Origin of the sequence: Paludisphaera soli, from assembly GCF_011064595.1 — a bacterium.
GTDB classification, from domain to species: domain Bacteria; phylum Planctomycetota; class Planctomycetia; order Isosphaerales; family Isosphaeraceae; genus Paludisphaera; species Paludisphaera soli.
On the sequence record NZ_JAALJI010000002.1, the window covers coordinates 113,975 to 229,317 of the forward strand.

Consider the following 115,343-nt stretch of genomic DNA (forward strand, 5'->3'; position numbering starts at 1 on the left):
AGGTCGCCAAGGAGCAGGCGGCGGCCGACCCCTGGAAGTTCCTGGCCGACTATCCGCGCTGGATCGAGGGCCAGGACGCGCTGCACATCGGCACCCACCCGCCGGGCCTGATCGCCATGCACTGCGCGTTGATCTCGACGATGGAGCGTCGGCGCGCGGCGGCCGACTTCCTCAACGCCGCGATGCCCCCCTCGGTGACCGTGGCCTTCCGCCAGCTCGAGGCGATCGACCGCAAGCCCCTGCCGAGGGCCGACCGGGCGGCGATCTATCTGGCGAGCCTGATCACCCTGCTGGCCTGCGCCGGGACCGTCGCCCCGCTCTACCTGTTGGCGCGGGAGTCGCTGCCGCCGCAGCTCGCCTGGGCCTCGGCGGCGCTCTGGCCGCTGGCCCCGGCGGCGAACCTGTTCCAGCCCGGGGCCGACGCGGCGTACCCCCTGCTCTCGGCGACGGCGATGGCGACGGCCGCCTGGGCGTCCCGACTGCGAGGGACGACGGGGCTCGGGACCTGGGCGTCGGCGGGGCTGGCGATCGCCTCGGGCGCGACGATGGCGTTCGGCATGATGTTCACGCTGGCCTTCCTGCCCGTCGGCCTGATCGTCGCGCTCGTCGTCCTGGCGACGCGCTCGATCTCGGCGGCGAGGCGGATCGAGGTCGTCGCCTGGATCGGCGTCGGCTTCGTCGCGGTGGTCGCGTCCGGCTGGCTGGCGACCGGGGCCGACCCGCTCGCCGTCTGGCGATGGAACCTGCGGCACCACGCGCGGTTCTACCTGGAATATCCGCGGTCGTACTTCGCGTGGCTGGTGGCGAACCCGATCGAGCTGGCCGTGGCCGCCGGGCTGCCGGCGGTCGTCTGGTGCGCGATCGGCGCGGCCGCCGACCGCCGCTACGTCCCCCGCGCGGCCTGGTGCACGCTCGGCGTGCTCGTCGCTGTGAACCTGACGGGCCGCAACATGGGCGAGGTCGCGCGGCTCTGGATGCTCTTCCTGCCGCCTCTGTTCACGGCCCTCGGCGTCGGCCTGACCCGACTCGGCGGCGGGCCCCGCGCGCTGTTCGCCACGGTGATCCTGGCGGGTATCCAGACGCTGGGGCTCCAGGCCCTGATCCAGGTCGTCTATCCGATCTGATCTGACCTGACCCGGGCGGGTCGATCCGATCAGAGGAAGACGCTGGTCACCCGGACGCCCAGCTCGGCGTCGATGAGGACGAGGTCGCCGCGGGCGACGAGGCGGCCGTTCGAGGTGATCTCGACCGGCTCGCGGCTGTGGCGGTTGAGTTCCAGCACGTCGCCCGGCTTGAGGTCGGCGAGCCGGCTGACCGGCAGGCTCACGCGGCCGAGTTCGACCGTCAGGGTCACGGGGACGTCGAGTGGGTCGGCGACCGGGCTCGGGCCGGGGCTCGACGATCGGGGGGAATCGGGGCTCATGGCGGCGTCTCCCTGGCGGCTCGGTCGTTGCTGGAGGAGGGGGCCCGCGACGCGGACCCGTCGGCCCGACGAGCCGGGCGCGGGCTCGACGAGGATGCGATACTCCGGCCCCGCGCCCGCCGCCCGGCAGGACAGGTCGAGCGCCCCGGCGAGGTCGTCGGGGGTCCCCCCCAGGCGCGAACCGGACAGCGGCAGCACGGCGCCGACGCGCAGCTTCCGCAGGCCCAGCGGCATGGGCGAGGCGCCGACGACCGCCCGCCAGTCGGAGCCGAAGTCGACGGCCGCCGGCGGGAACGGCGGCCGGGAGTCCGGGGGCGGCGGCGAGTCGGCCCAGTACGAGGCCAGCGAGGCCGGGAGCCAGAGCCGGATCGCGCCGGCCACGCCTCCGACGCGGACCGCCCAGCGGATCGTGACGACCTCGCCCAGCCCCTCGACGTCGAACGGGCTCGGGCCCACGCGGTCGATGGAGAGGTCGGGGGCGTCGGCCTCGGCCGCGCCGCCGAATCGGAAGGGGCTCGCCCCGGCGGCGGCGATCTCCTCCACGGCGCGGGCGACGAGATACGTCCAGACGCCCCACTCGACGGGCGTGGTCTGGAGCCGGCCGTCGGCGAAAGGGCGGTCGAAGCCCAGGAGCCGGTCGACGACGGCGTGGACGATCGGCACCTCGACGCCGATCGCCAGCCGGGTGCGGAGCCGGGGCCATCGGAGCTGCGCCACGAGCCCCGGCCTGCCGAGCGCCGAAGCTCGCGCCTCGACCTCCGGGCGATCGAAGGCGACGTCGTCCAGCCCGCCGGACGCCCCGAGCCAGGCGAAGGCCGCGCGGGCCGCCTCGCCCTCGCGCCAGGCCTGCGCGCGTCGCTCCAGGTCCAGGGTCCGGGCGGAAAGCCGGGGGAGGCCGTCCCAGACGTCGGAGGGGTCCACGCTCATCGCCCCCCCCCGCCCACCGCCGGGTGGGGCGCGGCGATCCGACCCCGGCGGAAAAGCTCGTTCCAGGCGGCTTTGAGGATCAGGGCCTCGACCCGGGCGAGGGTCGGGGCCTCGCGAGCCGACCTCGGCGCGACGGCCCGGGCCCGCCGGACGGCCGGGTACGGCAGGCGTTGAAGCGCCCATCGCATGTCGAACGGCTCGCACTCGGGCAGGAGCCGGAGGGCTGTGAACAGGCCCAGCAGCGCGGAGCCCCGGCGTCCGGAGAGCCCGGAGGACTCGACCGCCTCCACGTCCCGGAGCGCCCAGGCTCGCACCGCGTCCGAGGGCGTACCCAGGGCCTCACGCACCCAGGACGGCCCGCCGCCCTCGCGCGCGAGTGCCTGCTTGGCCCGTCCCACGGCCGACCAGAGCCGGAAGGCTTCGAGCGGCGACGCGCCGGCCAGGGCGGCGACGACCGGCGGGTGGTCGTCGCGTGGGGAGCCCCCCACGAGGCGTTCGGCCCAGAGCGAGAGCACCCAGGCCAGGACCTCGGGATGGGGAGGACGGTCCGGGGCGGCGAATCCCCCGGCGGCCCGCAAGGCCCGGCCCACGCCCGGCGGGCCGTGCGTCGCGACGGCCGCCCGGACGGCCGGCGACTCGTCCTGGATCGCCCGGGCCAGCCAGGAGGGGTGGATCCATTCGGGGTCGGCCTTCGCCTCCTCGCGGTGCCGACGCGCGAGGCGGCCGAGGGCCCCGGCGTCGCGGTCGGGGCCGAAGGCCCGCGCGCAGGCCGCCGCGAGGTCGGCCGCGTCGCTCGTCGCGTCTCCGGATCCGACGGCCATCGACGCCCTCACGCCCAGCACTTCATGAGGGTTAATCGCCGGCCGCCGCGGTCCACGGAGACCTCGTCGAAGGTGGAGAGGCCGGCGGCGAACGGGTCGTCGGCGGCCTCCGAGAGCCCTTCGAACCAGTCGATCCGGTCGCGGAATTCGAGGGTGAGGCGGTCGGGCGCCAGCTCGAAGTGGAGCGAGGCCGCCCCCCCCTCGGGGTGCTCGCGCCCACGGCGGGCGATCCGCTCCTCGGCCAGGTCGACGAGGGCGTTGATCCGGCCGGCGGCCTGCTCGTCGAGCGGGGTTCGGCCGAGGACCAGGCTGCGGAGCCTGGCCAGGTCGCGGAGCGGCGAATCGTCGGCGGGCTCGTCGAACCGGATCGCGCCCTTGACCCGCTCGCGTGAGGCCTGCTCGCGGAGGGCCTCGGCTCGCTCCAGAGCCTCGAAGATCCGCTCGGGGGCGTAGGGCTTGGAGATGAACTCGTCGGCCCCGGCGCGGAAGCTGTCGATCCGGTTGCGCTGGGCGACCCGGGCGGAGACGATGACGAGCGGCACCAGGCAGGTCGCCTTGGCGGACTTCACGGCGCGGCAGACCTCGTAGCCGTCGACGTCCGGGAGCATCAGGTCGAGGAAGAGGACGTCGGGGACCTGGCGTCCGAGCTGTTCCATCGCCTCGCCGCCGGTGAAGGCCGGGGTCGAACGGTAGCCGCGAAGCTTGATCAGCATCCCCAAGAGCTTGTTGGCTTCCGGTTCGTCTTCGACGATGAGCGCTGTGGGCATCGGGTTCTCGCGAAACGATGGGCCGGGCCGGGAGAGGTCCGAGGTCGGGGGGGGCGTCCGGGGCCTCAAGGGGGCGGCGGCTCGCCGTCGCGGCCGACGGCGACGGGGGCCACGGCGGGGCCGACGACCGCGGACTCGGCGCGGCGAGGCAGGCGGACGGTCATGCGGGTGCCGCCCCCGTCCAGCCGTTCGGGCGCGACCGATCCGCCGTGCATCTCGACGAACTGCTTGGCGATGCTCAGGCCGAGCCCCAGGCCCCGCTTCTGGAAGCCGAACTCGCCGGACGAGTGGCAGCTGGGGTCGAGCTGGGTGAAGAAGGGCTCGAACAGGTGTCGGAACGCCTCGGGGTCGATGCCGACGCCGCGGTCCTCCACCTCGACGACGGTCTCGTCCGGGCCGTCGAGCCGGGCGGTCAGCGCGACGTCGCCGCGGTCGGGGGTGAACTTGATGGCGTTCGTCATGAGGTTGACGAGGGCCGCGGCCACCTTGTCCGCGTCGATCTCGAACGGGCCCAGGTCGGGCGCGACCTCCAGCCGCAGGTGGAGGCCCCGGGCGTGGAGGAACGGGCGGACCTGATCGACGACGCCCTGGATCAGGGTCCCCAGGTCGACGGGGCGTCGTTCCAGGGTGCGGCGGAAGTCCTCGGCCCGGAGCAGCGTCAGCATGTTGGTGACCAGCCGGGCGAGCTGGCGGCCGCTGGCGGTGATCTGGCGGAGGATCTCGGATTCCTCGTCCGGGCGGGCGCCGGGCGAGAGCCGGAGCAGCTCGGCCAGCCCCAGGACGAGGGTGATCGGGGTGTTGAACTCGTGGCTGGCGACCTCGATGAAGGCCGTCTTGAGGCGGTCGGCGCGGGCCAGGTCCTCGTTGGCCTCGACGAGCCGCGCGTTGGCCTCCTGCAGCTCGGAGATCAGGGCCTTGCGCTCGGCCAGGAGGTCGTACTTCTCGGCGGCCTGGGCGATGACCCCCTCGAGCTCGACGGCGTCCCAGGGCTTGAGGATGTAGCGGAAGATGTGGCCTTCGTTGACCGCGTTGATCACGGCCTGGATGTCGGCGTAGCCGGTGAAGAGCATCCGGATGGCGTCGGGCTGCATCCGCCGGGCCTCGGCCAGCAGGGCGTCGCCGGACATGCCGGGCATCCGCTGGTCGGAGAGGAGGAGGTGGACCTCGTTCTCCTTCAGCAGCTCGAGCGCGGCGCGGGCGTTGGGGGCGGTGAGCACGCGATAGGCGCGGTGGAACTGGTGCCGCAGGCTTTCCAGCACGTCCACCTCGTCGTCGACGATCAAGAGGGTATGCCGCCGCTTCATCCGCTTCGCTCCGCCCGCGGTCGGAGGGTGGGGATCTGGCCCGTCCCGTCTCGACTTCACCCCGAGGCTCCCCGAACGGTCGCGCCGGGACCTCCCTGGTCCATCATACAGGTTCGCCGTCCGAATGCAGTCCCCGATATCCGTCCCGGCCGGGAAAGTGGGGTCAGGCCCCGAGGGGTCCGGCGGCGGGGACGTCGCGGTCCTTCAGCCGGTCCACCAGCGATTCCAGGCAGGAGACCCGCCCCTTGAGGCCGTCGATCTCGTTCAGGAGCAGGTCGCGCTCGCGGGCCGATTGCTCCAGGCGGTCGTACTCGGCGGCGGCCTGGCGGACGGCCTCCAGCAACTCCTCCGGCTGCCAGGGCTTGCGGATGAACTGGAAGACGTGGCCCTGGTTGATCGCCGCGATCACCGACTCCAGGTCGGCGAAGCCGGTGAAGAGCATCCGGACCGCTTGCGGATAGCGGGCCTTGAGCCGCGTGAGCAGCTCAACCCCGGTGATCTGGGGCATCCGCTGGTCCGACATCACGATGTGGACCTCCTCCTCCTGCATCAGCCGGTAGCCCTCGTCGGCGCTGTGCGCCTTGAGCACGCGGAACTCGCGACGCAGCAGGTCGTGCACGGAGTCGCACACGTTGGGCTCGTCGTCGACGATCAGGAGACAGTGCTTGCTCTTGGACATGGCCCGTCCCTCGCCTCCCGGATGGATCCCGATCCCCCACCCAGTCTACCATCTCGGGGCCGGTCGGAAAGCCCTCGGGCCGGGCGGGCGTGCTCAGGGAGCGCCGGCGGGCCGGGCGGGGGGATTCCTGGGGAGGAGGACGCGGAAGAGGGTGCCCCGAAGGGCGTCCGACTCGACCTCGATGCGGCCGCCGTGGCCGGCGACGATGCCGTGGCTGATCGCCAGGCCGAGGCCGGTCCCCTCGCCCACCGGCTTGGTCGTGAAGAAGGGGTCGAAGAGGCGGTCGAGGTCCTCGGGGGCGATCCCCTCGCCGTCGTCGCGGACGCCGATCTCGACCCAGCCCCCCTCGATCCGGGCGGTGATCTCGATCCGCCCCCCCTCCGGCCGCCCGGCCGCCTCGACCGCCTGGAGGGCGTTGATGACGAGGTTGAGCAGCACCTGCGAGATGTCCGACGGGACGCAGTCGATGCAGTCGACCCCCTCGTTGCGGACGACGACCTCGATGCGGTCGCGCTTCAGGCGACCCCGGGTCATCTCGAGGGCGCCGTCGATCAGCTCCTCGAGCGAGGCCCGCTCCCACTTCGGCCGCGAGGTCCGGGCGAGTCCGCGCATCTTCTGGACGATGTTGGCCACCCGGCGGACGCCCTCGAGCGTGCGGTCGATCATCGGCTCCAGGTTCTGGCGGATGTAGGGCCAGTCGATCTCCTCGGAGATCTCCGCCAGCCGGGCCGGGGCCTCGGGGCGGACGTCGGCCACGGCGGCGACGGCCTCCTCGGCGGCGGCCAGCAGCTCCAGGAGCCCCTTGGCGTCGCGGCGGAGCACGGCCAGGTTGTTCGCGACGTAGGAGAGCGGGTTGTTGATCTCGTGGGCGACGCCGGCGCTCAGCAGGCCGATCGAGGCGAGCTTGTCGGTGTGCGCCAGCATCGCGCGCATCCGCTGCCGCTCGGTCTGGTCGCGGATCGAGGCGACGTACTCGACCCGGCCGTCGGCCTCGACCGCGCCGAACGAGATCTCGATCGGGAACTCGGTGCCGTCGCGGCGGCGGCCGGCCAGCTCCACGGTCTGGTTCAGGATCGAGGCGGGGTCGAACCCCGGCCCCTCGCCGGCCTCCTGATCCCGGCCCAGGGCCGGGATCAGGAGGTCCAGAGGCTCGCCCAGGACGGCGCGCGACTCGTAGCCGAAGACGGCCTCGGCCGAGGGGTTGAACAGGAGGATCCGGCCGCCGCCGTCGGTGGCGACGATCGCGTCGAGGCTCCCCTCGGTCAGCCGGCGGTAGCGCTCCTCGGACTGCGACAGCTCGCGGTTCTTGGCCTCGAGCGCCTGGGCCGACTTCATCTGGACCTCGACGAACCGCCGCCGGGTCCGCTCCAGGGCGATCCGCTCGGTGACGTCGCGGATGATCGCCAGGACGGCCACCTGCTCGTCGAACCGGATCGTCGACGACGAGATCTCGACCGGGATCGACCGCCCGGACTTGGTCCGGTAGGACGCCTCGCAGGTGAGCTGGCCGTCCTTGAGCACCAGGTCGAGCCGGTCGCGGAAGCCCTGGGCGAAGTCGGCGTCGTCGATCCGGCCGACGTCCATCCCGACCAGCTCGCCGAGGCTGTAGCCCAGCAGCCGCGAGGCGGCCGGGTTGGCGTCCAGGATCTTGCCGCCTGGGTCGTGGACGAAGACCGCGTCATGGATGCCGTCGAAGATCGCGCGGACCCGGCGCTCGGACTCGACGAGGGCCTCCTCGGCCTGGATCCGCTGGCTGATCTCGGTGATGAAGGCGAAGAAGCCGACGACCCGGCCGTCGTCGTCGCGGGCGAGGTCGATGAGCAGCTCGACGGGGACCCGGCTCCCGTCCTTGTGGCGGTAGCGCTTGACCACCGTGGCGCGGCTCCCCGCCGCCAGGATCGCCTCGTGGGACCGGGCCGAGGCGTCCCGCGAGGACGGGTCGGTGAGGTCCATGATCGGCATGCCGATCAACTCCTCGCGGGAGTAGCCGACCAGCTCGCAGAAGGCGTCGTTGGCGTAGTCGATGCGGCGGTCCATGGCGAGCGTGGCGAACGGCTGGCCGCCGGACTGCAGCATCCGGTGGTGCAGCCGCATCAGCCGCTCGTCGACGTCGTCCGCGCGGCCGGGGCCGGCCGGCGGGATCCCGTCGCGTCCCGGCTCGGGGTTGCGATCCTGCGCGTCGAAGGTCGAAGCCACTGAGGAGCCCCGCGCGATTGGGGAGGGGACGACGTCGGCGCTACATCCACCGGCTCACCGTGAATACTATATCGAAGCCGACCCGATTCTACGATCGAGCGGCGGCCCCCGCCCGGCAATACCGCCCGGGGCGGGGAATGACAGAAGGGGCGGGACCTGCTATCCTGACGTCCGCGAGGTCGCGCCCCCGGGTCGGGCCCTCCTCCACGTCCCGCCCCCCGCCGCGAGCCGCCGAGAGCCATGCCCGTCTTCACGCATCACGTGTTCATCTGCGGCAACGTCCGCGAGCCCGGGCACAAGCGGGGATGCTGCGACCCCGAGGGCCGGCAGGCGCTCAAGGACGCCTTCAAGGTCGCGCTAAAGAAGGCGGGCCTCGGGCCGCTCGCGCGGGCCAACCACGCCGGCTGCCTCGATCAGTGCGAGCACGGGCCGGTCGTCGTCGTCTATCCGCTCGGCGTCTGGTACGGGAACGTGACGGCCGCCGACGTCCCCCGCATCGTGGAGAAGACGATCCTCGGCGGGGAGATCCTGGGCGACCTCCAGATCGCCGACGAGTGCCTCAACAATCCCAGGTGTCCACATCGAGCCGGGCCGACCGGGGGGTGATCCGATGCAGGTGGCGACCACGATCCCGTCGGCGCGCCAGGCGGTCGAGCAGGCCCGCGCCGAGGGCCGTCGGATCGGCCTGGTGCCGACGATGGGGGCCCTGCACGCCGGGCACCTCGCCCTGGTGGAGGAGTGCCGGCGGCTGGCCGACTACGCGGCCGTCTCGATCTTCGTGAACCCGGCCCAGTTCGGCCCCGGCGAGGATTACGACCGCTACCCCCGGGTGCTGGAGGACGACCTCCGGATGTGCGAGGCCGCCGGCGTCGACCTGGTCTTCAAGCCCTCGGCCGACGAGATGTACCCCCGGGGCGTCCCGGACGCCACGTTCGTCGAGGTCCCGGGGCTGTCGCACGTCTTCGAAGGCGTGATCCGGCCGACCCACTTCCGCGGCGTGGCGACCGTCGTGCTGGGCCTCTTCGAGATCGTCCGGCCGGACGTGGCGGTCTTCGGCCAGAAGGATTATCAGCAGCAAGCCCTGCTCCGCCGGATGGTGGAGGACCTGCACGTCCCGGTCGAGATCGTCGTCCACCCGATCGTCCGCGAGCCCGACGGCCTGGCGATGAGCAGCCGCAACATCTACCTGGACCCCGACCAGCGCCGGGGCTCGCTGGCCCTGCGGCGGGCCCTGGAGGCCGCCGTCGCGGCCGTCGCCGCCGGGGAGTCGGACGCGGACCGGGTTCGACAGATCCTGCGTTCCCCGATAGAATCCGAGGGGGCGGCGGTCCTCGATTACGCCGAGGTCGTCGACGCCCTTTCCCTGGAAAAGCTCGGACGGATCGAGCCGGGGCGGACCGCCGTCGCCCTGGTGGCGGCCCGGTTCGGCAAGACCCGGCTGATCGACAACGCCCGGCTGACGGAGTGAGGCGACCACGCATGCAGCTCAAGGTGCTCAGGAGCAAGCTCCACCTCGCCACGGTCACGCGGAGCGACCTGTACTACCACGGCAGCCTGACGATCGACCCCGATCTGATGGACGCCGTGGGCCTGCTGCCGTACGAGGCGATCCTCGTCAGCAACGTCGCCACCGGCGACCGCGCGGAGACTTACGTCCTCCCCGGGACCCGGGGCTCGGGCTCGATCGAGCTGAACGGCGCGATGGCCCGGCTCGGCGCCGTCGGCGACCGGGTGATCGTCATGGCCTTCGCGCAGATCGAGGCCGCCGAGGCCGACGCCCACCAACCCCGCGTGGTCGCCCTCGACTCCAAGAACCGGGTCGTCGAGCGGATCGACTATCCGCCGCTCGGCGAGGCCGCCGAGGCCCCCTTCCCCAACGGCCGTCCCGCCTGGGCCGAGACGATCTGACCAGACCGACAGACCGAGGCGCAGGAGGACGCGAGAGGCCATGCGACAGGTCCTGTTCGAGATCCCGATCTTCGGCGGAATCAAGGTCTTCGGCTACGGCGCGATGCTGGTGCTGGCCTTCGCCTCCTCCACCTGGCTGGCCGTCCGCCGCGCGCGTCGCGAGAGGCTCGATCCCGAACTCGTCATGGACATGGCGTTCTGGCTGTTCGCCGGGGGCCTGATCGGGGCCCGCCTGTTCTACTGCATCCAGTATTGGGGCCGGGGGATCGACGACATCCTCGACGTCTTCCAGTTCTGGAAGGGGGGGATCGTCTACTACGGCGGCATCTTCGGAGGCGTCGCGGCGTTCTTCCTCTACCGCCGGCTCAACCCGTTCCCGGTGCGGCCGTACCTCGACGCCCTCGCCCCGTCGATCGCCGTGGGGACGCTGTTCGGTCGGCTCGGCTGCTTCCTCAACGGCTGCTGCTTCGGCGACGTCTGCCACTCGCCGTTGGGCGTCCAGTTCCCCAAGGGCTCCCCCCCGTGGGAGACCGAGGTCCGCCTGGGCCTGATCCCGCCGGACGCGCTCCACTCGCTCTCGCTCCACCCCACCCAGCTCTACTCGGCGCTCGACGCCCTCGTCCTGCTCATCCTGCTCTGCGCCTACTACCCGATCCGGCGCCGCGACGGCGAGGTCATGGGGATCCTCATGATCACCTACCCGATCACGCGCTCCCTGATCGAGTACCTGCGCAACGACGAGGGGATCTTCTTCCTGGGCCTGACGATCTCGCAGACGATCAGCGTCGGCCTGCTCCTCGGAGCCGCCGCCTACTGGTTCTGGCTCTCGCGCCACCCGAAGACGCGGTACTACGACATGGCCCCGGCGATGGAAGCGGCCCCGGCGCTGGCGTCGGCCGCGTCCTGATGCTCGGCTAGCTCCCAAGCGGCGCGAGGACGACGGCTCGCAGGTCGAACAGGGCCCCGCGCAGGGGCTCCTCGGGGCCGACGTCGATCGTGTGGACCCCGGGGCGGAGTCGCACCTCGCCGACCGGAAAGGTCCGGTAGACGGACCAGCCGCCGGTGTCCCGGGCCTCGCCGAGGAATCGCCGGCCGTCGACTCGGACCTCGTATCGATTCTCCGCCTCGCCGTTGCGGTTGGCGTACTCCAAGAGCAGCCGGAAGTCGGCCTCCTCCTCGACGAGAAACGTCCATGAGGCGCGATCCTCGCCGCCGTGCCAGAATCCGAGGTTCCCGAAGGAGTCCTCGAACTTCAGCGTGTCCCCCGCGACCGAGGCGGCGGCCGCGCCCAGGCGGAGCGAGCCGTCCTCCTGGTAGACCGGCTTGAGGATCTCCGCCGAGCCCCCGTCCTGGCCCGTCGCGAAGTTCGACGACGGCCGCCCGTCGGTCCCGAGCGGGGCCCCGACGGGCCGCGACGCGACCCAGGCGCCCGCCGCGACCGCGAGGCCGGAGGCGACCAGGGCGGCCGCCCTCCCGCCGGGCCGCCGGCCCCGGAGCGAGCCTCCGACCGGCCGAACGGCGAGGAATCGACCCAGGTCGTCGGCCAGGTCGGCGGCCGTGGGATAGCGGCCGGACGGGGCCTCGCGCAGGCACTTCAGGGCGATCGCGGCCAGGTCGCGCGGCACGGCCGGGCGGATGGCCCGGGGGGACTTCGGCCCGGCCTCGCGGGCCGTCCCGGCGTCCGTCCCCTCGGCATGGGGCGGTCGGCCCGCGAGCATCTCGTAGAGGATCACGCCCAGGCTGTACACGTCGGTCTGGGGCCCGACGGGGCCCTCCCCCCCGGCCTGCTCCGGGGCCATGTAGCGGGGGGTGCCCCGGAAGCCCCCCTCGGCCCCCCAGTAGCCGTCGGTCTCGACCCACTTGGCCATGCCGAAGTCGGCGACCTTGGGGACGCCGTCGCGGGCGATCAGGATGTTGCCGGGCTTGAGGTCGCAGTGGACGATCCCCTGGCGATGCGCGTGGTCGACCGCCTCGGCCGCGACGCGGATCATCTCGGCCGCGCGGCGCGGGTCGAGCGGGCCTTCCCGCAGCACCGCCTCGAGCGAGCCCCCCTCGACGAACTCCAGCGCCAGGAACGGGCGGTCGCCGTGGCGGCCGATGTCGTAGATCTGGACGATGTTCGGGTGCCGGAGCTGGGCGACCGCCTTGGCCTCCATCTCCAGGAGTCGCGACGCTACGTCCGGCCGGCGGGCGACCATCTTGAGGGCCACGTCCCGGCCGAGCCGGATGTGCCGGGCCTTGTAGACGACCCCCGTGGCGCCCACGCCGATCGGCTCGGCCTCGATCGCGTAGTCAGGCAGATCGGGGAGGCCGGCGTCGGGGGTCCCGGGCCGGGAGGCCGCGGCGCGAGCGGCGGGCGGGGCGCCGAGGAGGGACCGGCGCAGCTCGTCGACAATCGGGTCGGAGCCCGAGTCCAGGGCCCTCGCCCGCGACTCGCACGCCTCGCAGGCCTCGTGGTGCCGGCCGACGGCGGCGATGGCGGCGTCCGGGAGGTCGCCCAGCAGGAAGGCGCGGAGGACCTCGTCGTCGGGGCACGCATCGAAATCAGCTTGCGGGTCCACCCTGGGCTCCTATACGATGGCGCGGCCGGCGGCGCCTCCCCTTTCCGCCGCCCGCCCCGGGCCCGGCCGCCCGCCGTATCGTATCGCGACGAACTCCACACGGAAAAGCGCCTTCCCCGCCCCATCGCGGCGGGGGGCGGACGCGACCGACCCGCCGAGGACGTCTCCCCATGCCACGACCGAACCTCGCCCGCGTCGACGCCCTCGGCGCGGGGGCGGACGCCACGTCGCTCACGCTCCTGGAACGGGCGAAGACGCGCGACGGCGACGCCTGGCGCCGCCTGCACGCGCTCTACTCCCCCCTGCTCCGCCACTGGTGCCGCCGCTGGGGCGTGCGTCCGGAGGACGTGGACGACGTGACGCAGGACGTCTTCCAGGCCGTCGCGTCGAGCCTCGACTCGTTCCGACGCGAGAGCGAGGACGACTCGTTCCGGGGCTGGCTGCACGGCGTGGCCCGCTACAAGGTCCTCACCCTCCGGCGTCGCGAGGGGGCCCGAGGGGCCGCCGGCGCCGACTTCCACGAGCACGTCCTCCTCCTGACCGCACCGTCCCACGACCCCTCGGACGAGGAGGAGCGGGGCCTGGTCGACGACCTCTATCGCGAGGCGATGGAGGCCGTCCGAGGCGAATTCGAAGACCGGACCTGGGTCGCCTTCTGGCGGGCCACCGTCGACGGCCACCCGCCGGCGTTGATCGCCGACGAGATGGGCGTCACGCCGGCCGCCGTCCGCCAGGCGAAGTCGCGCGTTCTCCGCCGCCTCAAGGACCTGCTCGGCGAGCCCCCCCGCCCGACGCCCCAGGCCGTCGAACGTCGCAAATCCTGACGATCGCACGAGTTCGACCGCCGGACCGGCCCTCGAAAAAAATCCTGTCACGCCTCGCGCGATGGAACACTGTGGGACGGGCCGCGGCGGGTTCTCCTCTCCTTGCCGGGCCGCGGGCCCCCCCGCGTCGCATACGCCGACGCCCGTCCCCCCTTGCGCCGATCCATCCCGCCGGTCCTGAAGTGAGGAGCGCCCATGCCACGTCGCCGTTCCGGGTTCACGCTGATCGAACTCCTGGTCGTGATCGCGATCATCGCGGTCCTGATCGCCCTGCTGCTCCCGGCCGTCCAGTCGGCCCGCGAGGCCGCCCGGCGGTCGCAGTGCACGAACAACCTCAAGCAGATCGCGCTGTCGCTGCACAACTATCAGTCCGCCCTGAACACCCTCTCGCCCGGCAAGAAAGGGGACGCCTGGGGGAGCTGGATGGTCTGCCTGCTGCCGTACATGGAGCAGGTCAGCTCGTTCAACGCCTGGAACTACATGGGGAACAACTCGGGCGAGCCCGGCTACGTCGACTTCGACCTGCGCTACAACGGGGCCTGCAACATCACGGTGACCTCGGCGCGGATCTCGGCCTTCATGTGCCCCAGCGACGGCAACAACGGCTCGCTGAGCGGGATCGGCATCAACCTCAACGGCGAGACCAAGCTGGTGACCTCGCAGAACTACGTGGTCAACTTCGGCAACACGATGATGCAGCAGCGGACGCTCGACGGCATGCCGTTCCGGGGCGCGCCGTTCACCTGCATCGGCTCGCCGTTCGTGGACATCGCGGGCTACCGCGAGCGCGAGCAGGCCGGCGTCCCCAACACCTGCTATTCGTTCGCCGCGATCACCGACGGCCTGAGCAACACGATGATGCTCTCGGAGCAGCTCGTCGGCCAGACCGTGGGGGGCCAGCTCGACCTGCGGGGCTTCTCCTGGTGCGGCCCCCTGGGGACTTACACCGCCTGGACCGGGCCGAACAGCCGCACCCCCGACGTCATGTGGCCGGGCCTCTGCAACTCGCCGCGCGGGGGCGTCAACCCGCCCTGCACCACGGCCGACGTCACCTGGTATACGGCGGCCCGGAGCAAGCACTCCGGAGGCGTGAACGTCGCCATGTGCGACGGCAGCGTGAAGTTCATCAAGGATTCGATCAGCCTCCCCACCTGGTCGGCGATCAGCAGCACTCAGGGCGCGGAGATCGTCAGCGCCGACGCCTTCTGAACACCCACCCGCCCAGGCGACGGCCGCCCCCTCCGGGGCGGCCGTCGATCGGAGATCGAGACGCATGAAGACCTTCGCCATCGCCGCGGGCCTGCTCGCGACGCCCGTGCTGCTTTCCGCCCTCGCCGGCTGCGGCGAACCCGGCGACGACCTGCCGCGCGAGCCGGTATCGGGTAAAGTGACGATCGAAGGCGAGCCGCTCGCCAAGGGATCGATCCTGTTCCGCCCGTCGGGCGGGGGCGCCGAGGCCGGCGGGACCGTGGAGGCGGGAGCCTTCACCATCCCCCGGGTCGACGGCCCAACGCCGGGCAAGTACCAAGTTTCGATCACCGAGGCGGTCGACCGCCCCGAGGAGGACAAGCTCGGGAATTTCTCGCTGCAACCCAAGACGAAGCCTTCGAAGACGGTGATCGGCGGGCCCCTGGAGGCCGAGGTCAAGGCCGGGACGCCGAACGAGTTCACCTTCGACTTCGCGAAGGTGGACGCCTCGAAGCGATCGAAGAACCAGGCCCGATGAGAGGAACTCCGATGAGGAAGCTCCGATTCCCGGCCGGGCTGCTGCTCGGCCTGGCGACGCTGAACGTCGCGTCCGCTCGATGCCAGGCCGGGGAGGTCGCCGTGGGCGTCGCCCGCGTCGACGTCTCGCCGACCGGGCCGATCTGGCTGCACGGCTACCTCGCCCGCTCGGCCGAGTCGACGGGCGTATCCCACCCGATCTTCGCCAAGGCGCTGGCGATCGGCGCGGACGACCAGAAGCCCGTCGTCCTGGTCTCGGTCGACAGCCTGGGGGTCTCCGACGAGATCGTCGGCGAGGTCGCCGCGCGATTGGAGAAGAAGGCGGGGCTTCCCCGCGAGCGGCTGGCCCTGGGGGCGTCGCACACGCACTACGCGCCGATGCTCGCCGGGGTCGCCCCCAACATCTTCGGCAAGCCGATCACCGCCGAGCAGCAGGCCCGCGTCGACGCCTACACGCGCGAGTTCATCGACAAGCTGGAGCGCGTCTGCCTCGACGCCCTGGCGGACCGCAAGCCGGCGAACCTCTCCTGGGCGCAGGGACGGGTCGGGTTCGCGGCCAACCGCCGCACCAAGGGGGGCCCGGTGGACCACAGCCTGCCGGTCCTCCGCGCCGTCTCGCCCGACGGCAAGGTCCGGGCCGTCGTCACCAATTACGCCTGCCATTGCACGACCATCAACCCGTCCGAAAACCTCGTCGACGGCGACTGGGCCGGCGCCGCCCAGCGCGGGATCGAGGCCGACAACCCCGGCTGCATCGCCCTGACCGTCGTCGGCTGCGGGGCGGACTCCAACCCCAACCCCCGGCGGAACAGCGCCGACTCCGAGACCCACGGCCGGGCCCTGGCCGACGAGGTCGCCCGCCTGATGGCCGGCGAGTGGAAGCCCGTCGAGGGCCCCCCCGCCGCCGCCATGGAGCGGTTCGACCTCCCCTACGACACGCTGCCGACCCGGGCCGACCTGGAGAAGCTGGTCGCCGCCGGCGGGCCTCCGGGCTACAACGCCTCGGTCCAGCTCGCCAAGCTCGACCGCGGGGAGAAGCTGCCCGAGACCCTCTCTTACTCCGCCCAGGCCTGGAAGTTCGGCGACGACCTGATGATGGTCTTCCTCCCGGGCGAGGTGGTCGTGGACTACGTGCTGCGGATCAAGAAGGAGTTCGACCCGTCGCGGACGTGGGTCACGGCCTACGCCAACGACGCGCCCTGCTACATCCCGTCCGAGCGCATCCTCAAGGAGGGCGGCTACGAGGGCGGCGGGGCCATGGTCTATTACGCCCGCCCGACGAAGTTCAAGCCGGGCCTGGAGCAGATCATCCTCGACGCCGTCCACCGCGTGGTGGGTGCCAGCTTCGAGCCCCCGGCCGACAAGCCCGAGGCCGCCCAGGCCGACGACGAGAACCCTCCCGCGCTTTCCCCGACCGAGGCCCTCCAGAGCTTCCGCACCCGTCCCGGCCTGAAGATGGAGCTGGTCGCCGCCGAGCCGCTGATCGAGAGCCCCGTCGCCGTCGACTTCGGCGCCGACGGCAAGCTCTGGGTCTGCGAGATGCGCGACTACCCGTCCGGCATGGACGGCAAGTACAAGCCCGGCGGCGCGATCAAGGTGCTGGAAGACCGCGACGGCGACGGCCGCTACGACACGGCCACCACGTTCATCGAGGACCTCGCGTTCCCCACCGGCGTCACCTGCTGGCGCAAGGGGGTCCTGATCTGCGCCGCGCCCGAGATCATCTACGCCGAGGACACCGACGGCGACGGCAAGGCCGACGTCCGCAAGACGCTCTACGAAGGTTTCGCCACCGAGAACTACCAGGCCCGGGTGAACGGCCTCGCCTACGAGGCGGACGGCTGGGTCTACGGCGCCAACGGCCTGATCGGAGGCCGGATCCACGGCCGGGCCAGCGGCGCGGAGGTGGACCTCGGCGGCCGCGACTTCCGCTTCAAGCCCGACCAGGGCGTCTTCGAGCCGGCGTCCGGCCTGACCCAGCAGGGTCGCGTCCACGACGACTGGGGCAACCAGTTCGGCGGCAACAACAGCGTGCTGCTGCAGCACTATCCGCTCCCCGACCACTACGTCCGCCGCAATCCCCGCGTCCCCGCGCCTTCCCCACTGGTCATCCCCAAGGGGGACGCCGATCCCGGGAAGCTCTTCCCGTCCAGCCGCACGCTGACCCGCTACAACGAGCCGCAGAACGCCAACCGGGTCACCGGCGCCAGCAGCCCCCTGATCCACCGCGACCCCCTGCTGGGCGAGGAATACCTCGGGAACGGCTTCGTCTGCGAGTCGGTCCACAACCTCGTGCGTCGGGTCGTGCTGAAGCCCGAAGGGGCGACGTTCGCCGGACGTCGCGCCGAGGACGAGCAGGACCACGAGTTCCTGGCCTCGGTCGACTCCTGGTTCCGACCCGTCCAGGTCCGCACCGGGCCCGACGGCGCGCTCTGGGTCGTCGACATGTACCGATTCGTCATCGAACATCCGCGCTGGATCAGCCCCGAACGGCTCGCCACGCTCGACGTCCGCGCCGGTGCGGATAAGGGCCGGATCTACCGCCTCGTCCCCGAAGGCCGCCCGCTGCGTCCGGTCGCGAACCTGGACGCGATGCCGACCGCCGACCTCGCCGCCGCCCTCGACACCCCCAACGGCACCGTCCGCGACACGGTCCAGCGCCTGCTCGACCACCGGGCCGACCACGCCGCCAAGCCCGTCCTGGCCCGGCTGGCCCGCGAGAGCGCGATCCCCGAGGCCCGCGCGCAGGCCCTGGCCGCGCTCGACGTCCTCGGCGACCTCGACGCCGACGTCCTCGCCGCCGCCCTGGGCGACGAGGAGCCGGTCGTGCGGGCCCGCGCCCTGAAGATTTCCGAGCCCCGGCTGGCCGCCGACGCCGCGGTGGGCCTCGCGGCCCTGAAGCTGGCCGACGACCCGGACGTCCGCGTCCGCTACCAGGCGGCGCTCAGCCTGGGCGAGTGGCCCTCGCCCGAGGCCGGCCGCGCCCTGGGCGCGATCGCCGCCCGCGACGGCGGCGACACCTGGCTCCGCGCCGCCGTCCTCAGCTCGGCCACGCCCCACGCCCGCGGCATCCTGGAGCGGCTGATCGCGGAAGCCGGGCCGAAGGGCCCGTCGTCGGCGCTGGTCGAGCCCCTGATCGCCACGATCGCCGGGGCGCAGGACCGCGATGCGATCGCCTCGGCCCTGGCCCTGATCGCCTCGGGGGGCGCGGAGAAGCCGGCCCGCTGGCGCCTGGGCGCGGTCGCCGAGCTGCTCGACGCCTCGCGCGACGACGCCCTGGCCGCCGATCCGGCCGTCGTCCCCCTCATCGCCGCCGCCCGCGCGATCGCGTCCGACGCCGAGGCCCCCGCCGCCGACCGGATCGCCGCCCTCCGGCTCCTGGGGCGGAACGCGGACGACCGCGACGCCGATCGCGCCGCGATCGCCGAGCGGCTCGACCCCGCCGAGCCCGTCGACGTGCAGGCCGCCGCCCTTCGAGGCCTGGCGCGGCTGGGCGACGCCGAATCGGCCGAGGCCGTCGTCGCCCGCTGGAGCCGGCTGGGCCCCGCGACCCAGGCCGCCGCGCTCGACGCGCTGATCGCCCGCGAGGAGTCCGAATCAGCCCTCCTCGCCGCGATGGAGGCCGGCCGCGTGCCCCCCTCTCAGATCGGCGCCCAGCATCGCGAGCGGCTCCTGCAGTCCGGCCCCGAGGCCCTCCGCAAGCGGGCCGAGGCCGCCTTCGGCTCGCTCAAGATCGGTGCGCGGCAGGACGTGCTCGCCGCCTACGACGAGGCCCGGACGAAGCCCGGCGACGCCTCGCGCGGGCAGGCCGTCTTCCAGAAAGCCTGCGCGACCTGCCACAAGCTCGACGGAGCCGGCGTGGAGGTCGGCCCCGACCTGGCGGCGCTCACGGACCTCTCGCCCGAGGGGCTGTTGACCGCCATCCTCGACCCGAACCGCGAGGTCGACGCCCGCTACGTCAGCTACAACGCCGCGCTCAACGACGGCCGGACCCTCTCGGGCCTGATCGTGGACGAGACCGCCAGCGCCATCACCCTGAAGCGCCAGGAAGGGCTGACCGACGTCGTGCTCCGCGACGACCTGGAGGAGATCGCCTCCTCGGGCCGCTCGCTCATGCCCGAAGGGCTGGAGAACGACCTCTCGCCCGCCGACGTGGCCGACGTGATCGCCTATCTGGGCCGGGGCTCGTCGCAGCCGAAGGTGCAGGACGGCAACCGGCCCGTGGTGGTGAAGGCCGGCCCGAAGGGCGTGATCCGCCTGACCGCCGCGAACGCCGAGATCTACGGCCCGAGCCTCGTCTTCGAGACCGAGCACGAGAACCTCGGCTACTGGCACGCCGCCGCCGACCGCGCCGCCTGGACCTTCGAGGTCGACCACGGCGCCATGTTCAACGTGGCCCTGGAGTGGGCCTGCGACGACGCCTCGGCCGGCAACGCCTACACCCTGGCGATGGGCCGCCACACGTACCGGGGCGTCGTCCCGGCGACCGGCGGCTGGGGCGTCTACCGGAAGGCGTCGATCACCAACGAGGTCTTCCACAAGGCCGTCCATCGGATCGAGATCCGCCCCGACGGCCCCCTCAACGGGGCCCTCGCGGACCTCCGTGCGATCATCCTGACCCCCGGCGAGGCCGGCGAGGAAGCGGCCGAGCCGGCGCAGGCCGCCGCGACCTCAAGGCCCGAATCGGTGGCCGACGTCGCCCGGACGATCCTCGACGACAAGGTCCCCGCCCCCGAGCGGGAGGCCCTCGTCGCCCGCCACGCCGACAAGTCGGCCGAGCTGATCGCCGCGATGGCCGCCGGCCTCGACCGCGCCGACGAGGCCGAGCAGTACCGCCGCATCCCCTGGATCTGGCGGGTCGCGATCGCCGCCGGCAAGCGCGACGACGTCGAGGAGATGCGGCGGATCCTCGAAGTCTCGCTGCCGGCCGTGGCCGATGCGAAGCTGGAGGACTGGCGATCGGTCGTGCTCGGCGGCGGGCTCATCAACGGCGTCAGCATGGTCGGGCCGATGCCGGGGGCCCGGTTCGATGCGATCCTGGCCGATTCGCCCGAGCTGAAGGCCCGTTGGGACCGATCGATCGCCCTGGCCGTCCAGATGGCCGACGACGAGGCCGTGCGGACCGGGACGCGTTACGACGCCCTCCGCATCCTCGGCGTCGAAGGCTGGGACGCACACGGCGAGCAGTTGGTCCGCTACCTGGCCGAAGGGGTCGACCCCGAGCTGCACCAGGGGGCCGTCTGCGCCCTGGGCGACGTCCCTTCGACCCGGATCGTCGCCCCGCTGCTGGAATGTCTGGGACGACTCACGCCGGGCAACCGCGCGTTCGCCATGCAGGCCCTCATCCGGGACGCCGACCGCCGCGAGGCGCTGGTCGACGCCCTCGAAGCCGGGCTGGTCAAGCCGGACGCGCTCGACGAAGGCGCGCGGAAGGCGCTCGTCGACCCCGCGAAGACCCGCTCCGCCGAGCGGGCGAGGCGACTGCTGGGAGAGTCGGCCCCGAAAGCCGAGTGAGCCGGCGCGGGGCGGGACCGGCCCCTCAGCCGGTCCGCCTCGCGACGGCGAACAGCGACGTCCCCGTCTTCAGCCGTCCCTTCAACGCCCAGGGCTGCTCCATCGCGTAGGCGAGCCCGAGCGCCTGCGGCCCGGGCCACGGCGGGAGCCGCAGGTGTCGGAGGTAGACCTCGGCCGGCGACTCCCCGGCCGCGGCCTTGTCCCTCCCCACGCGCCGCCGCAGGATCGGCGTCATCCAGGCGCCCCACCAGAAGACCGACTCGACCGCCAGGCCGGTGCCGTCGAACGCGGCCCGGAGCCGGTCGGGCAGGTAGCGTCGTCGGTGGCCCTGGATCGCGTCGAACTCCGAGAACAGGTCGGGCCGGGCGGGGACGCTGACGACGACCCGCCCCGTCCCCGGCGCGGCGAGCCGCCCGAGCACGGCGACGGCCGCGCGGTCGTCGTCGAGGTGCTCGATCACGTCGAGGGCCAGCACGGCGTCGAAGCCGGAAGGCTCGGGCCCGGCCGGCAGCGGGCGCGTCAGGTCGGCCTCGATCAGCGTGCGATCCGTCCTGTCGAGCGCGGCCAGGATGCGCGGCGAGACGTCGAGCCCCGCGGCCCGGTAGCCCCGACCCTCCAGCGCCTCCAGCGTGACGCCCCAGCCGCAGCCGGCGTCCAGCACCCGCGCCGGGGGAAGGACGCCCAGCCGGCCCAGCAGGGCCAGGGTGAGCCTCGCCCTGGCGCGCCACCAGGGATGGCGACGCACCAGTTCGCCGGTCCGGACCAGGATCTCCTCGCCCATGTGGTCGTCGGCGTCCCCTTGCGACCATCTGCGGATCATGCGAATCCCCTCGCCGACGTTCGTCCCCAGCCCGCCCTCGCGACGCCCGCCCGCCGGTTCGGGTCGTCCGGGTCGCGACGGCCGCGCGGAGGGGACAGCTTACCCGATCGCCCTGGCTCCGCGCGAGCCCCTTTCCGCTGGCGCTGGCCGATCCCCGCGGCCGAAGAGGAAGGAACGCGGAGGATGCGCGATCCTACGTACGCGGCCCCGAGCGGGGGCCGCCGGCGAAACGGCAGGGCGGGCCCGTCGTCAAGGGTTGGACTTCCGAAGGAATCCGTTAGAATGATGCTGGAACCTCGCCCACGAACTCGCTACAGGCGACGTTGCGAGGACGACACATCTCCAGCCTCGATCCGTCGGCAGGCGTGCGGCATGTGGATTCCCCGGCGACGATCCGATAGAGTCTCTCTGGTCGCCCGCTTGCGTGCGGTCGGGCCTTCGGGACGTCGTGCGGGCGGACGATCGGCGAGCGACGAGACGGGAAGCGTCGCGGGCCCGGACGCGAGGGAGCGGCCGACTTCGACGCGCGTGGGAATCGGCCGCGGTTTCGGTGAGGATCGGCTCTGACGGTTTGCGACCGTGCGTGGACGTTGGCCCCCCTAATCGTTGTTGACCGAGAAGGTCGGGACGGTTCTCATGAAAGTTCAGCTCATCGTCGTCCGGGGCAAGCCCGAGGGTAAGGTGATACCCCTGGTCGGCCCGAAGTTCAAGATCGGCCGCGGCGAGACCTGTCACCTCCGGCCCAACAGCGAACAGGTCAGTCGCGAGCACGCCGAGTTCTCGATCGTCCAGGGCGTCGTCGCCGTCGCCGACCTCGGCAGCCGCAACGGCACGCTCGTCAACGGCAAGGCGATCACCGAAGGCCCCTGCGCCCTCAAGGATCGCGACCTCGTCCAGGTCGGCCCGCTCACCTTCGCCGTGTCGATCCAGGACGCCCCGGCCCCGGCCGCCGCCGCGGTCAAGCCGGCCGCGCCCGCCGCAGCCGCAGCGGCCCCCGCCGCCCCCCCGACCCCCGCGCCCGCCGCCGCGAAGGCCCCGGCCGCCAAGGCCCCCGCGAAGTCGGCCCCGGAAGAGGTGCTGAACGAGGAGATCGACGCCTGGCTCGTCGGCGAAGCGACCGGGAGCGGCTCCGACGTCCCGACCAACGTCTACGGCGGCGACACGATCACGATCGCCGCGTTCAAGGACGCCGCCGAGGCCGCCGCCGCGCCGCCGCCCGCCCCCGTCCCCGCCGCGGCTAAGCCCGCCGCTCCGACCCCGGTCGAGGAGCCGGAGGAAGAGGAGGAAGCCGAGGTCGAGGAGGAGGAAGAGGAAGTCGTCATGGACACCCTCGACGACGAGGATGAGGACGACGAGGAGGGCGAGGACGACGACGAGGAGGAAGGCAAAGCCCCCGCCGTCGAAGAATTCATCGACGAGTCGAACCCGTTCTACGCCGCCAAGAAGGCCCAGCAGCAGGCCGCCAAGGGCTCGTCCGGCGGCGCCACGGGGGCCGGCGGCGCGAACCAGCAGTTCAAGGACACCAGCGACGCCGCGACCGAGATCCTGCGGAAGCTGATGGAGAAGCGCAGGGCGTCCAAGTAGCCCGCCGCCACGTCCCGACCCGACCGATCCCGGCTGGTGCCCGTTGCCGATGTCGAGCCCCGAAAGCCCCGCCGAAACGTCCCCATTCGAAGACGCTCATCGCGGCCTCGGCCTGCTGATCGAGCGTCTCGAAACGGTGGTCGTCGGGCAACGGCCCCTGATCGAGAAGCTGATCGTCGCCCTGCTAGCCGGCGGACACGTCCTCGTGGAGGGCGTCCCCGGCCTCGCCAAGACGCGGGTCGTGCGCGCCCTCGCGCAGGCCCTGGACCTCCCCTTCCGGCGCATCCAGTTCACGCCCGACCTGCTCCCCGCCGACCTGACCGGCACCCAGATCTATCGCCCGTCGACCGGGACCTTCGACGTCCGCCCGGGGCCGATCGTCACCAGCGTCCTCCTGGCCGACGAGATCAACCGCGCCCCGGCGAAGGTCCAGAGCGCGTTGCTGGAGGCCATGCAGGAGGGCCAGGTCACCGTCGGCGACGAGACGATCCTCCTGCCCGACACCTTCTGGGTCCTCGCCACGCAGAACCCGATCGAGCACGAGGGGACTTACCCCCTCCCCGAGGCCCAGCTCGACCGATTCCTCCTCAAGGTCCTGGTGGGCTATCCCGACCGCCAATCCGAGCTGGCCATGCTCGACCTGCCGAGCGTCGCCGAGGCCGCCCGCCCGGACGCCGGGCCTGACGAACCTCCGCCGCTGTTCAACCCCGGCGAGGTCGCCCGACTGCGACGGCTGACGGCCTCCATCCAGGTCGCGCCCGCGATCAAGGAGTACGTCGTCGACCTCGTCCGCGCGACCCGCGACCCCGAGGCCTACGGCCTGGGCCTGGCCCCGCTGATCGAGCTGGGGGCGAGCCCCCGCGCCACGCTCTCGCTCGTCCGCTCCGCCCGCGCGCACGCGCTGCTCGCCCGCCGCGAGTACGTCACCCCGCACGACGTCAAGTCGCTCGCCCGCGACGTCCTCCGCCACCGGATCGTCGTCAGCTACGAGGCCGACGCCGAGGGCCTTTCGGTCGACGACGTGCTGATGAAGATCCTCGACCACATCCCCGTCCCCTGAGGCCGCGCCCGCGCGGCCGGGCGGGGTCAGGTCAGGTGTGGGGCCACCAGGCCAGATGGTCGGCCCAGATCCGGTCGAGCGCCACGGCGGCCCGCGCGCGGATCTTCACGTCGACGAGATCGGACATGGCCGTGAAGTCGGGGTTGATCTCGACCGTGGGCTTCCCGGCCGCCTGCGCGAACCGCAGCGGGGCGACGATGTAGTCGAACAGGCTACTCGTCCCGATGCTGAACACCAGGTCGAACCCCTTCGTCAGCTGGATCTGCAGGAGGCGGATCTTGTCCGGGTCGAGCGACTCGCCGAACAGCACGACGTCGGGCCGGAGCACGGCCTCGCACGTCGGGCATCGCGGCGGGTCGTCGAGGCCCTCGTAGTGGTCGACTCGCGTCCGGAAGTCGCAGCGCGTGCAACGCAGGGCGTGCAGGCCTCCGTGGACGTCGATCACGTTCCGCGAGCCGGCCGCCTGGTGGAGCCCGTCGACGTTCTGGGTCAGGATCCAGACCGAGTCGAAGTAATCGTCCATCTCCGCGAGGACCTCGTGCCCTCGGTTCGGCCGCGCGCCGCGGCAGGCGCGCTCGATCTCCTTCAGGTAGCTCCAGGTGACGTCCGGGTGGGCGTCGAACATCGGCGCGGACAGGACCTCCTCGATCGAGAAGCCGTGGGGCGTCGGCCGGTCGGACCGATAGAGCCCCCCCACCCCGCGATAGGTCGGCACGCCGGAATCGGCCGACATCCCCGCCCCGGTGACCGCCAGGACGCGGCGGGCCCTCCTGAGCCGCTGGACCACGCGCTCGACGCCGCGCGCATCCTCCTCCGAAAGCTCGACGGCGAGATCCTCGGGGCGTGGGGGATGCATGCTCGGCCTCGCATGCCGGACCGCGCGGGGCGGCGGCCATCTCGATCCAGGGGGGAGGGTTGCCGCATGACGGACGGAACAAGTATGGCATGCGGGCGGAGTCGGTCGCCATCCCTCATCGTCACGAACGATCCGGCCATTAATCTCGACTCAACCGGCCTTCCGCGCCGATAGACGAGAGGGGCGCGACGTCGTCGGCCGGGCGGCCACGGAGCCGGGCGGCCACGGAGCCGGGCGGCCACGCCTGGTTCGCGCCGCGATCGCGGTGACGCGGGCCGAGACTGATTCAGGAGGGGCGGCATGACGCGGATGGGCCAGGATGCGAGCCGGACCTCTCACGCCGACGTCCCGATCACGGTCCCCTTCAACCGGCCGTTCATCGCCGGCAAGGAGCTGTTCTACATCGCCAGGGCGGTCACGCAGGGGAACATCGCCGGCGACGGCGAATTCACCCGCCTGTGCAGCCGGCTCATGGAGGATCGGTTCGCGATCCCCCACGTCCTGATGACCCCCTCGTGCACGGCGGCGCTGGAGATGGCCGCGATGCTCTGCGACCTGGGGCCGGGCGACGAGGTCATCATGCCCTCGTTCACGTTCGTCTCCACCGCCAACGCCGTCGCCCGGCTGGGCGCGAAACCGGTGTTCGTCGACGTCCGCGAGGACACGCTGAACCTGGACGAAACCCGCATCGAGGACGCCGTGACCGACCGCACCCGGGCCGTCTTCCCGGTCCACTACGCGGGGGTCGGCTGCGAGATGGACGTCATCCTGGACGTCGCCCGCCGTCGCGGGCTTCGCGTGGTCGAGGACGCCGCGCAGGGGGTCGACGCCTACTACAAGGGGCGGGCCCTCGGCTCGCTCGGCGACCTCTCCGCCTTCAGCTTCCACGAGACCAAGAACTTCATCTGCGGCGAAGGGGGCGCGCTCGGGATCAACGACCCGGAACTGCTCGAACGGGCCGAGATCATCCGCGACAAGGGGACGAACCGGCGCCAGTTCTTCCGGGGCCAGGTCGACAAGTACACCTGGGTCGACGTGGGTTCGAGCTACGTCCCCAGCGAGATCTGCTCGGCCTTCCTCTACGCCCAGCTCGAGTTGACCGAGACGATCAACGCCTCCCGCCGGGCCAAGTACGACGCGTACCTGCGCCGGCTGGAGCCGCTGGAGCGCGAGGGCCGGCTCCGCCTGCCGCGGACGCCCGAGCATTGCCGCAGCAACGCCCACCTGTTCTACGTCCTGCTCCCGGACGAGGCGACCCGCGACGAGCTGGCGGCGCACCTGCGGAGCCGAGGCGTGCTCGCGGTCTTCCATTACGTCCCGCTCCACGCGTCGCCGATGGGGAGGAAGTTCGGCTACCGCGAGGGGGACCTGCCGCTCACCGAGGACGCGAGCCGACGGCTCCTGCGCCTCCCCCTGTTCCACGAGATGACCGCCGACGAGCAGGATTTCGTGGTCGACCAGATCGAGGGCTATTTCCTCCGATGCAAGCGACGTCCCGCGGCCTGAGCGCCGCCCCCCCGCACCGGCTGCCCGCGCCGAGCGTCAAGCCGCTCGCGTGGGACTCCGCGCACTTCGGCGGCGTCGTCGGCCGGATCGTCGCGGACGAGCCGGAGGGGCTCGCCCGGGCCCTCGCCGCCGCGCGTCGGGACGGATATTCGCTCGTCTACATCTTCTCCCCCCCCGATTTCGCGATGCCGGCCGCGTTGCTGGCCGAGTTCGACGGCCTGAAAGTCGACGACCGGGTCGTCTTCGCGGCCGACCTCGACGCCAGCGAAGCCCCGACCCCCGTCCCCGATTCCTTCGCGGTCGTCGAGGCTCCCCGAGGCGAGCCGTCGCCAGGGCTCGTGGAGCTCGCGGTGGCGGCCGGGGCGTGCTCGCGGTTCGGCGTCGATCCGAGGATCCCGGTCGAGGCGTTCCGGCGCCTCTACGAAATCTGGATCGCGCGAAGCTGCCGCCGCGAGACGGCCGACGCGGTGTTCGTGGCCGAAGGGCGCGACGCGCCGGACGACCCCCTGGGCCTGGTCACGGCCTCGGTCCGGGGCGACGCGGCGACGATCGGGCTCGTCGCGGTCGGCGCGCACGCCCGCCGCCGGGGGGTGGGCCGCGCGATGCTTCATCACGCGCATTCCTGGCTCGCGGCCCAGGGCGTCCGTCGGGTCGAGGTGGCGACGCAGCTCGCCAACGAGCCGGCCTGCTCGCTCTATCGGGCCTGCGGCTACCGCCCGGCCGTCCGCGAGACGATCCATCATTTCCGGCCGCGGCCCGCGGCCTCGGCCTGACGCGGGAAGGTTCTCATGGCGAACGTCGACGTCTCGGTCGTGGTGCCGGTCTACAACTCCGAAGGGACGCTGCGGGCGCTCGTCGACCGGACGCTCGCCGCGCTCGAAGCGACCGGAGCGAGCCACGAACTCGTCTTCGTCGAGGACGGCAGCGCCGACGGCTCCTGGCGGACGCTACAGGCGATCCAGTCCCAGCATCCCGACCGCGTGACGATCGTCCAGCTCATGCGCAACTACGGCCAGCACAACGCCCTGATGTGCGGATTCCGACGCGCCCGGGGCGACGTCGTCGTGACGATGGACGACGACCTCCAGAACCCGCCGGAGGAGATCCCCAAGCTGCTCGACGCCCTCCACGGCCGCGACCTCGACCTGGTCTACGGCCTCTACGAGTCCAAGCGGCACAGCTCCTGGCGGAACGCCGGGTCGCGGCTGGTCAACGTGTTCTACCGCGCGGTCTTCGGCAACGACGTCACGGTCGCCTCGTTCCGAGCCGTCCGCCGGCCGCTGCTGGACGCGATCCTCGCCTACGACCTGAACTACACGTTCGTCGACGGCCTGCTCGCCTGGAACACGCGGCGGATCGGCCAGACGCCGGTCGCGCACCATCCTCGGGGCGAGGGGCGTTCGGGCTACGACCTCCGCAAGCTCCTGGGGCTGGCGTTCAACCTGTTCACCAACTTCTCGATCGTGCCGCTGCAGCTCGTCACGGCGTGCGGCCTGGCCGTCTCGGCGCTGGGGTTCTTGCTGGCCCTGTACTACCTGGTCTGCGCTCTGGCGTCGGAGATCGCGGTCCCCGGCTACGCATCCACGATCATCGCGATCTTGATAATCGGCGGGACGCAGCTCCTGGGGCTGGGGATCATCGGCGAGTACCTGGGCCGGCTCCACCTGAACGTGAACCGCAAGCCGCAGTACCGGGTGAGGCAGGAGTCGTCCGACGGCCGGGCGGCGACGCATCGAGTCGACGCCGCGCACGGGCGGGAGGCGCGGTCGCGCGTCGGGGTTGGGGAGAGTTCCCATGTCGACTGAGGTCCGGGAGAAGGCCGTCGTCCATCGGGACGACGAGTACGACAGCCGCGAGTTCGTGATGCTGCGTCGGATGCAGGACCGGCATTTCTGGTATCGCGGCCGTCATCGATTCCTGCTCCACGCCGTGCGCCGACAGGTCCGAAGGGCGGCGCGGGTCGTCGACCTGGGCGGCGGCTGCGGCGGCTGGGTCGACTACCTGGCGAAGCGGGCGGGCTCGCCGATCGACGAGCTGGCGCTCGCCGATTCGTCGCAGGCCGCGCTCGACCTCGCGGCGGACGCACTCCCCGAGGGCGTCTCGCGGCACCGGGTCGATCTGCTCGACCTCCCCTGGTCGAATCGATGGGACGTCGCGTTCCTGCTCGACGTGATCGAGCACATCCCCGACGACGGCGAGGCGCTGCGGCAGGTGCATCGGGCCCTCGCGCCCGGCGGCCTGCTGTTCATCACCGTCCCGGCCATCCGGTGGTTCTGGACCTGGAACGACGATTTCGCCCGCCACCAGCGCCGCTATCATCGCCGCGAGCTGGCCGACCTCGGCGTGGCCTGCGGATATGAAGTTGTCGAGGCGCGTTACTTCATGTTCCTGCTCAGCCCGCTCTTGCTGCTGAGCCGGGCCGTCGCGGGCCGTCGCGTCGCCGAGGCTTCCGAGGAGGAGCGTCGCGCTCTGGCGCTGAAGATGCACGCGGTCCCCTCGGCCCCGATCAACGGGCTCCTGACGGCGGCCTTCGGCCTGGAGACGCCGCTCGGGCACCACCTGACGTTCCCCTGGGGGACTTCGCTCCTGGCCGTCCTCCGGAAGCCGGCCTGACCGGCCGTCGACCTACCGCGAGAGCACAGCCGAGCGGCCGTCGTCGTAGACGACTCGCGGGTAGTTCACGCGGACGTACTCGTCCAGATAGGCGTGCGCCGCGCGACCCCGACGGGCCAGGTTGTCCGAGGGCCAGGCCGAGCCCGTCCGGGGTGCGGCGGGGGACGGCACGACCACGAGCGCGGGGGGCTCGGCGCGGATCGCGTCGAGGTTGGCCTCGGCGTCCTCGGGCCCGTCGAACACGCCCGCGTAATAGCCGTGCAGCCGGCCGCTGAGCTTCCGACGCGCCAGGGGGAGGAGTTGGGTGTCGAGCGGGAAGACCAGAACCGGGTCGTCGGGCGTCGAATTCTCGCGGAGGAACCGGACGACCCCGAGCGCCGGGTGGGCGTGATCATTCGCGAGCGGCCGGGCGAGTTGGCGGAGCCGATCGGCGGGAGCCGACCCGATCGTGACGAGGTCCCACCGGGCGTACGGCGTCATCCCGTACGTCGCGTAGGCCAGGCCGCAGGCGACGAGCAGGCCGAAGGCGCCAAGCCCCCAGCGAGCCGGCCGGGGCAGCTCGGGCGAACCGACCGCGCGGCGGATCGTCGCGAGGGTCGCGAAGGCCGCGACGATGATCGGCGGGACCACCTGCAACAGGTGCGCGGGGTCCCTGCGGTGCATCGCCTGATGGACGACCGCCAGGCCGATCAGCCCCGAGGCCAGCAGGAATTGCGAATGCCCATCGCCCTGCCCCCGCAGGCATCGGAACGCCCCGACGGCCGTCGCCACGAACAGGACGGCCGCGGCCGAGGCGAAGGCGATCACGACATGCGGAAGCGGCGGCATCGGCGCGGCCATCCCACGGGAGACCACCAGGGCCCCGTGGAACGACGAGGCCAGGAAGGCCCAGGGAGCCGACGGCCCCCCGACGGCCGCCAGGTACGCCATCCAGGCGAGCGGGAAGACGGCCGCGGCGGCGAGGAACGTCGCCAGCGACGGGACGAGCCGTCGGTCGGGCCGCCTCGCCTCCACGACCCCGATCATCGCGACGAAGGCCGCCCCGGCGAACGTCCCCATGTCCAGCCGGTAGAGCCAGCTCAGGCCGACGACCAGGCCGCCCCGGATCAGCCACCGCCGCTTGCGGTCATCGGGGGCGTCGAGCCAACCCTGGACGGCCCAGAGGGCCGCCAGCGGGATCAGCCAGACGTACCACTTGTAGTAGCGGGCCATGAGCGCGTAGCCCGCGAGCGCGGCGGCGATCCCGGCCGTTCGCGACCAGTCCCGCCTCACCAGCAGGTACAGCAGGGCGAAGCAGAGCGAATATCCGCCGGCGCAGAGCAGCGTCTCACCGAGCAGCGAGCGGCTCAGGCTCAGCCCCAGGGCGCTCGTGTACATCGCCATCGGGCCGTAGACCGTCACCAGGTCGAGGCCGGGCGTCTTGCCCAGGAGCACCTGGCCGCCGATGCAGAGCTGATAGCCGTGGTCCCGGCTCGTCAGGAAGTAGTCGAGCCCCGGGGCCTTGAGCAGCAGGACCGTTAGGGCCGCCAGGAAGACCACCGCCGCCGCGGCCCGATCGACGGGCCGGTTCGTGGTCGGCGATCCGGCGGGAGGCTGGGGGGTCGGGCGGGATTGGGTCATGGAACAGCCCCGGGACGGCGGCTCGCCGGATCCGCGCCCCTCCGTGCGAGGCGTCGTCGACACGGTTCTTACCGGAAGCCCGAGATCGACGCAACGCGAACACGGCCCCTCGGACACTGGAACGACAGCGGGCGGAGGTCTATGCTGGCGAGCTGGGATTCTTGGGAGTCGCGTGCGAGGACGTCCTCATGGGTCGACTTGACGGAAGCTGCGACCCCCGGGCCGCGGAGAGGCGGGCGGACCGGCCGGCCCGGCTCGCCCGCGCGGGGCTCGTGGCGGCGGTGGGCCTCGCGGGGGTCCTGGCGGTCCACCATCCGATGCTGCTCTCGGGGTTCCGCAGCATCCAGACGGATCTGGTGGACAGCCGATTGCTCCACTACCTGCTGGAGCACGGCTGGCTCTGGGCGACGGGCGACCCGGGCCACTCCCGGCTGTGGGACCCGCCGTTCTTCCACCCGGTCCCGAACGTCCTGGCGTTCACGGACTCGATGGTGGGCTACGCTCCGCTCTATTGGCCGTGGAGGCTGGCCGGCTTCGCGCCGGAGACGGCCTTCGGGATCTGGATGGTGACGGCGACCGTCCTCAACTACGCGGCCGGGGTGCTCCTCTTCCACGACGGCCTGAAGTTCCGGGCCGCGGCGACGGCGGCGGGGGCGGGCCTGCTCGCCTTCGGGGCGCCCCGGGTGAGCCAGCTTCAGCATCAACAATTGCTGCCGTTCTTCTACGTCATCCTGTCCCTGTACGCGCTGCGCCGGGTCTTCCGCGAGCCGGATCCGGGCCCCGGAGAGCGGGCGGCCTGCTGGGTCGCGGCGGGCCTGGGGGCGGCGATGCAGTTCTACGGCGGCGTGTACCTGGGGTGGTTCTACGTCGCGTCCGTGGGTGCCGCGACGGCCGTCGGCCTGGCCTCCAGGACCTCGCGCGGCCCGCTGCTGGAGGTGCTGGCGCGCGACTGGTGGGCCGTGGCCGCGGGCCTGGCGGCGGCGGGGGTCGCGCTCGTGCCGTTCCTCGCCCATTACCTGCCCGCGGCGCGCGAATACGCCTCGGGCTTCAATCATATCCAGCGGTACACGCTCGCCCGCCCCTGGTCGTGGTGGAGCCTGGGCGAGGCGAACTGGTTCTGGGGATGGGTCGAGAGGCGGTGGCCTCGCGAGCCCAACCCGTTCCTCTGGGAACACCACCTCTCCGTCGGCTACCTGACCACGGCGGCCTGCGTCCTCGGGCTCCTGGCGGCGCGGGGGCGGCCGCTGCCGCGCGTCGCGATCGGCTTCACGGTCCTCGTGCTGGCGACGATGACGACGCTGCCGAACCCTGGGGTCATCCTCGCGGCCTGGGCGGCGATCGCCTTCGCCTTGGGGCTGCTGTTCCGCGAGCCCGACTGGAGCGAGCGCGGGGCGGCCGCGTTGGTCGCGACCACGGCCCTCCTGGCGTGGCTCCCCCCCATCAACGCCTACGTCGTCGCGCTGACCGTGACGATGATCGTCCTCTGTTTGGGGAGGGTCTTCGCGCGTCGGGGCCGGATCGACGAGCAGATCCTGCCGGCGGCCGCGGCCACGCTCCTCGTCTGGCGGCTCTTGCCGATCGCAACGACGGCGACGATGGCGGCGATGTTCGCGCCGGCGGCAGCCCTGGCGGGCTACTATCTCCCGGCCCGTCGCGGCGCGGCGGCCTTCGCGGCCGTCGCGGCGAGCCTGGCCGCGACGGCCTGGCTGATGTTCGAGAACCGGCCCTGGATCCTCGTCGGGGGGACGGCCGGCGCCTTGATAGCCTGGGCGTCGGCCTCGGTCCCGCCGGAACGGCTGCGCCTCGGTTCGCGAGGCCTGGCGTGGCTCCTGGCCGTCGCCTTCGCGATCGTGGTCGTGATCCACGGGCACGACTCGTTCTGGACGGCCTTTTCGCCCTGGATCCCGGGCTCGCTGGCGATCCGCGTCCCCGCGCGCGTGGCGCTCGTCCTGCTCGTCCCCGCCGCCCTGGGGTTGGCGATCCTGGTGGAGCGGCTCGATCGAGGCCGTTGGGGCGCCGCGGCGTGGGGCGTCGCCCTCGTCTGCCTTGCCGAGCAGACCTCCACGTCCCCGACGTTCGAGGTGACTGAGAGCCGGGCCCGCATCGCCGAGGTCTCCCGGGACGTCCGCCCCGACGCCGAGGCGTTCTATTACGAGCCCGTCGGCGCGAACGGTTTCATCCTGTACGGGCTCGACGCCATGTGGGCGTCGATCCAGACGGGGGTCCCCACCATCAATGGCTACTCGGGCTGCTTCCCCACGGACTGGCGGGGGTTCGCCCTGGTGGACACCCTGGGATACCCCCCGACCGAGGTCGTGCTGCAACGCTGGTGCGCGAAGTACGGCCTGGACCCGGATCGCGTGCAATGGCTCAACCGTCGCGAGCCGTCGTCGCCCCCGCAGGGGGACGAAGTCCCGGCGTCGGCCCCATGACGGCTCAGCGGTCGCCCCGAGCCTCGCGCGCCATCGGGCTCCAGGATTCCAGCTCCCCTCGCTGGCCCTCGTGGAAGACGTCGAACCGCGGCGGGGCCCCGGCCGGGCCGTCCTTCGAAGGCCGGCAGACCACGACGTACGACTCTCCGGCGATCTGGAACTGGTTCTTCGCCAGGTCGACGATCAGGGCCGTCCCCTCGTCGATGGCGACCCCTGCCGCCAGTTCCGGATGCTCCGCCAGGACGCCCAGGAGCCGGTTCAGGCGGCTCCGCCGCAGTGCATGCTGGTCGACGACGACGCCCGGGAGGAAGCCGAAGCCCGAGCCGAGAGACGCCTTCTCGGACCCGCCCGTGATCATGACCTTGGTCATGATCGCCGCGCCCGCCGAGGTGCCCCCGATCACGCCGCCCCGGGACAGGACCCGCCGCAGCGCGGCCTCGGTCGCGGTCCCCAGGTAGGCCTCGGTGATGCGGGATTGATCGCCGCCGCTGAACCAGACCCCGTCGGCCTCGTCGAGCTGGGCGGCGAATTCCGCCTCGTCGGCCTTGTCGCGCGACCGCGTGTGGAGCAACTTCACGGACCCGGCCCCGCGCTTCCGCCAAGGCTCCAGGAATTCGTCCAGCTCCGGCCCCTGGGCGTCGGCGTCCTGGCTGGCCGTCGGGACGACCACGATCCGCGAGCGCGGGCCGCCCGCCAGCTCGACGAACCGCCCCCGGACCGAATCGGGCAGCCCGCCGCCCCCGCAGATCACCAAGCTTCCCGCGGCGGGGACGTCCTCGCCGCGAGCCGGCGGAGCGACGAAGGATGACGAGAGGAGGGCCAAAAAGCCGAGTCCTTGAACGACTCCGCGAATCCGGGGCATGATGGGATCCTTCGAGCTCGAGGCCCGGGGACGCGACCGGAGAGATCGGGGCGTCGCCGCGGGTCAGGCCTCGGCCGCGGGGAGGGGGCTTCGGGCCGGGCGTGAGGGTTGAGGGGACTCGTCGCCGAGGCCGGGAGGCCAGGACGTCGATGCCCTGGGCCCCGGACGGCACCCTAGATCTTATACGGCCCGGCGCATGAGCTGGCAAGGGTCGCGACCCACCCGGCGACCTTGCGTCGGTTCCGAAAACGACTTCGATTTGACATTTCGGCACACTTTTTGCATACACTTTTCATGGTATTGTGCAAACGAGATCTCTCAGCAGGACTCTAGGAGACTGGTCGCCGGGATGCGGGGGGGCTAAGATCGACCGATCTCGGCTCGTTGACTCGGATTTCGGTGACCGGACGCGAGAGCAGATCGCATGAGTGAATCGCGAAGCCCCTTCGAAACCAGGACTGCCGCCGCCGAGTCCTCCTACCGGCGTGGGTCCTTGCAGGAGTTGGCAGTCCCGCTGGAACGGGACGTCTTCCTCCGCACGCTGATCCGGGAGCTGGCGGGCACGCTCCAGGACGTGGTGGGTTTGACCGAGGCCTCGGGGTTCGTCAGCCTGGTGGGCCAGCGGATCGGGGATCGGATCAACGAGAGCTACAAGGCGGCCCTGGGCGTGGACGCCCTCTCGCGAGAGCAGGTGGCCGACGTCCTGGTGGACCTGAAGAGGCGGATCCAGGGCGACTTTTTCATCATCGAGGAAGACGAGACCCGGATCGTCTACGGCAATCGGGCCTGCCCCTTCGAAGAGAAGGTCCTCGGCCGCCCGGCCATGTGCATGATGACCTCGAACGTGTTCGGCGTGATCACCGCCGAGAACCTAGGCTACTCGAAGGTCGTCCTGGAGGAGACCATCGCCGGCGGGGCGCCGGGCTGCCGCGTGGTCGTCCACCTGAAGGCCACCCCGGAATCCGACGCCGCCGAGGGTCGGGAATACTTCAAGAGTTAGAAGTCCCGATGTCGATCGAAGCCGCCCTGCGAATCGTCGAGCGGATGCCGGAAGCCTTGTTGCTCGTGACCAGGGAGGGCCTGGTCCTGGGCGCGAACCGCCGGGTCGCGCGACTCGGCCTCAACCCCGCCGAGCTCGTCGGGCGGGACCTGGCGGGCTTCGGACCCGACCCCGACACGACGGCCGACTACCTCCGCCGATGCGCCCGCGCGTCGGAGCCGGTCCCCGGCACGCTGACGCTGGCCCCGCCCGCCGGCGAGCTCCGGCCCTACCGCTGCGACGGCAGCCTGCTCCAGCCGGCGGACGGCGACGATCCGGCGGTCCTGCTGCTGCGCCTCACGGCCAAGGACGTCGCCGACGAGCGTTTCCTCGCGCTCAACGAGAAGCTCGCCGAGCTGAATCGCGAGATCGCCCGGCGGCGGCAGGTCGAGGAAGAGCTGCGCGATCAACGCGAGTGGCTGCGGGTGACCCTGGTGAGCATCGGCGACGCCCTGATCGCCACCGACGTCCTCGCCCGGGTCGTGTTCATGAACACCGTCGCCGAGGAGTTGACGGGCTGGCGTCAGGCCGAGGCCCACGGCCGACCTCTCGAACAGGTCTTCCGGATCTTCAATGAGGAGAGCCGAGCCCAGGTCGAGAACCCGGTCACCCGGGTGCTCCGCGAGGGCAAGGCGGTCGGCCTCACCAATCACACCCTGCTGATCGCCAGGGACGGGGTCGAGCGGCCGATCGACGACACGGCGGCGCCGATCCGCGGCGACGGCGGCGTCGTCCAGGGCGTCGTCCTGGTCTTCCACGACGTCGGCGATCGACGGGCCCTGGAACGCAGCCTGCACGAACGGGCCGAAAAGCTGGCGGAGAACGACCGTCGCAAGGACGAGTTCCTGGCGATGCTCGCTCACGAGCTGCGCAACCCGCTCTCCTCCATCGGCAACGCCGCCGGCCTGCTCCGACTGGCCGGCGACGACCCGAAGCTGAACGAATGGGCCCAGGGCGTCATCGAACGCCAGGTGAAGCACCTGGCCCGGCTCATCGAGGACCTGATCGACGTCTCCCGGATCACCCGGGGCAAGATCGTGCTGCGTAAGCGACGACTCGACGCCCGGCACGCGATCCAGAGCGCGGTCGAATCGATCCGGCCGCACGTCGACGAGAAGAAGCAGGAACTGACCGTAGCCTGCGATCCCGAGGAGCTCTGGATCGAAGCCGACCCGACGCGCCTGGAGCAGGTCGTCATCAACCTGCTGACCAACGCCTGCCGCTACACCGAGGCGGGGGGGCGCATCGAGCTGACCGCCGGGCTCGCCGGCGGGCGGTTCAGCCTGTCGATCAAGGACTCGGGGATCGGCATCCCGCCCGATCAGATCTCCCGGATGTTCGAGCTGTTCGCCCAGGGGGATCGCTCGATCGCGCGGTCCGAGGGGGGGCTGGGCATCGGGCTGACGGTCGTCAAGCACATCGCCGAGCTGCACGGCGGCACCGCGACGGCCTACAGCGAGGGCCCGGGCCGGGGGAGCGAGTTCACGGTGAGCCTGCCGGTCGCCGCCGCGACGAGTTCCGACGACGCCGATTCGCACGCCCGCGGGCGGTCGCGGCCCCCCTCGCGGATCCTGGTCGTCGACGACAACGTGGACACCGCCCGGGGGCTCCACCACCTGTTCGCCCTGCTCGGCGACGAGGTCCGCACGGTCCACGACGGCTCCTCGGCGATCGCCGAGGCGGTCGCGTTCCGGCCCAGCCACATCCTCCTGGACATCGGCCTGCCGGCAATGGACGGCTTCGAGGTCGCCACGCGCCTCCGCGCCGAGGGGCTGGAGAGCGTGATCATTGCCGTCAGCGGCTACGGTCGGCCGGAAGACCGGCTGCGAGGGCGCGAGGCGGGCTTCGACCACCACCTCGTCAAGCCCGTCGACCACGACCAACTCATAGCCCTGATCGGCCACTCCGGCGAGTGAGCCGCCAGGGCTCGCCCCGCGCAAGAAAAAAGCCGCCGGGAAGGCGGCCCTTCTGGTTGCGGATCGTGAGAGGCGCCGCCCGGATTCGAACCGGGGGTGGAGGTTTTGCAGACCTCTGCCTTACCACTTGGCTACGGCGCCGACGGCGGGAATGAGGGAAGCACGGTTCCGTGCCCCCTTCGCAAGGGCTCTAAATTACCCGAGCCTCGTCCGGAGGGCAAGCGCACTCTGGGGGGCTTCGCCGACGACGGGCCGCCAAAACCGGAAAAACCCCAAGGAGGTCACCGGTCGGCAGGGGTCCCGACGAGCCGGTCGAGTTCCTCCGCCAGCATCGCGATCCGGTCGGGGGGCGCGTTCGCGGCGGCCAGGCGGTCGCGGGCCTCCATGAGGCGGCGTCGGAAAGCGTCGCGGCGGAGCGGGGCGTCCTCCTCGGCCGCCCGGGCGACGCGGCGGGTCAGCCGGGCGGGGAAGGAGGAGCCCGACGGCCAGGGCCCGACCACCAAACGGAACCAGTGGTCGAGGACTTCGCGGAACTCGCCGTCCCGCTCCAGCGCGGCGAGCCGGCCCAGGGCCGCCGTCTCGATCGCCCGCCAGACGACTCCTGAACGTCCCGCCGGCTTGACCCCCAGGAAGTGGTCGAGCAGCCCGGCCTCGTCGCCGGCCGCCGCGAAACCGTCGATCAGGAGGGCGTCCAGGGTCGCGAGCCGGGCCGGGTCGAGTCCTCTTCGATCGAGGGTCCTGAGGATCGAAGTCGCTTCCGGGTCGGCCGCCGGGGCGGGCTCGCAAAGGAGCGTGAGCAGGACCCGGTCGCGGCACCACTCCAGAGTCTCGGCGGCGCGTCCCGCTTCGGGGCGTCCCCGGGGGGCGAGGAGGACCGCCGCGCCGGCCTCGTCGAGGGCCGTGCGGTCCCAGCCCTCGGGATTCGACCGCTCGGGCCGGAAGGGGCGGGAGAGCGGCGAGATGCGATAGAGCGGGTCGCCGAGATAGACCAGGCGCCAGGGGTGGCCGAAGGCTTCGTAGGGCCCCTGCCGGAACGCCGCGCCCAGGGGAATCTCGACCGACAGCAGTTGGGCCAGCAGGTAGGGGGTCCGGAAGGCCGTCAGGAAGGGCTCGTTCATGGAGCCGTAGTAGGCGAAGGTCCCCCGCTCCAGGAAGCGGCCGGCGATCGTGCCCGGGTCGAGGGGGTCGGCCGCGGAGAAGCTGTGGATCATCGCCGCGATCCGGGGCGGGGCGAGCGGCACGTCCGCCGCGAGGCCGGGCCCGCCCGTGATCGAGAACTCGCCGGGGCCTCCCGAGGAGTTGACGGTCAGCAGGTCGTAGCGGCCGGCCGTCCGAAAGGTCTCGCGCCAGGACGCCAGGTCGGCCGTCGCCCCCGCCCGGGCCGCGACCGCGCCGGGGGCTGGGCGGATCAGCCGGGTCGTCGCTGCGGCGCCGCTCACGTCGTAGTCCGACCAGACCGGGCCGCCCGAGTAGGTGTTCCAGAAGAGCGCCGATTCGGGCTGGAAGAAGAGCGAGCCCATGGCCCTTGCGACGGAGGCGGGCGGGTCGCCGAGGATCCGACCCGCGAAGGCCCATCGCGTCCGGAGCTTCTCCAGATCCGGCTCCCCCTTGCCCAGGACTCGGCCGACGAGGTCGTCCAGCGCGCGGTCGCCTTGCGTGATCCCCTCGCCCCCTTCGGCGCGGTAGCGGTACGGCCAGTCGCCGGCCAGGGTGAGGAAATCGACCTCGTCGCCGAGGCGGGCGTACGAGCGGGCGAACGAGGCGACGCGGGACTCGACGCGGCGGGCGAACGCCACGGCCTGGTCCTCGGTCGCCACGTCCTCGAAACGCAGGACCTTCGCCCGCTCGCCCGGCTTCGCCGCCTCCGTCATCGGTTCGAGTCGGGAAAGGGGCTGGAATCGGCCGGCGGCCAGCGCCACCGCGGCGGCCAGCGAGGGGCTGTCGGGGTGGCTGAGGACGACCCCGGGGGGCGTCGCGTCGATCCCGCGGGGCGGCGCGCCGGACGGGGGGGGCGTCTCGGCTCCGGGGCCGACGTGCCGGACCCAGGCCCGGCCCACGGCCTCCTGAGCGGCCCGCCAGCGCTCGAAAGCCCCCTCCCCTCGCGGTCCGGCCGAGGCCCGGAATCGGAGGATCCGGGAGGGGCGGAAGGCCCGGAGGAACGGCAGCGTCCAGGCCGGGTCGTCGATCAGCACCGGGAAGAAAGAGTGCCCGTCCCAGGCCGAGACGGCCGCCAGGAAGCTCGGGACGTCGGCGGCCAGCACCACCTGATCGACGACGGTCCGCTCGGGCCCGCGCCGCTCCCGCCATCGCGACGCCGCCTCCAGGAGGTGCTCCAGCCGAGGGTCGTCGAGGGCCTCGATGGGCGCGGCCGACCGCAGGACGCCCGGGTCCAGGCCGGGCGGCTCGTCGGCCGTCTCGGCGGCGTCGGGCGAGGACCGCGAACAGCCGAGGTTCGGCGCGACGACGGCCAGGGCGAGGAGGACGGCGGTCGCCAAGGTGAGGCGCTCGATCTCGGGGATTCGCATCGCGCCTCGTCCGTAACCGGGAAGGGGGGGCAGGTCGGGCCCCGCCCCGTCGTTCGGGTGGAGCCGGCCCCCTCCAACCGTTATACTGGCGGCGTCGAGGGTGCTCAAACCCTCCTTTGGGTCGGACGGCCGCGCCTCCGGGCGGATTCGGCCGAAGGCGACGAGGCTCGTCGAGGTCCGGGGGCCGTCCCGGGCGACGGCCCCGCCGCGCCCGATCGAGCTGGACACTGCGAAGGAAGAGAAGAAAGAAAGGGGGCCCCATGAAACGAGGCGGCATACTCAATCCCGCGATTTGCTCGCTTCTCGCCGAACTGGGCCAGACGGACGAGCTGCTGATCGTCGACGCCGCCTACCCGCTCCCCAGCGACGCCCACGTGATCGACCTGACGCTCACCCCGGGCATCCCCCGGATGCTGGACGTCCTCCGCGCCGTCGCCGAAGAGCTGGTGATCGACGCGATCGCCGTCCCCGTCGAGATCAAGGACCACAGCCCGAGGCTCTTCCAGGAGATCCTCAAGTGCGTGGGCGAGATCGACGTCGACGAGATCCCCTACCACGAGTTCAAGGAGCAGTCGCTCGACGTGAAGGGGATCATCCGCACCGCTGAGTTCAGCCCCTACGCCAGCGTCCGGATCGTCGCCGGCAGCGCGTACTGACCGGATCAGCCCGGTCAGAGGCTCGGGTTGGAGAACTCCCGCAGCGGCAGCGTCACCGGCACCTGGTGGCGCGAGCTGCGGGCGACAGCCTCGGTGAACTGCATGTAGCGGACCCCGGTCGCGAAGTCGGCGTGCGTGACCGGGCGGTCGTCGCGGATCGCGGCGATGAAGTCGGCCTCGGCGCGCCAGCCGCCGCGACGCTCGGCGGGGATCGGCAGGACTCGGGGGGCTTCCTCGCCGCGACGGATCCCGCGGATCTCCTCCTTCAACAGGTCGTAATAGAGCGAGCCCTCGGAGCCGTGGAGGGCGACGCTCATCGACCTGCCGCCGCGGAGCACGGCGCTCAGGCGATAGGTCCCGACCGAGCCGTCCTCGTGCGTCGTCAGCACCTGGACGCTGTCGGGCGTGCCGACGGCCCGGACTTTCTTCGTCTCGGGGTCGAACCGCTCCGGGACCAGCTTCGACGCGTAGGCCAGCACGCGGACGGCCGGCGGCACCCAGCGCAGGACGGTCTCGTAGAGGATGCCCAGGGTCAGCATGTTGAAGCCCGAGTAGCGGGTCTTCTGCCGCCAGCCCAGGGGGGTCTCCGGGTCGGCCAGGTCGTCGGTCAGGCCGTCGACGTGGACCTCGCGGAGCTTGCCGAGGAAGCCCTCGGCCATCAGCTTGCGGACGAAGGTCTCGCCGACCAGGCCGTACGGGCTGGGGGCGATCATGGCGACCTGCCCCTGCAGCTCGCGCGAGCGGTCGAGCATGCGCTGGGCCTCCCGGGCGTTCATCGCCATCCGGGCCTGGGTCAGGACGTGCTTGCCTGCGTCCAGGGCGGCGAGGGTCACCGGGCAGTGGAGATACGGCCAAGCGCCGATCAGCACGGCGTCGACGGCCGGGTCGGCGATGACCTCCTCCCAGTTGCCGTAGGTCTTGGCGACGCCCAGCTCCCGCGCCGCGCGGGCCGAGGAATCGCGGCGGCGGTTGCAGACGCCGACCAGCTCGACGCCGGGGATCGCCCGGAAGCCCGGGACGTGCCGCGAACGCACGATTTCCCCGGCCCCGACGACGCCGATACGAACGGTCCCCCGAGGCATGGACGCATCCCATCTGGACGGCCGGCGGCGGGCCGGGCTGGGTCAAGGGCCCGAGGCGGGCGACGCCCGCCCCGGAGAGATTGTAGCAGTGCGTCAAACGGCGATCGGCAACCCCTTGAGCCGACGCACCGGGACGAACTGGCCGGCGTGAAGGATCGGGTGCGTCCCCGCCAGGTGGATGAGCGTGCCGACCGTGGGCGCGAACGCCGGGAACTTCTCGGGATCCTTGCGGTCCAGCTCCTCGTCGGGCATCGAATCCAGCAGCGACAGGGTCGCCTCGCGCTGGGTCCTCCAGAGGGCCGTATACTCGTCGGGGCCGAGGAATTTCGAGGCGTCGTCGTCACCTGCGTTCTTCGTCGAGTGGGCCTCCTCGAAGCCCTCGGGCAGGGCCGGCGAGGAGCCGGGGCGGATCATCTCGACCATCATCCGCTCGCCGGCGATCAGGTGTCCGATCTGCCAGGCGAGGTGGTTCATGCCCGGGACCGCCCGGATCAGCAGATCCTCCCGGGTGAGCCCGTCGAGGTAGCGTTTCATGATCATCTCGGAACTGCCGTAGGCGCTCCGGATCAGGTCCTTGGCCGTCATGGGGGTCTTCTCGTTCCTGGACTTTGACGAAGGGCGACGCGGCGACGACGCCGGCGTCGGTCGGGTCAGGGGTTCGCGGCCGCCTTCGGCTGCGGCGCGGGGTCGAGCGTGAAGTCGGCGAGGAAGAGCTGGCTGTTGCGGTCGGTGCCGCGGCCGTTCGAGGTCCACATCAGCTTCGAGCCGTCCGGGCTGAAGACGGGCAGGCCGTCGAAGCCGTCGTGGTACGTCAGCCGCTCCTCGGCCCCGGTGTCCACGTTCATGAGGTAGACCTCGTAGTTCGCGTGGCCGTGGCGGCTCGTCGAGTAGATGATGTGCCGGGAGTCCGGGTGCCAGAACGGTCCCCAGTTGACCGAATCGTTGTCCGTCAACGCCCGCTCGTCGGTCCCCTCGACGTTGTTGACGTAGAGCTGGAGCAGGTCGTTCTCCTTGCGGTCGCTCCGGTAGACGATCCGCTTGCCGTCGGGCGAGAAGAAGGGGCCGCCGTCGTAGCCCTTGGCGTGGGTGATCCGGCGCGGGTTCTTGCCGTCGGCGTCCATGACGTAGACCTCGCCGTCGCCGTCGCGGAACGAGGTGAAGACGATCTGCTTGCCGTCGGGGGAGAAGCTCCCCTCGGCGTCGTAGCCTTCGGCCTCGGTCAGCCGGGTCAGGTTCTTGCCGTCGAGGTCGGTCCGAAAGATGTCCATCCCGTCCGGGAAGCTCCAGCGATAGCGGCTGCCGGACCGCCCGTACGCGGCGCTGCGGGGCGGCGACGGCGGCGCGGGATTCAGGTGGGTCGAGCCGAAGATCAGGGACGCGCCGTCGGGCGAGAAGAAGGCGCACGTGCAGGCCCCTTCGCCGGTGCTCACCAGCTTGGGCTTCGCCCCGGGCTCCAGCTCCGCCGTGAAGATCTGGTACTCGTACTGGTTGGCCTTGGGCTCCAGGAAGACCGACTCGGGGAGGTTCGGCACGGCCTGGAAGACGATCCGCTTGCCGTCGGGGCCGAAGTAGCCCTCGCCGGCGCGGAAGAAGCCGAAGGTGACCTGCCGGATGTTCGCCAGGTGCTTCGACTCCAGCTTGGCCACCTCCTCGGCCGAGAGCGGCCGCTGGCCCCCTCCCCCTCCGTACTGGCCGGCCAGGGCGGCGCTCAACAGCAGGGCGATCGTCGTGCTCGGCGTCATCGGCTCGGGTCTCCGGATGCTTCCCTCGGCGGGCGTCGTTCGCCTAGTATAGGGGCAGGCGAGCGAGACCGCCAAGGGCGACGTGGGCGAGGCGAGGCGAGGCGGAATTGAAGATCTACACCAAGACGGGCGACGACGGCTTGACGGGAATCCTCGGCAGCAAGCGGCTCCGCAAGGACGACGCCCGGATCGAGGCCTACGGGACGGTCGACGAGCTGAACGCGGCGGTGGGAATGGCCCGCGCCATGAAGCTTCCGCCCGAGCAGGACGAGCTGGCGGCCCGGCTCCAGGACGAGCTGTTCACGCTCGGCGCGGCCCTGGCCGACCCCGACCCCCAGGGCCGGTTCCACAACCAGATCGACGACGGGCACGTCGCCGGGCTGGAGGCGGCCATCGACGCGATGACCGAGGAGCTGGCGCCCATGCGCACCTTCATCCTCCCCGGAGGCTCGCCCGCCGCCGCCCAGATCCACGTGGCCCGCACCATCTGCCGGCGGGCGGAGCGACTGACCGTCCACCTCGCCAACCTCCCCGACGAGGACGTGCCCACCCCGCTCCTGATCTACCTCAACCGACTGAGCGACCTGCTCTTCGTCCTGGCGCGCACGGTCAACCACCGCGAAGGGGTGGCCGACGTCCCCTGGATCTCCAAGAAGTGACCAGTCCCGAGCCGCGATCGAAAGTCGCCCTGATCACCGGCGGCCGCCGCGTGGGCTCGGACCTGGCGCGAACGCTGGGGGCGGCCGGCTGGCGGGTCGCCATGACCTACAGGTCCAGTCGCGAGGCGATCGAGAAGGCCGTGGCCGACGTCCAGGCCGCCGGCTCCGAGGGCCTGGCCGTCGCCGCCGACCTCGTCGACCCGGCGCAGGCCGAGGCCGCCGTCTCGGCGACCGTCGCCCGCTTCGGCCGGATCGACGCCCTCGTGAATATGGCGAGCGTCTACAAGCGGACCCCGTTCGCCGACCTGACGCCGGCCGACTTCGACGCGATGGTCGCCGCCAACCTCGCCGCGCCGTATCACGCCGCGATCGCCGCCGCGAAAACGATGACGGCCCAGCCGGCGATCGACGGGATCAAGGGGAAGATCGTCTTCGTCGGCGACTGGGCCACCGAGCGCCCGTACAAGGACTACCTCCCCTACCTGGCCGCCAAGGGGGGGATGACGACGCTGGCGACGGCCCTGGCCGTCGAGCTGGCCCCGTTCATCCCGGTCGCGACCGTCCAGCCGGCCATGATCGAGCCCCCGCCGGACTTCTCCGAGGACGACAAGCGCGCCGTGCTCGACGCCACGCCGCTCCGCCGATTCGGCTCGCCCGAGGACGTCAACCGCCTGATCGCGTACCTCCTCGACGGCACCAACTTCGTCACCGGCGTCGCCTACCGCGTCGACGGCGGCCGGTTCCTGGCCGACGGCTGAACCTTCGGCCGCCGTGGCCCGCGCGGCGCGGTCCGGTTGTGGCCGGGCTGCGCCCGGGGTTAAACTCGAACGGTTCGCGAGTCCGCGCCACCGCAAGACGCCCACCGTCGAGGAACAGCCATGATTCGTGCCCGCATGCGCCGCCCCTGGATCGCCCGAGCGATCACCGTCTGCCTCCTGGGCCTCCTCGCCGCGCCGGCGAGGGCGGCGGAGCCGGCCGGGATCTGGAAGCTCGTCGTCCTGGCGTTCGGCTCGGACGACTTCGCCATCGTCGACCTCCACCGTCGGGACGGCCAGGCCCGGGGCGTGCTCCTCGACGGCCGCAAGGGGCTCCTCGACGACGCCAAGGTCGAGGGCGTGGAACTGGAAGACGGCCGCGCGACGTTCACGCTGAAGGGCCAGGCGATGGCCGTCCGGTTCTCGGGCGCCGAAGCGAAGGACGGCCCGTACGCCGGCCGGATCGTGGGCACCGTCCAGCTCCAGGGCGACGACTTCCCCGCCACCCTGGAGAAGTCCCGCGCCGAGAAGCTCCCCCCGCCCCAGCCGAACGCCTTCGTCCAGGACTTCTACAAGGCCGCCCGCGAGGGCTCGCCGGCCAAGAAGATCGACCAGCTGCGGGCGCTGCTGGCGAAGAACCCCGGCGCGCCGGCCAACCAGATCGTCTACACGGAACTGCTCGGCACGGCCGAGGCGGGCAAGCTCCCCGCCGCCGAGGTCGAGCGCCTGATCGCCGCCTGGCGTCGCGACGCCGCGCCCTTCGGCCGGCCCTGGGTCGACTCCGTCGGCCTGAAGGCCTTCCGGACGCTCGCCCAGAGCAAGCCGTTCGCCGAGACCGCGCTGAAGCTCGGCCAGGAACTCGACAAGGACCTCGCCGAGGACGCCTCGACCGAGACCAGGGCCGCGCTCGTGGGGCTGCTGGCGAGCGCCGCCCGGAACGCCGGCAAGGCCGACGTCGCCGCCGACGCCGAGAGCCGCCTCGCCAAGCTTGAGACCCAGCTCGACGCGGAGTACCACGAGAAGGTCCCCCCGTTCAAGCCGACGCCGTACGAGGGCCGCAAGAAGCCGGGCGCCGGCCGCCCCGTCGTGTTCGAACTGTTCACCGGCGCCCAGTGCCCCCCCTGCGTGGCCGCCGACGTCGCGTTCGACGCCCTGCTGAAGACCTACAAGCCGGCCGACTTCATCGGCCTCCAGTACCACCTGCACATCCCCGGCCCCGACCCGCTCACCAACGCCGACTCGCTCGCCCGCCAGGAGTATTACGGCGACGAGGTCCGCGGCACCCCCTCGACGTTCCTCAACGGCCGCTCCGCGGCCCCCGGCGGCGGGTCCATGGCCGGCTCCGAGGGCAAGTACGAGGAATACCGCAGCCTGATCGACCCGATCCTCGAACAGCCCGGGAAGACCGAAGTGAACCTGGAGGCCAAGCGGACCGGCGATCAGATCGCCATCGTCGCCTCGGCGACCACCCCCGCCCCCGCGGCCCCGGCCGGCAAGCCGGACGCGAAGCCGGCCAAGTCCACCCTCCGGCTCCGCCTGGCGCTCACCGAGGAGTCCGTCCGCTACGTCGGCGGCAACCGGCTCCGCTTCCACCACCACGTCGTCCGCGCCCTCCCCGGCGGCGCCGAGGGGGCGGAACTCGTCGGCGGCAAGGGGAAGGTCGAGATCAAGGTGGACCTCGCCGAAGTCCGCAAGCAACTCGACGCCTACGTGAGCGACTACGCCAAGGAGCGGCCGTTCCCCGCCGCCCCGCCCGAGATCGCCTTGAAGGACCTCAGCGTCGTCGCCTTCGTGCAGGACGACCTCGACAAGGCCATCCTCGGCGCGGCGTCCGTCCCGGTCGCCGAAGCCACCCCCTGATCTCGACGCCCGGCTCGCGGCCGACGCGGCTCCGCCCGCGTCGGCCGCCGACCTGCCCCAGATCCGCCTTTCTAGTCCGTATCTGTAAGATCCCGCCCGACGGCCCCGTATTTCTTCTGGACCCGCAAACTGCATGCATGCTACTATGGCCTGAGATCGAGAATTGACCTCGATGATGCGGGGGGATTCGATTAACTTGAGCGCCGGCGGTACACCCCGCGTGATGGCACGTCTTATGGTTGAGTCGGAGGGCGCCGGGTCGCGGCGGTGATAGATCGGGCTCACGGGAAGGGAGCGTACGAACTTGGCGGGCGGAACTGGCAGGGAACGTCGGGCGCATCGGTCGTACAAGCCGGCCGTGGAAGCGATGGAGGCGCTGCGCCTGCTCTCGGGCGCGGCCCACGCCGCCGCGATGCCGGCCCTGGCCGTCGAGCATCAGGCGCTCCTCGACGCCCCCCCCTCCTCCTCGCCGACCGCCGACCTGCCGGGACTCTCGGCCGACGCCTGGGACGCCGCCCTGCTGGACGCCCGGCTCGACGGCCTGCTGGCCGGCCTGCGGTCGACCCCGACGATCGAGCCCGAGGTCGTCGCCCCGCTCGACGAGCGGGCGGTCGCCTCGGGCCTGAACCAGCTCGACCGCTATCTCACCCGCTCCTGGCAGCGGGCCGGCATCCCGCCCCAGTCCTACGAGGATTCCTCGCAGGCCGTCTACGCGACCCTGCTCCAGCAGCTCGGCCGGCCCCGATTCGACGCCATGTTGAACGACGTGGGACGCTGGGGCGTGAAGGAGGTCTTCACCAAGGAGACCGTCGAGGGGGTCGACTTCTTCCGCGCCGTCGACATGATCAAGAAGCGCGTCCAGCGCGAGCGGGTCTACCAGCCGCTCGACGACGTCGCCGCCGCCGCCCTCGACGAGGCCGACGCCCAGGCCTGGCGCGACGCCCTCCGCGAGGCCATCGACCGCTCGCTCACCCCCCGCGAGGCCAGCCTGATCCAGGAATCCCTGATGGGCCGCACCCCCGCCGAGATCGCCCACCATTGGGGCCTCGCCCCCAAGACGATCAGCAATGAGAAGACCCGCGTGCTGAACAAGCTCCGCGACGTCCTCCAGACCCAGGTCGCCGACTGATCGGAATCGCCTGGCCGACGCCTCGCAGGTCCCGTAACCTGGTAAGGGTTGCGGAAATCGACCCTTGTCGCGAGGGGTTCGGATGCGAACGACCCATCGAATCCTCGTCGCCTTGCTTGGACTCGGCCTTCTCGCCGCGTCGACGCGCGCGGAGGGTCAGGAGGACGCGAAGCCCCGGCCCTCGCCTCCCAGGACCAGGCCTCGCGACGGCGAGGACGCGCCCAAGGTCCGGACGCCCGAGGAGGTCGAGGCCCGCAAGCGGAGCCCGTTCCTCCAACGTCCCGGCGAATCGCGGTACGACGCCGAGGACGTCCGGGACCTTCCGCCGTGGAGCCGCGCCAGCTTCTTCGGCGTCCCGGCGCGGGGCCTCTTCTTCGTCTACGTGATCGACCAGTCCGGCAGCATGGTCGACGACGACCGCCTGACCCGCGCGGCCATCGAGCTGCGTCGGAGCGTCGGCCAGCTCCAGAGCCCCCAGCGGTTCGAGGTCGTCTTCTACAACGACGAGGCGACGAGCATGCCGGGCGGCCCGATCCCCCGCCCCGCCGACCCCGAGAACAAGGACAAGCTCGCGACCTGGCTGCGGACCATCGAGCCGGACGGCGGGACGAGCCCGCGACGGGCCGTCGTCCAGGCCCTCGCCCTCCGGCCCGACGCCGTCTTCCTGCTCTCCGACGGCGACTTCCCCGACGGGGTCGCCGACGACATCGCCCGGGCCAACGCCCGCAAGATCCCGGTCCACTGCATCGACCTGGCGGGCGGCCTGGCGGGCGACGACCTCAGGAAGATCGCCCGCGAGAGCGGCGGCCGATACGCCTCCCGCCCCGGCCGCCTGCACGAGGCCGGCGCGGGGCGTTGAGGACGATTCCATCCGGCCGCGTCACTGGGTCGCGGAGACCGAGCCGAGCGGGCTGCCACGGATCAGCATGCCTTCCGGGAGCGGTCGCGCGGCCACGCTGAAGCCCCTGTCGTTCAGCTCGTCGCGGAGGGTGCGGTAGAGGTTGAAGCTGTCGGGATAGACCCACATGGTCACCACCGACCGCCCCGGCGAGAGCCGGTTGATCGCGCGGGCGTACTCCGAGATCGGGTTGCGGGTCGACTCATAGGTCTCCCCTCGGTTCTCGCTCGTCGGGACGACCTCCCAGCCGCGAAGGTCGAACCGGATGCTGTGGCGTTCCAGCAGCTCCTCGATGCTCGACTGGGCCCGTCCCAGGACGTAGCTCAGCGAGAACCAGCCGACCGGCCCCACCTGGGACGTGAGCACGCCCATCCGATCGGCCATGCGGAGCTTCACCTGCGCGTCCGACTTGGCGAGTTCCAGCATCCGATCCAGGTCGATGAAGCTCACGCGATCGTGGCGCAGCTCGAAATGGAACTCGTCGGCCTTGGCGGGCCGGGAGACCGGGTTCTTGCTCAGGATCGAGGTCGCCTTGGGGAGAGGCAGGCTGCGAAGCTGGGCCACCTCGGCGTTCAGCTTGTCGCGCTCGGCCTTGAGGAACCCGCCCCGGGCCGACGCCCTGGCGATCTGGGCGGACGGGTCGCGGACCCGGAACGCCAGCTTGCGCGCCTTGAACGCCTCCAGCGCCGCCCGGTTCGCCGAATCCGCCAGCGCCTTCTTCGCCTCGGCCGCGCGGGCCTCGGCCCGCGCCCGATCGCGGCTGACCGCGTCGAGTTCCGCCTCGGCCTTCGCCACCGCCGCCTGATCGAGCACCGGCGCCGGGGCCGCCTGGGCCACCGGCTCCGGTTCGGGCTCGTCTTCCTCCTCGACCTCCGGCTCGACGGCCGCAGGCGCGGCGACGGGCGCCGCCACCACCTGGGGCGGCGGCTCGGGCGCGGGGCTGGCGACCGGGGGCGGCGTCTCGGGGACGCTCGATCGATTCACCAGGAAGCTCAGAAGCAGGATCCCGGCCAGCACGCTGGGGATCGGCAGCGCCTGTTGCAGCCAGTTCGTCATCACCACATCCCCCGTTCGAGGAGCCGGGGATTCTGGGCCCCGGCCACCTGCAGCGACATGGGCCAGCCCAGCTCGGAGAACAGGAGCTGACGGCGGGCCTCCCAGAACGTCGACGCGCCGTCGGTTTCGACCAGGAACTTGATCCGGGGCCTCGGCCGGATGGCCGGGTCGACCTCCGCCCTCCGCTGCGCCACGGCCGCCAGGTTGCGGATCAACAGCTTCTCATCCTTGCGGTCCCGCAGGGCGTGGGCGGTGACGCGGTAGTTCCCCGGCTGGATCGTCACGCCGTCCTCGCGGCAGGCGACGACGATCTCGAACGGCACCTCGATCGCCGGCGGCCGCTTCTCGTCCGGCCGCTTCACGAGCGGCTCCATCTCGGGGTCGTTCGGCCTCGACTCTCCCGGCGATCCCGACGCGCCCGGCGTGCCCGGATCCGCGCCCAGCATCAGGCCCGGCGATCCCGACCCGCCCGACGAGGCCGCGCTCGAGACCGAACCGAGCCCGAGCCGAAGGCCGCCGACCTGCGGCGGGGGCGAGCCGGAAGGCGACGCCGCCGGGGCTTCGCCGGCGGCCCGCGTCGAGGCGGGTGGGCTCCCGCCGGTCCCCGCGCCTCGGCCCGTTCCGCTCGGCGACGCCTCATCCCCGGCCGCGTCCTCGGCCCCGGTCGCCGCACCGTCGCCGGCGGGGGTCGGCCCGAAGGACGGTCGATCGCCGCCCCACATGAGGCCGCCGCCCGACCCGGCTTCCGCAAGAGCCGGAGATGCCCCCGGCGCGGGGCGAAGCTCGACGCCGGCGCCGCCCGGTGGCCGACCGGAACCGTCCGACCGCCACGATCGGCCCGGGACCGTCAGCCCGACCGGGGGGGGCGTACCCCCGGGAACGCCGCCCGCCGACGGAATGCCGCCGCCCGGCTTGTCGACGGTCTCGGACCCTTCGGTCCTCCCTTCGTTCGCCCCCGGTTTCGATCCAGGGCCGCGGCCGAGTCCTGCGCTGGGGCTCTCGAAGTCCGGCAGCCGATCGACCACCCCGCCCAGGCCGGATCCGGTATTCGGAGCGCCTCGCGGGTTCCCCGCCACGACAGGGGCCCGGCCCGGCACGGGAAGTCCTCGCGTCGCCCGCCCCACGCCGAAGCCGCCGAGGTTTCCGTCTCCCTGGCTCCCTTCCTCGGCTTCGCCCGGCTGATCGCCGTTCGGCGAGCCGGCGGCCCCGAGGCCGGGGCGCGAGGTCGGCCAGACGAAGTCGTCGGGGGCGTCGGATGTGGTGTCATCCGACCGCGCGCCGCCACGTCCGCGGTCCGCGTCGAATGCACCGGCGATCACTCGGCGGTCGTCGCCGGCGCCCGCACCGCCCGCAGCCGACCCGCCCATGCCGGGCCAGGCCAGGCCGCCCCCGGAAACCGGCCCGCCGCCGCGAGCGCCCTGGGTCGCCCGGCTTCCGTCCGTCCCGCTCGGGAAGCCCTGGACGACGCCCGTGGGGGGGACGCCGACCGAGGGCGATCCGTCCCAGGTGGCGAGGTCGTCGAAGTTCGGGACGTCGACCTTCAGGTCCCGGTCGATCAGCTCATAACCGAAAGCGATCCCCAGGGGTTCGAGCCGGGCTCGGACCTCGTAGTAGGACCGGATGCCGTCGGGCCGCACCAGGAAGACGAAGTACGGGACGACCGGCGAGCCGTCCGGCGAGGCCGACGTCTGGACCTTGAGGAGTTCGCGGGCGATGGCGACGACGACCGGGCTTGAGCGCGGGTTGGCGAGCCCGGACAGGTCCAGGAGCGAAAACTTGGGGCCGTCGGGGCGGATCGCGACCTCGCCGGCGGTGCACTCGATCACGATCGGCCGCCGCCAGGTGCCGTTCTCGCCGAGATACGGCAGGACGGCATAGCTCCCCTCGCCGGGGGCTTTGGCGTGGGCGGCCTTGAGGGCGTCGCGCTCGCGGGCCAGGACGTCGCGCTGGGCGGCGTAAGCGTCGACTTCGCGATCGAGCTTCTGGGCCTGCTTCGTGAGCGCGGCGACCTGCTGCTGCACGAGCATCTCGCGCCGTCGCCAGCGCTCGGACTCGGCGACCGCCTTCCGACGCGCCTGCTCCAAGTTCTGGACCTCGCGATCGAGCTTCGCGGCCTCCTCGGCCTCGCGGGACGCCGCCTCGCTCAGCTGCGCGAGGGCCCTGGGCGTGGGGTCCTCGGGCGGCGGCGGGGGCGGGACCGGCTCGGGCCGAGGCTTCTTCACCCGCTTCGGCGGCGCCTCCACGATCTTCGCCGGCTCCGGCGGCGCCGGTGCGGCCTCGACGACCGCCGGAGTCGCGGGGGCGGTGGCCTCGGCGCCTCGATTCGCCGTGAAGGACCGACGATGGACGGACACCACGAGGTGCAGCGTCCCCCCCAGGCTCGCCACGATGAGGGCGACCATCGCGAGTTCCGCCCCGATCTTGCGCTTCCCGCTCGCCAACGCCCACCTCCGCGTCCGTGCACGTTCCGCACAGGTTGGGGATCCAGCGCCTTTACGCAACGTAGGTACTAGATCGGATCGGCGGGGCGTGAGCCTTGAATCGAGCGGGCGGGTGATCAGCCGGCGGCGAGCAGGATCTCCCGAAGGTGGGCGTCGGCGAGGACGACGGGGTTGCCTTTCATGCTGCTGGCGTTGCGAGAGGCGACGATCACGGCATCCAGCTCGTCGGAGGTCGCGTCGGCGATCGGCAGCGGCCGGATGTTCAACGTGTCGCAGAGGTTGCGGACGTAATAGACACCGTCGCGGGGCTCCGCGTCCGAAACGCCGGTCAGCATCCGGGCGACCTCGGCGTAACGCTTCAACGCGGGGTGATCGGCGGATTGTTTTTCGAGGGCTTGGATGTTCGCGTCCATGACGAAGGGGAGAAGGCGGGCGCAGATCGCGCCGTGGGGGACGCCGAAAGTCCCGCCCAGAACGCCGGCCAGGCCGTGGACCGCCCCGAGCTTGGCGTTCGCCAGGGCCAGGCCGCCGAGCAGCGAGGCCGTCGCCATGTCCTCGCGGGCCTCCCGGTCGCTTCCGTCTCGACAGGCCGCGGCCAGCGACCGCGCCGCGCGGGCGATCCCCTCGCGGCAGAAGCCATCGGTCAGGGGGTTGGCCCCGACGCCGACGAACGGCTCGATGAGCTGCGTGAGGGCGTCCATCCCGGTGGTCGCGGTGATTTCGGGCGGCAGCGAAAGCGTCAAACTCGGGTCGACGACCGCGACGCGGGCGAGGAGCGCGGGACTTCTCAGGCTCACCTTCACCCGATGCTCGGGGACGTCGAGCACCGCGTTGCGCGTGACCTCGGAGCCGGTGCCGGCCGTGGTCGGGACGGCGACGAAAGGCAGGCCGGGGGCGGTCAGCTGCCGGCCCGCGCCGACGACTTCCAGGTGGTCCAGCAGGCCCCCGGGCTGCGTCGCCATCGCCGCCGCCGCCTTGCCGGCGTCGATCACGCTGCCGCCGCCGACGGCGATCACCAGGTCGCAGCCCTCGGCCCTCGCCAGGCCCACGGCGACCTCGACGGTCCGCACCGTCGGCTCGCCGTCGACGCGAAAGGCGACACTGTCTATTCCCTGCTCGGCGAGTTTCCCGCCGAGCGCCTCGCCGTGACGGCCCTCGCGGCCGAGCACCAGGAGCGCGGTCTTCCCCAGCTCCTTCGCCAGGGTCGGCACTTGGTCGAAGGCGCCCCAACCGAACACGATCCGGCCGGCGGTGGCGAACTCGAAGCTCATGGCTGCGTGTCTTCGGGATAGACCTTCGCGTACTTGGCGGACGACCGGGCGCCGGCCTGCATGGCCGCGGCCTGCTCGGCCCAGGCGGCGTAATGCGCGGTCTCCTTGTGCAGCCCCAGGTCCTCGGGGCGTCGGTAGATCTCGAACAGCGCGAACTTCGTCGGGTCGTCGTGCTGCTGGAGGACGTCGAACCGCAGGCAGCCCGGCTCTTGCAGGCTGTTGCGGGAGTTCTCGACGCAAGCCGCCCGGAACGCCTCGACGCACTCCGGCTTGACCTGGATGTTGGCGATCACCACGAACATGGACGACCCTCCGCGAGACGTTCGGGCGTGACGACGGCCCGAGGACGTCCGAGCGTATCCCCCCGTCTCCGAGGCCGCAAACTGCACGAAAGTCCACTCGCCGCAACGAAAGAACCCGGAGAGAAGGGGCGACTCCACGCGGATTTCAAGTTATGGTCATGGCTATGGAACGGAAGATCGACCTGCTGCTGAGTGCGGCGGCCCTCCTGGTTCTGGGCTTCCTCGCGGCCGTGTATTCCAACGACCTCCCTTTGGGAGTCGCGGGCGAATGGAAGTGGCCGAGGATTCGGGCGTGGCCCTCGCCCGCCAGCCTGATGCTCGCCTCCGCCGGCCTGCTCGCCTATGGCGGGTTCGCGGCAGTCGGCTATCGGGCGCTGGGCGGGACGTCGCATCCCGTCGAAAGGCTTCGCGAGTCGGGCTGGGTCGCAGGCCTCGTCGCGTGCGCCGTGGCCGTCCAGGTGGGCTTCGCGATCGGGGCTCCCGAGGGATACGGGCTGACGCGATGGGGCGTCGTGCACTGCTTTCGCGAGGCCACGGGATACTACGATGTCGCCCGCGAGCACGCCGACGATCCCTGGGGTTTCTTGGCGGACTATCCGACGTGGATCGAGGCGCAGGGGCCGGGCCATCTCGGCACCCACCCGCCTGGCCTGATCGCCCTGTATTCCGCTCTGCTCTCCCTGATGGAGCGGCACGATTCGGTCGCCGATCGGCTCGTCGCGGCCGCGCCCGCCTCGATCGAGCGGGGGCTCCTCGACGTCGAGTTCCGGCAGGAGACGACGATCCCGACCCCCGACCGGGCGACGCTCTTGTTGGCCAGCCTCCTGACGCTGTTCGCCTGCGCCGGGACCGTGGCGCCGCTCTATCTCCTGGCGCGAGACTCCCTGTCTCCCCGCGCCGCCTGGGCGTCGGCGGCGTTCTGGCCCCTGGCCCCGGCCCTGAACCTGTTCCAGCCGCTCTCCGACGCCGCCTACCCCCTGCTCTCGGCGACCGCGCTGGCGACGGCTGCCTGGGCGGCGCGGTGGCGAGCGACCCCCGGGGCCTCGGCATGGGCGGCTGCCGCGGCGGCGATCGCGTCGGGGCTCGTGATGGCGTTCGGGATGATGTTCACCCTCGCGCTCCTGCCGATCGGCGTGATGGTCGCCCTGGTGGTGCTGACCACTCGGTCCCTGGCCTGGCCGCGACGGGTCGCCCTGATCGCCTGGATCGGGGCGGGGTTCGTCGTCGGAGTCGCGGCCGCCTGGATGGCGACCGGGGCCGATCCGCTGGTCGTCTGGTGGTGGAACCTGCGGAACAACGCGAGCTTCTACGAGGGGGGTCGACGTTCCTACCTCACCTGGCTGCTCGTCAACCCCATCGAACTGGCGATCGCGGCGGGGCTCCCGGCCGTCGTGTGGGGACTGGGCCTGGCGATCGGCGACCGCCGAGCCGTCCCCCGAGCCGCCTGGTGCGGCCTCGCGGTGGTGCTGATCGCCGACCTGAGCGGCCGCAACCTGGGCGAGGTCGCCCGGCTCTGGATGCTCTTCCTCCCTCCCCTGTTCACGGTCGCCGGCGCGTGCGTGGCGAGGTTCGGCGGCGGGGGGCAGGCGATCTTCGTCACCGTGCTTTTGATGGGGATCCAGACCCTGGGGCTCCAGTGCCTGACGCAGGTCGTCTATCCGCCCTGACCTGGGAACCCCTACAAACCGCATCGGGGCCGATCTACACTGGGCGAAGAGGTCCACTCCATCCCCCGAGGCGCCATGAACTCCGCGACGCTCCTCCTCGCGACGGCCCTCCTCGCCGCCCTTGCCGAAGGCCCCGACGCTCGTCTCGAACCGGCCGCCGCCAGGCGGTTCCACGTCGTCCCCGACGAGGAGGCGACGCTGGAATGGAACGGCTCGGCCGTCGCGGCGCGAGACGGCCTCGACTACGTGGTCCGCGACTACCGAGGGGCCGAGGAGGCGCGGGCGAAGGCCGTGGCGACGCCGGGCGGAGTCCGGATCGCGCGGGCCTTCTCGCAGGGCTATCACGAGATCGAGTTCCCGGCGACCTCGCAACGGTTCGGGGTCGTCGCCCTGCCGAGGGCCGAGGGACCGCCCGATCCGTTCTTCGCGATCGACGGGGCGATGTCCTGGCTGGTGGACGACGACGCCACCCGCGACGAGCTGATCGCGATGGCCCGATCCCTCGGGCTGGCGATGATTCGCGAACGCCTGACCTGGGGCGCGATCCAGCCCGAACCCGACCGCTGGGACTGGGAATCCGGGCCGAGGTTCGACCACCTCCGCGAGTCTTGCCGCCGGGCCGGCGTCCCCGTCCTGGAGATGGCCCACGACGCCCCCGCCTGGGCCGGCCGCGTCGGCAAGTATTCCCGGGACCTGGCGGCGACGGCCGACTCCTGGGCCGACATCGCCCGGCGCTGGGATCGCGCCTGGGGCGGGGTCGAGATCTGGAACGAGCCCGACATCAGCTTCGGCGGCGACATGCCCGGCGACCAGTACGCGGCCTACGCCAAGGCCGTGGCCTTCGGTCTGCGCCGGGCGTCGGCCCGCGCGCCGATTGTCGGCGGTGTGATGGCGCACCACACGCCCGAGTTCCTCAGGGCCTGCGTCGGGAGCGGGCTGCTCGACCGCGTCGACGCCTTCAGCTTCCACGACTACGGCACGGCCGAGAACTTCGAGGACGTCAACGCCCGGTTCCGCGAGTGGCTCCGCGACTCGGGCCGGGGCGACATGCCGCTCTGGATCACGGAATGCGGCCGGCCATGGAAACGCGGGCCCGATCGACCGCCCCTGGATCAGGACCTCGCCAGCGCCTCGCAGATCGTCCTGAAGGCGATAGAGGCGAAGGCGTGCGGCGTCGCCCGATTCTTCGCGTTCGTCTATCCGTTCTACGAGGAGAACACGAGCAACTTCGGCGTCACGGACCGCACGGCGACGCCCCTGCGCGGCCTGGCCGCCTATGCGCAGGCGATCCGGGCGCTCGGCGGGTTATGCTATCTCGGCGACCTCCAGGTCGAAGACCCGAGGATCGTCCGCGTCCGCGTCTTCGGCGACGGCTCACGGGCCGTCGCGGTGCTCTGGTCCTCGACCGAGGCCCAGGGCGTCCGGCTGGACTCGACGCCCATCCGCCTGGAGGGCGCCGACGGCCGTCCCCTGCCCGTTCGCGAAGGCCGAATCGACCTGACGGACGGCCTCGCTTACGCCTGGTTCGACCGACCGGGGCTCGGCTCGCGGCTCGCACCTCGTACCCGGGCGATGGGCCTGCATCCGGCCGTAGGAGCCGCGACCGCCGGCGAGCCCGCCCCGATCGTGCTGAGGTATCGGTTCGATCCCGAGTTTTGCACGCCGACGTCGCTCGGCTACCATCTCAAGGCGGGCGTCGCGAGCCTCCCGGTGAACGTCGAGGTCGTCAACCTCGGCGACGAGGCCGAGACGATCGAATTGACCCTCGCGGTCGAGCGGTCCGGGGTCGAGACGCCGGCCGAGCCCCGCCGAGTCCAGGTCGGTCCCGGATCGACGTCGGTCGCGGGGTGGACCGTCGACCTGTCGGGCTCGTTCGCGGACTTCCGCCCGGCCCGGCTGGTCGCGACGGCTCGCGGCGCGAGTGGGCTCCGCGATCGGCTCGCCCTGGCGATCCTCGGCGAGCCGACCCTCGACGAGGCCCTCGCCCGCCCGTCGCGCACGGCCCGGCTGCCGATCGAGGACCTGGGCCGATGGGCCCCCAACATCGGTGCCGGGGGACGGATGGAGATGCGCTCCGCAGGGACCGCCGGCTGGGGGCTGGCCGTGCGTCACGAGCGCGGCTCCGACCGCTGGGCCTATCCCTTCTTCCGGCTCCCCGACTCCGTCGACCTGGCCGACGCCCGCGGGCTCATCGTTCGGGCCCGATGCCGGGCGAAGGGCGACGTCCGCGTCTTCTTGTGGGAGGGGGATTCGGGGGTCGGCTACATCAACGGCACCGGCCTGATCCCCGCCGACGGCGGATGGCACGTCGTCCGGCTGGATTTCGACGCCATGCAGGCCAGCTCGGCGAACGCCCCGGACCCGGATGGCAGGCTCGACCGCGGGGCGGTGCGGAAGCTGAGCATCGGCCTGAACAGCGCCGAGGACGCCAACGACCTGGAAGTCGGCGACATCTACGTCGCCTGGTGACGACGGTCCTGCTCAGGAGGGGCAGGACTTCTCGGGCCGCACGCGGGCCAGGAGAGAGACCAGGTCGTCCTTCGCCACCGGCTTGACCAGGTGGTCGGAGAAGCAGGGATGGGCCCAGGCCTCGTCGTCCGGGCCGTGACCGGACACGGCGATCAGGGCCGCGCGATCCAGGCCGTCTTTCCGCATCGATTCGGCCACGGCGCAACCGTCGATGTCCGGCAACGAGAGGTCGAGCAGGACGACGTCGGGATCGTAGCCTTTCGCCTTCAGGAGGGCCGAACGGCCGTCGTAGGCCACCGCCACGTCGTAGCCGTGCATCCGGAGGAGCATCGCGGTCGTATCGGCGGTGTCGCGGTTGTCGTCGACGATCAACACGCGCGAACCTATCGAAGGTGCCAGCTTTTTCATGGGCGGAACTCCAGCCGTCTTGGACGGACTCCCAGCAGCGTCCGGCTTACCCGACTCATGGATGCAAATCCAGGGCCGGCGTGCCCCTCAATTTCGATCCGCCGCGCGGCGCCGCGCGTCTGCGGTGTTCAACCCCGCTTCGCCGCCGGCCCCTTCCCATCGGGCCGGCAGTGGGCCGAGGGCGAGATTCCGCCGGGCTCTCGGCCCGAGTCCGGCGGGTGCGGAATCGTTCGACTCGGAGGGGCGAATTCAGGCTTTGTCGTCACGTCGGAGTTTAACTAATGGTATCATCAGACGGCGGTCGACGACGAAGAAATTCGCCAAGAAACGCTCTCTTCGCTTGATTGAGCGAGACACCGACCCCTTTTTGATGCAACGACGCAACACGAAGCCCGCTCGACCACGCCTGCATGCGAACCCCCCGGGTGTCCGCCGACGTCGGCAAGGCCGGCCGGCTCGCGACGAAGAACCTTCGTCGCGAGGCCTCGGACGGTCCCGGGTGGCGGCGGTCGATTAGGAAGTCCGAGGGAGATTGCGATGAAGCCGATGTTCGTCGACGTCCGAAGCGGCGTGAAGAACGTGCACTGGATCAAGTTCGTCGTCTTCTCGATCAGCGTGATCGTGATCGGCGTCGTGCTTGGCATGCTGGCCGACTATCTGATCCTGGGTCGCTACGCCTTCGGGGCGCCGATGGTCGGGGGGACGCTGGGATTGCTGATCGTGGTGCGGCTCCTGATCCGGATCGTGGGCTATCAGCCGATCGAGGTCGAGAGCGACATCGAGGCGGGCTGAATCCGGGCCCGGACCGACCGCTCCCCTCGGCGGCGCCGAGGGGAGCGGCGGGCTCGGGGCTCAGTCGCCCGAGGCCTTGGTGGTGGCCCGACGACGGTCGGGCGCCCCATAAAGGCGTCCGTCGGCGGGATCGACGGCGATCGAGTTGGCGTTCCCCTGACGGTCGGCGATCCGCCACTTGTGGCCCGCCTCGGACAGGGCCTTCAACGTGGCCTCCGGCCAGGACCGCCCTTCCAGGACGAGGACGTCCGGGAACCAGGAGTGGTGGGTCCGGGGGGCGTCCACCGCGGCCTGGGGTTCCAGGCCGAACTCCAGGACGTTGAGCACCACCCAGAGGGTCGTGTTGGGGATCGTCCGACCTCCCGGCGAGCCGGTGACCAGGCGGACCTTGCCGTCCTTCAGGACGAGCGTCGGGCACTGGGAGCTGAGCATCCGCTTTCCCGGCGCGATCTGGTTGGGATAGGTGCCGATCGAACCGGCGTCGTCGGTCCGGCCCGGCCTGAGGTTGAAGTCTCCCATCTCGTTGTTGAGCAGGAATCCCGCGCCCTTGACCACGGCCTTGGCGCCGTAGCTGTCCTCCAGCGTGTAGGTCATCGCCACCGCCCCGCCTTCCCCGTCGACCACCGAGAAGTGGGTCGTGTGATCCGGCTCGGTCGCCAGGATCGGGAATGGGGCCAGGTCGGCGCTGGGGGTCGCGCGGGAGTCGTCGATCGTGCGGGCCAGCTCGTCGGCGGCGGCCTTGGAGGCCAGTTCGGCGAACGGGACGTCCACGAAGTCGGGGTCGGCCAGGCGGGTCGCGCGGGTGTAGTAGGCGCGGCGCATGGCCTCGGTCACGCGGTGCAGGGTCCTCGGCGACTGCGGGCCGTCGGCCTTGAGGTCGTACCGCTCCAGGATGTTGAGCATCTGGCAGAGGACGACCCCGCCGGACGACGCCGGGCCGATGCCGTAGACGTCGCAGCCGCGGAACGTCGTCTTCACCGGGGGCCGCTCCTTGGCGCGATAGTCGGCCAGGTCCTTGCGGGTGATCCGGCCGTCGTTTTCGAACATGTAGGTCGCGATCAGGTCGGCCGTGCGGCCGGTGTAGAACTCGTCGGGGCCGTTCGCGGCGATCCGTTCGAGGGTCGCGGCGAGGTCCGGCTGCACGAGCCGGTCGCCCCCCTTCCAGGGCTGGCCGTCGGGCTTGCCGAAGGCGGCGACGGACTCGGGGAAGTCGGCCAGGCGGTCGCCCCCGCGGCCCCGGCCCGCATCGGCGTTGCGCGGCCTCAGGTGGGCGTTGAGCGCGGCGGCCAGCTCGTCCGAGATCGGGAAGCCCTCGCGCGCCAGCTTGACGGCGGGGGGGACCAGGTCGCGCCAGGGGAGCCTGCCCCACTTCGCGTGGGCCGCCCCCAGCCCGCGGACGGTCCCCGGGACGCCCGCCGCCCAGGCCCCGGAACGGTGTCGGGGGCGGAGTTTGCCGTCGGCGTCGAGATACATGCGGGGCGTGGCCGAGCTCGGCGCGGTCTCGCGGAAGTCGAGGCTCACGACCTCTTTCGAGCCCGGCAGATACGCCACGATGAACCCGCCGCCGCCGAGGTTGCCGGCCTCCGGCAGGGTCACGGCCATGGCGAACGCCGTGGCGACCGCCGCGTCGATCGCGTTGCCCCCCGCGCGGAGGACGTCCCGGCCGACGTCGGCCGCGTGGGCCTCCTGCGCGGAGACCGCGTGCCTGGCGAACGCCTGGGCCTTCGCGCCCGGCTCGACCGGCGCCTGCCCGAACGCCGCGACGGGGAACACCGCCGCGAGCAACCAGCCCGCCGACCAACCGGCCCGGGCCCTCGAAACATCGCGATATGCCATCGGCTCGTCCGTCCCGCCCTGAATGCGTGCGTTGCGTCGTCTGGCGTCGCCCGCCCTCGGGGCGGGATTCTCCCGGGGCCCAGTCTAGCAGGTCGCCGGAGGCGTCGGGAGTCTCGCTCGTCGCCGAGGCCTCGGACGCGCCGCGGGCGAGCCGGATCGCCCGAGCCGGCGGGTGCGGGCTGGCCGGAGTGAGAAGTAATTCAGGCGACGGATCTTGAGGTTGACCGATGGGCCCCGAAGGCCTAGATTCTCGGCCGTTTCGTCCGCGGACTTGAGACGATCTCGAACACGACCTACGGAATGGGGAGAAGCATCACGATGATCGCAAAGGATGGCGGTCGGACCGCCCGCGGCTGGGTGGTGGGATTGACGATTCTGGGCGGCGCCTCGGCGACGCCGGCCCTGGCCCAGCAGGCCCCGCGCGTCGGCGCCGCGGCCCCGGCCGCCAAGGCGACGGTGGGCGATGCGGCCGCGAAGGTGAAGCGCGAGCAGATCAACGTCCCGCCCCTGAAAGAGACGCGGGTCCCCGTCAACCCGACCGACGCCATCGCCATCGTCAACGACCAGGTCATCACCCGGGCCCAGCTCGCCGACGAGTGCGTCGCGCGGAAGGGCAAGGAGATCCTGGAGACCCTCATCAACCGCTCGCTCATCGAGCAGGCCCTCAAGGCCAAGAAGGCCGAGGTCACCGCCGCCGAGATCGACCAGGAGATCGACAACGTCGCCGCCCGCTTCGGCATCGGCCGCGAGGCCTGGCTCCGCACGCTCGACAAGGAGCGCGGGATCAGCCCCTTCCAGTACGCCCGCGACGTGATCTTCCCCGCCCTGGCCATGCGCAAGCTCTGCGAGGGCCAGGTCCAGGTGACCGACGCCGACATCCAGCAGGCCTTCGAGGCCCAGTACGGCGACAAGCTCCGCTGCCGCCTGATCATGGTCGACAAGCTCTCCAAGGCGCAGGACATCTGGGAGGAGCTGCGGAAGAACCCCGCCGGCTTCGAGAAGATGGCCGAACAGCAGTCGATGGACCTGGCCACCCGCTCGCTCGGCGGCCTGCTCGGCGAGCCGATCACCCGCCACGCCCACCCCAAGAACGTCTCCGACGCCGCCTTCGCCCAGCTCCTCGACGGCGACCCGGCCGACAAGGACCCCAGCCACAAGCCCAAGAACGGCGACTTCACCGGCCCCATCCAGGCCAGCGAGGGCGCCTGGATCATCCTCCGCCGCGAGGGGGTCATCGAGGCCACGCCCAACGTCACCCTCAAGGACGAGAACGTCCGCAAGAAGACCTACGAGATCGTCTACGAGGTCAAGCTCAAGGAGACGATGGGCGTGGTCTTCGAGAAGATGATGGAGGAGGCCGCCATCGAGAACAAGCTCGTCGGCACCCTCAAGATGGCCAACGAAGACCAGCTCCCCGAGTCGCGCGTCGACGACAAGGTGAAGCTGATGAGCAACCCCGAGTCCACCACGCCCGCGCCCGCCGCCGGGCCCGACGGCGCCCCCGCCGCCGCGCCCCGCAAGCTCGCGACCCCGGCCGCCGTGCCCGCCGAGGCCGCCGCCGAGTTCGAGAAGCTGAAGGGGACCAAGAAGCCGCAGCCCTCCGCCCCCTCGGCCGTCACGCCGACCCCCGGCGCGCCCAACTGACGCCGGCCGATCGCATCGCCGCCGCCCCCGGCCGCCGATCGCCGGGGGCGGCGGCGCGTCGTCTTCGGACCTTACCAATCGCTTTCCAGGCGGTGATCGAAGCGAATGATGAAGTCCGCCCCGCAGCCCCATCGTCCGTCGCTCCCCGCGTCCGGCCTCGTGGCCCTGGGCCTCGCCTTGTCGGCCGCCCTCGCCGGCTGCGGCACGGTCAAGACCACGAACACGGCCCGCACCGGCACCGAGCAGCTGCTGCTGACCGACGCCTGGGACGCGGCGCTCTCGCGGATCGACTTCAGGCCCCTGACCGGCGTGCCGGTCTTCCTCGAGACCCAGCACATCACGTCCGTGGACCAGGGCTGGGTCGTCTCCAGCCTGAAGCAGGCCATGCTCCAGCAGGGGGTCCTCCTCCGCACCAAGGCCGATCAGGCGCAGTGGATCGTCGAGGCCCGCGTCGGCGCGTACGGCACCGACCAGTACGATCTCCTCGTGGGCATCCCCCAGACGACGATCCCGATGACCATCACCGGGCTCCCCGCCGGCACCATCCCCGAGATGTCGCTGGCCAAGCGGACCGACCAGCACGGCGTCGTCAAGATGGCCCTCTTCGCCTACGACCGCGCCTCCGGCCAGCTCGTCTGGACCTCGGGGACCTCGCAGTCGAAATCGAACGCCAAGGACGTCTACGTCGGCGGCGTCGGCCCGGTCCAGAGCGGCACGATCCGCAAGAGCACCGAGTTCAGCGGCATGAAGATCCCCGTCGCACACGACCTGACCGGCGGCCTCGTCGGCCAGCCGGCCCCCGACTTCGACGGCTCCCAGGGGGGAGAAGCCGCCCCGCTCCCCCTCCCCCCCTCCGCCGCGGCCAGCGACATCGACTCGTTCGCCCCGTGAGCGTGCCGGCCCACGTCATTCGACGCTCAGGCGCTCGACCTTCCAGCCGTCGGCGTCGGGCGCGACGAGCACCTTGATCGTCGCCGTGACCGGCTTGCCCCGGACCTTCGCGGTCGCGCGGAAGACGCATTCCGACTGCGCGAGGCCGTCCCGCTCGATCGCCCGGGACTCGGCGAACTCGGCGGGGGACTTCAGGGCGGGATGGGCCTTCACGAGGTCGCGGAGGGTCTCCACACCCATCAGCGACTTGAATTCCGTCGAGCCCCCGTCCCAGGCGGGCTGAAACCGCCCCTCCCGGACCTCGCCCAGGAACCGCTCGGCGGCGGCCCGGGATTCGTCGACGGCCTGGGTCCCGGACCGGCCGCACCCGGCGCCCATCAGGGCGACGAGCGCGAACGAGGCCAGGAAGCGACCGGCGCGCGGCCTGTCGTGGCTGCTCATGGTCCCTCCGAGTCAGTAGGTATCCGAGCTCAGGGTCTCGCCGCCGGCCCGCGTCCCGAGTCCGCGCCAGACCTGCGGGTTGATCGTGCTCTTCACGGCCCGGACGGAGCCGTCCATCATCAGCGTGGAGACGCCGCCGGGGTGGAAGCTCCGCGCCGTGACGGCGGCGTAGGTGGGGAGCGTCGTCGACTCGCCGTCGCGCATCGAGGTGTAGTCGACGTCGAACGGCACGCCGCCGACCAGCGCCTCGACCCGCGCGTTGGGGGTGAACGTCGTCGTGAAGCCGACCTCGTGGACGTCCCCCTCGACCCATTCGGTGTGGCCGTTGGAATCGAACGTGCCGCCGAGGAACGACGCGAGCCCCGACGGGGCGACGGGCGCGGCGACGCCCAGGGTCGACGGGTTGCCGCCGTCCCAGTAGTTCGGCTGGAACGCCTTGGCCTCGGACATCCCCAGCGTGTTGCTGAGGCCGTCGGTGAAGGCGGCGGCCTTGTAGGCCCGGTTGGGCTCGAAGGCGCCGTCGCCGGCCGCGTCGGAGGGGGGATCGTAGATGAACCACGTCCCCTGGTTGAAGCAGTAGTTGTTCGGGTAGTAGGTCATGGTCGGGGTGACCCGGGAGCGGTCGTTCGCCTCGCTCGGGCAGATGAACCCGGCGACGCGCGTCGCGGTGAGCGTGACGTTGGAGGTGAACTCGAAATCCCGGCTCCAGTTGATCGCGTTGTACAGGTTCCCCTGCTCCATGTGCGGGAGCAGCCGCGTCAGCCCCGACCATGGCTGCGTCGTCCGGTCGCGCGGCAGGACCACGACCGGCGGGAAGGCGTCGTGCGACGAGAGGTAGTTGTGCAGGGCCAGGCCGATCTGCTTCAGGTTGTTGGTGCACTGCGACCGCCGGGCCGCCTCGCGGGCCGACTGCACGGCCGGAAGCAAAAGCGCGATCAGCACGGCGATGATCGCGATCACGACCAGCAGCTCGATCAGCGTGAAGCCCCGGCGGACGGGGCCGGAAAGTCCGGGAATCCGATTCATCGTTCGATCCTCCGAGATCGCGCCTGGTCCGGTCGCCTCGACGGGGGCCGAGCCTCCGCGAGCGGGACGTCGACCGTCGAGGCTACCCTCCGCCGGGCCGACGCGGGGGGCCGGTTCGGTAAGAACTTTCTAACGGGCGCGGCGGGGCGATCAGGCGGGCGCGACGCCGGCGGCGATCGGCATCGAGACGCGGAAGGTGCTGCCGCGCCCCGGCTCGCTGGCGGCCTCGATAGTCCCGCCGTGGCGCTCGATCACGGCCCTCGCGATGCTCAGCCCCAGCCCCGTCCCCCCGGTGCGTCGGCTGCGGGAGGCGTCGACCCTATAGAATCGGTCGAAGACCCGACCGAGCGCGTCGGCGGGGATGCCGACGCCCGTGTCGATCACCTCGACGACCGCGAGGCCGGCTTCGCGGCGGCCCCGTAGGGTCACGACGCCGCCGGCCGGCGTGTACTTGACCGCGTTTTCGATGAGGTTGTCGAACGCCTGGCCGAACAGATCGCGGACCCCGTCGACCGCCGCGACGGGGAGGTCCTCGACGCGCAGCGCGAGCCCGGCGCGGGCCGCCGAATCGGCCGCCCGGCCTGCAGCCTCGCGCGCCGCCTCGTCGATCCGGAACGCGCGGCGGGGGAGGCTCGCACCCGAGTCCTCGGACGCGAGGAGCAGCAACCGGTCGGCCAGCCTCCCGAGGCGGTCTGCCTCCTCCACGACGCTCCGGAGCGCCTCGCGGTAATCGTCCGGGGATCGCGGGACGATCAGGGCCACCTCGGCCTCGGCGCGGAGCGAGGCCAGCGGCGTCCTCAGCTCATGGGCAGCGTCGGCCGTGAAGCGGCGGGCGGCGACGAACGCCCGGTCGATCCGGTCGAGCATCGCGTTGAGGGTCGTCGCCAGCCGGCCCAACTCGTCTCCCTCGACGGCGACTTCCAGGCGCTCGCCGAGGTTCGCGGCCGAGATCCGCCGCGCCGCCTCGGTCATCCGGCCGACCGGCGCGAGGGCGCGGCCGGCCAGCCAGTAGCCGCCGAGCGTCGACGCCGCCAGGCCGGCAGGCAGGATCGCCCACAGGACGCCTCGCAAGGCGGCGAGGTCGGCCTCATAGGCCCGAAGCGGCGTCGCGATCTGGACGATCCGACGCCCCTCGCCCCGGCCCACGGCACCCGTCACCACGCGGTAGCGGCCGATCGCCCCGAGTTCTGCGTCGGCGTGGCCTTCGGGGGCCTCCTCGACGCCGACGCGGGGTGCCGGGAGCCTAACGCCGGCGAGTCCGGGGCTCTCGGCCTCGATCCGGCCCCCGGCGTCCAGGATCCGCAGGAAGTACGCCTGGTGGAAGGCGGGCGAATCGACCAGGGCGTCGACCGGCAGGCCCGCCGCCAGCCGCTCGGCGGCCTCCTCGAACTCGAAGTCCAGCATCGCGTCGACGCGCCGCAGGAGCGACCGCGACGTGAGCATGAAGACGGCCGCCCCCAGGGCGGAGATCGTGGCCATGAGCAGCACCGCGTGCCAGGCGGTGAGGCGGACGCGCAGGCTCGCCCGGGGCATAATTCAGCCTTTCAGCAGGTAGCCGACGCCTCGGACCGTGTGGATCACGCCCGGCGCGCCGACCTTGTCCAGCTTCTTGCGGAGATAGTTGACGAACACGTCGATCACCTTGGTCCGGACTACGATCGGGTCGCCCCAGACCTCGCGCGCGAGTTCTTCGCGGCCGACGACCTGGTCGACGCGGCGGATCAGGTACTCCAGCAGCTCGCACTCGCGGATCGTCAACTCGACCTCGCGTGGGTCGCAGATCAGGCGGCGGCGGACGCGGTCCAGGTCGATCCGGCCGGCTCGCAAGAGCGACGCCTCGCCGGCCGTCCGCCGGCGGAGGCACGAGCGGAGCCTCGCCAGCAGCTCGGACCACGCGAACGGCTTGGCCAGGTAGTCGTCGGCGCCCAAGTCGAGCCCGCGCACCCGATCTTCGACCCCGCCGCGCGCCGAGAGGATGAGGATAGGGCCGGGGAAGCCCCCGGCCCGCAAGGTGGCCAGGATCTCCGCGCCGTCGCGGCCCGGGAGCATCAGGTCCAGGATCAGGCAGTCGAACGGCTCCTCGACCGCGAAGGCCAGGCCGAGTTCCCCGTCCTCGACCGCCGTGACGTCGTAGCCCTCGTCGGTCAGGCCGCGCTGCAGGGCGCGCCGGAGCTTGTCCTCGTCCTCCACGATCAGGATGCGGGGCATGGGGTCCTCGGGGTTGCGGCCTCGGCGGCGTCGCGTCTCCTCCATCATATCGGAACGCCGGCGTCGCGCGAGCCTTCGCGGCCGGACGCGCGTCTGGACAATGCCAGGCCTCATGCCGCATAGTGGTCGGGGCCTCGCCCCCGCCCCGCCGTCCGTCGATCCTGGAGCACGCGAATCATGGCAGCGTCCGCCGACGTGGACATCCGGAACTGGATCCGAGACATCCCCGACTTCCCCAAGCCGGGCGTCCTCTTCAAGGACATCACCCCGCTGCTCGGATCGCCGGAAGCCTTCCGCGCCTCGGTCGACCTGCTCGAGGCCGAGTTCCGCGACAGGGGGATCGACGTGATCGCCGCCGCCGAGGCCCGCGGGTTCATCTTCGGCGCGCCGTTGGCGATCAAGATGAACGCCGGGTTCGTCCCCATCCGCAAGCCCGGGAAACTCCCTTACGCCACGATCGCCCAGGAGTACGCCCTCGAATACGGCCACGATCGGCTCGAGGTCCACTCCGACGCCCTCGGGCCCGGCCGTCGCGTCCTCTTGATCGACGACGTGCTCGCGACCGGCGGCACGATGGGCGCCTGCCGCGACCTGGTGAAGTCCACCGGCGCGGAACTCGTCGCCTGCGCCTTCGTGATCGAGCTGTCGTTCCTCGGCGGCCGCGCCAAGCTGGAGCCCTGCGAGGTCTTCAGCCTCGCCATCTACTGACCGGCCGGGCGAAGCCCTGAACCTGAAACCTCTCCCTCGGGACACGATCGTGAACGAGCGCTGGATCGCCGGTCGGATGGGGCGCATCGAGGCGTCGGGCATCCGCAAGGCCTTCGAGATGGCCAGGGCCATGAAGGACCCGATCAACCTCTCGATCGGGATGCCCAACTTCGACGCCGACGACTCGGTCAAGGAGGCCGCCTACGAGGCGATCGCCTCGGGCCGCAACCAGTACTCCCTCTCCCAGGGAGTCCCCGAGCTGCGCGAGGCGATCCGCCGGTCCTGGGTGGAGCCGTACGGCCACGCCGACCGCGACGTGATGGTGACCTCGGGGACGGCCGGGGCCCTGCTGCTGGCGATGATCGCCGTCGTGAATCCGGGCGACGAGGTGATCGTCTTCGACCCGTACTTCGTCATGTACGGCAACCAGATCGCCATGGCCGGCGGCGAGACGGTGCTGATCGACACCTACCCCGACTTCCGGATCGACGTCGCCAGGGTCGCCGCCGCGATGACGCCGCGGACCAAGGCGGTCATCGTCAACAGCCCCAACAACCCGTCGGGCGTCGTCGCCTCGGCCGAGGAGCTGAAGGCCCTCGCCCTGCTCTGCCGCGAGCGTGGGGTCCTGTTGATCAGCGACGAGGTCTACCGGGCCTTCTGCTTCGATGCGGCGTTCCACTCCCCCGCCGAGTGGAACGAGGACGTGCTGGTGGTCGACGGCTTCAGCAAGTCGTACGGGATGACCGGCTGGCGGCTGGGCTTCGCGCACGGTCCGAGCCGGCTGATCCAGGAGATGATCAAGATCCAGCAGTTCACCTTCGTCTGCGCCCCGACCCCGCTGCAACACGCGGTCGCCCGCGCCATGGCCGATGGGACCGTCGACCTGGGCGACCAGGTCGAGGCCTATCGTCGCAAGCGCGACCTCGTCGTCGCCGCGCTCGGCGGCCTGTACGAGCTGCCCCGCCCCGAGGGCGCCTTCTACGCGTTCCCCGCGGCCCCGTGGGGCACGGCCTCGGAGTTCGCCGCCGAGGCCGTGAGGCGCGAGCTGCTCATCATCCCCGGCAACGTCTTCAGCCGCCGCGACACCCACTTCCGGGTGTCCTACGCGGTGGCCGACGACGTGCTGAAGCGGGGCCTCGACGTCCTCCGCGACCTGGCGGAGCGCCGGGCCTGAGACGTCGGACCCAGGGGGAGGGCGCGCTCAGGCGCTCTCCTTCTTCCGCTCGGCCTTGGTCATGGGGGCCGGGGGAGCCTCGAAGAGGTTCTTCTCCTTGCGGACGACCTCCGGGGTGACGACGTACTTCGCCTTGTCCTTGGCGGCGCGGTCGGGCAGCTCGTACATCACGTCGAGCATGATCTCCTCGACGATCGAGCGGAGGCCGCGGGCGCCGGTGTCCTTGGCCTTGGCCATCTTGGCCACCTCGGTCAGGGCCTCGTGCGTGAACTCGACGTCGGCGCCTTCCATCTCGAAGAACCGCTTGTACTGCTTGACCAGGGCGTTGCGGGGCTCGGTCATGATCTTGACCAGGGTGCCCTCGTCCAGCGGCATGAGCGGGCAGAGGACGGGGAGCCGGCCGATGAATTCGGGGATCATCCCGAATTCGAGCAGGTCGTCCGAGGTCGCCTTCGAGAGCAGGTCGCCCATGTCGGTGTGCTGCTCGGCCTGCGACTGGCTGCCGAAGCCGATGGTCTTGCGGCCGACCCGGCGGGCGATGATGTTCTCCAGGCCGACGAAGGTCCCGCCGCAGATGAACAGGATGTTGCTGGTGTCCATCTGGATGTACTGCTGCTCGGGGTGCTTGCGGCCCCCCTGCGGCGGCACGTTGGCGACCGTCCCTTCGAGCATCTTCAAGAGGGCCTGCTGGACCCCCTCGCCCGAGACGTCGCGGGTGATCGAGACGTTGTGCGTCGTCTTGCCGATCTTGTCGATCTCGTCGATGTAGATGATGCCGCGCTGGGCGGCCTCGAGGTCGAAGTCGGCGGCGTGCAGGAGCTTCAGGAGGATGTTCTCGACGTCCTCGCCGACGTAGCCGGCCTCGGTCAGCGTGGTGGCGTCGCCGATCGCGAACGGCACGTTGAGGATCCGGGCGAGCGTCCGGGCCAGCAGGGTCTTGCCGCATCCGGTCGGGCCGACGAGCAGGATGTTGGACTTGTCGAGTTCGACTTCCTGGTCGGGATCCTCGCCGTGCACCAGCCGCTTGTAATGGTTGTGCAAGGCGACCGAGAGGACCTTCTTGGCCCGCTCCTGGCCGATGACGTAGTCGTCGAGCTGGACCTTGATCTCGCGAGGAGTGGGGATGTCGGTGAACAGGGTCTTGGGGACCCCGCGACGCCGGCGCTCCTGGTCGAGGATCGACTGGCAGAGCTCGATGCACTCGCCGCAGATGTAGACGTCGCCGGGCCCTTCGACGAGCGGGCCGACGTCGCGATAGTTCTTGCGGCAGAAGGAGCAGTAAGCGTTCTTCTTGGTGCTGCCGGCGGTGCCCGAGGTCAGCCCCCCGCCGCCGCCCCGCTTGCCACCGCCTCCCGAGCCCCCACCGGTGACGTCCTTACCTGACGGCATACCAAGCCCTTTCATCCCTATTCAAGGGATCAAGCCGCGTCCACGTCGCGACCGACTCCGACGCGGCGCCGCGAGCCTGGGTCTCACCCGCTCACCGGCGGCCGCGATCGCCGTCGACGTCGTCCGAAGGTTTCGAGTAAAGGACAGCGAGAGGTCGTGATGACGGCCGCGACCGTTTCTTTCGAGGCCGGTCGCGTGGGCCGAGAGGTCGACGAAACGACCCGAGGCCCCTCGGTCGATGTCGGGCGTTCGGGGGATCCGATCGTCGCGGGCGCCAAGAACCTCGCTGTCCGCCCATCCCTACGGCGGACCACCCCCGGTCATCCTCATTCTAGAGCACCCTTATCCCCCAAGCAAGTCCGCTCGCCAACTCCGCCGCCTCGCCGCTCCACGCATGCAGATCCTAGCGATTGGAGGATTCCTCCGCGACGTGCGACGATCCGGAGTCGGCGAGGCCCCAGGCCTCGGGCTCGGCCTGGATCGCGGCGACGAGCCGACGTCCGGCCGAGGACATCGTCAGCCCGGCAAGCTCCTCCAGCCCGACCCACGCCGCATCCGACAGTCCCGGGCCGGGTTGCGGCTTCGCGTCGGCTTCGCCGCCGAGCGGCGTCGCGGCGTACGCTTCCAGTCGCACCCGATATCGGGTGACCCCGAACGTCAGCGTCTTGAGCATGCCGACGACGGCGACGGGGAGCCCGGTCAGCCGCTCCACCCCTTCGGCCAGCCCCACGGGCGGATCGAAAGATCGTCCCGCCGGGTCGGCCCCCTCCCGGTGGATCGTCGGAAATTCCCAGAAGTCGGCCCACAGTCCTGGCCCCGAGCGCCTCACGACGAGGACCCGGCCTTCCCTCGCCACGACGGCGCACGCCTCGGATACGGCGGTCGGCGCGGGCCTGGGCGTAATCCGGGGGATCCGATCCTGGACGCCCGTCTTGAACGCCTTGCAGGCCGACGCGACCGGACAGAAAAGGCAGCGTGGCGACCGCGGCGAGCAGATCAGCGCCCCCAGTTCCATGAGGGCCTGATTGAAGTCCCCCGGCTCCTCGGGCGGGACGAGTCGCGCCGCGGCCTCCCAGAGACGCTTCTTCGACGCCGACGCCGCCAGATCCACGTCCCATCCCAGGAGCCTCGCCAAAACGCGCTGGGAGTTCGCTTCGAGGATCGGCTCGGGCCGGCCGAAGGCCTGCGAGAGGATCGCCCCGGCCAGGTAGGGGCCGACGCCGGGGAGCGCCCGGACGGCGATCGGGTCGTCGCGCATCCGGCCGCCGTGCTCGGCCACCACCGCCTTCGCCGCCGCGTGCAGCTGCCGGGCCCTCCGGTAATAGCCGAGCCCTTCCCACGCCTTGAGGACGTGCTCCTCGTCGGCCGCCGCCAACGCCTGGAAATCCGGGAACCGGCCGAGGAACCGCACGAAGAACGGCACCACGGCGGCGACCGTCGTCTGGACCAGCATCATCTCAGAGACCAGGATCCGATACGGATCCCGGTCCGCCCGCCAGGGCAGGTCCCGTTGCTCCGTCGCAAACCAACCGAGCAAGCCCCGGCGGATCGTCGCGACCCATTCCGCGTCCCGATCGTCGCCCATCCGGATACGCCTCCCGAAGCGAGCAGCATTATAGTAAATGCTTACAATCACCCAACCAAGCCAGCACGCAACATAACTCGCGATGGGCTTCGAATCGATTTCCGCTCCCTTGCCCTCCCCAATCCCGCGACTCGGACCATTGTGGGCTTAGCGAGGCGGGGAAGAACCATAGAACGTCCCGCCTGAGAAAGCATCTCAATTTCATGTTTTTTTTGGCAGGCTGCTTGACTCGCTTAACCCATGCATCACACTTGCGAAGACGGGAATAATTAGGCAACGCAAGCCTGAAATCGCAAGAATCTCCCGTCGCCGCAGGGATCAGGTCTTCGATCCGAAGACCTGGCCCCCCGAAAACGGGACCGCCTCCATGTTCGGAGGCGAGGCCCTCGGCGATGCAGCCAAATCTCAGCCTCCCAATCAGGACGGTCACCATGATGTCGACGACGATGCCGGTGAGTGCTCGGATCTCCAACTTCTCCACCCGCGCGACCCGCCTCGACGCCGCGACGGCGGCGAGGCCTTTCGGCCCGACCGAGGATCTCTCGGGGCTGAGTTCCTTCCATCTAGCGGATCGTCTCGCCCAGGTCTGGACCCGGAACGCCCGTCGGCTTGAAGGCCTGGACGACCTTCGCGATCGGATCGACGCGGCGCGTCGGCACCTCGCGACGTCGACCGCGGGTCGGAAGCTCGGCGAGGTCTACCTGAGGCGCCTCCTGGAGAAGCAGGACGCGTGCCGGGCCGCCTTGCGGGCCGACCGTCGGGCTGCGTTGGCCCTGGTCCGCGAATGCGAAGCCCGCAGTCGCAACGCCGAGTCCCCCTCCCTGCTCCGCCGCGCCGTCGTCGTCTTGACGGCCCTACCTCCCCTCACGTCTCGAATCAAGCCTTCCAGCCCTCGGACTGCTCGATCCTGCCCACCAGGCAAGGTGGATCGGCCCCCCCACGCCCAGCTAGAGCCGGCAACCGGATAGAGCGAGGTGGATGATATGAATCCGATCGAGATGCGACGCCTGCATTGTGATCGACGCGTGCCCCGCACCGATTTCCCGAGCCGGACCAATCCGGCCCGCCCCCCCACGACCCCGTCGGAGCCGGCGCGGCGTCCCGACAAGCCTCGGGCGGACGCCTCCTACCCCGCCCGCTGCAACCCCAACCCCCGTCCCCCGCTCAACGACGTCCAGCGCGAGCTGGCGATGCGTTACCTCCCCCTGGCCCGCGCGCTGGCCCAGGGATTCGCGAAGTCCTGGCCGGCGGGGCGCGACGACTTCCAGGCTTCGGCCTGCCTCGCCCTGGTGGAGGCGGCCCAGGGGTTCGACGAATCCAAGGGGGTGGACTTCGCCACGTTCGCCCGGCTGCGGATCCGCGGCGCCTTGATCGACGCCCAGCGCGGCTTCTTCTCGGACGGCTGGCGCGGGGCGGTCGAGTTCAAGCCCAAGTTCCAGCCGCTGGGCCCCGACGCGGAAGGCCGGGGGACGTTGATCGGCGCCTCCGGCGAGGAGCCGGTGGGGACGAGCCTGGAGCGCCAGGACGACGTGGAGTACTGGCTCCGCCGGCTGCCTTCCCGGCATTCCTCCGCGTTCCGCCTGATCTATCTGGAGGGCAAGACCCAGGAGCAGGCGGCCGAGATCCTGGGCGTCTCCAAGGCGTCCATGTGCCGCATGCACCGCGAGACCCTGATCTGGATCGACCAGGCCCGGCTCGCCCAGGACGCCCGCGGCCGCGACCGGCTCTCGGTGGCGGGGTGAACGCCTTTCGTTCGATGCGCGGGGACGAACCCGGCGGGCGCGACGCGGATCGCCGCCCCCCGGGTCCGTCCCGTGAGCAAAGCTTGACTCGCCCGTCGGCTCAGGCCGCGCGATCCGAGAAGAGCGAGGGGTGGGACCGTTCCTGGAGGAACTGGTGCATGGCGCCGACGACCAGCCGCTGTTCGGCCTCGGTCAGCTCGGGGTAGATCGGCAGGGCGAGGGTCTCCCGCGCGGCGGCCTCGGCACGCGGGAAGTCGCCGTGCTTGTAGCCCAGCGAGGCGAAGCAGGTCTGCAGGTGGAGCGGGATCGGGTAGTAGACCTCGGTGCCGATCTTGCGGTCCGCCAGGTGCTGCCGCATGTCGTCGCGGAGAGTCTGGGGGACGCGGACCACGAACTGGTTGTAGACGTGGAAGTTCCCCGGCCGCTCGACCGGCAGGCCGACCATGTCCTCGAGCCCGTGCGAGGCGAAGAGGCTGCGATAGCGGTCGGCGACCTCGCGGCGGCCGGCCGTCCAGGCGTCGAGGTGGCGGAGCTTGACCCGGAGCACGGCCGCCTGGAGGGCGTCGAGCCGGGAGTTGAGCCCGACCTCGTGGTGGTGGTACTTCGGCTCCATGCCGTGGACCCGCAGCCGCGCCATGCGACGGGCCAGCATCGGGTCGTCGGTGGCGATCATGCCGCCGTCGCCGAACCCGCCGAGGTTCTTGGAGGGATAGAAGCTGAATGCGGCGACGGTCCCCAGCGTCCCGGCGCGTCGGCCGTGGTAGGCCGCGCCGATGGCCTGCGCGGCGTCTTCCAGGACCATCAGGTCGTGGCGTTCGCCGATCTCGCGGATCGGTCCCATGTCGGCCACCTGCCCGTACAGATGGACCGGGATGATCGCCCGGGTGCGGGGCGTGATGGCGGCCTCGATCGCGGCCGGGTCGATGTTGTAGGTGTCGGGCTCGACGTCGACGAACACCGGTCGGGCGCCCGTCCGCCAGATGGAGCCGCCGGTGGCGAAGAACGTGTAGGGGCTGGTGATCACCTCGTCGCCGGGGCCGAGGTCGATCGCCATCAGCGGCAGCAGCAAGGCGTCGGTCCCGGAGGCGCAGCCGACGGCGTGGGCGGCCCCGCAGTATTCGGCGATCTCGGATTCGAGGTTGCTCACCTCGGGGCCCATGACGAAGCCCTGGCTCTCCAGGACCTGCCGGACGACCGGCTCGATCTCGTCGCGGATCGTGTCGTACTGGGCGCGCAAGTTCAGCGCGGGAACCCCGGTCGGTTCGTAGGCTACGGACATCGGCAGTCACTCCTTCGACGCCTTGAGCGATCGCGCCCCTGGGGCACGCGCGTGCGAAATGCACTCGAGGTGGCGTCTCCCTCCTTGGAGTAGATCGGCCCGAGTCTTCTAGTCCTTCCGTGAATTTCCGTCAAGACGACCCGCGACGCCGCGCGGACCGCCAGGATCGGCCGCCCCCGCCCGATTCGTTCAGCCCCCCATCGGCCGGAAAAGGGTCGCGGCGTCCTCGGGCGAATCGCGGACCGCGCCGACGCCGCGGCCCAGCTCCTCCACGCGGGCCGCGACCAGCTCGTCCAGGAGACGATGCGGACCCAGCGGCGAGCCCAGGACGAACTCCACGCCCGGGTGAGTCGCGGAAAGCTCGTCGCGAGCCGCGGTCAGGTCGCGAAGCAGGTGGACGCCCGCCGAGAGGAAGTAGGGGATCATGAGGACCTTCGCCGCCCCCCTCGCCACGCAGGCCGCCCCGCCGGCCGGGATGTCGGGCTCGGCCAGCTCCAGGAAGCAGGCCTCGACGATTGGCCGCAGACCCTCGGCCGCGAGCCTCGCGGCCAGCTCGTGCAGGTCGGCGTTCGCCTCCGGCCTGCGGCTGCCGTGGGCGATCAACAGGACGGCCGTGGTCTCGGTGTCGCGGTCTGACAAGGCGGGATCTCCTCAGCATCGGATGTTCGACGGGGCGTCGTCCCGATTCTACCAGTCGGAGCAATCGGGCCGGGCCGACGGACTGGGGCGATCACGCCGGGCGTCCGCCGTTCGATCTCCCGAAAGCCTCAAACCGGGCGACGGCTCGGGCCGATGAACGAGGTGAGGTTCCGCCTCGACCCACTGGAATCGCACCCGAGATCGACGACGAGGTCGCCCTTGAACGGCAAGGCCGGGACCGCAAGACTCCGCGCGTCCACTCCTGGTCCCCCGGCAGGCCGAAGGCTCCTGCTCGCCGCCGCCGCCGCCGCGCTGCTCGCCTGCGGCTGCCGGGCGGTCGCCCCGGTTGCGGCGATCGCGACGGTCTCCCCGTCCTCCTCGGCGCCCGCGCGGGCCTCGCTGATCCCCGGCGCCCGCGAGGCCCGCCGCGAAGGAGCGCGGTTGGAGCGGCGAGGCGTCGATGCGAGCGTCGACCGCTACTATGAGGCGACGGTCCGCGCGGCGGCCGCCCTGAACACGGCCACGGCGACCAACCCCCACGGCGGCGACCTCGACGCGATCCGCGAGCTTTACAACGAATCCCTCGGCGATTGCTTGCGGGCGGCCCAGCGATTCGGCCGGATCGACGCGAAGTCGGCGCTCGTGGTCAACGGGCCCGCGGGCTCGGCGACGGTGCCGATCCGCCACGTCGGCTTCATCTGGAAGGCGGACGATTTCGGCCGCCTGGTCCACCCGTGCGAGGTCCCGCGCAATCCTTCCGCACACGCCCCGACCGACTTTCCCGGGCTGGGCGCCGGGGTCGCGGTGGAGCGTCCCAACCCGCGCATGGAGCGGCAGGACGAGTTCCTGCCGCGGACGGCGGTCTTCAACGCGACGGCCGTCCTCCGGCCCGACCTCGACGCCTGGCTCGGCGACGGCCCGGCGCGGCCGCCCTCGGACGTCCTGGAGTTGTACGACCCGCTCCGCACGCCGACCGTCTCCTTCGGCCCTTCGCCCGCCCTCCCCCTGCACGCGGATCTGGGCCTGGCGATCGCACGAGCCCGGCAGATCCAGGAGGCGCGCGGGCCTTACGCGCTGGCGGGCTTCGCGATGCCGGAACGGATGCTCGCCCAGGCCGACATCCGGATGCTCGAGCCTTACCAGCCGGGCAAGGCCCCGATCCTCTTGGTCCACGGACTGCTGGACGACCCGTTCCTGTTCAACGACATGCTGATCGCCCTGCAACGGACGCCGGGCTTCCTGGACCGCCATCAGCTCTGGGTCTTCCGCTACCCGACCGGCGTCACCTTCATCCGGAGCGCCTCGATCCTCCGCAAGCAGGTCGAGAAGATCTCCGCGACGCTCGACCCGGCGGCCGTCGACCCGGCGATGTCCGGCTGGACGCTCGTCGGCTACAGCATGGGGGGCCTGCTCTGCCGGCTCCAGGTCTCCTGGAGCGGCGACGCGGTCTGGGACGAGGTGGCGACCCGTCCGCTGGAGCAGCTGAAGATGTCCGACGCGTCGCGACGGACCGTCCGCGACCTCTTCTTCTTCGAGCCGTCGCCCCGGATCCGGCGGGTGATCTTCATCGCCACGCCCCACGACGGCGCCTCGCCGACGATCGCCGCGGCGAGCTGGCTCGCCACGCGGATCGTCCAGCGCCCGGCCGACACCCGCCAGCTCGTCGAAGAGGTCGACCGCGCCAACCCCGGCGTCTTGCGGCCGTCGGTGCGCAACCTCCCCAGCAGCGTCGACGCGCTGGCCGCCTACAGCCCCTTGCTGCCGGCGATCCGCAAGCTTCCCTACAATCCGGCCGTTCGCCTGCACACGATCGCCGGGACCGGCGTCCATGCGGCGGATCGCGGCCGGGGCGACCTGGTCGTGCCGCTGTCGAGCGCCCACGTCGACGAGGCGGAGTCCGAGCACCACGTCCGGGCGACCCACTCGAACATCTACTACCAACGCGACACGATCGACGAGGTCCGCCGCATCCTCGGCTTCGCCGCCCCCTGACCTCCTCCCTGCCGCCCGCGGCGGTCAGCCGGGCCGGGGGGCGGAGGCGACGACCTCCAGGATCGTGTCGACGTCGGCGGGCTTGACCATGTGGCGGTCGAAGCCGGCATCGAGCGCGCGGCGGCGGTCGCTCTCCTGGCCGTAGCCCGTCAGCGCGATCAGGAACAGGTCGCGCCCCCCGGGGCGGGCGCGGAGCCGTCCGGCGACCTCGTAGCCGTCCATGCCGGGCAGGCCGATGTCGAGGATGACGACCTCGGGGGCGAAGCGGGCGACGGCCTCGAGGCCGGATGGACCGTCGAAGGACGTCTCGACCCGATGCCCCGCGCGGATGAGGAGCTGAGCCAACGCCACGGCGGCGTCGGTGTTGTCGTCGACCAGTACGATCCGGCGGGGCGTCGCGCGGGCGTCGGCCGCTGGCGGGGGCGGGTCCGCGGCGGGTCCGGCGCGATCGACGACCGGCAGCCGGAGCGTGAACGCGCTGCCGCGCCCGACGCCGTCGCTGCGGGCCGCGAGGCTCCCCCCCAGCAGCTCGGCCAGCGACCGCGCGATCGTGAGGCCGATCCCCAGTCCCCCCTGCGAGCGGTCGATCGAGGTCTCGGCCTGAGAGAACAGGTCGAAGACCTTGGCCAGGACTTCGGGCGTCATCCCCACCCCCTGGTCCTCGACCCGGGCGACGGCGTCCGCCCCCTCGCGGGCGACCCGGATCGTGATCGTCCGACCTGCTTCGCTGTACTTGGCCGCGTTCGCCAGCAGGTTGACCACGATCTGCTCGACCCGGGCGGGATCGACCTCCACCCAAACCGGCGCGGCGGGGAGCCTCACGTCCGGGACGTGCCGCTTCTCCTCGATCAACGGCCGGATCGTCTCCACGGCCCGCTCCACCAGCACGCGCAGGTCCGCGACCTCGCGGCGGAGCACGATCTTGCCCCGGGTGATCCGCGAGACGTCCAGCAGGTCCTCCAGGAGCCGGGACAGCCGGCGGGTCTGCCGATCGATCACCTCGCAGCACCACCGCACGTCGGGGTCGTCCGGTTCCTTCAGCTGGAGGATCTGCGCGGCGTTGCCGGCCGCCGCGAGCGGATTTCGAAGCTCGTGGGCCAGCATCGCCAGGAACTCGTCCTTGCGGCGGTCGGCCTCGCGAAGCTCCTGGAGCAGCCGTTCGCGCTCGCTCTCGGCGCGCCGCCGCTCGGTCACGTCGATCATGGCCGCCACGCAGCCCCGGGGCGCCCCCTGCTCGTCGAACAGCGGCTCGACGTGCTCCAGCAGGTGGGTCACCCGGCCGTCCTCAAAGACGACGTCCACTTCCACGTCCCGCAGCGAGACCCCTCCCTTCGCCGAGACCTGCATCGGCAGCTCGTCGGTCGTCAGCTCCCGACCGTCCCGGAACGGCCGGAACGACTTCGGACGCTCCGGCTCCGGGGCCGTCAGCGAGACGTTCGCGTCGGCCGGGCTCCTCAGGATCCGCGCGAGCGCGGGATTCGCCCGGATCGAGAGGCAGCCCGGATCGTCGGCGATCCCCACGCCGATCGGCAGCACCTCGAAGATCGTCTGCAGCTCGACGGCCCGGCGTTCCAGCGAGCGGTTCAGCCGGAGGATCTCCTCCTCCGCCCGCTTCCGATCGGTCACGTCCTCGGCGATGTAGCAGAATCGGTCGCGCCCGCTCGCCCCCGTGCCGACGTGGGAGACGACCACCCGCAGCCAACGCCGATCTCCCTCGCGGTCGCGGCCGTCCTCGAAGCGGACCGCGCGGCCGAGCCTCTGGCAGCCCCGATATGCCGCGATCCAGCTCGCCAGGACCCTCGGGTCCACCCCCAGCTCGGCCCGGGCCCAGCGGCCGGTCGTGGACCCCTCCTCGAACCCGAACGACCGGCACGAGGCCGGATTGTCGAAGAGGTGGAGCACGTCGCCGTCGTCCTCGCGAAGCTCGGCGATCCCCATCGGCAGCGGGGCGGTGTCGATCACGCGGCGGGCCAGGGCGTCGTGCCTCGCCACCTCCGGCGAGGCCTCCCGGAGCCGGGCGACCTCCCGCCAGACCGACTGCACGCAGGGGCGGCCGTCGATCGTGATCCGACGCGACGTGACGCTCACCCGCCGAAGCCCGCCCCCCCGGGTCCGATGGCTCGACTCGAACCGGCCCCCGCCCGTCTCCAGCACCACCGCGATCCGGTCGGCCAGCGCCTCGCGCACGGCGTCCGCATACACGTCGTACGCGGTCAATTCGGCGAACTCCCGTCGGGTGTAGCCCAGCTCTTCATGGGCGGGCTCGTTGAACTCCAGGAACCGGCCCGTCTCCGGGTCGATCACCACCACCGCCAGCGGCGACTGGTCCATCAACGCCCGGGCGCGGGACTCGTCCTCGTCGGCCCGCGACGGGCCGCCCGCCTCGCGGAAGATCGAGGCCCGCAGCGCCGCGCCCGCGTCGACCACGAGGGTCGCCTCCAGCTCCACGCGGGCCCAGCCGCCGTCGACCCGGCGGAGCCGCTTCTCCATCCGGTACGACCGGCCTTCGCCCGCGAACAGCCTGCGGGACAGCGATCGCTCCCGCTCCACGTCCTCGGGATGCGTGAACTCCTCGACGCGACGCCCCGCCAGCTCCGCGCGAGTCCCGCCGAGCATCGCGCAGAGGCGGCCGTTCAGGTCCACCCAGCGGCCCTCGCCGTCGACGAGGTCCATCGCCACCAGGCCGTTGTCGAACAGCGCTCGAAAACGGGCCGCGTCGCCGCCGGACGACGCGGCCTCGGGATCTGTCGGCTCGGGACCCTGCATCGAACCCTCGGCATTCATCCCGACACGCCCCCGACCCGGCCCCGACGGACCTCAACGCCCGTCGGCGACCCGCAGCGTCGCCCCGGGGGCGGCGTCGAAGGGCCGAGCGGGCTCCAGCACGATGCTGAAATCATGCACGAGGAACCCCGCGCCGCCCACGAAGAAGTCCAGATTCTCGGCGACGTCCAGGTTGTAGACCGGCTCCGTCGGGCCGGGCTCGACCGCCGCGACGACGCGCGTCCCGCCCAGGGCCCGCACCGCGTCGCCGGGCTTCAGGTCGCGAGCCATCGTCCAGCCCTTCCCCGGCGACCAGAAACGGTGGATCCCGGTCGCGGTGACCGTCTCGGACCCCAGGGTCAGCCTCAGGGTCTTCACCGGCGGATTGCGATGGGTCGCCAGCACGGGCTTGTACGACGCCGCGCCCGTCTCCACGTCCTGCGAGAGCACGAGGTCGCCGACCTTCAGGGTCTCGATCGCCGCCGGGCCGGAGAGCGTGTGGACGGGCGTCCCGGCCGTGAAGCAGGCCCCGTGGCTCTCGGCCGAGAAGTCCGAAGGGATCCGGACGACGTCCGTGTAGGTCGGCTTCTCCGCGGGCGTCGACGACTGATAGGCGTAGCCGAGCTGGTCCTTCCACCACCCCTTCCAGGCGTCCTGATCGTCGCCGAAGTCGCGACCGGTCGCGGACTTCACCACCGGCAGGACGCGATCGTTCACGTCGCGAATGCCGGCGTTGGTCCGCTCGATCATCGTGACGTCGGCCTTCAGGCTCTCCTGGGCCCGCCGCAGGCGAACGTCCTCCGCCTCGATCATCGAGGCGATCACCCGATCCCGCCGGATCCCTTCGGCCAGGAAGCGGTCGGGTCCGGAGAGGCGCGGAGCCGGGGCCGCGGCCCCATTCGCCCCGGCGCGCGGATCCGGCGGAAGGTTGATCGGCGCCTGGGCGAGGAGCATGGGGCCGAGGCCGACCTGGAGGGGCACGTCGGCGGTGAAGAGTCGGACCGGTATCGGGTCGTCCATCGGCGGCAGCTGATAGAGCCGCTCGAGGTTGAACCGCTCCCCCTCGGCGAAGACGCCCCCCTCGGTGCTCCCGCGGACGATGGGCCTCACCTGGTAGCGGAAGGGCTTGTGGATCAGGTCGAGCAGCGGGTCCAGGTAGTCGCGCGTGTCGCGGCGGGCGAGCAGGTCGATGGCCAGGCCGCGGACGTCGGCGATCGGGCTCATGACCGCCAGCTCGGCCAGGGCGAGCGACGCCGCGCGGCCGTCGATCCGCGCGAAGGTCTCCGCGGCGCGACGCTGGAGCCGGGCGTCGTTGCGGACGAACACGTCCCAGATCGTCGGCACGGCGCCGGCGTCGGCGATCGCGTCGAGAGCCTCGGCCGACTTCGCACGACGCTCGGGGTCCTTGTCGAGATACCGGTCGCGGAGCTTCTCCAGGACGGGCTTCCACCGCCGCGCGGCCAGGCGGCGGGCCTCGGCCCGGGCCTTCTCGGCGGCCAGGTCCTCGGGGAGGGACCAGCGGCCGTCGACTTTCTTGTAGCCGAGCTTCCTCCAGGCGGCGTCGCGGCCCGGGTCCAGCCGCACGACCGCCCGATAGTGCGCCGAGGACTGGGCGTCGAGCCCGTTCTCGTCGCACCAACGGGCCAGCTTGTGCTGCGCGTCGGCCGTGTCGGCGGCGGCCGCGCGTCGGGCCAGATAGTCCTGCATCACAGCCCTGGCGCGCGGGTCGTCCTCCAGGGCGGCGCGGACGTCCTCGGGCCGGGCCCACCCGCCCTCGTGGGCGACCATCCCCAGCAGCCCCCGGGCGGCCGCGTTCTCGGGGTCGATCATCACGGCGCGCGTCAGGTGCTTGAGCCGTTCGGGCGCCATCCCCCGGCCCTCGCACCAGAGCGCCATCGCCACGTGGGCGCCGGCGTCGCGTCCCAGGGCGGCGGCCGCTTCGCGGTACGCCTGGAGGTCGTCGGCCGAAGGCCGGGGCTGGCTCGCCAACGCCGCGGCCAGGAGGATCGTGGTGACCATTGAAGATCGTCCTCTCTGTTGCGAGATGAGGCGCGGACGGCGCCGCAAGGTCCGGGGCCCCCCAATCATAGGCGACATCCTAGGGGATTCGAACACAATAAATCCCCGATTTCCCCCGACCTCCGACGCGCCCGGCCCCGCCGCGACGCCGCCCGGGCCGAGGCCGACGGGAGTTGCGCGCCAGGCGGCTGTCGCCTTGACCGACCGCCCGTCGAAACACTAAGATCCTGTTTGGTTTAAGGCCCGAACGTCGGAGTCCGTCTCGCGGGGACCGCGAGCCAGGGCGCGAGGTGAGCAGGATGAAGAACGAACCGTCCCCGATCCATTCCCCCGGCGCGACCCACCCCGCTCGACACCAGTTCGAGCACGCGACGCCGACGGTGATCCACGACCCGGAACAGGACATGACGCTCCTGGCCCGGTGGGTGCACCGGGCCATGAAGGACCCGCTCAAGTTCTGGGGCTCGATCGGCGCTGTGGTCGTCGCGGTCCTGGCCCTGGTGATCGCCGCCAACACCCTGGGCTCGCGCGGCGGCGGCGAGGCCGAGGTCTGGACGCGGCTCGACGAGGCCAAGACCGCCGACGACCGGCTCGCGATCGCCAAGGCGAACCCGCAATCGCCGGCCGCCCCCTGGGCCACCCTCCAGGCCGCCTCGCAGCTCTACCAGTCCGGCGTCGCCGACCTCCCCAACAACTCCGACGCGGCGCTCCCGACCCTGAAGAAGGCCCTCGACCTGTACGACCAGCTCGCCAAGGCGGAGCCCAAAGATTCGCCGATCGCCGTCGCCGCCGCCTTCGGCAAGGCCCGGACTCTCGAAGCCCGCAACGAACTCCCCAAGGCCGTCGACCAGTACAAGCTCGTCGCCGAGACCTGGCCTGACGCCGCCGAGGCCGTCGAGGCCAAGAAGCTCGCCGAGGAATTGCAGAAGCCCGAAGCCGCGGCCTTCTACAAGGACCTCTACGCCTTCAAGCCGACCCGGGTCAGCCTCCCCCCGCTGGGGAGCGAGACCCTCGACTTCCCCCCCGTCGTCCCCTCCCCGACCGACGCCGACGCCCCGGCCGAGGGCGGCCTCCTGATCCCCCCGCCGCCCCCCTCCGCCGACGCCCCCAAGGCCGAAGAGCCGAAGCCCGAGGCCCCCGCCGCGCCGGCCGCGCAGCCCAAGGCCGAGGAGACCCCGGCCGCGACGACCAAGGTTGAAGAGCCCAAGGCCGAGGCACCGAAGGCCGAAGAGCCCAAGGCCGAGGCGCCCGCCGAGGCCCCCAAGCCGGAAACCACCGCCGCCGAGCCCAAGGTCGAGGAGCTCAAGCCGGAGACTCCGGCCGAGGTGCCCGCCGAGGCCCCCAAGGCTGAGGCACCCGCCGAGACCCCCAAGGTCGAGGAGCCCAAGGCCGAGGCACCTGCCGAAGCGCCCAAGGTCGAGGAGCCCAAGGCCTGACTTCCTCCCGAAGCCGGCGGCCCCCGCGATGTCCATGAACCCGACCCCGACCGACCTGGAGCCGCCCGAACCGAACGAGGCGGAGACGCCGCTGTCCGAGACTCCCCAGGAGTTCGAGGTCAAGCCGCGCACCGACGGCAAGCGGATCGACGCCTACCTGGCCAGCCGGTTCATCGACTACTCCCGGACCGTGCTCCAGAAGATCATCGAGGCCGGCGCGGTCGAGGTGAACGGCCGCGCCGTGCGGACCTCGTACAAGATCCGCTCCGGCGATCGGGTCAAGGTCTGGCTGCCGCCGCTGCACGACACGACGCCGGCGGCCGAAGACATTCCGATCGAGGTCGTCTACGAGGACGAGCATCTGACGGTCGTCAACAAGCCGGCCGACATGGTCACTCACCCGTCGCGCGGGAACTGGCGGGGGACGATGGTCAACGCCATCCAGCACCATTACGACCAGCTCTCGACCCTCGCCGGGGAGGACCGCCCCGGGATCGTCCACAGGCTCGACCGCGACACGACGGGGCTGCTCGTCGTGGTCAAGGACGACCTCGCCCACCGCCGCCTGGCCCTCCAGTTCGAGCATCGGACGGTCAACAAGGAATACCTCGCGCTCGTGTACGGCGTCCCCGAACGCGACAGCGACTACATCGAGCGGCCGATCGGCTACCACCCCACGATCCGCGAACGCATGGCCGTCCGCGAGATCGCCGAGGGGGGCCGCGAGGCGGTCACCTTCTACGAGATCCTGGAACGCTTCCGCGGCTACGCCCTGGTGAAGTGCAAGCCGCGGACCGGCCGCACCCACCAGATCCGCGTCCACCTGGCCAGCATCGGCCACCCGATCGTGGCCGACAAGGCCTACTCCGGCCGCAATCGACTCACCCTGGCCGACCTGGAAGTCCCCGGGGCCGACCCCGACGCCCTCGACTCCTCGCTGATCGACCGCCAGGCGCTCCACGCCTTCGCCCTGCGGTTCGCCCACCCGATGACCGAACAGCCCATCGAGCTGTCCGCCCCCCTCCCCCCCGACATGGCCCGAGCCCTGGCCGCCCTCCGCGAACACCGCATGCCGACGGCCCCGCCCAAACGAGGCCGTTGAGCAACATCCGCTCGCCGACGCCCCCTCTCGGCCCACACTCTCCTTCAAGGGATGCCGCGCGCGGCGGTCCCTGCGAGTTCGTCCCCGAACGCTCGATCCGATCAGGCCGCCAACCTTGAAGCGTCGGGAATACCCACGCAAAGCGCGCCGAACGAAGCCAATTCACGGCACCGAAATTCTGTCTTGAGTTATTATTCCAAAACGATTTACGTCGATTGGGTCCGTTTTATGTGTGGCGCGAACGAAGCCAATTTCGGGAGGCTCCTCGCGAGTCTCAAAGCACGGGAGCCCGCCGTCGCCGAGGGCGGGTCGTGCCGAGGGGAGGGGTCGCGAGGGGATCCGACGTGGCCATTTCCGAACGCGGGGCGATCGGCAGTTCTGACCCGGGCTCGGCCCCTGTACACTGGTCGGTTCGGTCTTCCCGCGACGTCGGCGGGAAGCCTCCTGAGCCCGCGTCTCTTCTGGAGTATCCCCATGCCAGGGCCGCTGTCGGGACTGATCCCCGCCCCTCACACCCCGTTCCTGCCGGACGGCGGCCTGAACCTGGAAGCCGTCCCGCTCCAGGCCGCGCTGCTGCGGGAGTCGGGGCTCGATTCGGTGTTCATCGGCGGGACGACCGGCGAGTGGGCCTCGATGAGTTCCGACGAGCGGAGGGGGCTCGCCGAGGCCTGGGTCGCGGCCGACGGCGGCTCTTTCCGCGTGGCTGTCCACGTCGGCGGCAACTGCCGGGCCGAGGCCGTGGCGTTGGCCTCGCACGCCAGGCAGGTCGGGGCGAAGGCCGTGGCGGCGATCTTCCCCAGCTACTATCGGCCCGAGACGATCCGGGATTTCGTCGAGTTCTGCGTCCCGATCGCCGCCGCCGCAGCCCCCTTGCCGTTCTACTTCTACGACTTCCCGGCGATGACCGGCGTCCGGTTCCCCATGTCGGACTGCCTCCGCGAGGGCAAGCTCCGGATCCCGACGCTCCGGGGCCTGAAGTTCTCCAACAACGACTGGCTGGAGTTCCAGGAGTGCATCCGGCTCGACGGCGGCGCGTTCGACGCCCTGCTCGGGGCCGACGAGTGCTACCTGGCCGGCCTGAGCATGGGCTTCGCGGGGACGATCGGCAACACCTACAACTTCGCGGCCCCGGTCTACCACCGGATCCGCGAGGCCTTCCAGAAGGGGGACTTCGAGGCCGCCCGCCGGGAGCAGGGCCATTCGATCGACCTGGTGAAGGCCCTGGCCGCGTTCGGCTTCCTGGCCGCGTCGAAGGCCGCGATGGCGATGGTCGGCGTCGACTGCGGCCCGGTCCGCCTGCCGGTCCGCGAACTGACCCGCGACCAGAAGCTGGCGCTCTGGGAGCGGCTGTCGCCGCTCGACGTCTTCCCCCGGCCGCTCCGCAAGCCGGAGTGACCGAGGGGGCGGCGGCCGGCGGCCGGCTCAGTCCTCCAGCGGCAGGATCTCGACCTTGCGGAACTCGACCGGGTGCGACTCCGCTTGAAGCGCGATCCAGCCGCCGGCCAGGTCCTTCCGGCCGTCCTTGATGAGCGCGGCGCCGTCCGGGTCATTGGGGTCGAGCTGCGGCTTCTCGTACTCCATGACCAGCTCGCCGTCGACGTAGTTCTTGATCGGCCCGAAGCCGTGGCACTCGACCTCGACGGTCACCCACTCGTCGCCCCGGATCGTCTTCGACTTCGACTCGGTGCAGTGCTGGGTGACCAGCTTGCCGTCCATCGTGTAGACCGTCCCGGGCGAGCAGACGTTGGCCGTGGGCCGCTTGCCGCGCTCGCCGCCTCCCAGGAACTGGATCTCCAGCGAGGCGGGGAACTCCTGGTCCTTCCGCATGGTGGTCGGGTCCTGGCTGTAGAGCATGGCCCCGCTGTTGCGGAAGGCCCAGCCCGGGCCCTTGGGGCACTGCTCGCCGACGAATCGATACTCGACCTTGAGCCGGTATTTCGAGAACGGCGCGTGGTAGAACAGGTGGCCGAACTCGCCGCCGAACGCGTCCCACTTGTCGTAGGAGACCTTGAGGACGCCGTCCTCGACCCGGAACGTGTCCCGATAGTTCTCGCCCAGGGGGCTCCCGGTGAACTTGGGGATCCAGCCGTCGAGGCTCTTGCCGTCGAAAAGGCTGATCCAGCGGCCCGGCTCGGCCGGGGCCGGGGTCTGGCCCGTGGCGGGAGGGGCGGACTGGGCGATGGCGAGGGCCAGGCCGATCGCGAGCGGAAGACGGGAACCGGGCATGGGCGGACGCTCCTGTAGCGGGACGGGGAGGGACTCGGACGGCCCATCTTCGCCCCCCGGGCGGCGGGAATCCAGGGGCGGGGCCGTCGTTACTCGCCGGCACCTTGATGATCGATTGAAAGCCGTTCATACTTGTTGAAAACAAGTTTCAATCGAAGCGGGTTCCTCCCGGACCTTCTCGACCTGCGGAAGCCGGAGGCCGGACGATGAACACTCCCGAGCCGTCGGACGATCGGACCGAATGGGACGCGGACGCCACCCTCTTCGAGGGCCCGTCGCTCGAAGGGCTCCTACCGGATCTGACCCCCGCCGAGCTGGAGGACGTCCGCGAGGCCGTCGCGGGGATCGGGGGGAGGTCGTCCTCAACCTGCCCCACGCGCCTGGAATCGCTGGGGCCCTACCGCGATTTGGAGGAGATCGGCCGGGGCGGGATGGGCGTGGTGTACCGGGCGATCGAGCCGGCGACCGGCGAGCCGGTGGCGGTCAAGATCCCGTCGCCCCACCTGACGGGCATGCCCAACGCGCGTCGGCGGTTCATCCTGGAGGCCGAGGTCGTCGGCCGGCTCAAGCATCCGGGCGTCGTCCCCCACATCAAGTCGGGCGAGGATCGGGGCCGCTGGTACATCGTCAGCGAGTTCTGCGACGGCCCCAACCTGGAAGCCTGGCTCAAGCACCGGAACGTCCCGGTCCCGCCCCGCGAGGCCGCCCGGCTGATCCGCATCCTGGCCGACGCGGTCGAGCACGCCCACGGCCGCAACGTGCTGCACCGCGACATCAAGCCGTCGAACATCCTGCTCCCGGGGGCGAGGCCGACCTCGGACGCGGAGGACCTGTCGCCCCGCCTGACCGACTTCGGGCTGGCCAAGCTGATCGACGCGGGGCTCGAAACGGTGGCGGGCCAGGGCCAGGCCGCCACCAGGACGGGGATGCTCATCGGCTCCCCCCCCTACATGGCTCCCGAGATGGCCTCGGACGGGAGGTCGGAGCTCGACCGCCGGACCGACGTCTACGGCCTGGGCGCGGTGCTGTACGAGCTGCTGACGGGACGGCCGCCGTTCCGCGGCGAGAACTCGACCGAGACCCTCCGCATGGTGCTCCACGACGAGCCCATCCCCGTCCGGGTCCTGCGCCCCGGGGCGCCGAAGCCCCTGGAGACGATCGCCCTGCAATGCCTGGAGAAGGACCCCGCCCGCCGGTACGCGAAGGCCGGCGAACTCCGCGACGACCTGGATCGCTACCTCGCGGGCCGTCGCATCCTCGCGAGGCCGCTCGGCAAGCTCGAGCGGCTGCGACGCTGGTCGCACCGACGCCCCCGGACCGCCCTGGGGCTGACGGCCTCGCTCGCGCTCGCCCTGCTCCTCATCGGCGGGATCGCCGCCTGGAACCTCTCGCTCCGCCGCCTGGTGGAGGAGCTGCGCGAATCGAAGGACAGCCTGGACCTGAACGAGAAGATGCTCCAGCAGACCATCGCGGAGCTGCGACAGGAGCGAGACCGGGCCGACCGGAACACCGACGCCGCCGAGACCCATTACTACGGCTCCCAGATCCAGGTCGCCGCGAAGGCCTTGCAGGAAGGTCACCTCGGCCGCGTCCAGCAGATCCTCCGCGATCTGATCCCGGAGCCGGGCGGGACCGACCGTCGCGGGTTCGCCTGGCGTTATCTCTGGCGGACGGCCAGGCGGGAGGCCCAGGAGCTCCCCGGCCTCGACAACGGCCTGGACGTCGGAGCCCTGAGCCCGGACGAGCGATGGTTGGCCGTCGCCAACCGGAGCCCGGTCCGTTGCTTCGGAATCTACGACCTAACCCGCGAACGCTTCGTCTGGTCCCTTTCGGGCGATCCCGACCTGGGCGTCTTCGCCGTCGCCTTCTCACCCGACGGCAAGCTCGTGGCCTTCGGCTTGAACGGCCGCGACCGGACCGCGGCGCAGGACCGGATCCGGATCGAAGTGCGCGACGTGGGGTCGGGGGAATTCCGCGGCCGGATGTCCATGGAATCGAGTTTCTGCTTCCGAAGCCTCGCCTTCGACGACTCCGGTCGCGTCCTCGCGGCCGCCTGCGCCGACGCATTCCATGGAATCCCCGGCGTGGCGGCGATTGTCCGCTGGACGTGGGGCGAGGGGCTCGATCGGGCTCCGGATTCGGTCACGCCGATCCGATGGCTGGCGGCGAGCCGCGACGGCCTCCGGCATGCCGCCATCGATCCCGAAGGCCGCCTCGCGGTCTACGACGCCCCCTCCGGAGCGTGGATCGCGACCTTGCCGGACGCCCCGACCGGGTCGTTGATGCACGTCGATTTCGGCGACGACGACCGGCGACTGGCCGTCGCCCGCACCGAGCCTCGCGACCTGACGATCTTCGACGTCGCCACGGGTCGGCGCCTGCACACCTACCCCGACCTCCCCGCGCCGGCGGTCAAGGTTTCCTTGCAGCCGGGCGGCGAGGGCGTTCTCGTCATCGGCGAGGACCGGGAGGTGCGACTGCTCGACCACTCGCGAGGCGTCGACGTGGTCATCTACGGGCCGACCGACGCCGTGGGCGTCCGGACGAGTCACCTTCGGTACATCTCGGACGGATCGGCGTTCCTCGCCCATCGGTCCGAATTCACGGCGCCGGACCATTTCGAACTCCGATCGAGCGTCGACGGCCGCCTCCTCGGCGAGTCGCCGGGTCGGATCGCGCAGGCGACCGAAGGGGCCTGGGTCGTGCGCTCTCTCGACAGGCAGTCGCTCATCTACGGCATCGGCCGCCACGTCTGGCGGTGGGACTGGGAGCGGACCCTCGCGCCCGACGACGCGACCATGGTCCAGGCGCATCGCGACGAGGTCTGGGGGGTCGCCTACTCCGCCGACGGCTCGATCCGTGCGACGGTGGCGAACAACGATCGCGACATGGAGTCGATCAAGTTGTGGGACGCGCGGTCCGGGCGTTTCCTTCGGTCCTGGAAGGGGCACGACGCCACCGTGAGCGACCTGGCCTTCTCGCCCGACGGGGCCATGCTCGCGACGACGAGCCTGGCCGTCAAGGATCCGATCAGGCTCTGGGAAGTCCCGAGCGGACGGGAGATCGCCGTCCTCGACCTGCCCGACGACGAGCCGGCCCGCGCCGTGGCCTTCGATCCGAGCGGACGCCGGATCTACGTCGGCGGCGATTGGGGGACGTTGTTCGCCTGGGACGTCTCCCGGAAGCGGGACGCCTGGACGGCCTTCCCGCCCGGGGAGGAGCCGAGGGGCCCCAAGAGCAAGAGGCGCTTCCACGACCTGGCCGTCTCCCCCGACGGCCTCCGCCTCGCGAGCGTCGACGACTCCGGCAGGGTCCGGGTCCGCGACGCCGAGACCGGCGGAATGGTCGCGGAGTACGCTTCCGGGGTCCAGTCGTTCGCGGTCCGCTACAGCCCCGACGGCGGGAGCCTGGCGGTCGCCGATCGCGAAGGGCGCATCCTCATCCTCGAAGCCGAATCGGCGCGGCTGGTCCGGACCATCAACGGCGACGACATCGAGCTGAGGGCCCTGGCCTACAGCCCGGACGGGCGGACCCTGGCCGCCGGCGGCCTCGGGCGCGTCGTCCGGCTCTGGGACCCTAAGACAGGCGACGAGTTGCTCACCCTGACGGGGCACGAGGCCCAGATCAACGCCGTCACCTTCTCGCCCGACGGCGACACGCTGATCTCGGCGGACCATTCCGGGGTCCTCCGGTTCTGGAGGGCCCGGGACGACGCGCCCCGCTGACGCCGCCCTCGCCCGGGCTCGCCGGCTCAGCGGGGCTTGATGGTCAGGTCGTCGAACATCCCCTTGTCGTCGAACGAGCCCAGGCCGATCCGCCCTTTGGAAAAGGTCCTGTCGCGCGCGGTCATGATCGGCTTCTCCAAGTCGTCGAAGTAGACTTCGACCAGGCCGGAGTCCGGTTCGCGGACCAGGCGGACCTCGTGCCAGCCGTCGGTCCAGTCGACGCCCTGGGTGCGGGTCTCGGCGATCGAGACCCGGGGCTCCCCATTGACCAGGAAGACGCTGTGGGCGTGGGGGTCGGCCGCCTTGGCCAGGTGGACGTAGTAGTAGTGGGACGGGTCGACGTGGCCGAAGATCAGGCAGAGGTCGCGGTGGCCGTAGTCCTTGACGGTCGACCGGACCTTGACGCGCAGCTCGAACCCGCCGAATTCCTCGCCGTCGATCAGGGCGATGTTCAGCGGCGAGCGGACCTTGGGCTCGTACTTGCTGGCCCCGAACAGCTCCAGGACCCGGTCGCCGTCCTTCGTCTCGGCGATCCGCCAGGCGGCGGGGTCGGTGAAGCTCCAGCCGGTGGGGGCGTCGCGCTCGAAATCGTCCCGGAAGACCTTCGCGGCGTCGGGGGGCTCGTCGGCCGAAGTCGAGGCCGCCGCCAGGCCGAGGGCCGCCGCGGCGATCGCCGTCCGCATGCCGATTCGTCGGGGTCTCATGATCGGATCTCCTGAGCGGCTGGGGACGGTTGCGGGACGGGGAGGCCTCGAATTTGACCCGAACGGGAAGGCCGATCAAGGCCCCACCGGCCCCGCCCGCGGCCGCTGCACCGTCTTGACATCCCCGCCGGGGGGCTCGGATGATGCACGCTCGGCTCCGGCCCCCCGCACCGCTCGCCCCCAGGAGATCAGGCCCATGTGGATTCGACGGCGGTCGATCGCGGTCCTCACAGGTATCTGCGCCATCATGACCATGACGACGGCTCGCGGCGACGAGGGGATGTGGGTCTTCAACAACCTCCCCCTGGAGACCCTCAAGTCCCGATACGGCTTCACGCCCCCGCCGGGCTGGGCCGAGCACCTGCGGTCGTCGGCCGTTCGGTTCAACAACGGCGGGTCGGGCTCGTTCGTCTCGGCCGACGGCCTGATCATGACGAACCACCACGTCGGCGCCGACACCCTGGCCAAGCTCAGCACCTCGGAGAAGGACTACTACAAGCTCGGCTTCCACGCCAGGACCCACGCCGAGGAGGCCAAGGCCCCCGACATGGAGCTGAACGTCCTCGTCGCCATCGAGGACGTGACCTCGAGGGTGAACGCCGGCGCGACCCCCGACATGGACGTCGCCGCCGCGGCCGCCGCCCGCCGCAAGGCCAGCGCCGAGATCGAGAAGGAGTCGACCGAGAAGACCGGACTCCGCAGCGACGTGGTGACCCTCTACCAGGGAGGGCAATACCACCTCTATACCTATAAGAAGTACACGGACGTCCGCCTCGTCTTCGCGCCCGAGTTCGACATCGCCTTCTTCGGCGGCGACCCGGACAACTTCGAGTACCCCCGCTACTGCCTGGACGTCTGCTTCTTCCGCGCCTACGAGCACGACAAGCCGGCAAAGATCGAGCACCACCTGAAGTGGAGCCCCGACGGCTCGAAGGACGGGGAGTTGATCTTCGTCGCCGGCCATCCCGGCCGCACCGACCGCCTCAACACGGTGGCGAGCGTGGAGTACCTGCGCGACTTCGGCTTCCCCAGCCTGCTCGACTGGCTCCACGCCAAGGAGGCCTTCCTGCTCGCCTACGGCAAGCAGGGCGAGGAGGCCTTCCGCCAGGCCAAGGAGGAGCTGTTCTCCATCCAGAACAGCCGCAAGGCCCGCCTGGGCGGGCTCGGCGGGCTCCAGAGCCTGGCCTTCATGGACCGCAAGCGCGAGGCCGAGCGGGACCTGCGGGCCCGCATCGCGGCCGACGACGCCAAGAAGGCCGCCTACGGCGCGGCCTGGGACAAGATCGCCGAGGCGCAGCAGGTCAACGTCCGCACCGCCAGGCCCTACATGTTCCTGGAGCGGGGCCGGGGGCTCGATTCGGCCCTCTTCTCGATCGCCCGCAACCTGGTCCGGCTCGCCGACGAGAAGGCCAAGCCCAACGCCGACCGGCTCAAGGAGTATCGCGATTCGGCCCTCGAATCGCTGGAGCTGGAGCTGTTCTCCGAGGCCCCCATCTACCCCGCGTTCGAGCAGGCCAAGTTCGCCTTCGGCCTCGACTACTGGAAGAAGGTCGCGCCCGACGACCCGGACCTCGCCCGGGTCCTCGACGGCCGCACGCCCGAGCAGGCCGCGGCCGACCTGGTGGCAAGGTCGAAGCTCGCCGACGTCGCCGTCCGCCGCAAGCTGGCCGAGGGGGGCAAGGCCGCGATCGAGGCCTCGGAAGACCCCATGATCAAGCTGGCGATCGCCGTCGACCCCGCCTCCCGCGCCCTCCGCAAGGAGCGCGAGGACCAGGTCGAGGGGGTCGAGTCGGCCAGCTACGCGCTCGTCGCCAAGGCCCTGTTCGAGGAGAAGGGGGACTCGATCTATCCCGACGCCACCTTCACGCTCCGCCTGGCCTTCGGCGCGGTGAAGGGCTACACGATCGACGGCAAGGCGATCCCGCCGTTCACGAACATCGAAGGGGCCTTCGAGCACGAGGCGGCCCATCACGCGAAGCCGCCGTACGCCCTGCCCAAGTCGTGGCACGAGGCCAAGGCGTCGGGCGCCCTCAAGCTCGACACGCCGCTGAACTTCGTCTCGACCGCCGACATCATCGGCGGCAACTCCGGCAGCCCGGTCGTCAACAAGGACAACGAGGTCGTCGGCCTGATCTTCGACGGCAACATCCAGTCGCTCGTCCTGGACTTCGGCTACGACGACGCCGTCGCCCGCGCCGTCTCGGTCGACTCGCGGGGGATCCTGGAATCCCTCCGATCGGTCTACAAGGCCGAAGAACTCGTCCAGGAGCTGACCGCCCGCTGACGACCGGCCGGGGCCTCGAGTCGAAATCCGGCCCGGGCCCCGGCGCGATCGGCCCCGATCCCGCCACCTGGACGTGGTGATCCATCCCGTCCCTGCGGCCCTCGGAGCCTCGCCGATGCCGGTCCGTCCCTCGCCGTCCCGCCTCCTTCCCGCCCTCCTGGCCCCGGCACTCCTGCTCGCCGCGACCCTCGCGAGGGCCGACGACCCGGCCGCCCCCCTCCCCCGCAAGCCGATGCTGGGCGCCGCGATGGGGCCGGTCACTCCCGAGCTGCAAGCGAGCCGGAAGCTCGACGCGGCCGAGGGGGCGGCGATCGTCCAGGTCATCGCCGACTCGTCGGTCGAGGCCGCCGGGCTGAAGCCGGGCGATGTCATCACCGCCGTCGACGGCGAACCGGTCAAGGGACCGCTCGACGTGGTCGGCCGGATGAAGACGGCCAAGGCCGGCGATCGGCTCGCCGTCCGCTACGTCCGCGACGGAGGGCCGGCCGACGCCGAGGTGGTGCTCAAGGAGAAGCCGCGACGCCAGGGGGATGGTTATGAGGTCCTCTACGACTCGGCGACGAGCCTGGGTCACCGCCTGCGGACGATCGTCACGAGGCCGGCGGCCCAAGGCAAGCGGCCCGCGCTCCTGATGATCCAGGGGCTCGGGAACTTCTCGATCGACGCGCCTGGCGGACAGCCGATGGGCTACGACCGGATCGTCGCCGAGCTGACGAAGGCCGGCTACGTCGTGATGCAGGTCGACAAGCCGGGCTGCGGCGACAGCGAGGGGGGCCCCTGGCCCGAGATCGACTTCCGCACCGAACTCGACGGCTACCGCCAGGCGCTCAAGGCCCTCAAGTCCTATCCGTTCGTCGACCCGGACCGGGTCTTCCTGTTCGGCCACAGCATGGGGGGGGTGATGGCCCCCGTGCTCGCCGCCGAGGAGCCAGTGCGGGGGCTGGCCGTATACGGCACGGTCTTCCGCACCTGGTTCGAGTATCAACTGGAGAACATCCGCCGCCAGAGCCGCCTCGCCGGGGCCGACTTCGCGACGATCGAGCGGCAGGTCCGCGACGAGAACCGCTTCCTCGCCGGGCTCTACCTGGAGAAGAAGTCGCCGGCCGACGTGCTGGCGGAGCACCCGGAGCTTCGGGGCCACGCCGAGGAGATGGGGTACGACGGGACCCACCTGTTCGGCGGCCACTACACGTTCTTCCAGCAACTCGCCGAACTGAACATGCCCGAGGCCTGGGCCGCCGCCGCCGCCCAGGCCCACGCGCTGGCGATCTGGGGGAAGGGGGACTACGTCGCCCCCGAGGTCGACCACCGGATGATCGCCGAGGCCGTCGACGCCGTGCATCCCGGCGGGGGGACGTTCGTGGCGCTGGACTGCGACCACGGATTCTCGAAGGCGACGAGCTTCGCCGACAGCTTCGGCCGGAAGTCCGAGGGGGAGTTCAACCCGGCGATCATCGAAACGCTGAAAGGCTGGATGGACCGACTGGCTCAGGACGGCGCGGGGTCCTGAGGCAAGGGGCGCCAGCGCTCGGCCCGCTTGACCAGCAGGCGGGCCACGAACGCCTCGTAGTCCTCGGCCGACCGCCGTTTCCGGGGGTCCCATCGGCGGCCCTTCTCGCCGTTGCATCGGCCGTGCACCGCGGCGAGGTTCGCCAGGTCGTCGCCGCCCCCCCGGGTCCGGGCGCGGATGTGCTCGATCGTGGCGCCCTCGCCGGTCCGGGCGTCGAAGGCGATCGGGCCGTTGCAGATCAGGCACTTGCCGACCCAGTCGCCCCCCCGACGTTCGAAGGTGACGTCGGTGAGGGCGGCCAGGCCGAGCTTCTGGGCGGTCGTCATGCCGGGGGCTCCCGCTTCGCGTCAATACACCCGCTCGCCCCCCGCCGGCGCGACCGAACCGTCGCCGACCTTGCCGAGGGCCTCGCGCACCATCAGCAATTCGCCCACGTTCTCCAGCGTGAGCAGGCCGACGACCCGCCCCTGGCGCGTCACCCGCAGGCAGGGGACGCCCTGCTCGCGGAGCAGGCCGACGGCGGCGACGAGCGGGCCGTCGGCCTCGACCGGCGCCGCGGCGGCCGCGGCGAACTCGCGGACCGGCGCCTCGGGCCCGCGCGAGGCCAGCCCGGACATCAGGCTGGCGCGGGTGAGCACCAGGTCGCCACCCTCGCCGTCCTCGACCGGGAAATCCTGCTGGGCCCCGGCGAGCAGCAGGTCGGCGGCGTGGCCCAGCGTGTCGTCCGCACGCAGGGTCAGGAAGTTCGTGAGCATCGCCTCGCCGACCGGGACGTCCTTCAGCGCCGCCCGCTCGGCGACCTGCACGGCCTCGGCCTCGGCCCCGATCCAGACGAAAAGTGCGATGAACAGGAGCATCGGGGCGCCGCTGCTGAGGCCGAACAGCCCGAAGGCGATCGCCATGAGCTGGCCGATCGACGCCGCCATCCGGGTCGCGCGGGCGTAGGGGAGCTTCATCGCCAGCAGGGCCCGGAGGACCCGTCCGCCGTCCATCGGGAACGCCGGCAGCATGTTGAACGCGGCCAGGAACACGTTGACCAGCAGGATCTTGGACCAGAACCCGGCGTGCAGGATCTGGCCGGTGTCCGCCGCCGTCGAGGGGAGCCGTACGCCGAAGACGCCGGCCAGCACCGCGACGATGACCACGTTGACCGCCGGCCCGGCCAGGGCCACCAGCAGCTCCTGCCCCGGCTTGTCCGGGATCCGCTGCAGGCGGGCCACGCCGCCGATCGGCAGCAGGGTGATGTCGGTCGTCGGAACGCCGAACCGACGCGCGGTCAGGGCGTGGCCCAGCTCGTGCAGGACGACGCAGGCGAACAGGGCCAGGACGAATCCCCCCTGCTCCAGCCCCCGCGCCAGGCTCTGGTTCGCCATCGCCCCGGCCGCCACCAGCCAGGCGATCAGGATCACGAACGTCCAGTGGACGTAGATCGGGATCCCCGCCACTCGCCCCAACTTCCAGGACCAAGACATCCCGGACCCTCCCGTCGTCCCCGTTTCGCTCCCCGTCGGCCGGCCCCCCATTCTATACGGCCCGGCCGCCCGGCCAACCGGCCGCGAGGCATTTCCGCGACGGCGATTTGACATGCTCGGGCGGCGACCTAGGTTACCCGTAAGGCGAGCCCCCGCCCCAGGGGGCCGCCGAGGGAAGTCGGATCACCTTGGCCATGGCAGAGACGCCGCGGGCGGCCATCGGCCCCCGGCCCGTCGCCGCGCCCCCAATCGGCGCGATGCCGTCCAGAGGGAATCGAGGCGGTCATGGACCTGAAGGTCAGCACGCAGATCTGCCCCTCGCCGGTCGTGGAAGAGGCGGAGGAGACCCAGGTCACCCCCGCGTCCCCCATGTACCTGATCCTGGTCCACGGCGGCACCACCGGGACCATGTTCCGCGTCGGCCGGCAGACCAGCCTCGGCCGCGCGGTCGACAACACCTACCAGTTCCACGACGCCACCGTCTCACGTCGGCACGCCGCCCTGACGGTGGACGAGGACGGGGCGGCCTGGCTGACCGACCTGGGGAGCAGCAACGGCACCCTGCTGGACGGCAAGCGGATCCCCCCCCACAAGCCGGCCCGCCTGGAGGACGGCTCGCGGGTCCAGCTCGGGGGCTCCATCATCCTGAAGTACGTCAGCCTCGACCCCTGCGACGAGCGGTTCCAGCGCGAGATGTTCGAGCGGACGGTGCGGGACAACCTGACTGGCCTCTACAACCGCGGCTACTTCATGGAGCAGATCGGCCCGCTCTGCGAGCGGAACAAGCTCCGGAAGCTGGGGACGGCCGTCCTCATGGTGGACGTCGACCACTTCAAGCGGATCAACGACACCTACGGCCACGACGTGGGGGACGCCGCGCTCCGCGAGGTCGCCAAGACCCTGCGCGAATCCACCCGATCCGAGGACCTCGTGGCGCGTTACGGCGGGGAGGAATTCATCATCGCCCTGCCCGTCGCCTCGATCGAACAGGCCCTGGACCGAGCCGAGCAGATCCGCTCGCTGCTGGCGAGCCGCCCGATCCGGGCGGCCCGCAAGGAGTTCCGCATCACGGCGAGCCTGGGCCTGTCGTGCACCACGATCGGACGCCGGCGCACCATCAACGCCCTGATCGCGACCGCCGACATCGCCCTGTACGAGGCCAAGCGCACCGGCCGCGACCGGGTCGTCGACGCCGCCCGGGTCCTCGCCGACGGCGAACGCCGGACCGAATCCTGCGACGCGCTCGCCGTCTGAGGACCGGACGCCGAGGCCCCTCGCGTCGCGGGGCGTCGTGGGCTATCATCGGGCGTGCGCCCCGGCCGGGGCGGTCGCCCCAGTCCCCGCGTTCCCGGAAGGTGACGGTATCGTGTCCACGACGCCCGACGTCTCGTCCCCGCGCCCGTTCGAACCCCTCGCCCTGGGTGTGTGCAGCTGGAGCCTCCAGGTCAAGAGCGTCCCGGAGCTGAAGGGGTTCCTGGACCGCCTGGGAGTGGACGTCGTCCAGATCGCCTGCGGCGACCCTCACCACGCCAGCTGGGACGAGGGGGATGACCTCCCGTCCGCCGCCCGCGCCGCCGGCTTCCGCATGACCGGCGCGATGCTGGGCTTCCCGGGCGAGGACTACACCACGCCCCAGACCATCCAGAAGACTGGCGGCTTCGGCGACCCCGCCACCCGGCCCGAGCGCCTGGAGCGGCTGCAATGGGCGCTCGACCGGACGGTCGCCCTGGGCCTGTCGGACCTGATGCTCCACGCCGGATTCCTGCCCGAGGTCGACGACCCCGGCCGCTCCGACCTGCTCGACGTCCTCGGCCGGGCCGGCGACCTGGCCGCGGCCAAGGGGGTCACGCTCGCCTTCGAGACCGGCCAGGAGACCGCCGCGCTGCTGCGACGCACGCTCGACGACCTGAAGTCGCCGAACCTCAAGGTCAACTTCGACCCGGCCAACATGCTGCTCTACGACATGGGGGATCCGATCGAGGCCGTGAAGATCCTCGGCCCCGACATCCGCTCGGTCCACCTGAAGGACGCGCGCCGGCCCAAGGTGAAGGGCGCGTGGGGCGAGGAGGTCCCGCTCGGCGAGGGAGAGGTCGACATCCGGGCCTTCGTCAAGGCCCTCAAGGGTGCCGGCTACCAGGGGCCGCTGGTCGTGGAGCGCGAGGTGGGCGACCAGGAGGGGAGGCTTCGCGACGTGGCCCACGGCCTCGCCTTCCTCCGCGAGTGCCTGGCCGACTGACCGATCAAGCCGATGTCGTCGCGAGGCCCGGGCCGGCCGCGGGGGCCGACGCCGGGCGCGTCGCGTCGCACGTTCAGCCGACGACGGACTCGACGACCTGGGCCAGCTCGCGGCCGGCCTCGGTGAGGGCGTAGTAGTTGTGCTTCCCCGAACGTCGGGGCTCGATCAGGCGACCGTGCCGCAGCAGGGCCAGGTGGTGGCTGACCGCCGGCTGGCTCTGGCTGCCGAGGTCGGCGCACAGCTCGGTCACGTTCCGCTCCTTCTCGCTGAGGAGGAGCAGCACCTGGAGCCGGGTCGGGTCGGACACCTGCTTGAGCAGCTCGGCGACGCGTCGGATCTCGGCGAGGTGGCGGGCCGACGCGGCGGCGGCGGTCTTCGACGACCGGCTCGACGCGGACGCGCGTGTAGAGGTTGCAGCCATCGCAATACTCTCCTGGCTGGGCGGGGTGGGACGGTGGGGCGGGATCGTCGGGCCCTCGCACGACCGAGGACTGGGCGTACCCTGTAAGTTATGATAGGATAGACACATTCTTGTGTTGCGTCAAGCCCGCGCCCGCGCGGCCCGGCGCTCGGCTTGCCGCCGCCGGGCGATTCCCTTAGAGTGACGTTGAGGCCCGAGGGTGCCGCGACCGGCGGCGCCATCTTCGAGGCGGGGCCTTCCCCCCCGTCGCGCCCCACCCCCGCGAGAGACAGACCGATGTCCGGGCATTCGACGTTGACGACCGAGACCCCCCGACGCGCCGCCGAGGCCGCCTTCCAGCAGTGCCTCAACCCGTCCTGCGCGGCGACGTTCGCCATCGACGAGGCCCACTTCGGCTGCCCCCGGTGCGGCGACCTGATCGACGTCGTCTACGAGTGGGACCGGCTGGAGACGCCCCGCAGCCTGAAGGCCTTCGAGGCCAAGTGGTCCCGGCCCCTCGACCCGCTCTGCTTCTCGGGCGTCTGGCGGTTCCGCGAGCTGCTGCCGTTCGCCCCGGCCGACCGGATCGTCACCGTCGGCGAGGGCCGGACCCTCCTGCAGAAGGCCGAGAAGGTGGGCCGCTACGTCGGCATCGACCCCGGCGGCCTGATGCTCCAGTACGAGGGCCTCAACCCCTCGGGGAGCTTCAAGGACAACGGCATGACCGCGGCGTTCACCCACGCCCGGATGATCGGCGCCCGCCGCGTCGCCTGCGCCAGCACCGGCAACACCTCCGCCGCGCTGTCCGTCTACTGCTCGGCCACGGACTTCGGCTTCCAGGCGATCATCTTCGTCGGCTCGGGAAAGATCGCCTACGGCAAGCTCTCGCAGGCCCTCGACCATGGGGCCCTCACGGTCCAGATCGAGGGGGACTTCGACGACGCCATGCGCCGGGTCCGCGAGGTCGCCGACCGCCTGGGCATCTACCTCATGAACTCGGTCAACCCCTTCCGGCTGGAGGGGCAGAAGACGATCATGTACCGCGTGCTGGAGGCGATGGGCTGGGAGGTCCCCGACTGGATCGTCGTCCCCGGCGGCAACCTCGGCAACTCCAGCGCGTTCGGCAAGGCGTTCATCGAGCTGGTCCACCTGGGCCTGATCCCCCGCGCCCCCCGGCTGGCGGTGATCAACGCGAACGGCGCCCGCACCCTGCACGAGCTGTACGGCTCCCGCGAAGTCCGCTGGCGGGACGGCCTGGCGGACTCGACCAAGGTCGACTCCTACTACGGCGAGCTGGACGCCTCCGGAGTCAAGGCGTCGACGATCGCGTCGGCCATCGAGATCAACCGCCCGGTCAACTTCAAGAAGTGCCTCCGCGCCCTGGACTTCTGCGACGGCGTCGTCCGCGAGGTCTCGGACCAGGAGATCATGGACGCCAAGGCGCAGGTGGGCGCCGGCGGCCTGGGCTGCGAGCCCGCCAGCGCGGCCAGCGTCGCCGGGGCCCGACGCCTCCGCGAGGAGGGCCTCATCGCCCCGTCCGATCGCGTCGTCTGCATCCTCACCGGGCACCAGCTCAAGGATCCGACCGCGACCGTCGCCTACCACGGCGCCGACCGCGCGAACTTCGAGAAGGTCCTGGGGAGCCGGGGCGTGACCCGCGCCGAGTTCGCCAACCATCCCGTCGTCGTCCCCAACGACCTGGACGCCATCGTCCGCGCCATCGCCCTGCACGGCGACGCCGCCTCCTGACCGCACCGGCCGCGAACGGCCCCGGGCGTCCCATCGAGCGAGTCCCGACCCAGCGAAAGGAAGACCGGCCGTGAGCACGGCGCGAACCCGGATCGGATTGCACGGAGCGACGGGGAGGATGGGCCTGCGCCTGGTCCAGCTCGTCGCCCAGGACCCCCGCGTCGAGCTGGTCGCGGCCGTCGACCGCGAGGGGAACCCGAAGCTCGGCGAGGACGCCGGCATCGCGGCCGGGATCGGCCCGCTGGGCGTCCCCGTCCAGACCCTCGGCGAACTCGGCCCGGACTCCCGCCCCGACGTCTTCATCGACTTCTCGCACCCCTCGGGGACGCCCGAGATCGCCGCCTTCTGCCGCCGCGACCGGATCGCCCTCGTCGTCGGCACGACCGGCCTGGAGCCCGAGCATCACCGGGCTTTGGAGGCCGCCTCGACCGCGATCCCCGTGCTGGCCGCCCCGAACATGAGCCGCGCGGTGAACCTCCTGATGAAGCTCGTGGCCGAAGCCGCCGCCGCCCTGGGGACCGAGGCCGACGTCGAGATCGTCGAGCGGCACCACCGCCTGAAGAAGGACGCGCCCAGCGGCACCGCCCTGCGCCTGGCCGAGATCGTCATGGCCTCGTCCGGCGCCGGGCCGATGGTCCACGGCCGCGAAGGGCAGGTCGGCGAGCGGCCCCGGGGCGAGATCGGCATGCACGCCGTCCGCGCCGGCGACTGCCCCGGCGACCACACCGTCCTGTTCGCCGTGGGGGGGGACAGCCTGGAACTCACCCACCGCGCACTGAACCGCGACGGGTTCGTCCGGGGGGCGATCGACGCGGCCGTGTTCCTGGCCGGCAAGCCCCCGGGCTCCTACGCGATGGCCGACGTGCTCGATTCGCCCCGTTGAAGGAGCCCCGCCCCGAGGGGCGGGGGTCGACATGGCCCGTTGCGATCAAGGTTACCTGTGCGCGGCCTGCGGCGCCGAGGTCGAGGGGCTCCTCGAGTCCGAGCTGTACCTCCGGTACGTCCTCGGCGAGGTCGACCCCGAACTCCTCCACAAGCTCCCGGAGCGGCACCTCCGCTGCAACCCGGCCCTGGCGCAGTTCATCGTCGACGAGTCGTTCGCCGCAGCCGTCGACGACGGGCCGTTCGCCAAGTCGGCGCTCGACCCGGCTTTCGTCGCCGCCGAGGAGGCCCGCGTCAGCGCCGGCTTCCGCCGCCTCCGCGAGCTGGCGGCCGCCGATCGCGAGGGGACGATCCTCGAGTATCCCCTCGCGTCCCCTCGCGGGGGCGCGCGGCGCCCCGGGAGCGATCCCGATTCATGACGAAGGCCCGCGACCGAGCGGGGAGCCCCCGCCCATGATCGAGGGCCCCCGAGCGACCGAACCCGACGCCCCCGCCCGGCGCGTCCTGTTCCTGGACGACGACCCCCGGCGCGTCGAGGCCTTCCTCGGACGCTGCCCCGAGGCGGTCTGGGTCGAGACGGCCGACGCCTGCATCGCCCGCCTGGAGGAGCCCTGGGACGAGGTCCACCTGGACCACGACCTCGGCGGCGAGCATTTCGTCGACGTCAACCGGGACGACTGCGGCATGGCCGTCGTCCGATGGCTCTGCGCCCGGCCCCGGGAGCCGCTTCGGGACGCGCGTTTCTTCATCCACAGTCACAACTTCGCCGCGGCCTCGCTGATGGTCGAGTGCCTCCTCCAGAACGGCTACGCGGCCGAGTTCCGCCCCTTCGGCTTCGACCTGGTCGACTTCCTGTCGTTCGAGCCCCCCCCGCCCCCCTCCCGGCGGACTAAGCTTTGGCGACGGCTCGTCGACTTCGCGCGCCGGCTGTCCGGCGAGCGACCGACTCCCCGCGCTCACTCGGCTGACGAGCCGCCGGGCGAGTCGTTATGATGGGCGTCTTCGGGCCCGGGGATCGAAATCCCCGGCCGCCCCGCCTCGGCAACGTCATCGGAGAACAACTTTGAGAACGGTCATCACCGGAGGAGCGGGCTTCGTCGGGTCCCACCTGTGCGAGCGATTCCTCGCCGAGGGCGACGAGGTCGTCTGCGTCGACAACCTGCTCACCGGGACGCTCCGCAACATCGAGCACCTGGACGCGAACCCCAAGTTCCGGTTCATCGAGCACAACGTCTCCGAGCCGCTGGAGATCGACGGCGCCGTCGACAACGTCCTCCACTTCGCCAGCCCCGCCAGCCCCGCCGACTACCTGGCCCATCCCATCGCGACCCTGAAGGTCGGCTCCCTCGGCACCCACAACGCCCTGGGCCTGGCCAAGGCCAAGGACGCCCGCTTCCTCCTCGCCAGCACGTCCGAGGTTTACGGCGACCCCGACGTCCACCCCCAGGTCGAGGAATACTGGGGCCACGTCAACCCGATCGGCCCGCGCGGCTGCTACGACGAGGCCAAGCGGTTCGCCGAGGCCATCACCATGGCCTACCACCGCTTCCACGGCGTGAAGACCCACATCGTCCGGATCTTCAACACCTACGGCCCGCGCATGCGGCTGAACGACGGCCGCGTGCTCCCCAACTTCATGAAGCAGGCCCTCCGCGGCGAGCCGATCACCATGTACGGCAAGGGGGACCAGACCCGGAGCTTCTGCTTCGTCACCGACCTGGTCGACGGCATCTACCGCCTGCTCCACTCCGAGTACGCCCTGCCGGTCAACATCGGCAACCCGTCGGAGATCACCGTTCACCAGCTCGCCGAGGAGATCATCGCCCTCGTCGACGGCACCAAGAGCCGGATCATCTACGAGGACCTCCCCGAAGACGACCCCAAGCGCCGCCGCCCCGACATCACCAAGGCCCAGAAGCTCCTGGGCTGGAACCCGACCATCGACCGGGCCGAGGGCCTGAAGACCACCCTCGCCTACTTCCGCTCCGTGGTCTGACCCGCCCGGGCCGAGGACGGCCGCTCACGCCCCGAGGACTTCCATCGCGGCGTTGCGGCCGTTGATCGCGATCACGCTCCCCCCGGGGTGCGTGCAGGCCCCGCAGAGGAAGACGCCCGGCATCGGCGTCCGGGGCGCGAGCCGGTTCTCCCACATGTGGGCCGGCAGGCACTCGCCCTGGAAGATGTGCCCCCCCGTCAGCCCCACCCGCGCCTCGACGTCCGGCGGCCCCAGGGCCTGGACGTCGAGGATCGCGCCGGGGAGGTCGTCGCAGAACCGGCCGATCGAACTCAGGGCCAGCTCCACGACCTCGGCCCGGCGCGAGTCCCAGTCTCCCGTCGCGAAGGCGTAGGGGACGTACTGGGCGAAGACGCTCATCGTGTGGGCCCCCTCGGGGGCGACGCTCGGGTCGTGCGCGGTGTGGAAATACAGCTCGGTCCAGAGCCGGGCGGGCAGCTCCCCGCGACGCGACGCCCGGTAGCCCTCGTCCCACTCGGCCTTCGAGAGCGGCGTGTTGACCTGGCCCAGGTGGTGCTCCCGGTTCTCGCCGGGCCGCGCCTTGAAGCTCGGCAGATGCCTGAGCGCCACGTTCATCTTGAGGGTGCAGCCGAGCTGCGGGACGGTCTCGACCCGCCCTCGCCAGGACGAGTCGGCGTGCTCGCCCAGCATCCGCAGGGTGGCGCGCGGGTCGGCGTTGGAGACCACGACGTCGGCCGCGATCCGCTCGCCGCCGGCCAGCTCCACCCCCTCGCCCGGCAGGATGCGGGCGACCGGCGCCCCCGTGACCACGACCGCGCCGAGGTCGCGCGCGGCGTCGCAGAGGAGGAACGAGACCATCCCCATCCCCCCCTCGACGTAGCCCCACTGGCCCGGCACGCCGCCGAGCCGGCCCGACTGGTGGTGGAAGTGGATCGAGGCCGTCCCCGGGTCGTGCGGGCTGGCGTTCGTGCCGATGACCCCCTGCCCCAGGTAGGCCGACTGGATCCGCTCGTCCTGGAAGTAGTGCTCGACGCACTCGACCATCGACCAGTCGAACAGGAGGCGACGGGCCTCGTGGTCCCCCCCGAGCCGCTCGTCGATCTGCTCGATCGTCGGGGCCTTGCCGATCCAGAGGTCGCCGTCCCCCTCGGGCCGGAGCGCGTCGCGGAGCCGGGCCTTCACCGAGCCGAAATCCCGCCAGCCCTCCACGTCGACCGGCGAGATCCGGCGGATCTCGTCCTCGCAACGGGCCTCGTCGTCCCAGAACTGGATGCTGGAACCGTCCTCGAACGGGACGAAAAGCCCGGCCGTCGCCGGGGTCCAGCGGAACCCGTAGGCGGGGAGCCGAAGCTCCTCGATCACCTTCGGGTGGAGGAGTCCGACCAGGTACGCGCAAGGGGAGAGCTTGTAGCCCGGCCAGACCTCCTCGATCGTGCAGGCCCCGCCGACCCGATCGCGCGATTCCAGCACCAGGACCGACTTGCCCGCCCTCGCCAGGTAGGCCGCCGCCGTCAGGCCGTTGTGCCCCGCGCCCACCACGACGACATCCCAGCGCCGGCCGGCGACCTCCCGGATCGTGGCCTCAAGGTCCATCTTTCCAAGGGTTTCCAGCGTCGGCCTGCGGCCCCCGGGGGTCGTCGCCATGGCTGCTCCTTCTCCTCGGGTCGGGTTTCGGTGGGACCGCCCCGGGCCGACCGCGAGCTGCGATCGACGGGACCGGCGCTCCAGGATAACGTGGCCGGGCCTGGCAAGGTATCGGTCCGGCCGTCGCAATCGGCCGGGTCGATCCGTCGAAATGCGCCGCCGCCCCGCGGATCCTGGTGTAAACTTGGACGCACCGCGGGCCGTCGGACTGCCTGCCTCGCCCCGCCCTCGCCGAGGGTCGCGGGTCCTTTGCTGGAATCCCGACGAGGGGACGACATCGATATGCCTTCGACCTCGACCGTCATCACGCGGCTCTCGGACCTGGTGGACGGCCAGGAGGCCGTCTGCTTCGCGGCCCTGGTGCGGAAGACGCGCGGGACGACCAAGGCGAACCAGCCGTTCATCAAGTGTCTCTTCCGCGACAAGGACGTGTCGTGCGAGGCCCCGCTCTGGCACGACCACCGCTACTTCCCCGAGGCCGGCTCCTGGGTCGAGGGGATCGCCTACCGGATCCAGGTCCGCGCCAGCTTCAACATCCGCTTCGGCATGCAGATCGAGCTGCTGGGCATCCAGCCCGCCACCGAGGCCGACGCCGTCGACGGCTTCGACTTCGACGAGCTGTACGAGACCAGCAAGTACTCCGCCGCGTCGATGACCGAGTCGATCCGCCAGCGCATCGACCGATACATCACGCAGCCCCATTTGAAGCAGCTCGTGCTCCGCATCCTCGACGAGAACCTCGAGCTGTTCAGCCGAATGCAGGCCGCCGCCGCCATGCACCACAACTACACGCGCGGCCTGCTGGAGCACGTCTGGAGCATGAGCCGGGTCGGCTCGCTCCTCGTCGACCACTACGCCGACTATTACGACGGCCTCAACCCGCCGCTCGACAAGGGCGTGGTGATGGCCGCGATCATCCTCCACGACATCGGCAAGCTCCGCGAGCTGTCGTACAACCCGGTCGAGGCCCGCTACACCAAGGAAGGCTCGCTGCTCGGCCACATCATCATGGGCCGCGACCTCGTCCGCGACACCGCCCGGACCATCGAGGGCTTCCCCGAGGAGACCCTGCTCTGCCTGGAGCACGCCATCCTCTCGCACCACGGCAAGCGCGAGTTCGGGGCGCCGGTCCTGCCGATGACCCTGGAGGCGCTGCTGGTCTCGTTCATCGACGACCTCGACGCCAAGATGAACGCCGCGGCCCGCCACCTGATGCAGTCCAGGACCGAGGACGCGTTCACCGACAAGCTCTTCGCGCTGGAGAATCGGAAGATCTACAAGGGGATCCCCGTCGAGGCCGGCGACCCGGCCGAAGACGCCCCCTTCTGATCCCCAAACGCCCGAAGGTCCCCCGAACGCCCGCGCCGGCGTCCTCGCGCCGGGCCGCGGGCGGCTTCGCGCGCCTGGCCGTCGCGAGGCCCGACGGATACAATGCGAGTCGTCGTCGCGCGTCGCCCCGTTTCGGGCGGCGCCCCCCCTGCACGCGAACTCAACAGACAAAGGAATCTTCATGGACCGGATCTTGCGACTCGGGGCTCCGGCCCTGGCCCTCGCCCTCCTCGTCGGCTGCGGAACCTCGGAAGACGCCATGCCGGTGGACTCCAGCAAGGAAGCGCCGGGCATGCCGCCGGTCGCCGCCCCGGCCAAGGACGACGCCCCGGCCCCGGCCCCTTCCCGCGCGGAGCCCGTCGCCCCCATCCCGTCGGCCACCGAGGCGGCTCCGGACCCCGTGGCCGAGCCCAAGAAGGACGGCGAGCCGGGCCTGGAAGGCCCCTCGGCCTCCGAGGTCAAGTTGAGCGACGAGGAGATCGCCGCGATCAAGAAGCTTCCCGCCGACGAGCAGGACGCCGCCCTCAAGCAGGCCATCTGCCCGGTCAGCGACGAGCACCTCGGCGCGATGGACGTCCCGCTCAAGGTCACCGCCGAAGGCCGGACCTTCTACCTCTGCTGCGAAGGCTGCAAGAAGGCCGTCGAGGAAGACCCGAAGGCCGTGCTCGCCAAGCTCGACAAGAAGTGAGCCGCGCGTCCGGGGCCCCTCTTCGAGGGGCTCCGACGCTCGCGAGGACGACGGGATGAAAATTTGGCTGGTCGGCCGCTGGGACGACGTCCGCACGAGTTTCTGGTTCGTGCCGACGCTCATGGTCGCCGGGGCGGTGCTCCTCTCGCTGGCCACGATCCACCTGGACAAGGCCACCCCCTCGCGAAACGGCCTTGCGACCCTGGGCTGGACCTTCACGCGAGGCCCGGAAGGCTCTCGGGCCGTGCTCTCGACGGTCGCCGGCTCGATGATGACCATCGCCAGCGTCACCTTCTCGATCACCGTCGTGGCGCTGCAGCTCGCCTCCTCCCAGTTCGGCCCGAGGCTGCTGCGGAACTTCATGCGCGACCGCGGCAACCAGGTCGCCATCGGCACGTTCATCGCCACCTTCACCTACTGCCTGCTGGTCCTGCGGACCGTGAACGGCACCGAGGACGAACGCTTCGTCCCCCACATCTCCGTCACGGTGGGCCTCCTCCTGGCCCTCGCCAGCCTCGGCGTTCTCATCTACTTCATCCACCACGCGGCCGAATCGATCCAGGCCGAGAACGTGATCGCCGCGGTGGGCCGGGAACTCGACCGGGACATCGACCGGCTCTATCCCAAGGGACTCGGGCGGGGTCCCGGCGGGGATTCGGTGACTCCCGACGATCCGAACCTGCCCGACGGGTTCGAGGCCGACTCGCGCGCGATCGCCGTCGAGGACGGCGGCCACCTGCGGGCGATCGACGCCGACCGGCTGATGGCGCTGGCCTCGGAGCGCGACCTCGTCCTCGCCGTCGAGCGGAGGCCGGGGAAGTTCCTCTTCCCGGGCGACGCGCTGGCGCGGGCCTGGCCCGGCGACCGGGTCGACGACGAGCTCGCCGGGGCGATCCGGGGGGCCTTCTTCATCGGCCCGCGAAGGACGCAGGGCCAGGACGTCGAGTTCGTCGTGGATCAGCTCGTCGAGATCGCCCTCCGCGCCCTCGACCCGGGAAACGACCCGTTCACGGCGATCGGCTGCCTCGACCGGCTGGGGGCGGCGCTCTGCAAGCTGGCCGGCCGGACGTTCCCCTCGCGGTTCCGGCACGACGAGGCGGGGAGGCTCCGCGTGGTCACCGACGCGTCGACGCCCTCGGGGATCGTCGACGCCGCCTTCAACCAGATCCGGCAAGCCTCCCGGAGCGACGCGGCCGTGACGCTGAGGCTGCTCGAGGTCCTCGCAGAGGTCGGCCGGCGGGCGCGCGATCCCGGATTCCGCGAGGCGCTGCGGCGGCACGCCGACGCCGTCGACCGGGGGGCGACCGAGGCCCTCGCCGACCCGCTCGACCGCGAGGAGGCGAAACTCCGACATCGAAATGCGATCGCGATCCTCGGGGCGGGGCCGGGATCGGGCCCCGCGACCGCCGGGACGCCGACCTGACTCGCCCCCTCCCACCCCCCGCCGTCGGCCCCATCGTCACGCCCCGCCCGCGCGGCCCGCGCGACGACGATCAAGGTCTGGCGAACGCCGGAGCCCGCCGGTATAATCGCCGCCTGCGAGAATGGGATCTCGAAACCGCCCTGTTCGTACGAAAACGAAAAGGGCGGGGATCAAACGCAATCCCAGGATCGGCGACTCTCCCGCGCTGAGACGAAGCGACGACGCGTCCGACCGCGAGCGCGATGAAAAGGAACCGTCCGGCCCGCTTCCGGACCGCTCCCGCGCCGCGGACGGCCGCCAGGCGTCTCGTCGGCCTTGCTTCGCCCTGAGGGCTCTCCGCTGGACGTCGAAGCCGCCGCCCGGCGTGCCTCCACCGTTTCGGCACTTCCTCGACGAAGTCCAAGGCTCTCCGGATCGATCGGCGTTCCCAGACTCCGCGCCCCGTATTCGAAACCCCGCGACGACGACGCGCGTTCGGCCCCGGCGGGATTCCGCCGAGGCGTCCGCCCCGTCCTCGCGTTCGAGGTCGGCCGGCGCGCCCCGGACCCACCAATCGTCTCGATTGATCGATGGAGCCTTTCGATGTCACACGACAGCGCACGTGAAGCCGCGGTAGAGGCCATTACGTCCTGGACCAACCTGGGCCGAAGGGCGCCCAAGTCGGCCACGCCGGTCACCCAACTCTTCGGCATGAACGTCTTCTCGGACGACGTGATGCGGGCCCGGCTCCCGGAGAACGTCTACCGGATGCTGCGGAACACGGTGAAGAAGGGGGCTCCCCTCGATCCCTCGGTCGCCGACGTCGTCGCGACGGCGATGAAGGAATGGGCGATGGAACGGGGCGCCACCCACTACACCCACTGGTTCCAGCCGATGACCGGCCTGACGGCCGAGAAGCACGACTCGTTCCTGGCCCCGACCGAGAACGGCGCCGCCATCGCCGAGTTCAGCGGCAAGGAGCTGGTCCGCGGCGAGCCCGACGCGTCGAGCTTCCCCTCCGGCGGCATCCGCTCCACCTTCGAGGCCCGCGGCTACACCGCCTGGGACCCCACCAGCCCGGCCTTCATCCTCGACAACCCCAACGGCACCACGCTCTGCATCCCGACCGCCTTCTGCTCGTGGACCGGCGAGGCGCTCGACAAGAAGACCCCCCTGCTCCGCTCGGTCGAGGCCCTCTCGACCCAGGCCGTCCGGATCCTCAAGCTGTTCGGCTCGGCCGCCACCCGCGTCGGCACCACCGCCGGCCCCGAGCAGGAATACTTCCTGATCGACAAGAACTTCTACTACGCCCGCCCCGACCTCATCAACGCCGGCCGCACCCTCTTCGGCGCCAAGCCCCCCAAGGGCCAGGAAATGGAGGACCACTACTTCGGCTCCATCCCCGAGCGCGTCCTGGCCTGCATGCTCGAGACCGAGACCGAGCTGTACAAGCTGGGCGTCCCGGTGAAGACCCGCCACAACGAGGTCTCCCCGGCCCAGTACGAGATCGCCCCGGTCTTCGAGAGCGCCAACGTCGCCACCGACCACAACATGCTGGTCATGGAGACCCTCAAGCGCGTCGCCGACCGCTACGGCCTCCAGGCCCTGCTGCACGAGAAGCCGTTCGCCGGCGTCAACGGCTCGGGCAAGCACGTCAACTGGTCGATGTCGGACGACCTGGGGAACAACCTCCTCAGCCCCGGCGCCACGCCGTTCAGCAACGCCCAGTTCCTGATCTTCCTCACCGCGGTCATCCGGGCCATCTCCATTCACGGCGACCTGATGCGGGTCTCCGTCGCCCACGCCGGCAACGACCACCGCCTCGGCGCCAACGAGGCCCCGCCGGCCATCATCTCGATCTTCCTCGGCGACATGCTCGAGGACATCGTCGACCAGATCGAGAAGGGGGGTGCCAAGACCGCCAAGGCGGGCGGAGAGCTGAAGATCGGCGTCTCCGTGCTGCCGGTCCTCCCCCGCGACCCGGGCGACCGCAACCGCACCAGCCCCTTCGCCTTCACCGGCAACAAGTTCGAGTTCCGCGCCGCGGGCTCGGCCCAGTCGATCGCCGGGCCGATCGTGGTCATCAACACCATCGTCGCCGAGAGCCTGGACTACCTGGCCACCGAGCTGGAGGCCGCCGTCGCCGCGGGCAAGGACCTCAACTCCGAGATCCAGACCCTGCTCCAGCGGGTCATCAAGGAATCCCGCCACGTCGTCTTCAACGGCGACAACTACAGCGAGGCCTGGCACGCCGAGGCCGAGAAGCGCGGCCTGCCCAACCGCCGCTCGACCGTCGAGAGCCTCTCCGACTTCGTCTCGTCCAAGTCGATCGCCCTGTTCGGCAAGTACGGGGTCTTCTCCGAGCGCGAGATCCACTCCCGGTTCGAGATCTTCCTGGAGAACTACCGGAAGACGATCACCATCGAGTCGTCCCTCACGGTCCAGCTCGCCAACCGGATGATCCTGCCGGCCGCCCTCCGCTATCAGGGCGAGGTGGCCGACTCGATCGCGAAGCTCAAGGCCGCCGGGGTCTCCGTCCCCAAGAACCAAGTCGCGCTGCTCGACGGACTGGTCGCCGTTATCGACGAGCTCCAGGCCGCCGCCAACAAGCTCTCCGAGATCATCGAGGAGCACCCCGCCGGCGAGACCCTCGATCACGCCAAGCACTCCCGCGACGTCGTCATCCCCGCGATGAACGCCGTCCGGGTCGCCGGCGACAAGCTCGAAGGCCTGGTCTCCAGCGACCTCTGGCCGCTGCCGACCTACCAGGAAATGCTGTTCATCAAGTAATCCCGATGTGAAACCGGCCCGTCGCCGCGGCGGCGGGCCTTGTCGCTCCCATATGAAGGGGGCCGCCATGCGGCGGTCCCCTTTCGCGTTTTAAGGCTTTCCCTACCCCCCGCCCGGAATGCTCCCTGCAACCTTCGTCCTGGGTGAGACGCCGACGACCTCGACGCGTCGGCACCGGAACCCGCCCCAGAGCCCATAAGACGACCAGAGCCCGACTTCGTAAGCGAACTCCTCCTCGCACGCCGCGGGGAACGCCTCGATCGATAGCGAGAATAGGACGTTCTGGGTGTTGAAGTCCTGCAGGCTGAGCCCGTCCACGCCGTGAAAGCGCAATTCGATGAGGACGTGATCGCGCAGGACGAAGACTCCCGTCGGGTCGACCTCGCTCGTCATCTCGAAGGCGTGGATCGACAGATCGAGGGTCGGCCCCGACTCGCCCTCCCGGAACGCTCGACGATCGAGGCGGGCCGAGACGACCTCGGCGTCATGGAAGGACGGCCAGCGACCGAACAGGTCGGTCAGCCTCGCGGCCCCCTCGATTCGTCGAGGATCGTCCAGGATCGCGAGTCTCCTGATCCCACCAGTCCTCGTCCGCGTCGGCCGCCCTGCACGACGTCCAGAGGTCGAGGAGCCCTCGGTGGTTCGGGGCCACGCGCCCCGGAGAGTCCCCAAGGACGAACGGGATCCCTCCCGGCTCGCGCCGAGGGGGATCCCGTCGTGTTTGGCCCGGTCGCTCGGAGAGCGAAGGCGATCAAGAATCGGCGGTGACGAGGGTATCCTCGACGGCGACGTGGCCGTGGCCGGAGAGGAGGCCGTTGAGCCGCCAGGCGGCCTCGCCGTGCTGGCTGATGTCGAGCCCCGTGTTCTCCTGGTCTTCAGGGACCCGGAGCGGGATGATCAGGTCGACGATCTTGTAGAGGATCAGCGAGCCGACGAACGAGAAGACGGCGACGATCACCAGGGCTATCATGTGGTTGATGAAGGTCTCGGTCTTGCCGTGGATCAGGCCCACGTCGGAGGCGAAGACGCCCGTGGCGATCATGCCGACGATGCCGCCGACGCCGTGGCAGGGGAAGACGTCGAGGGTGTCGTCCAGGGTCGATCGGGTCTTCATCGAGACGGCCAGATTCGAGATCACGCCGGCGACCAGGCCGATGACGATGCTCTCGCGCACCGTGACGAAGCCGGCGGCCGGGGTGATGGCGACCAGGCCGACGACGGCGCCGATGCAGGCCCCCATCGCCGAGGGCTTCTTGCCGCGCATCCAGTCGAAGAACATCCAGCCCAGCATCGCGACGGCCGAGGCCGTGTTGGTGGTGGCGAAGGCCGTGGTGGCGATGGCGTCGGCGGCCAGGGCCGAGCCGGCGTTGAAGCCGAACCAGCCGAACCACAGCATGCCGGTGCCGAGCATCACGTAGGGGATGTTGGCCGGCTCGTGGGCCACGTTCTTCTTGTGGGTGGTCCGACGGCCGAGGATCATCGCGCCGGCCAGGGCCGCGAAGCCCGCCGACATGTGGACGACGGTGCCGCCCGCGAAGTCCTTCACGCCCCACTTGAAGAAGATGCCCTGGGGGTGCCAGGTCATGTGGGCCAGGGGCGAGTAGATCAGCAGGCTGAACAGCACGATGAACAGCAGGTAGGACGAGAAGCGCACCCGCTCGGCGAACGAGCCGGTGATGAGCGCGGGGGTGATGATCGCGAACTTGAGCTGGAACATCGAGAAGAGGAGCAGCGGGATCCCCATCTTCATCACGTCGTCGCCCGAGCCGAGGGTGACCGACGTGGCGACCACGTTGTCGAACATGAAGAAGGTGCGGGGGTCGCCGATCACGCCGCCGACGTCGTCGCCGAAGGCCAGGCTGAAGCCGACGAAGACCCACAACAGGCTGATCACGCCCAGGGCGATCACGCTCTGCAACATGGTCGAGACGACGTTCTTGCTGCTGACCATGCCGCCGTAGAAGAACGAGAGCCCCGGGGTCATCAGCAGGACGAGCGCCGAGGCCGTCAACATCCAGGCCACGTTGCCCGCGTTGATATCGTCCCCGGCCGGCAATTCATGCCCCAAGTTGAAAGGAACCAAGGCGAGGACCGCCAGGGCCACCAGGAGCAGAAAGGGCGTGACTGCACGTTTCATGGGCAGGTCCTGCTAGAAGAGAAGCAAGGGGTGATTTCGACGTCCCGCACGAATCGGCCTCGGAACCGAATCCACACGCTCCACGAAGAGCACAAATCGCTGTGATTTCGTGAGTTAGGGGTAGGATCGCACGAGAGTCGCGTCGGCGAGGGGAGCACGACAAGGGACTCGGGGAGAGCCCTAGTGCAACCGCCATGCCAGAACCAGCGGGGGGATGGGAGGGGGGACGTCGCGGCGGGGAGAGGACGCCGCGGCGTGGCCGAGAGGGGGGGATCAAGCCATCGAGATCACCAGAGGATGATCGCGTCGACCGCCAGGGTGAACTGGCTCTTGCGGGTGTCGTCCGTGTAGGCCGGGTGGTATTGCGACCAGTCGTACCGGGCCTCGGGACGGATCCAAAGGTTCGGGTGCGGCTTGTAGATCGCACCGACCGTCATCTCGTAGAAGCGGTCGCCGACGAACTGGCCGTTGACGAGCTTCTGGGTCCGGGCGCCCTGGGGGTCCCAGAAGACTTCCGACCGCCAGACGCCGGTCAGCTTGGGGCTGAACTCGTACAGGAACCAGTTGCCGAAGCTGAACCAGGTGGCGTCGCGCGGGGCGCCGTTCTCGCCGCCCGAGCCGAGGCCGGGGATCGAACGCTCCCACCCCTGGTCGGTTTCCATGACCTGGGTGAGCTTGTCGTTCCACTTGTGGGTGCCGACCCAGGTGAAAAGGGTCCGGTCGTTCCGCCAGTAGCCGGGGTTCCGGAGGCCGGCGAGGCTCTGGACGTTCACATAGCCGCCCGGGTAGAGCTGCTGGTTGCCGGGGAGGAAGCTGGGGAACTGGTTCGGGCCCCAGACGGCGGTCATGGCGAGGGTGGTCCGGTCGTCCTCGCTGGTCCACGAGAAGCCGCCCATGTACCCCCAGAGGTAGCGCTCGTTGATGAAACGGTCCCAGCCGTTGATGGCACCGTTGTAGAGGTTGATCTTGTCGGTCAGGTGCAGCGTGGTCATGGCGCCGATGTGCTGGAACGGCTGGCCGTAGGTGAACATGTAAGGCGTCGAGAGGAGCGGGCGGGCGATCGCCGGCACCTGTTCGTAGCCCGCGAGCGTGTAGAACTTGCCCGCTTTGACGTCCAGGCCCCCTTCGGTCAGGATCGGCAGGTGCATCTCGCCGTAGAGCTGCGGGATGTCGTAGCCGGTGAAGGAGTCCAGGCCGAACGCGTTGTTGAAGAACCCCTGCATGTAGTTGAACTGCCAGTCATGGCCGAACATGTTGTCCATGCGGAAGCCGAAGTTGATCGTGTCGTCCTGCTCGACCACCTTCTCGACGACGAAGTAGTACTGGTTCCCCATCCACCAGTTGGCCTTGCGGTTGGGGTTGACGCCGAAGTTGTTGCCGGTGACCCCGCGACCGTTGGTGTTGCCGGTGTAGCTGTTCTGGATCCAGCCGTAGATCCGCACCTTCGAGTCTTCACCGCCCAAGAGGTCCTGGAGGTACTTCACCTTGTACTCGTCGGATTCCTCCTCGGCGGCCTCGGTCGCGGCGGTCTCGGTGGTGGGCTCGCCGCCGCCGATGTTGCGATCCGCGGCCGGGACCGAGAGGTCCGGCGCACCCGCCTGGACGCCCGCACCGGGCGCGCCGGCACCGACGTCCGGGGTCGAGGCG

The 115,343-nt window shown here is 71.2% G+C and carries 91 protein-coding genes and 1 tRNA gene (2 of these 92 running past the window's edge); 51 read left to right on the forward strand and 41 right to left on the reverse strand.

The features are described 5' to 3' along the window. Positions 1-1,124, forward strand: partial view of a hypothetical protein gene (locus tag G6O68_RS03375; RefSeq protein ID WP_165244824.1) — the 3' portion only. 376 nt of this gene lie to the left of the window's left edge; 1,124 of the gene's 1,500 nt are visible here — the last part of the coding sequence; the start codon falls outside the window, past its left edge; it ends in the stop codon at positions 1,122-1,124. Positions 1,125-1,153: 29 nt separating this feature from the next. Here G6O68_RS03375 and G6O68_RS03380 read toward each other — a convergent pair whose 3' ends face one another. The 6 genes from G6O68_RS03380 to G6O68_RS03405 form a co-directional block, all read right to left on the reverse strand. Further along, on the reverse strand, positions 1,154-2,350 hold the full coding sequence (locus G6O68_RS03380) for a FliM/FliN family flagellar motor switch protein (RefSeq protein WP_165244826.1): 1,197 nt from the start codon (positions 2,348-2,350) through the stop codon (positions 1,154-1,156). After that, positions 2,347-3,171 carry a hypothetical protein gene (locus G6O68_RS03385; protein ID WP_165244828.1) on the reverse strand — a complete coding sequence of 275 codons (825 nt, stop codon included), beginning with the start codon at positions 3,169-3,171 and terminating at the stop codon, positions 2,347-2,349. Before G6O68_RS03385 ends, G6O68_RS03380 begins: the two co-directional genes overlap by 4 nt. Before the next feature lie 8 nt (positions 3,172-3,179). After that, positions 3,180-3,938: a response regulator transcription factor gene (locus G6O68_RS03390; RefSeq protein WP_165244830.1), complete on the reverse strand. Its 759-nt coding sequence runs from the start codon at positions 3,936-3,938 to the stop codon at positions 3,180-3,182. Between the two features lie 65 nt (positions 3,939-4,003). Beyond that, positions 4,004-5,242 carry a hybrid sensor histidine kinase/response regulator gene (locus tag G6O68_RS03395; protein ID WP_165244832.1) on the reverse strand — a complete coding sequence of 413 codons (1,239 nt, stop codon included), beginning with the start codon at positions 5,240-5,242 and terminating at the stop codon, positions 4,004-4,006. A gap of 163 nt (positions 5,243-5,405) precedes the next feature. Further along, positions 5,406-5,921: a response regulator gene (locus G6O68_RS03400; RefSeq protein ID WP_165244834.1), complete on the reverse strand. Its 516-nt coding sequence runs from the start codon at positions 5,919-5,921 to the stop codon at positions 5,406-5,408. Positions 5,922-6,014: 93 nt separating this feature from the next. Further along, positions 6,015-8,117: a PAS domain-containing sensor histidine kinase gene (locus G6O68_RS03405; protein ID WP_165244836.1), complete on the reverse strand. Its 2,103-nt coding sequence runs from the start codon at positions 8,115-8,117 to the stop codon at positions 6,015-6,017. Between the two features lie 240 nt (positions 8,118-8,357). Here G6O68_RS03405 and G6O68_RS03410 point away from each other — a divergent pair, with 240 nt between their 5' ends. Genes G6O68_RS03410 through lgt form a run of 4 tightly spaced genes read left to right on the forward strand, consistent with a single transcriptional unit; the run spans position 8,358 to position 10,932 of the window. Further along, positions 8,358-8,723: a (2Fe-2S) ferredoxin domain-containing protein gene (locus G6O68_RS03410; RefSeq protein WP_165244838.1), complete on the forward strand. Its 366-nt coding sequence runs from the start codon at positions 8,358-8,360 to the stop codon at positions 8,721-8,723. Positions 8,724-8,727: 4 nt separating this feature from the next. Further along, positions 8,728-9,585, forward strand: coding sequence for a pantoate--beta-alanine ligase (gene panC / locus G6O68_RS03415; protein ID WP_165244840.1), 858 nt, complete (start codon positions 8,728-8,730; stop codon positions 9,583-9,585). Between the two features lie 11 nt (positions 9,586-9,596). Next, positions 9,597-10,025: an aspartate 1-decarboxylase gene (panD, locus tag G6O68_RS03420; protein ID WP_165244842.1), complete on the forward strand. Its 429-nt coding sequence runs from the start codon at positions 9,597-9,599 to the stop codon at positions 10,023-10,025. A gap of 40 nt (positions 10,026-10,065) precedes the next feature. Then, a complete protein-coding gene (lgt, locus tag G6O68_RS03425; protein ID WP_165244844.1) occupies positions 10,066-10,932 on the forward strand; it encodes a prolipoprotein diacylglyceryl transferase in 867 nt (288 codons plus the stop codon). Between the two features lie 7 nt (positions 10,933-10,939). Here the strand turns inward: lgt and G6O68_RS03430 are convergent, their stop codons facing one another. Continuing rightward, on the reverse strand, positions 10,940-12,586 hold the full coding sequence (locus G6O68_RS03430; RefSeq protein WP_165244846.1) for a serine/threonine-protein kinase: 1,647 nt from the start codon (positions 12,584-12,586) through the stop codon (positions 10,940-10,942). A gap of 170 nt (positions 12,587-12,756) precedes the next feature. On the opposite strand from G6O68_RS03430, the gene G6O68_RS03435 reads away from it, so the two are divergent. From G6O68_RS03435 to G6O68_RS03450, 4 genes are all read left to right on the forward strand, one after another. Further along, positions 12,757-13,410 (forward strand): RNA polymerase sigma factor, encoded by a 654-nt coding sequence (locus tag G6O68_RS03435; protein ID WP_165244848.1) that lies wholly within the window; start codon positions 12,757-12,759, stop codon positions 13,408-13,410. Positions 13,411-13,605: 195 nt separating this feature from the next. Continuing rightward, positions 13,606-14,619 (forward strand): DUF1559 domain-containing protein, encoded by a 1,014-nt coding sequence (locus G6O68_RS03440; RefSeq protein WP_165244850.1) that lies wholly within the window; start codon positions 13,606-13,608, stop codon positions 14,617-14,619. Positions 14,620-14,683: 64 nt separating this feature from the next. Beyond that, positions 14,684-15,136, forward strand: a complete 453-nt coding sequence (locus tag G6O68_RS03445) for a hypothetical protein (RefSeq protein ID WP_165244853.1) — start codon at positions 14,684-14,686, stop codon at positions 15,134-15,136. Positions 15,137-15,147: 11 nt separating this feature from the next. After that, positions 15,148-20,649, forward strand: a complete 5,502-nt coding sequence (locus G6O68_RS03450; protein ID WP_165244855.1) for a neutral/alkaline non-lysosomal ceramidase N-terminal domain-containing protein — start codon at positions 15,148-15,150, stop codon at positions 20,647-20,649. A 25-nt stretch (positions 20,650-20,674) separates the two neighbouring features. Here the strand turns inward: G6O68_RS03450 and G6O68_RS03455 are convergent, their stop codons facing one another. Further along, positions 20,675-21,469 (reverse strand): class I SAM-dependent methyltransferase, encoded by a 795-nt coding sequence (locus G6O68_RS03455; RefSeq protein WP_165244857.1) that lies wholly within the window; start codon positions 21,467-21,469, stop codon positions 20,675-20,677. Between the two features lie 636 nt (positions 21,470-22,105). Between G6O68_RS03455 and G6O68_RS03460 the strand changes: the two genes are divergently transcribed. Both G6O68_RS03460 and G6O68_RS03465 read left to right on the forward strand, forming a co-directional pair. Beyond that, positions 22,106-23,053, forward strand: a complete 948-nt coding sequence (locus G6O68_RS03460) for an FHA domain-containing protein (protein ID WP_165244859.1) — start codon at positions 22,106-22,108, stop codon at positions 23,051-23,053. 49 nt (positions 23,054-23,102) lie between these two features. Continuing rightward, positions 23,103-24,113 carry an AAA family ATPase gene (locus G6O68_RS03465; RefSeq protein ID WP_165244861.1) on the forward strand — a complete coding sequence of 337 codons (1,011 nt, stop codon included), beginning with the start codon at positions 23,103-23,105 and terminating at the stop codon, positions 24,111-24,113. A 31-nt stretch (positions 24,114-24,144) separates the two neighbouring features. Here the strand turns inward: G6O68_RS03465 and G6O68_RS03470 are convergent, their stop codons facing one another. After that, positions 24,145-24,969, reverse strand: coding sequence for an NAD-dependent protein deacylase (locus tag G6O68_RS03470; protein WP_165244863.1), 825 nt, complete (start codon positions 24,967-24,969; stop codon positions 24,145-24,147). A 300-nt stretch (positions 24,970-25,269) separates the two neighbouring features. On the opposite strand from G6O68_RS03470, the gene rffA reads away from it, so the two are divergent. From rffA to G6O68_RS03490, 4 genes are read left to right on the forward strand one after another with little or no spacing between them, the layout of a single operon-like run. After that, positions 25,270-26,475 carry a dTDP-4-amino-4,6-dideoxygalactose transaminase gene (rffA, locus tag G6O68_RS03475; protein ID WP_240911025.1) on the forward strand — a complete coding sequence of 402 codons (1,206 nt, stop codon included), beginning with the start codon at positions 25,270-25,272 and terminating at the stop codon, positions 26,473-26,475. Continuing rightward, positions 26,451-27,248, forward strand: a complete 798-nt coding sequence (locus G6O68_RS03480; protein ID WP_165244865.1) for a GNAT family N-acetyltransferase — start codon at positions 26,451-26,453, stop codon at positions 27,246-27,248. Before rffA ends, G6O68_RS03480 begins: the two co-directional genes overlap by 25 nt. Positions 27,249-27,263: 15 nt before the next feature. Further along, positions 27,264-28,280 (forward strand): glycosyltransferase family 2 protein, encoded by a 1,017-nt coding sequence (locus tag G6O68_RS03485; RefSeq protein ID WP_165244867.1) that lies wholly within the window; start codon positions 27,264-27,266, stop codon positions 28,278-28,280. Then, on the forward strand, positions 28,270-29,088 hold the full coding sequence (locus G6O68_RS03490; RefSeq protein ID WP_165244869.1) for a class I SAM-dependent methyltransferase: 819 nt from the start codon (positions 28,270-28,272) through the stop codon (positions 29,086-29,088). Before G6O68_RS03485 ends, G6O68_RS03490 begins: the two co-directional genes overlap by 11 nt. A gap of 12 nt (positions 29,089-29,100) precedes the next feature. Here G6O68_RS03490 and G6O68_RS03495 read toward each other — a convergent pair whose 3' ends face one another. Continuing rightward, entirely contained in the window at positions 29,101-30,708 is a 1,608-nt protein-coding gene (locus G6O68_RS03495) for a hypothetical protein (protein ID WP_165244871.1), read from the reverse strand. A gap of 188 nt (positions 30,709-30,896) precedes the next feature. Between G6O68_RS03495 and G6O68_RS03500 the strand changes: the two genes are divergently transcribed. After that, the gene (locus G6O68_RS03500; RefSeq protein ID WP_165244873.1) at positions 30,897-33,140 is read left to right on the forward strand and encodes a hypothetical protein; all 2,244 of its coding nucleotides are present in this window, start codon (positions 30,897-30,899) and stop codon (positions 33,138-33,140) included. Positions 33,141-33,144: 4 nt separating this feature from the next. On the opposite strand, the gene G6O68_RS03505 is transcribed toward G6O68_RS03500, so the two are convergent. Further along, entirely contained in the window at positions 33,145-34,002 is an 858-nt protein-coding gene (locus G6O68_RS03505; protein ID WP_165244875.1) for a cyanophycinase, read from the reverse strand. A gap of 424 nt (positions 34,003-34,426) precedes the next feature. Between G6O68_RS03505 and G6O68_RS03510 the strand changes: the two genes are divergently transcribed. Both G6O68_RS03510 and G6O68_RS03515 read left to right on the forward strand, forming a co-directional pair. After that, positions 34,427-35,002, forward strand: a complete 576-nt coding sequence (locus G6O68_RS03510; protein WP_206108006.1) for a methanogen output domain 1-containing protein — start codon at positions 34,427-34,429, stop codon at positions 35,000-35,002. Between the two features lie 8 nt (positions 35,003-35,010). Next, positions 35,011-36,957 carry a hybrid sensor histidine kinase/response regulator gene (locus tag G6O68_RS03515; protein ID WP_165244877.1) on the forward strand — a complete coding sequence of 649 codons (1,947 nt, stop codon included), beginning with the start codon at positions 35,011-35,013 and terminating at the stop codon, positions 36,955-36,957. A 70-nt stretch (positions 36,958-37,027) separates the two neighbouring features. Here G6O68_RS03515 and G6O68_RS03520 read toward each other — a convergent pair. Both G6O68_RS03520 and G6O68_RS03525 read right to left on the reverse strand, forming a co-directional pair. Then, positions 37,028-37,098, reverse strand: a tRNA-Cys gene (locus G6O68_RS03520). 140 nt (positions 37,099-37,238) lie between these two features. Next, complete coding sequence (locus G6O68_RS03525; protein WP_165244879.1) at positions 37,239-39,482, reverse strand: hypothetical protein; 2,244 nt, start codon at positions 39,480-39,482, stop codon at positions 37,239-37,241. A gap of 260 nt (positions 39,483-39,742) precedes the next feature. Between G6O68_RS03525 and rbsD the strand changes: the two genes are divergently transcribed. Then, complete coding sequence (rbsD, locus tag G6O68_RS03530) at positions 39,743-40,138, forward strand: D-ribose pyranase (RefSeq protein WP_165244881.1); 396 nt, start codon at positions 39,743-39,745, stop codon at positions 40,136-40,138. Positions 40,139-40,152: 14 nt separating this feature from the next. Here rbsD and G6O68_RS03535 read toward each other — a convergent pair whose 3' ends face one another. From G6O68_RS03535 to G6O68_RS03545, 3 genes are all read right to left on the reverse strand, one after another. Continuing rightward, a complete protein-coding gene (locus G6O68_RS03535; protein ID WP_165244883.1) occupies positions 40,153-41,220 on the reverse strand; it encodes a Gfo/Idh/MocA family protein in 1,068 nt (355 codons plus the stop codon). 93 nt (positions 41,221-41,313) lie between these two features. Further along, complete coding sequence (locus G6O68_RS03540; protein WP_165244885.1) at positions 41,314-41,805, reverse strand: DinB family protein; 492 nt, start codon at positions 41,803-41,805, stop codon at positions 41,314-41,316. 65 nt (positions 41,806-41,870) lie between these two features. Beyond that, positions 41,871-42,962, reverse strand: coding sequence for a TolB family protein (locus G6O68_RS03545; RefSeq protein ID WP_165244887.1), 1,092 nt, complete (start codon positions 42,960-42,962; stop codon positions 41,871-41,873). A gap of 107 nt (positions 42,963-43,069) precedes the next feature. On the opposite strand from G6O68_RS03545, the gene G6O68_RS03550 reads away from it, so the two are divergent. From G6O68_RS03550 to G6O68_RS03570, 5 genes are all read left to right on the forward strand, one after another. Further along, a complete protein-coding gene (locus G6O68_RS03550) occupies positions 43,070-43,621 on the forward strand; it encodes a cob(I)yrinic acid a,c-diamide adenosyltransferase (RefSeq protein ID WP_165244889.1) in 552 nt (183 codons plus the stop codon). Then, complete coding sequence (locus G6O68_RS03555; RefSeq protein ID WP_165244891.1) at positions 43,618-44,379, forward strand: SDR family oxidoreductase; 762 nt, start codon at positions 43,618-43,620, stop codon at positions 44,377-44,379. The genes G6O68_RS03550 and G6O68_RS03555 overlap by 4 nt, the downstream gene beginning before the upstream one ends. 120 nt (positions 44,380-44,499) lie before the next feature. After that, the gene (locus tag G6O68_RS03560; protein WP_165244893.1) at positions 44,500-46,236 is read left to right on the forward strand and encodes a hypothetical protein; all 1,737 of its coding nucleotides are present in this window, start codon (positions 44,500-44,502) and stop codon (positions 46,234-46,236) included. A gap of 304 nt (positions 46,237-46,540) precedes the next feature. Next, positions 46,541-47,365: a LuxR C-terminal-related transcriptional regulator gene (locus G6O68_RS03565; protein WP_240911027.1), complete on the forward strand. Its 825-nt coding sequence runs from the start codon at positions 46,541-46,543 to the stop codon at positions 47,363-47,365. Positions 47,366-47,447: 82 nt separating this feature from the next. Beyond that, positions 47,448-48,224 (forward strand): vWA domain-containing protein, encoded by a 777-nt coding sequence (locus G6O68_RS03570; protein ID WP_165244895.1) that lies wholly within the window; start codon positions 47,448-47,450, stop codon positions 48,222-48,224. Between the two features lie 21 nt (positions 48,225-48,245). On the opposite strand, the gene G6O68_RS03575 is transcribed toward G6O68_RS03570, so the two are convergent. From G6O68_RS03575 to G6O68_RS03590, 4 genes are all read right to left on the reverse strand, one after another. Next, entirely contained in the window at positions 48,246-49,319 is a 1,074-nt protein-coding gene (locus tag G6O68_RS03575; protein ID WP_165244897.1) for a hypothetical protein, read from the reverse strand. Beyond that, entirely contained in the window at positions 49,319-51,760 is a 2,442-nt protein-coding gene (locus G6O68_RS03580) for a hypothetical protein (protein ID WP_165244899.1), read from the reverse strand. Before G6O68_RS03580 ends, G6O68_RS03575 begins: the two co-directional genes overlap by 1 nt. Positions 51,761-51,876: 116 nt before the next feature. After that, complete coding sequence (locus G6O68_RS03585) at positions 51,877-53,031, reverse strand: iron-containing alcohol dehydrogenase (RefSeq protein ID WP_165244901.1); 1,155 nt, start codon at positions 53,029-53,031, stop codon at positions 51,877-51,879. Continuing rightward, a complete protein-coding gene (locus G6O68_RS03590; protein ID WP_165244903.1) occupies positions 53,028-53,333 on the reverse strand; it encodes a putative quinol monooxygenase in 306 nt (101 codons plus the stop codon). Before G6O68_RS03590 ends, G6O68_RS03585 begins: the two co-directional genes overlap by 4 nt. Positions 53,334-53,491: 158 nt before the next feature. Here G6O68_RS03590 and G6O68_RS03595 point away from each other — a divergent pair, with 158 nt between their 5' ends. Together G6O68_RS03595 and G6O68_RS03600 are read left to right on the forward strand one after the other, a co-directional pair. Continuing rightward, positions 53,492-55,000, forward strand: coding sequence for a hypothetical protein (locus G6O68_RS03595; protein ID WP_165244905.1), 1,509 nt, complete (start codon positions 53,492-53,494; stop codon positions 54,998-55,000). 75 nt (positions 55,001-55,075) lie between these two features. Further along, positions 55,076-57,469, forward strand: a complete 2,394-nt coding sequence (locus G6O68_RS03600; RefSeq protein WP_165244907.1) for a cellulase family glycosylhydrolase — start codon at positions 55,076-55,078, stop codon at positions 57,467-57,469. 12 nt (positions 57,470-57,481) lie between these two features. On the opposite strand, the gene G6O68_RS03605 is transcribed toward G6O68_RS03600, so the two are convergent. Next, on the reverse strand, positions 57,482-57,877 hold the full coding sequence (locus tag G6O68_RS03605) for a response regulator (RefSeq protein ID WP_165244909.1): 396 nt from the start codon (positions 57,875-57,877) through the stop codon (positions 57,482-57,484). Positions 57,878-58,414: 537 nt separating this feature from the next. Here G6O68_RS03605 and G6O68_RS03610 point away from each other — a divergent pair. Then, positions 58,415-58,669 (forward strand): hypothetical protein, encoded by a 255-nt coding sequence (locus G6O68_RS03610; RefSeq protein ID WP_165244911.1) that lies wholly within the window; start codon positions 58,415-58,417, stop codon positions 58,667-58,669. A gap of 60 nt (positions 58,670-58,729) precedes the next feature. On the opposite strand, the gene ggt is transcribed toward G6O68_RS03610, so the two are convergent. Then, entirely contained in the window at positions 58,730-60,505 is a 1,776-nt protein-coding gene (gene ggt, locus G6O68_RS03615) for a gamma-glutamyltransferase (protein ID WP_165244913.1), read from the reverse strand. Between the two features lie 318 nt (positions 60,506-60,823). On the opposite strand from ggt, the gene G6O68_RS03620 reads away from it, so the two are divergent. Both G6O68_RS03620 and G6O68_RS03625 read left to right on the forward strand, forming a co-directional pair. After that, positions 60,824-62,149 (forward strand): peptidylprolyl isomerase, encoded by a 1,326-nt coding sequence (locus tag G6O68_RS03620; protein WP_165244915.1) that lies wholly within the window; start codon positions 60,824-60,826, stop codon positions 62,147-62,149. Positions 62,150-62,254: 105 nt separating this feature from the next. After that, on the forward strand, positions 62,255-63,040 hold the full coding sequence (locus G6O68_RS03625; protein WP_240911028.1) for a DUF6655 family protein: 786 nt from the start codon (positions 62,255-62,257) through the stop codon (positions 63,038-63,040). A gap of 15 nt (positions 63,041-63,055) precedes the next feature. Here the strand turns inward: G6O68_RS03625 and G6O68_RS03630 are convergent, their stop codons facing one another. From G6O68_RS03630 to G6O68_RS03645, 4 genes are all read right to left on the reverse strand, one after another. After that, on the reverse strand, positions 63,056-63,481 hold the full coding sequence (locus G6O68_RS03630; RefSeq protein ID WP_165244917.1) for a hypothetical protein: 426 nt from the start codon (positions 63,479-63,481) through the stop codon (positions 63,056-63,058). A 12-nt stretch (positions 63,482-63,493) separates the two neighbouring features. Beyond that, positions 63,494-64,507, reverse strand: coding sequence for a DUF1559 domain-containing protein (locus tag G6O68_RS03635; RefSeq protein WP_165244919.1), 1,014 nt, complete (start codon positions 64,505-64,507; stop codon positions 63,494-63,496). A gap of 150 nt (positions 64,508-64,657) precedes the next feature. Beyond that, on the reverse strand, positions 64,658-66,040 hold the full coding sequence (locus G6O68_RS03640) for an ATP-binding protein (protein WP_165244921.1): 1,383 nt from the start codon (positions 66,038-66,040) through the stop codon (positions 64,658-64,660). Positions 66,041-66,043: 3 nt separating this feature from the next. Beyond that, entirely contained in the window at positions 66,044-66,715 is a 672-nt protein-coding gene (locus G6O68_RS03645; protein WP_165244923.1) for a response regulator transcription factor, read from the reverse strand. 177 nt (positions 66,716-66,892) lie between these two features. Between G6O68_RS03645 and G6O68_RS03650 the strand changes: the two genes are divergently transcribed. Further along, positions 66,893-67,423: an adenine phosphoribosyltransferase gene (locus tag G6O68_RS03650; protein ID WP_165244925.1), complete on the forward strand. Its 531-nt coding sequence runs from the start codon at positions 66,893-66,895 to the stop codon at positions 67,421-67,423. Positions 67,424-67,472: 49 nt separating this feature from the next. Beyond that, positions 67,473-68,597, forward strand: a complete 1,125-nt coding sequence (locus G6O68_RS03655) for a pyridoxal phosphate-dependent aminotransferase (RefSeq protein ID WP_165244927.1) — start codon at positions 67,473-67,475, stop codon at positions 68,595-68,597. A gap of 27 nt (positions 68,598-68,624) precedes the next feature. On the opposite strand, the gene clpX is transcribed toward G6O68_RS03655, so the two are convergent. Together clpX and G6O68_RS03665 are read right to left on the reverse strand one after the other, a co-directional pair. Beyond that, complete coding sequence (gene clpX / locus G6O68_RS03660; protein WP_165244929.1) at positions 68,625-69,986, reverse strand: ATP-dependent Clp protease ATP-binding subunit ClpX; 1,362 nt, start codon at positions 69,984-69,986, stop codon at positions 68,625-68,627. A 403-nt stretch (positions 69,987-70,389) separates the two neighbouring features. Continuing rightward, positions 70,390-71,571: an A/G-specific adenine glycosylase gene (locus G6O68_RS03665; RefSeq protein WP_165244931.1), complete on the reverse strand. Its 1,182-nt coding sequence runs from the start codon at positions 71,569-71,571 to the stop codon at positions 70,390-70,392. 431 nt (positions 71,572-72,002) lie between these two features. Here G6O68_RS03665 and G6O68_RS03670 point away from each other — a divergent pair, with 431 nt between their 5' ends. Further along, positions 72,003-72,539, forward strand: a complete 537-nt coding sequence (locus G6O68_RS03670) for a hypothetical protein (protein WP_165244933.1) — start codon at positions 72,003-72,005, stop codon at positions 72,537-72,539. Positions 72,540-72,554: 15 nt separating this feature from the next. Next, a complete protein-coding gene (locus G6O68_RS03675) occupies positions 72,555-73,313 on the forward strand; it encodes a sigma-70 family RNA polymerase sigma factor (protein WP_165244935.1) in 759 nt (252 codons plus the stop codon). A 100-nt stretch (positions 73,314-73,413) separates the two neighbouring features. On the opposite strand, the gene G6O68_RS03680 is transcribed toward G6O68_RS03675, so the two are convergent. Together G6O68_RS03680 and G6O68_RS03685 are read right to left on the reverse strand one after the other, a co-directional pair. Beyond that, positions 73,414-74,592, reverse strand: coding sequence for a DegT/DnrJ/EryC1/StrS family aminotransferase (locus tag G6O68_RS03680; protein ID WP_165244937.1), 1,179 nt, complete (start codon positions 74,590-74,592; stop codon positions 73,414-73,416). A 189-nt stretch (positions 74,593-74,781) separates the two neighbouring features. After that, a complete protein-coding gene (locus G6O68_RS03685; RefSeq protein WP_165244939.1) occupies positions 74,782-75,231 on the reverse strand; it encodes a sirohydrochlorin chelatase in 450 nt (149 codons plus the stop codon). Between the two features lie 219 nt (positions 75,232-75,450). Between G6O68_RS03685 and G6O68_RS03690 the strand changes: the two genes are divergently transcribed. Next, positions 75,451-77,223 carry an esterase/lipase family protein gene (locus G6O68_RS03690; RefSeq protein ID WP_165244941.1) on the forward strand — a complete coding sequence of 591 codons (1,773 nt, stop codon included), beginning with the start codon at positions 75,451-75,453 and terminating at the stop codon, positions 77,221-77,223. A 24-nt stretch (positions 77,224-77,247) separates the two neighbouring features. Here G6O68_RS03690 and G6O68_RS03695 read toward each other — a convergent pair whose 3' ends face one another. After that, the gene (locus G6O68_RS03695) at positions 77,248-79,989 is read right to left on the reverse strand and encodes a hybrid sensor histidine kinase/response regulator (protein WP_165244943.1); all 2,742 of its coding nucleotides are present in this window, start codon (positions 79,987-79,989) and stop codon (positions 77,248-77,250) included. Positions 79,990-80,040: 51 nt separating this feature from the next. After that, a complete protein-coding gene (locus G6O68_RS03700) occupies positions 80,041-82,005 on the reverse strand; it encodes a polymorphic toxin-type HINT domain-containing protein (protein WP_165244945.1) in 1,965 nt (654 codons plus the stop codon). Positions 82,006-82,304: 299 nt separating this feature from the next. Here G6O68_RS03700 and G6O68_RS32290 point away from each other — a divergent pair, with 299 nt between their 5' ends. The 3 genes from G6O68_RS32290 (at position 82,305) to G6O68_RS03715 (ending at position 85,938) form a co-directional block, all read left to right on the forward strand. Next, positions 82,305-83,441, forward strand: coding sequence for a tetratricopeptide repeat protein (locus G6O68_RS32290; RefSeq protein ID WP_206108007.1), 1,137 nt, complete (start codon positions 82,305-82,307; stop codon positions 83,439-83,441). A gap of 34 nt (positions 83,442-83,475) precedes the next feature. Further along, complete coding sequence (locus G6O68_RS03710) at positions 83,476-84,543, forward strand: RluA family pseudouridine synthase (RefSeq protein WP_165244947.1); 1,068 nt, start codon at positions 83,476-83,478, stop codon at positions 84,541-84,543. A gap of 474 nt (positions 84,544-85,017) precedes the next feature. Continuing rightward, a complete protein-coding gene (locus G6O68_RS03715; RefSeq protein ID WP_165244949.1) occupies positions 85,018-85,938 on the forward strand; it encodes a dihydrodipicolinate synthase family protein in 921 nt (306 codons plus the stop codon). A gap of 27 nt (positions 85,939-85,965) precedes the next feature. Here the strand turns inward: G6O68_RS03715 and G6O68_RS03720 are convergent, their stop codons facing one another. Further along, entirely contained in the window at positions 85,966-86,769 is an 804-nt protein-coding gene (locus G6O68_RS03720) for a 3-keto-disaccharide hydrolase (protein ID WP_165244951.1), read from the reverse strand. 206 nt (positions 86,770-86,975) lie between these two features. On the opposite strand from G6O68_RS03720, the gene G6O68_RS03725 reads away from it, so the two are divergent. Then, positions 86,976-90,494: a WD40 repeat domain-containing serine/threonine protein kinase gene (locus G6O68_RS03725; RefSeq protein ID WP_165244953.1), complete on the forward strand. Its 3,519-nt coding sequence runs from the start codon at positions 86,976-86,978 to the stop codon at positions 90,492-90,494. Between the two features lie 26 nt (positions 90,495-90,520). Here the strand turns inward: G6O68_RS03725 and G6O68_RS03730 are convergent, their stop codons facing one another. After that, complete coding sequence (locus tag G6O68_RS03730) at positions 90,521-91,198, reverse strand: hypothetical protein (protein WP_165244955.1); 678 nt, start codon at positions 91,196-91,198, stop codon at positions 90,521-90,523. A 196-nt stretch (positions 91,199-91,394) separates the two neighbouring features. On the opposite strand from G6O68_RS03730, the gene G6O68_RS03735 reads away from it, so the two are divergent. Both G6O68_RS03735 and G6O68_RS03740 read left to right on the forward strand, forming a co-directional pair. Continuing rightward, on the forward strand, positions 91,395-93,482 hold the full coding sequence (locus tag G6O68_RS03735) for a S46 family peptidase (RefSeq protein ID WP_165244957.1): 2,088 nt from the start codon (positions 91,395-91,397) through the stop codon (positions 93,480-93,482). 115 nt (positions 93,483-93,597) lie between these two features. Then, positions 93,598-94,992 (forward strand): alpha/beta hydrolase family protein, encoded by a 1,395-nt coding sequence (locus G6O68_RS03740; RefSeq protein WP_165244959.1) that lies wholly within the window; start codon positions 93,598-93,600, stop codon positions 94,990-94,992. On the opposite strand, the gene G6O68_RS03745 is transcribed toward G6O68_RS03740, so the two are convergent. Continuing rightward, positions 94,971-95,318, reverse strand: a complete 348-nt coding sequence (locus G6O68_RS03745; RefSeq protein WP_165244961.1) for an HNH endonuclease — start codon at positions 95,316-95,318, stop codon at positions 94,971-94,973. The two genes, G6O68_RS03740 and G6O68_RS03745, sit on opposite strands and share 22 nt — an antisense overlap. Positions 95,319-95,339: 21 nt before the next feature. Beyond that, positions 95,340-96,464, reverse strand: a complete 1,125-nt coding sequence (locus G6O68_RS03750) for a site-2 protease family protein (RefSeq protein ID WP_165244963.1) — start codon at positions 96,462-96,464, stop codon at positions 95,340-95,342. A gap of 285 nt (positions 96,465-96,749) precedes the next feature. Here G6O68_RS03750 and G6O68_RS03755 point away from each other — a divergent pair, with 285 nt between their 5' ends. Continuing rightward, entirely contained in the window at positions 96,750-97,718 is a 969-nt protein-coding gene (locus G6O68_RS03755) for a diguanylate cyclase (RefSeq protein WP_165244965.1), read from the forward strand. A gap of 112 nt (positions 97,719-97,830) precedes the next feature. Beyond that, positions 97,831-98,700 (forward strand): sugar phosphate isomerase/epimerase family protein, encoded by an 870-nt coding sequence (locus G6O68_RS03760; protein WP_165244967.1) that lies wholly within the window; start codon positions 97,831-97,833, stop codon positions 98,698-98,700. Positions 98,701-98,773: 73 nt separating this feature from the next. Here the strand turns inward: G6O68_RS03760 and G6O68_RS03765 are convergent, their stop codons facing one another. Beyond that, a complete protein-coding gene (locus G6O68_RS03765) occupies positions 98,774-99,121 on the reverse strand; it encodes an ArsR/SmtB family transcription factor (RefSeq protein WP_165244970.1) in 348 nt (115 codons plus the stop codon). Between the two features lie 276 nt (positions 99,122-99,397). Here G6O68_RS03765 and thrC point away from each other — a divergent pair, with 276 nt between their 5' ends. From thrC to G6O68_RS03790, 5 genes are all read left to right on the forward strand, one after another. Next, a complete protein-coding gene (gene thrC / locus G6O68_RS03770; RefSeq protein WP_165244972.1) occupies positions 99,398-100,849 on the forward strand; it encodes a threonine synthase in 1,452 nt (483 codons plus the stop codon). Between the two features lie 70 nt (positions 100,850-100,919). After that, on the forward strand, positions 100,920-101,732 hold the full coding sequence (dapB, locus tag G6O68_RS03775) for a 4-hydroxy-tetrahydrodipicolinate reductase (protein ID WP_165244974.1): 813 nt from the start codon (positions 100,920-100,922) through the stop codon (positions 101,730-101,732). A 31-nt stretch (positions 101,733-101,763) separates the two neighbouring features. After that, the gene (locus G6O68_RS03780; RefSeq protein WP_165244977.1) at positions 101,764-102,150 is read left to right on the forward strand and encodes a hypothetical protein; all 387 of its coding nucleotides are present in this window, start codon (positions 101,764-101,766) and stop codon (positions 102,148-102,150) included. Positions 102,151-102,184: 34 nt separating this feature from the next. Continuing rightward, the gene (locus tag G6O68_RS03785; RefSeq protein ID WP_165244979.1) at positions 102,185-102,724 is read left to right on the forward strand and encodes a cyclic-phosphate processing receiver domain-containing protein; all 540 of its coding nucleotides are present in this window, start codon (positions 102,185-102,187) and stop codon (positions 102,722-102,724) included. A gap of 70 nt (positions 102,725-102,794) precedes the next feature. After that, entirely contained in the window at positions 102,795-103,727 is a 933-nt protein-coding gene (locus G6O68_RS03790; RefSeq protein WP_165244981.1) for a UDP-glucuronic acid decarboxylase family protein, read from the forward strand. A 24-nt stretch (positions 103,728-103,751) separates the two neighbouring features. On the opposite strand, the gene G6O68_RS03795 is transcribed toward G6O68_RS03790, so the two are convergent. Further along, the gene (locus G6O68_RS03795) at positions 103,752-105,350 is read right to left on the reverse strand and encodes a phytoene desaturase family protein (RefSeq protein ID WP_165244983.1); all 1,599 of its coding nucleotides are present in this window, start codon (positions 105,348-105,350) and stop codon (positions 103,752-103,754) included. A gap of 282 nt (positions 105,351-105,632) precedes the next feature. Between G6O68_RS03795 and G6O68_RS03800 the strand changes: the two genes are divergently transcribed. From G6O68_RS03800 to G6O68_RS03815, 4 genes are all read left to right on the forward strand, one after another. Continuing rightward, complete coding sequence (locus G6O68_RS03800; protein ID WP_165244985.1) at positions 105,633-106,679, forward strand: 3'-5' exoribonuclease YhaM family protein; 1,047 nt, start codon at positions 105,633-105,635, stop codon at positions 106,677-106,679. Between the two features lie 181 nt (positions 106,680-106,860). Beyond that, complete coding sequence (locus G6O68_RS03805; RefSeq protein ID WP_165244987.1) at positions 106,861-107,367, forward strand: hypothetical protein; 507 nt, start codon at positions 106,861-106,863, stop codon at positions 107,365-107,367. 55 nt (positions 107,368-107,422) lie between these two features. Beyond that, positions 107,423-108,790: a DUF2254 domain-containing protein gene (locus G6O68_RS03810; RefSeq protein ID WP_165244989.1), complete on the forward strand. Its 1,368-nt coding sequence runs from the start codon at positions 107,423-107,425 to the stop codon at positions 108,788-108,790. A 582-nt stretch (positions 108,791-109,372) separates the two neighbouring features. Further along, a complete protein-coding gene (locus G6O68_RS03815; RefSeq protein ID WP_165244991.1) occupies positions 109,373-111,559 on the forward strand; it encodes a glutamine synthetase III family protein in 2,187 nt (728 codons plus the stop codon). A 102-nt stretch (positions 111,560-111,661) separates the two neighbouring features. Here the strand turns inward: G6O68_RS03815 and G6O68_RS03820 are convergent, their stop codons facing one another. The 3 genes from G6O68_RS03820 to G6O68_RS03830 form a co-directional block, all read right to left on the reverse strand. After that, positions 111,662-112,231 (reverse strand): Imm50 family immunity protein, encoded by a 570-nt coding sequence (locus G6O68_RS03820; protein ID WP_165244993.1) that lies wholly within the window; start codon positions 112,229-112,231, stop codon positions 111,662-111,664. A 79-nt stretch (positions 112,232-112,310) separates the two neighbouring features. Then, a complete protein-coding gene (locus G6O68_RS03825) occupies positions 112,311-113,696 on the reverse strand; it encodes an ammonium transporter (protein WP_165244995.1) in 1,386 nt (461 codons plus the stop codon). Positions 113,697-113,983: 287 nt separating this feature from the next. Next, on the reverse strand, positions 113,984-115,343 hold the 3' portion of the coding sequence (locus tag G6O68_RS03830) for an outer membrane beta-barrel protein (RefSeq protein WP_165244997.1). The gene runs 362 nt beyond the window's last position; 1,360 of the gene's 1,722 nt are visible here — the last part of the coding sequence; its start codon lies off the right edge, out of view; it ends in the stop codon at positions 113,984-113,986.

Bases quoted from the DNA above. Each gene is read 5' to 3' on its own strand.
- G6O68_RS03470 (WP_165244863.1), bottom strand. From the start codon at position 24,969: ATGCATCCCCCACGCCCCGAGGATCTCGCCGTCGAGCTTTCGGAGGAG.
- G6O68_RS03540 (WP_165244885.1), bottom strand. From the start codon at position 41,805: ATGACGGCCAAGGACCTGATCCGGAGCGCCTACGGCAGTTCCGAGATG.
- G6O68_RS03500 (WP_165244873.1), top strand. From the start codon at position 30,897: ATGGGTCGACTTGACGGAAGCTGCGACCCCCGGGCCGCGGAGAGGCGG.
- G6O68_RS03450 (WP_165244855.1), top strand. From the start codon at position 15,148: ATGAGGAAGCTCCGATTCCCGGCCGGGCTGCTGCTCGGCCTGGCGACG.
- G6O68_RS03600 (WP_165244907.1), top strand. From the start codon at position 55,076: ATGAACTCCGCGACGCTCCTCCTCGCGACGGCCCTCCTCGCCGCCCTT.
- G6O68_RS03765 (WP_165244970.1), bottom strand. From the start codon at position 99,121: ATGGCTGCAACCTCTACACGCGCGTCCGCGTCGAGCCGGTCGTCGAAG.
- G6O68_RS03455 (WP_165244857.1), bottom strand. From the start codon at position 21,469: ATGATCCGCAGATGGTCGCAAGGGGACGCCGACGACCACATGGGCGAG.
- clpX (WP_165244929.1), bottom strand. From the start codon at position 69,986: ATGCCGTCAGGTAAGGACGTCACCGGTGGGGGCTCGGGAGGCGGTGGC.
- G6O68_RS03465 (WP_165244861.1), top strand. From the start codon at position 23,103: ATGTCGAGCCCCGAAAGCCCCGCCGAAACGTCCCCATTCGAAGACGCT.
- G6O68_RS03590 (WP_165244903.1), bottom strand. From the start codon at position 53,333: ATGTTCGTGGTGATCGCCAACATCCAGGTCAAGCCGGAGTGCGTCGAG.
- G6O68_RS03800 (WP_165244985.1), top strand. From the start codon at position 105,633: ATGCCTTCGACCTCGACCGTCATCACGCGGCTCTCGGACCTGGTGGAC.
- G6O68_RS03410 (WP_165244838.1), top strand. From the start codon at position 8,358: ATGCCCGTCTTCACGCATCACGTGTTCATCTGCGGCAACGTCCGCGAG.
- thrC (WP_165244972.1), top strand. From the start codon at position 99,398: ATGTCCGGGCATTCGACGTTGACGACCGAGACCCCCCGACGCGCCGCC.
- lgt (WP_165244844.1), top strand. From the start codon at position 10,066: ATGCGACAGGTCCTGTTCGAGATCCCGATCTTCGGCGGAATCAAGGTC.
- G6O68_RS03675 (WP_165244935.1), top strand. From the start codon at position 72,555: ATGAATCCGATCGAGATGCGACGCCTGCATTGTGATCGACGCGTGCCC.
- G6O68_RS03635 (WP_165244919.1), bottom strand. From the start codon at position 64,507: ATGAATCGGATTCCCGGACTTTCCGGCCCCGTCCGCCGGGGCTTCACG.
- G6O68_RS03625 (WP_240911028.1), top strand. From the start codon at position 62,255: ATGATGAAGTCCGCCCCGCAGCCCCATCGTCCGTCGCTCCCCGCGTCC.
- G6O68_RS03640 (WP_165244921.1), bottom strand. From the start codon at position 66,040: ATGCCCCGGGCGAGCCTGCGCGTCCGCCTCACCGCCTGGCACGCGGTG.
- G6O68_RS03755 (WP_165244965.1), top strand. From the start codon at position 96,750: ATGGACCTGAAGGTCAGCACGCAGATCTGCCCCTCGCCGGTCGTGGAA.
- G6O68_RS03385 (WP_165244828.1), bottom strand. From the start codon at position 3,171: ATGGCCGTCGGATCCGGAGACGCGACGAGCGACGCGGCCGACCTCGCG.
- G6O68_RS03400 (WP_165244834.1), bottom strand. From the start codon at position 5,921: ATGTCCAAGAGCAAGCACTGTCTCCTGATCGTCGACGACGAGCCCAAC.
- G6O68_RS03610 (WP_165244911.1), top strand. From the start codon at position 58,415: ATGAAGCCGATGTTCGTCGACGTCCGAAGCGGCGTGAAGAACGTGCAC.
- panC (WP_165244840.1), top strand. From the start codon at position 8,728: ATGCAGGTGGCGACCACGATCCCGTCGGCGCGCCAGGCGGTCGAGCAG.
- ggt (WP_165244913.1), bottom strand. From the start codon at position 60,505: ATGGCATATCGCGATGTTTCGAGGGCCCGGGCCGGTTGGTCGGCGGGC.
- G6O68_RS03740 (WP_165244959.1), top strand. From the start codon at position 93,598: ATGCCGGTCCGTCCCTCGCCGTCCCGCCTCCTTCCCGCCCTCCTGGCC.
- G6O68_RS03525 (WP_165244879.1), bottom strand. From the start codon at position 39,482: ATGCGAATCCCCGAGATCGAGCGCCTCACCTTGGCGACCGCCGTCCTC.
- G6O68_RS03710 (WP_165244947.1), top strand. From the start codon at position 83,476: ATGAACCCGACCCCGACCGACCTGGAGCCGCCCGAACCGAACGAGGCG.
- G6O68_RS03395 (WP_165244832.1), bottom strand. From the start codon at position 5,242: ATGAAGCGGCGGCATACCCTCTTGATCGTCGACGACGAGGTGGACGTG.
- G6O68_RS03560 (WP_165244893.1), top strand. From the start codon at position 44,500: ATGATTCGTGCCCGCATGCGCCGCCCCTGGATCGCCCGAGCGATCACC.
- G6O68_RS03390 (WP_165244830.1), bottom strand. From the start codon at position 3,938: ATGCCCACAGCGCTCATCGTCGAAGACGAACCGGAAGCCAACAAGCTC.
- G6O68_RS03700 (WP_165244945.1), bottom strand. From the start codon at position 82,005: ATGGTCACCACGATCCTCCTGGCCGCGGCGTTGGCGAGCCAGCCCCGG.
- G6O68_RS32290 (WP_206108007.1), top strand. From the start codon at position 82,305: ATGAAGAACGAACCGTCCCCGATCCATTCCCCCGGCGCGACCCACCCC.
- G6O68_RS03440 (WP_165244850.1), top strand. From the start codon at position 13,606: ATGCCACGTCGCCGTTCCGGGTTCACGCTGATCGAACTCCTGGTCGTG.
- G6O68_RS03665 (WP_165244931.1), bottom strand. From the start codon at position 71,571: ATGGGCGACGATCGGGACGCGGAATGGGTCGCGACGATCCGCCGGGGC.
- G6O68_RS03435 (WP_165244848.1), top strand. From the start codon at position 12,757: ATGCCACGACCGAACCTCGCCCGCGTCGACGCCCTCGGCGCGGGGGCG.
- G6O68_RS03495 (WP_165244871.1), bottom strand. From the start codon at position 30,708: ATGACCCAATCCCGCCCGACCCCCCAGCCTCCCGCCGGATCGCCGACC.
- G6O68_RS03810 (WP_165244989.1), top strand. From the start codon at position 107,423: ATGAAAATTTGGCTGGTCGGCCGCTGGGACGACGTCCGCACGAGTTTC.
- rbsD (WP_165244881.1), top strand. From the start codon at position 39,743: ATGAAACGAGGCGGCATACTCAATCCCGCGATTTGCTCGCTTCTCGCC.
- G6O68_RS03745 (WP_165244961.1), bottom strand. From the start codon at position 95,318: ATGACGACCGCCCAGAAGCTCGGCCTGGCCGCCCTCACCGACGTCACC.
- G6O68_RS03680 (WP_165244937.1), bottom strand. From the start codon at position 74,592: ATGTCCGTAGCCTACGAACCGACCGGGGTTCCCGCGCTGAACTTGCGC.
- G6O68_RS03630 (WP_165244917.1), bottom strand. From the start codon at position 63,481: ATGAGCAGCCACGACAGGCCGCGCGCCGGTCGCTTCCTGGCCTCGTTC.
- panD (WP_165244842.1), top strand. From the start codon at position 9,597: ATGCAGCTCAAGGTGCTCAGGAGCAAGCTCCACCTCGCCACGGTCACG.
- G6O68_RS03730 (WP_165244955.1), bottom strand. From the start codon at position 91,198: ATGAGACCCCGACGAATCGGCATGCGGACGGCGATCGCCGCGGCGGCC.
- G6O68_RS03490 (WP_165244869.1), top strand. From the start codon at position 28,270: ATGTCGACTGAGGTCCGGGAGAAGGCCGTCGTCCATCGGGACGACGAG.
- G6O68_RS03795 (WP_165244983.1), bottom strand. From the start codon at position 105,350: ATGGCGACGACCCCCGGGGGCCGCAGGCCGACGCTGGAAACCCTTGGA.
- G6O68_RS03575 (WP_165244897.1), bottom strand. From the start codon at position 49,319: ATGACGAACTGGCTGCAACAGGCGCTGCCGATCCCCAGCGTGCTGGCC.
- G6O68_RS03505 (WP_165244875.1), bottom strand. From the start codon at position 34,002: ATGCCCCGGATTCGCGGAGTCGTTCAAGGACTCGGCTTTTTGGCCCTC.
- G6O68_RS03380 (WP_165244826.1), bottom strand. From the start codon at position 2,350: ATGAGCGTGGACCCCTCCGACGTCTGGGACGGCCTCCCCCGGCTTTCC.
- G6O68_RS03460 (WP_165244859.1), top strand. From the start codon at position 22,106: ATGAAAGTTCAGCTCATCGTCGTCCGGGGCAAGCCCGAGGGTAAGGTG.
- G6O68_RS03645 (WP_165244923.1), bottom strand. From the start codon at position 66,715: ATGCCCCGCATCCTGATCGTGGAGGACGAGGACAAGCTCCGGCGCGCC.
- G6O68_RS03510 (WP_206108006.1), top strand. From the start codon at position 34,427: ATGAGTGAATCGCGAAGCCCCTTCGAAACCAGGACTGCCGCCGCCGAG.
- G6O68_RS03815 (WP_165244991.1), top strand. From the start codon at position 109,373: ATGTCACACGACAGCGCACGTGAAGCCGCGGTAGAGGCCATTACGTCC.
- G6O68_RS03785 (WP_165244979.1), top strand. From the start codon at position 102,185: ATGATCGAGGGCCCCCGAGCGACCGAACCCGACGCCCCCGCCCGGCGC.
- G6O68_RS03650 (WP_165244925.1), top strand. From the start codon at position 66,893: ATGGCAGCGTCCGCCGACGTGGACATCCGGAACTGGATCCGAGACATC.
- G6O68_RS03585 (WP_165244901.1), bottom strand. From the start codon at position 53,031: ATGAGCTTCGAGTTCGCCACCGCCGGCCGGATCGTGTTCGGTTGGGGC.
- G6O68_RS03480 (WP_165244865.1), top strand. From the start codon at position 26,451: ATGCAAGCGACGTCCCGCGGCCTGAGCGCCGCCCCCCCGCACCGGCTG.
- G6O68_RS03605 (WP_165244909.1), bottom strand. From the start codon at position 57,877: ATGAAAAAGCTGGCACCTTCGATAGGTTCGCGCGTGTTGATCGTCGAC.
- G6O68_RS03570 (WP_165244895.1), top strand. From the start codon at position 47,448: ATGCGAACGACCCATCGAATCCTCGTCGCCTTGCTTGGACTCGGCCTT.
- G6O68_RS03805 (WP_165244987.1), top strand. From the start codon at position 106,861: ATGGACCGGATCTTGCGACTCGGGGCTCCGGCCCTGGCCCTCGCCCTC.
- G6O68_RS03715 (WP_165244949.1), top strand. From the start codon at position 85,018: ATGCCAGGGCCGCTGTCGGGACTGATCCCCGCCCCTCACACCCCGTTC.
- G6O68_RS03720 (WP_165244951.1), bottom strand. From the start codon at position 86,769: ATGCCCGGTTCCCGTCTTCCGCTCGCGATCGGCCTGGCCCTCGCCATC.
- G6O68_RS03620 (WP_165244915.1), top strand. From the start codon at position 60,824: ATGATCGCAAAGGATGGCGGTCGGACCGCCCGCGGCTGGGTGGTGGGA.
- G6O68_RS03595 (WP_165244905.1), top strand. From the start codon at position 53,492: ATGGCTATGGAACGGAAGATCGACCTGCTGCTGAGTGCGGCGGCCCTC.
- G6O68_RS03750 (WP_165244963.1), bottom strand. From the start codon at position 96,464: ATGTCTTGGTCCTGGAAGTTGGGGCGAGTGGCGGGGATCCCGATCTAC.
- G6O68_RS03735 (WP_165244957.1), top strand. From the start codon at position 91,395: ATGTGGATTCGACGGCGGTCGATCGCGGTCCTCACAGGTATCTGCGCC.
- G6O68_RS03515 (WP_165244877.1), top strand. From the start codon at position 35,011: ATGTCGATCGAAGCCGCCCTGCGAATCGTCGAGCGGATGCCGGAAGCC.
- G6O68_RS03545 (WP_165244887.1), bottom strand. From the start codon at position 42,962: ATGACGCCGAGCACGACGATCGCCCTGCTGTTGAGCGCCGCCCTGGCC.
- G6O68_RS03725 (WP_165244953.1), top strand. From the start codon at position 86,976: ATGAACACTCCCGAGCCGTCGGACGATCGGACCGAATGGGACGCGGAC.
- G6O68_RS03695 (WP_165244943.1), bottom strand. From the start codon at position 79,989: ATGCAGGGTCCCGAGCCGACAGATCCCGAGGCCGCGTCGTCCGGCGGC.
- G6O68_RS03535 (WP_165244883.1), bottom strand. From the start codon at position 41,220: ATGCCTCGGGGGACCGTTCGTATCGGCGTCGTCGGGGCCGGGGAAATC.
- G6O68_RS03825 (WP_165244995.1), bottom strand. From the start codon at position 113,696: ATGAAACGTGCAGTCACGCCCTTTCTGCTCCTGGTGGCCCTGGCGGTC.
- G6O68_RS03670 (WP_165244933.1), top strand. From the start codon at position 72,003: ATGATGTCGACGACGATGCCGGTGAGTGCTCGGATCTCCAACTTCTCC.
- G6O68_RS03445 (WP_165244853.1), top strand. From the start codon at position 14,684: ATGAAGACCTTCGCCATCGCCGCGGGCCTGCTCGCGACGCCCGTGCTG.
- rffA (WP_240911025.1), top strand. From the start codon at position 25,270: ATGACGCGGATGGGCCAGGATGCGAGCCGGACCTCTCACGCCGACGTC.
- G6O68_RS03780 (WP_165244977.1), top strand. From the start codon at position 101,764: ATGGCCCGTTGCGATCAAGGTTACCTGTGCGCGGCCTGCGGCGCCGAG.
- G6O68_RS03485 (WP_165244867.1), top strand. From the start codon at position 27,264: ATGGCGAACGTCGACGTCTCGGTCGTGGTGCCGGTCTACAACTCCGAA.